Here is a 115,343-nt window from a genome sequence, read left to right on the forward strand (position 1 = left end):
AGCGCAAGGTCATAAAGAGCCCCTGCTTTCTCCCGTAGGACGTATGCGGTATTAGCATCCCTTTCGGAATGTTGTCCCCCACTAATAGGCAGATTCCTAAGCATTACTCACCCGTCCGCCGCTAGCTCAGTTACCGAAGCAACCTTGCCCGCTCGACTTGCATGTGTTAAGCCTGCCGCCAGCGTTCAATCTGAGCCATGATCAAACTCTTCAGTTAAAATCATTTTGAAGTTTTAATCTAAACTTCCAAATCTGGCTCATCAATTTTCTGACTTAAATTTCGCTCAAATAAACTTCGAGTAATTTAAACCAATCAATCAATGAAATATGTTCGATTAATCAATCAGTAAAAATCCACACAAGTTGTTCTTCATAATCTCTTAATGATCTTCTCAATGCTTCGTCAGCATCAAGCTAGGTCGACTATATTACGCTTTATTTCTAAAGTGTCAACTGGTAATTTAAATTATTTTAAACTTTCTTTCTAAAACCCAACTCAATCATTCTTAACCAAGTCATTGTTTTATCAGAAGTTTTAATCTTCATCACCGCCGATGGATGTGCATTATAGGTGAAATATTTCGCCTTGCAACCCCTCTTTTTAAGTTTTATGAGTTTTTTAATCCAAACGGTTATTTATTCAGCAAAATACTTCACTTTTCCACAAAATACTGTTTATTTCTTTTTCTTGATCATAAAAGGTTCAGGATTCATAACTACATCTGGCATTTTTTCTGGCTGATCATGTTCCTGCCATTTCAGTGCGCGGCAGTCGATATATTCACAATAGCCTCCTTCTCCTTGTTGTTGATCTCCATTTATAGCCAACTGATATTGAAAACTTCCGACATAACCTGCTGCAGCCCCAAATTTAAAATCACCACGACTCTGCGCCTGTAAATGAATTGAGGTGCCATCTTCATCTTGATAACGCCATTCAAACTCACGTGGCAAATACATACACTGACCTGTTGGCGTTTTTACTTTTGGATAAACCCGTTGAATATTAAATTGTACTTGCCCATCAAATACCCGAGTTTGCTCCGTGTTCGCATTTCGCAGATAGATTCGAGATTGCAAAATTCGATTCAACACATCACGACTTTGTAGCAATATCATTTGTTGCTGATGATTCAGATTAATCACTTGATAGCAAAAAAATGCCACAGCGAAATAAGGAAACTGGATTGAGCGGGCAAACTCAAAACTACCCAATTGCTCAATCTGAAAATGCTGATCTTTATAGCGTACACTTCCCTGACACTGACACAGCAAAGACCAATGTTCTGCCAAATTCATTCGCAATTTAGTGAAATATGAAATTGTAGAGCTTGTGGTGATCTTTAAATCAAAGCTAAGTTCGCTATCTTCACGTTGAATATGAAATTGCGGAAAGTGTCCAGTAATGCGCTCTTTATTGGCAAACTGAAAATACTCTGCAGTAAATACGCAATCATGTTGTATTGAATAATGATTGGACTGCCCCACCATGTGTGGGCTGCTACTACAAAGAATACTGGCTGTGTCTAAAGCTGAGGTTGTAATCACATTTTCAGGGCGCAGCATTGCGGTATTTAGGCTGCCCAATAAACCAATAAAGTTGAGATAATGTAAGGGTGCAGGCAAATTAGGAAGAATTAAGCCCTGATAGATAAATTTATAATGATGTTTTGGGGCGTGATAAGGCAGTTTGGCGGTTGCCGCAGGAGTTTGATTGAGTTGTTTGGAACGATCGAGAAAATCTTGAAACAGCTGCATATCAAACTCCTTGTGAGTTGATGCTTTTATGAAAGCTTAATTAACTCACTGCATTTTTTCTTGCCATAAAAGTGGTCACAAAACCTGAAAGTGCATAAATAATTGAAATCACTAAAATTCCAACAGGAATATTATAAGTCATGGCTGCAAGGATAAATACTGCGATTGGCAATACAAAAAACGGCACACGCTTACGATCAAAGGTTTTAAATGAATAATATTTAATATTGGAAATCATCAACAATCCTACTGCAATAATAATCACAGCATTGAGGATTTGTAGACCAATTTCACGAATATCATACAGTTCAGGAAAATCCCGTCCTACCCAAACCAGCGACACGATAATCAGCGCAGCCAAAGGACTTGCAACACCAATAAAGTAGCGTTTATCGACCACACCAATTTGCACATTAAAACGCGCCAAACGGAATGCGGCACAAGCCGTATAAACAAAGCAAGCCGCCAAGCCGATACGACCTAAATCATGCAAACTCCAGCTATACATCAAAATCGCAGGTGCAACACCAAAGGCGAGCATATCGGATAATGAATCAAACTGTTCGCCAAATGGACTTTGCGCACCAATCGCACGTGCCACACGACCATCTAAACCATCAAACAATGCTGCTAGAAAAATGGCATAAATCGCTTGGCTAAATTCGCCATTCATACTGGCAATAATGGAGTAAAAACCCGACAGCAAGGCTGCCGTGGTAATCAGGTTTGGCCACAGATAGATACCACGACGTTTCACCTTTTGCCCTTCACGGGTATGTTCTTCTTCCACCACTTCAAATGTAATTCCGTCATGCTCAAGATCACGGGAACTATATTCTCCTTCGGGTTTGGATGTGTTTGTCATTATTTTGTGTCCTAACTGTAACCTGAACGTCTATTTAAATTTTTTATTCGCCAACTAACCAACGCACTGCAGCATGTCCACCATGTTCTTGCATACGCAAGTGCGGGAACAACCATTGCAGGGCTTCATCTGCATCTTCAGAGAATTTCCATGGTGGATTAATCACCAATAAACCACAACCGTTTAAGCCCACAGGAGTATCGTCAGGCCACACACAAATTTCACAAATGAGTTGACGGCGAATACCTGTTTTAAACATTTTCTTTTCAAAACGTTCAATCATGGCGCGGTCTTTAATTGGATACCACACCGCAAATACGCCTGTTGGCCATTTTTTATGTGCAGCTGCCAATAATTCAACCAACTGAGGGAAATCTTTACGTTCCAATTCATACGGTGGATCAATCATCACCAAACCGCGTTTTTCTTTTGGTGGAATGACGCCCAATAAACCTTCGTAAGCATCACGCTCATGTAAACCTGCGCGTTTGTCACGAATGTTATGACGCAATTGCTGGAATACATCGCGCTGCATTTCAAAAATAGTTGCTTTGTCGATGTCACGCATACCTTGTAAAGCAAACCATGGCGAACCGGGATATGCACCTTGCCCATCCTTTTCACGCATTGCTTCAACCAGTTTTAAATACTGCTGTACGCCTTCTGGTGCCTGACGTTTGATTGAATCATCTAGTTTCACTAAACGATGAATACCATTTAAAAATTCGCCCGATTTTTGTGCAGGTGCTAAAGATAAGTCATATTTACCCGCACCGCCATGTGTATCGACATAGCGATAAGGTTTATCTTTGGCATTTAAACGTGTCAGAATTTGCAGCAATAAAACATGCTTCATGACATCGGCAAAGTTGCCCGCATGGAAATGGTGACGATAATTCATGTTTGGTTCATTCCTAAAATCAACCGACATTTTAGCATGAAAAAAAGTTTCATTCAGGAGCTTGTATTCCTCTAAAATAATCAGCTTGTCTTGCATTTTGTCTGAGTATCTATTTTATGGACGCCACACTGCTTCCAAAATCTTGGAATATTGATCAAATTCTTGAAGATTTAGATTTGCATGGTTTTGCCATGTTGGATGATGCCTATTCACCTGAATATCAACAACAAGTTCTCGCAGAGTGTAGTCAAAATTTAGATCAATTTCGTGAAGCAGCCATTCAAAATGGTGTGGTCAGCAAAATTCGCAGTGATCATATTTTATGGATTCACGAAAATTTAAGCATTGCACAACAACATACCCAAACCCTTTTGACTTTGGCCGAACAATTCAATCAGGCATTTTATTTAGGGATCCGTGAGGTCGAAGCGCATTTTGCCAGCTACCAAGCAGGTTCTTTTTATGCCTTGCACCGCGATAACCCACAACAAAAAAATGATCGGGTGATTTCTGCTGTCTATTATTTACACCCTGAATGGCAGACAGATTGGGGTGGACAACTACGTTTACAAGACAAACATGGAGCATGGCAAATTATAGAACCACGCCCAAATCGGATTGCAATTTTCCAAAGTGATTTATTGCACGAAGTTTTGCCTGCGACACAGCAACGTCTTTCCATTACCGCATGGCTACGCAGCGGCAATCAACTTTGGTAAAAACAGACCGCATTTTTCAGACTATTGGCTTTAAAACTGTAAATTTGCCCCGATGTAGAGCAAATATTGCTATCAGGAATTCACCCATGCGCAACTCGACTCAACAGCTTATTCAACGTATTGGGGAAACCGACCAACTTTTTTTACAAGGCAATACGCCTGAATTGGCATTAGAACGTGCCGATTTACGCTTACAATTGGTGAGTTTGAGCGAGTTACGCCAAGAACAGATTTACTTTTTGCAAGAAGCCATTGTGCTGTTAGAACAAGGTCGGGTTGAATTTGAAGAAATGCCAGTGACGTTATATATCAATTTGTCTTTGCATTTGGCCAAAGCCTATATGATGTATTTTGAGCTGACCCGCGATGCAAAATACGCCTTAATTACCCAACAAATTTTAAAAGCCATGACTCATTATGCACATGGAGATATTTTCTTTTTCTTGGCTTATGCCAGCGCCAGTAAAAATGAAAGTGCACTGTGTCGCCACTGGTTAGGCAAGTACAGTAAAACTGCCGAATTTGATTTGGAACTCTTACAAATTCACCCTGCCTTTAACGCCTATCAAACCGAAGTCTGGTTTAAACAAATTCTCAAAAGCAGAATGCATTAAAAAAACGCCTCGTTCTGAGGCGTTTTTAATGAAAACATATTAAATATGACGATGACTTAAACCTAAACAGCTTGTAAACGATAAGCATCTAAATGCAATTGTTGATTGAGTTCATCAATCCAAATGGCCCAATCATCGTCTTGTACCAAATGACTGATTAAAAATTCACGTTGTGATTTATTCCAAAACGGCGCTTCATGTAAATTAATATGTGCAGGTAATTGATGCGTACGTACATACAGTTCAATGGCTGCAGGGCTGCTGGCTAAACCGAGTTGGCTGAATAACATGGCTAATGATGGAGTATTTTGCATGAGCACCTTGCCCCCTTTTATTAGTTTCGTTGTAATTCCTTATTCAACCAACTTATAACACTTTGTATAAAAAACCCAGTCTTCCGACTGGGTTTGTTGTATCTTTTTGTGAGCACGCAGTTTACTGGCGCTTTTTAGATGAAAAGTATTTGATTTAACTTAAAAACTTTTAACTTAAATACCGATTAAACACTCGGATGTTGATCACTATGTAATTGCTCATTTAAGGTTTCAATCACAATGGCCCAATCATCATCTTTTTTCCAATGGCTTTGCAAAAATTGGCGCTGCCCTTCCGTCCAAAACTCGGCACAGTGTAATTTGGTTTCTGCAGGTAATTGATGCTCACGAATAAATTGATCAATTGCTGCATCGTCAGCATCTAGACCCAATTGTTGAAATAACAGTTCTAAAGTCGGTTGTTGGTCAAACATGGCATCCTCCTTTGATTCGTCTTGTACTTTTAATGACCTTAACCTGCTTCGAGCCGCAATTCAGCAGCAGCCGAGTTGCAGCATGTTATTTTTTGTACGATGCGATATACCTAAAGCATCCCACTCAATATTCTTAACACGATGACAGGCAACAAAAAAGCCAGTCAATGTAAACCGACTGGCTTTCATCTACTTAAATTAAAAGTTAGCAACCTGTTAGTTTTTCAGGCTGTGGCTTTTCATTTGGAAAGAAGATTGGGCGCAATTTCACACCAATGGCATTCCCCATAAATGCAAATACTAGCCATAACCAACCATGCACACTGCCCGAAGCAATTCCGCTAAAGTATGCGCCAATGTTACAACCGTAGGCCAAACGTGCACCATAACCAAGTAATAAGCCACCTATAACAGCCGCAACCAGTGAACGGCGTGGAATATTAAAGTTCGGGGCAAATTTTCCAGCCAAACTTGCAGCAAGCAATGCACCCAACATAATGCCAAAATTCATCATAGAGGTGATGTCATGCCACAATGAATTTGCCAATGCTTTAGCATTGCCTGACTGCTGCCAATAATCCCAAGCGCTTACATCTACACCCGCAAAAACAGCAACTTTTGCAGCCCAAACTGCAAGCGCAGAAGTCACGCCCCACGGACGACCAGCCAATACCAAGGTAGCAAAATTCAGCAGCGTTAAAATAAGCCCACCCCAAATTAACGGCCAAGGACCTTTGAGGAAACGCTTCCAACCATGGTACTGACTTTGCGGCTCGACTTCTAAACTGCCATGACGTTTCTTTTCAAAAAACACGGTTGCGGCAGCAATCACAGCAAAAATAACAAAGCTTAGAATAAGTGCAGGAATCACCCCAAAACTTTCGACAATCGAGATTGGCGCCAAATGCGGCAGATTAAACCACCAATCTAAATGCGAAGTGGCAATCAGTGAACCTAAGCAGAAGAAAAATAGCGTAACCAACATACGCGCACTGCCACCGCCTACCGTGTATAGCGTACCCGATGCACAGCCCCCCCCCAACTGCATGCCAATACCAAAAATAAAAGCACCAATCATGACCGACATCGACACAGGATTGACATTGCCCTTGACGGGATTGCCAAACAACTCACCTGCACCTAAAGCAGGAAAGAACAACAACACCGCCAAGCCCAGCATAATCATTTGAGCCCGCAAACCACGACCACGACGTTCTTTAATAAACACACGCCAGCTAGAAGTAAAACCAAAAGAGGCGTGATACAACGTCATCCCCAAAGCACCACCAATTAAAAATAACAGTGCTTGATTTAGACCCACGATTTGATAGGCGCCGATAGTACCGACAACAAGTAAGATAAAAGCCACCCAAACCGAAACATTCGATCTATGGGCACTTGCAACAATAACTTGACATGACAGAGAGAAGATTTGAAAAAGGAAACCCGCGTATTCTAAGCAATTTCCCCTACCGTGCAGGTCAATCGACCTATTTTATAGTCGCTTATCCATTCTGATATTTGATAAGCAATATGAGCTTAGCTGATGATAGGCTTTTAATTGCAAAGATAAAATCAAGCGCAAAAAAAATGCCAGTCAACTTTTAGGTTGACTGGCATCACTCCCGAAGGAGTTTTAACTTAATCTAGCAGATTAAATTATTTAATCATGTCAGCAATTGCTGCGCGTTCTTCTTCAAGTTCGTTTAACGTGAAGTTGATACGCTCACGGCTGAACTCGTCGATTTCAAGACCTTGAACGATTTTGTATTCGCCATTTTCGCAAGTTACAGGGAAACCGAACATTACGCCTTCAGGAATACCGTAAGAACCGTCAGAAGGAATACCCATAGTTACCCATTCGCCGTTTGTGCCAAGCGCCCAATCACGCATGTGGTCAATTGCAGCGTTTGCAGCAGATGCAGCAGAAGATAAACCACGTGCTTCGATGATCGCAGCGCCACGCTTACCAACTGTAGGAAGGAATACGTCTTTGTTCCATTCAGCATCGTTGATTTTGTCTTTTAAGCTTTCTCCATTTGCAGTTGCAAAACGGTAGTCAGCATACATTGTTGGAGAGTGGTTACCCCAAACTGTCATTGTTTTGATGTCAGAAACAGCAACGCCAGCTTTTTGAGCAAGTTGAGTTAACGCGCGGTTGTGGTCAAGACGTAACATTGCTGTGAAGTTTTTCGCTGGAAGATCTGGAGCAGATTTCATTGCGATGTAAGCATTCGTGTTCGCTGGGTTACCAACAACTAGAACTTTAACATCACGGCTAGCAACTTCGTTAAGTGCTTGACCTTGACCAATAAAGATTTCACCGTTTACTTTAAGAAGGTCAGCACGCTCCATACCAGGACCACGTGGACGAGAACCAACCAATAACGCGTAGTCAGCATCTTTAAATGCCACTTTAGGATCATCAGTACCGATCATGCCAGCCAATAATGGGAAAGCACAGTCGTCAAGTTCCATCATTACGCCTTTAAGCGCAGCTTGAGCTTTCTCAAAAGGAACTTCTAATAATTGAAGGATAACTGGTTGGTCTTTACCCAACATTTCACCGCTAGCGATACGGAATAATAGGCTGTAACCAATTTGACCAGCAGCGCCAGTAACGGCAACGCGAACAGGTTGCTTCATGTAATTATCTCCAATTGAGAGGATAGTCAATGCGATTAAATAGCTGTTCTATCTAATCTTAATAATCATAAACGCGAAAGATTGTACTCCAATCATTCAGCGGATGCATGCAAAAGCGCATCAAATTCCACAAAAGTCTGATAGAAAATATGAATAAAATTTCTCAAAAAGCTTAAAATTCAGAAATTACAGTCACCTAGCAAACTAGTAAGAACCTTTAATGACAAACTGATTCGGGCAATTTGATTCAATCGCTGCACCGCACTGCTTATAGCGTCCTGCGGTGTTATAACAAATTTTGATTTCAGTTAAATAACTTTTACCTTGATGGTTAGAGCACTGAAAATGCACGCTTTTTGATGACATACCTGAATTGGACTTGAGAAACAAACTCCGTAGTTGTGACAATTGCACCGTCTGCGTGTCTTGGCCTGTCAATACCGAAGGCACGTTCATCCGATCTGCATTATTAATAATCATGCGAAAATACTGACTGGCATTCATGGGCACACAGCCGCCAATACCTTGCCACAATTGTATCCGTGCAGCTTCATCAGGCATGACTCGCGCCACTACCTTCGCTTGTAGCGGCGGTAACTTTGCCGATGAATGGGTGCTACATTCACGCGTGGCTACTTCGGGATATAAACCCTCAATATTCAGTGAGTAACCTTCTAAACATTTACGCTTTTTGCTTTTGCTCGAATCGATTAAACACACGGCGGGCGTCATTTGCACGGACATCACATAGCCTTGCACGGGGGCAGAAAATGTATTTTGCGTACACAAAACCAAAGCTGTACCACTCAAACCGAGCAATGTAACTTGAATTGGCTGTAAAACTGTACTCATCCACATTTTCAATGCTTCAGCCCCCTAAATTCTTATACACCCAATGACTCACGCATCTATATATCAACACGCATGATCATCTAACTGTATCACTTGTAACATTTTCCTAAGGTGTATTCCGAGATGGAATATGTTGCATACGGCTACTCATTGATTGTCCACCCTGCCCCAACAGCACACCATAGTGCGTGGCATTGGTCATGACATGCTTGACATAGTCACGTGTTTCCAACAAAGGAATGCTTTCAGTATATTGGTCTGCCGCAATTTGCTGAAACTCTGGCTGCCAACGGCGTGCACGATTTGGCCCGGCGTTGTATCCTGCTGTGGCCAGCACAGGGCTATTGCTTAATTGTCGCTGAATGGTCGACAAATAAAATGTACCGTAGCGGATGTTGGTATTCATGTCACTGAGTGCAGCAGGATTATAAGTTTCACCCATTTGTCGTGCAACCAAACGTGCCGTGTCTGGCATAATTTGCATGAGTCCACCTGCACCTACATGCGAACGTGCAGTAGTATTAAAACGGCTTTCTTGACGCATCAAACCATAAGCCCAAGCAGGGTCAATACCTGCATTTTGACTGTGGCTCACAACATAATTACGATGTGGCATAGCATAACGGTAACTATAGTTGTGCTTATTCACAGTACGATCTGCTGCATAAATGGCACGATCATACCAACCCATATCGGTTGCACGCTTAGCCGCTGCTAAAATCAAACCATCATCCTGTCTTAAATACGCCTGACGTACCGCCCAGTTCCATTCACGGTTGACATAATTGGCAGGTGCATTAATTTCACGCAAAGTAAAGGCACGGTTAAAGTGAATATCTTGATTCAAACGCTGTAAGTCATTGGTACTTGGTTGCGTATTCGCAGGAATCGTGTTGTAGGTTTGCCCAAGACGATCTTTTGCCAACAAGTTGTGATAATCATCACCCTGCGCCAATTTTTTATAAATATTTTGTGCACTACGTTTCGACGCTGCATCATTGCGTTGTTCTGAAGCACGTGCCAACCAATATTGCCAACGATCTTCCTGTTTTTGAGTCACACTCATGCTGTCTACAGCACGAATCACACTTTCCCATGCGCCAAAACGAATCGCCTGACGGGCATAAATTTCTGCTTCTTCGGGACTAAAAGGTAAGCCATAACTGGCGTCTAAGGCACTTAACACTTCACGCTTAAAATTGTTTTTCATGACTGTAGTGCCGCCAATATATCCCACAGCACGATACAAGGCTTTTTGTACCGATTCTGGCGCACCTTCTGCACTGCGTTTTAGTGAAGAAAGTGCCGAGTCTAAATCGCTATCGGCTAAACGTCCGATCGCATAAATAAGATAGGCATGGTCTTCGTTGCTTGCTTTAGGCGCAGACCACAAATAATTCAGTGGATTGGCTTGAATGCTGTTCAATTGTGCCAAACTGATATTCATACCTAAACTTTGCGCAGTCGCTAAAGCGAGCCCTGACTGCCCTGCACGCAATTGTGCCCATAAGCGTTGCTGTTTATCTTGCTGAGTCATAATTGGACTAGAGAGCATCATTCGACCTAGACCTGTACAAGATTCAGGTTGTGAGTTCGTGGTCAACCAAACATCTTTAAATTCCGCGACCACCAAAGGATCACCCGAACGGGTACGAACTTGTGCCATGGCACAGCTTTCGGCCTGATCAGCATTACTCACATAGGCAAGCACAGGTTGTGCACTGCTAAAATCGGCCTGTTTCACTTTTTCTTCGATGTAATCGGCTGCGAGTTTTTCTGCCATCGCTGATTGTGGATGGCGCTGTGCAAACTGAACAATTGCACTGGCAGGTTGCATGCCCAAATTGGTGTTCAATGCCCAGTATTCAGGATAGTAGCCCAAAACATCATTTTGCATGGCGTATTGATACTGCTGCAATAAATCGACATCACCTGAATTGGCGGCACGTAACGCATCATTGAACTGTTCATTTGCCGCATGCGTACTAGCCATGACTGCAAATGAAACAAGGCTCAAAGCAAGCTTTTTAGCTAAATTATTATTTTGTTTCATCATTTGTAGCATTCGCTTGCTTTCGGTCATTTACTTCCGCCTCGAGGTCCGCATCTCATCTTTAGGTTTAGTTTAATTAGTCTAGAACCACAGTTGTGTTCTGTTATGTAACCTTCTGATTAGACACTATTAATCTTACAACTCATGTTCAAACAAATTTCTTCATATTTCAATCAGCTGTTGTGCTGATTTAAGGCTGTCAGTTTAGCGTGAATTCCTGCTAAAATATGCGCCTTTCTTTTGTCTAATGACGTTTATTTTTATAAACGATTTAGTGAACTATCTCTTAGGAGCCTACATGACGGTTCAAACCTTCATCCCCAATGGTGCCCAAGCTGCCTCAGAAAACACTGTTACCCAGCCACAGCACACCCCAGCCGACGGTTCAGTCAAAAAACTGTATATCGAAACGCAAGGGTGTCAGATGAATGAGTATGACAGTCACCGTATGGCAGACCTTTTAGGCGATTCTCACGGCTATGTACTGACCAGCAACCCTGCTGATGCCGATATTCTGCTCATGAATACCTGTTCGATTCGTGAAAAAGCGCAGGAAAAGGTGTTTTCTGAATTAGGTCGCTGGCGTAAGCTGAAAGAAAAAAATCCTGATTTGGTGATTGGCGTAGGCGGTTGCGTCGCTTCTCAGGAAGGCGACAACATTCAAAAGCGTGCCCCGTATGTGGATATGATTTTTGGTCCACAAACCTTACACCGTTTACCGCAAATGCTTGATCAACACCACGATCAGGTCGAAAAACCAAAGAAAGAAAAAATCAAACTGGTGGATATTTCTTTCCCAGACATCGAAAAATTCGACTTTTTGCCTGAGCCACGTGTTGAAGGTTTTAAAGCCTTTGTCTCGATTATGGAAGGCTGTTCAAAATACTGCTCATTCTGTGTCGTGCCATATACCCGTGGTGAAGAAGTTTCACGTCCTTTAGACGACGTATTGGCTGAAATTGCGACTTTGGCTGAAAAAGGCGTGCGTGAAATTAGCTTGCTCGGTCAAAACGTGAATGGTTACCGTGGTGAGACTTTTGACGGCAAAATTTGTACTTTCGCAGATTTACTGCGTTTGGTTGCCGAAGTGCCTGGCATTGGCCGTATTCGTTACACTACATCGCACCCACTTGAATTTAATGATGATTTAATTCAATGCTACCGTGATTTACCGCAAATGGTGTCGCATTTACACTTACCTGTACAAAGTGGTTCGAACGATGTGCTACAAGCCATGAAGCGTAACCACACTATTGATGTGTATATCGACAAGATTGCCAAATTACGTAAAGTGCGCCCAGATATGCATTTATCTAGCGATTTTATTATTGGCTTCCCTGGTGAAACCGATCAAAACTTTGAAGAAACTTATCAGTTTATTCAAGAGATGGATTTTGACCACTCGTACAGTTTCATCTATTCAAAACGTCCAGGTACGCCTGCATCTGAACTTGAAGACACCACACCTGAAGATGTGAAAAAAGAGCGTTTGGCCAAAGTCCAACAATGGATCAAACAATCGAGTATTGATAAGACCGATGCCATGCTGGGTACGGTGCAACGTGTCCTGATTGAAAATGTTTCTGATAAAGATCCGAACATTTTGGTCGGCACAGCAGACAATACACGTTTAGTAACATTTATTGGTGACCCTGCTTGGGTCGGACGCTTTGCGGAGATTGAGATTACCGAGATTAAAACTTTGAATTTAGTTTATGGTGAACTCTTGAATCTTGAGCCTGACGTGGCGTAATGTAAGAGCTAAAGTCCAATAACAGATTAAGGAATTCTCTTGACTGCAGCGATTCGACGTACAGTAACTTTTCCTGGTATTTCAATGGAACGTTTAAAAAGCATGCTCGGTGCTTATAACGGACATTTGAAACAAATCGAACAACGCCTAGACGTCCAAATTTCCCATCGTGGTGACGCCTTTTTTATAGATGGGGAAATTGATGCAGTTGAACGAGCCGAAACGCTCTTGCAACGCCTGCATGAAGAAGCGGAAAGCTCTGCACAAATTAGTGCAGACACGCTCCACATGATGATTCAGGGCAGTCAGACTGACCGTGAATTACAATCGGATGATGGGCAAGAGCATACTGGATTGGATGCTGTTTGGTTGCAAACCCGCAAAGGGCGCATTAATCCACGCGGTGCCAACCAAAAGCGTTATGTGCAACGTATTTTGCAAAGTGATATTTCATTTGGTATTGGCCCTGCAGGTACGGGTAAAACCTATTTGGCTGTTGCCGCTGCCGTAGATATGTTGGAACGCAATGAAATCCAGCGGATTCTATTGGTGCGCCCTGCGGTTGAAGCGGGTGAAAAACTGGGCTTCTTACCGGGTGATTTAACCCAGAAAATTGACCCGTATTTGCGTCCCCTTTATGATGCCCTGTATGAAATGCTCGGCTTTGAAAAAGTTGCTAAGCTGATTGAACGTCAAGTGATTGAAGTTGCACCACTGGCGTATATGCGTGGTCGTACCCTCAACCACTCTTTTGTGATTTTGGATGAAGCCCAGAACACCACGCCTGAACAGATGAAGATGTTCCTGACCCGTTTAGGGTTTGGTTCACGTGCAGTGATTACCGGTGATGTGACTCAGGTGGATTTACCACGTGGTCAGCAGTCTGGTCTGGCACATGCCTTACGTGTGATTGATAAAATCCCTGAAATTCATATTACTCGTTTCCATTCTCGTGATGTCGTGCGTCACCAGCTGGTTCAGAAAATTGTTGAAGCCTATGAAGGCTGGGACAATGAGCAACAGCGTTTAAGTGCCGAAGCGCGTGCAGAACGTAAAGCGCGCCAGGAAGCATTAATTGCGGAAAATGATGCCGCAGCAGATGCACAGCACTAATCGCTGTGCGCTCTGCAACCTACTGAAGTATTAAGGATTCATTTTGAAATTAAGTCTCAGCCTGCAACAGGATATTCAAGCGCCTGAGCTGGTGTTAAAACGTGCCTATCTGAAAAAAGTAGTCGAAACCACTTTAAGACATATAGACACCCAAAGTGATTGTGAAATTGGAATTGCCTGTGTCGATCATGCCGAAAGTCACAAGCTCAATCTGGAATATCGCAAAAAAGACAAATCTACCAACGTCTTGTCTTTCCCAAGCGATTTACCCGATGAAATGGCACAAGTTTTGCCGAGCTTCCCTATTGGGGATTTGGTAATTTGTATTCCTGTGGTTTTACAGGAAGCTGCAGAACAAGCCAAAACACCATTAGCGCATTTCACTCACATGCTAGTACATGGCACGCTGCACCTTATGGGCTATGATCATGAAACCTCAGATGAGGATGCCGAAGAAATGGAAGCTTTAGAAGTTGAGATTCTTGCCAAGTTGGGTTTGGATAATCCATACATGGAAAGAGATTGAATTTTAAGTTTTAGAAAATCATAAAAATAGCGGGCTAAGGCTCGCTTTTTTGTTTAAAACTACTCCCTCCCAATGGGAGGGAGAACATTCATTAGAGTCCCATGATTGCTAAATACCAGACGAACATTGCTGCGTAAAGCAGAGAGTAGATTCTTGTTACTTGTCCACAAAGTCCTCTCTCCCTTTGGGAGAGAGCCAGAGAGAGGGAAAAACTAGCGCACCTCAAACTCAGCTTCAGCAGGGTCAAAACGCCACGTCCGTACAATCCGCAATTCAGAAATATCTTTCATTTTGGCATCAAATGCACCAAAAGGTGCGGCTTTACGCACCGAAGCTTTGGCTGCTTCATCTAGCATGGCATGTCCTGAACTTTCAATTAAACGAATGGCACGAATCCCACCATTGTTGTTCAAAATCACCATTAAACGTACTTCGCCTGCCAAATTCTGTGCTTTGGCTTGTTCTGGATAATAACGGTTACCATAAAATTCGACTTTTTGACGGAATTTTTCCATATAACCAGCGGTGTTGTCTTGCTTGGCCTGAATCCCATCGATGGTTTTAATTTTTTGCTGACGGCTAAAATTTTGTTGGCGTTGTAAATATTGCGCTTCAATACTGGCGACCATGGCAGCCTTAGCTTGGAATTGGCTATTCAACTCCTGCATGGCTTTTTTGCGCTGATTTTCTGCAGCCTGTTTTTGCCAACTGAGCGTGGTCATCAATACTTTTTCTTCAAAGTTTAATTCACGCTGTTGCTGCATACGCTCTAAACTTTCCAATTGCTGCTCCCCTGCACTTTGTTCAGTCATGGGTGCAGGCATATCACTCGACATGCGATGTTCTTCACGGAACGTACCTGAACCTTGCTGATCGGCTTGGGCTAAGAAATCTGCATCTTCAACTTTTGCATCGCTCATGCGTACCGATACCGCAATCTCTTTGACCGCAGCATCGCTTTGTTGCGGTGCAGCAAACTGCACGGCCAAAATTAATGCGTGCAATACAGCAGCCACCAGCAACGCTGCAGCAAAAATAGGATCTTTCCACCAATCTTGCGTAGAAGGCATCAATTGAATTTTTTTTAGCATCACATTAATCCGACAAAACGTCTGATTCCCCAAGCCGCCAAATGCGGTATAAACTAAAGAGCATATTACTTTGCTCAGTTTTTGCTTTTCTGCAAAACTGCGAAGTTCATCAAAAAGCTGACTACTGAGCCTTAAAATCTTAAAAATGGTGCAACTTATTTTGCTAAACTGCAAGCTTCTATGCCTGTATTTTTAATACAATTCGACAAAATATTTGTATCTGTAAAGAATGAATGAACGACTTGGACGGCCGTATGCAAACCCTGATCACCAATATCTCTCAACGTATCCGTCAAGTGTACCAAAAAGCGGAAGGATTTATTGAGGATGAACGTGAATTTCCATTATCTCAGGTCTTCTTAAATGCGACTTTTCAGCGCTTTGTGACCGATAATGTGAAAATGTTGCAAGATCTGCACGCAGACTTACACGACGACTGGTTACGTCTTTATGCAACCCTAGATTACAACGGCTTGAACATCACTCTGTCTGTCGATTTAAAATTAGTACAGATGGAATTGAATAAAGATACTCAGCTGATTGTGTTTGAACAAATTAGTGACACGCAGGTGATTGAAGCAAGTTATCCAAGTTTTTTGCATAAAATCGCTGTGAAGTGCGCTTTATTTTACTATCAAAAAATACGCAATGATGACCCTTTAGGCATGATTTTAGAAAAACTCAAAGTCATTAAAGTCAAAGATGATTTGCTGCATTTAGATTTAAATCGCTGGTTGGGCAAAAGCCGCTCTATCATTGACACACTCAGCAAAGTTCATGTGAATCATGCGGTATTACGTGAAGCGGAATTGGTGCTCACTGGCAACGTCAATTTAACGGCGTTGTTCCGCAAAATGTCTGAAGAAAGACTAGAAGATGTGGAAGAATCTCTTGCAGATACGCAAGTCACACCGCTGAAACAAAAATAAAGCTAAGCTGAAACTTTAGAAGAGAATACATACAGGAAAACTACACAAGCCGCATAATTCCTAATTTTCTCTTCATATTCAACGCGTATAATGGCAACAAGCAAGCAAATTGCATCTCCCTACATACAGAGGAAATATCTCAGCAATGGCAAATCATGTATTGAAAAAAATGGGTATGGCAGCCGGTGTGTCTACAGCACTGTTTTTGGCTGGTTTCTCTAGCCAAACATTTGCCATGAGTCCTTTCCAAGCCAGTTATCAATTTAACTACAATGGTAAAAACTTAGGTTCTGCAACACGTACTTTAAGCCAAACAGGTAACCAATGGAGTTATGTGTTTGCTGCCAAAGCAGGCGTGATTGCCTCTGCTACAGAAACTAGCCGTTTTAGTTTTAATAATGGCAAAATTGGCTCATCTAGCTTTAGCCGCAGCAGTAAGATTTTGGTGCATAACAACACCATGAGTATTAACTTCAATCCTTCGGCGAAAACCATTAACACCAAAAAGGACAGCGACACCCGTTCTTTTGCGTGGAAAGCGGGCGTGTTGGATGAGTTGAATGCGGAACTGCAAATCCGTGAAGACTTAAAAAGTGGCGGTTTAAAATCGAGCTACTATATTGCCGATAATAAAGAGGTGGAATCACGTCGCTTTATTAAGCAAGGTTCAGAAAAAATCAAAACCAGTTATGGTACTTTTGATACCATTAAAGTGGTGCTGAAACACAACAAACCAAACCGTGATACGATTTTCTGGTTGGCACCAAAACTTGACTACTTGCCTGTCAAAGTTACCCACCAAGACAAAGACAAGTCTTATGGATTATTACTCACAGGCTATAAAGGCCCGACCAACTAATTTAGAATATAACTACTGAGCAAAGCTTGGCAGTTATTCACCATTTGGTAAATTGTTCTTGCATTTTTTCAAGTGCTTTTTAAAATACGCTTTTGCTTTGAAAAGCACCTGCTCTTGAGGATTCTCCCGTGCATGCACTAGAACAGAAAATTTTAGCCGAAGGTATCGTTCTATCTGAAGCGGTTCTAAAAGTCGACTCTTTCTTAAACCATCAAATTGACCCTGTGATGATGCAGCAAATTGGTCAAGAATTTGCGCGTTTGTTTAAAGATGCAGGCATCACCAAAATTATTACCATCGAAGCTTCTGGCATTGCACCAGCTGTGATGGCAGGTTTAGAGCTTGGTGTACCTGTAATTTTTGCACGTAAATATCAATCTTTAACCTTAAAAGATGATTTATACCGCTCTAAAGTATTTTCATTTACCAAGCAAACTGAAAGCACGATTGCCATTTCAAACAAACATATTAGCGCTAGCGACAAAGTCTTGGTGATTGATGACTTTTTGGCAAATGGTCAAGCTGCACTCGGTTTAGCAGATTTAATCCATCAAGCCAATGCAGAAGTCGTGGGTATTGGGATTGTGATTGAAAAGTCATTCCAGCCGGGTCGTGAATTATTGCTTGAAAAAGGCTATCGCGTTGAATCATTGGCACGAGTAAAGTCTTTGGCAAACGGTACAGTTGAATTTGTACGCGATTAAGGTCGATTAAAACTGATGTTGGTTCATCATTTAAACCCGATGATCAAAGAGTGCTTAGGCGCTCTTTTTTTTATGCTTTTTTTAAACTTAAACAACTCATTTACATATATTGAATTTACAAAATAGCCGCGCTACGCCATTCTGCACTTGAAATAACAGTGATTCAGCAGTCTAGTTTTTCTGATTGCAGCTCTAGACAGCACTTTTTAGATCGTCTGCGTGCATTGATGCATGCGGCATGAGCATAAGGCAATTTACAGTCATGACACAAGACAATCCGTTGATGCAACACAGTATCACCTGTCCGAAATGTGGTTCAACTCAAGTTGAAAAACGCAACCATCAACAAAACTTACAAAAAATTGGTGGCGTGTTATTAGGCTCTGCAGGTACAGCAGCAGGTACTGTGGGCGGCGCAGCTTCGGGAGCTTCTATTGGTGCGGCAATTGGTACAGCCGCAGGGCCATTGGGCGTGATTATGGGCGGCACCATTGGAACATTTGTCGGGGCAATTAGCGTGGGAATCACAGGTGGTTTTCTTGGGCATCGCTTTGGTAAAAAAGCAGGTGTAATTGTTGATCAGAATATTTTTCTAGATTTTCAATGCCTCAAATGTAAACACCGCTTTAAAGAAAAGTTGAAACAGCCAAGCAACTCTAAGTAACCCTAAATCAATTTCAAAAAAAGTGCTGCACATTGCAGCACTTTTTGATTGCATCTTTTTATTTTGCAGTGCTGCTTGCAGAAGTCATCACAGTTTTTTGTGCCGCTAAATACTGTGCTTCCGCAGGTTGTTTTTCAATACGTTGTTCTTCTGAAAAACTCAGACTATGCACAATTTCAGTCGCTGCAACACTCGACCATGAACACCCTAAACTCATTAGACCTAACCCAATCAGCATCCACTTATTCATTTTCACTTTCCTCAATCTCTCATTTTTACAGCAGTCCGTTGTGCTCAATACATTAGGGTCTGTTGACAATTCGTCTATGTTTGCGGCATGAGAGATATATCTCGCAAGGTTTTTTAGCTGATATAAGGCATGGGACAGGAAATTTAGTCATTCTAAATGACTGGCACATAACGCAATAGCAGCAAAAAATATGCTGCGTGAACCGTGACAGAAAACTCTGCTTTTAAAGCGGTTATTAGACGTGAAAAGAGAAAAACTGAATATCACTGCAAATGGTGATTTTAGGTGAAAAGTGAACTTATTTTTTAGCACGCTCAATGCTACATAAGCCAATCGAATTCAAGTACAAAAGATAAAAGCGTAAAACGATATCCACATTTTACGCTTCATCTTAATTAAAGAAAGAATCTCACATGCCCTGTAATTTTTTTACCATTTCACCTAGGCGTTGTCCTTGCGCTTCACAAAGGATTTTTTCATCCTGACTCAAAGCCTGATCGTGGCGCGGGCCGCTCACATGCGTTGCACCATACGGCGTACCGCCCGTTTTGGTATTTGATAAAGCAGGATGCGCATTATGCAATCCCATAATCATCATTCCGTGGTGAAACAATGGCGGCAACATGGTCAATAAGGTACTTTCCTGTCCACCATGCATCGAACCCGATGAGGTAAAAACGCAGGCAGGTTTATTGTGCAATGCGCCATTCAGCCACAGACTAGTGGTTTGATCCCAGAAATATTTCATTTCAGATGCCATATTGCCAAAACGTGTAGGTGAACCTAAAGCCAAACCTGCACAATTGGCCAAGTCATCCAAAGTACAATAAATATCACCTTCGGCAGGAATACTTGGCTCGGCTTGTTGCACCACGGTCGAGATATTTGGCACAGTTCTAATTTTAACGGGCATGCCACTAGCCTCTACCCCGTTGGCAATTAAATGTGCCATTTCTTTGGTAGAACCATATTTACTAAAGTACAAAACCAGAATATATGCTTGCATCATGCTAAGAAATCAGACTAAAAATGAAAACTATACGGTATTTTGCTGCTTTTTTGGTTAAGCTTAACCATGAAAACAGATAAAGATGATTAAAAAAGTTGAGACAGCCACTGTATGATCGTTGAGTATTTAAAGAAACTGCCTTTTTATGACAAACAATGGTTTCAATTTGTCTTATTTGTGCTGCGTCGCTTTGAAGCAGATCGCTGCCGTGAACAAGCAGGCTCTTTAACCTACACTACCCTGTTTGCCGTTGTACCTATGCTCACCGTATTTTTGGTGATCATCTCATCCATTAAGGCACTCGAACCTGCACGGCAACAATTACAACAACTGATTTACAGCAACTTTTTACCTAAAACCACCATCGCCTTTGATAAAGCCTTAAATGCCTTTACCGACAAATCTAGCAACTTAACCGTCATCGGGATTTTGTTTTTATTCGTGACCACGGTGATGATGCTGACCAGTATTGAAACTGTGTTTAACCGAATTTGGCGGGTTAAGGAAACCCGTGGCGGCATTATGGGTTTTATGCGTTACTGGACCATTATCTCATTAGGCCCTATTTTACTGGGCAGTGCTTTTGTCATTTCCTCAACTTTGGCATCTATGAATGTGCTGAGTAATAACTTTGCAGGTTATGAACTCAATGGCGCATTTATTTTATGGCTGATTTCATTTGCCCTAACCATTTTAGGTTTTTTTATTCTGAATTGGACCATTCCCAACCGCAGTGTACCTATTAAAGCCGCATTAATTGCGGGGGTTTTCAGTGCTGTTGTATTTGAATTTTTGAAAAACCTGTTTGGTTTTATTATGTCCAACTTCACCAGTTATGAAATTATTTATGGTGCTTTTGCTGCCGTACCTATTTTCTTACTGTGGATTTTCCTGTCTTGGAATATTGTGCTGTTAGGTGTTGAAATTAGTTATGCCTTGACCGCTTTTGAAGCCAGTCGCGAAAAAAAATGCCATCCGCTGCTCATGCTATTGGACTTACTGGAATTGTTTTACAAAAAACAAATGCGCGGAGAAAGTGTCACTGAAACTGAAGCCTTAGATGTATTGGGACGTAATGAAATTGGGCGCTGGCCGTCTTATGTGCTGATGCTAGAACAACAAAATTTAATTAAACGTACTGAAAATGATGAATTTGTTTTGGTGCGCAATTTATCTCAGGTAGATTTTTGGAGTTTTTATTCACAGCTACCGTATTCATTGCCACGTCGTCAGGACTTGGCCAATGTCTATCCTGATGATGAATGGATGCAAAAACTTGGCCCCGTACTCAGTGAAACCGATGACTATTTGGCTGCCAAATTGTCGATTCCGCTCTCTAAGATTTTTGAAGAAAAATAATCTTGTACGCGCTCGCTAGATTTTAAATATCACCCATCTTCAAATTTAAACCCGTATTGAGCTACTAGGTTATTTGAAGATGATTTTTACATGACAACATTGCTGATGTTGAGTCTTGCTCAAGTTCATGGAAAAGCTGCAAATACTTATTTTCTTTTTAGTACTTGGGTTTTATGTTTAAACCAACATTGAGCATTCACCATCAACACCCCCAGCATGACCAAAACAGCCCCAATCATAAAACTTTGGCTCAAGCTTTCATTCAACAACCATACACCAAACAATACGCCAAATAATGGCGTTAAAAATGAAAACACGCCTAAACTGGATGCTAAATATTGTTTCAGCAACCAAAACCAAGCGAGATAGCTAATAAACGAAATCAATACCGCATGAAAAATCAAACTGCCTATGGCTAAGGCTGTCCAATGAATTTCAGCCTGTCCCATCCACCATGCCATCGGCAGTAAAATCAAAAAACCACCCATCAATTGGTAAAACAAAGTTTGTGTTGCAGGGGCTTCCGATAAACGACTTAGACGTACCGCAACAGTTGTGGCTGCCCAAAGTATGCCTGCACTCAGCGCAAGTAAATCGCCAAAAAGCATCTGGCTGAAGTTTTGGTGGCTCTCTTGTTGCACAGTATCACGCCATAAAAAAGTCACCGCTATGCCAGCAAAAGACAACAGAATCCCGCCCCATTGCAAGCGAGATAAACGCTCTGCAGGTAGTTTCCAATGCAACGCTAAAGCCACAAAAATAGGCGCGGTATATAGTAAAACCACCACATGCGACGCAGAAGTATATTGAATCGCCTGCCCTAACATAAAAAATTCTGCGGCAAATAAAATACCCACCAATATGCCTGCAGGCAGATATTCAGTCGAAGCCCATTGAGTATTTCTTGCAAGCAATAACAAAGGCAACACCATCACAGCAGACAAGCCTGAACGCAGTGCCAATTGCATCAAGGGTGAAATATCTGCCGCAGCAACTTTTAGCACCACTTGTTGCAAACCCCAAAAAACACACAAAATTAGCATCATACTGCTGGCTTTTGCATCAAGTGCTTGGCGTGAACTCATGGCTGAACCTGATCTGAGATAAAAAATAGACTTTAAAGTAAGCAGCGGACTCAACCTAAATCTTTTGGATATTCAACATCATTGAGTACTTGAGGAGTTTTGGCATTATGCGCGACTTTGCATAAAAAAAGCGACCTAAATAGATCGCTAATTTTTAAGGATTAACTTAATCATCTGTTGCGAAAGCAATATCACTGAGTCCGGCTTCACTCGCACGTGACATCACTTGCGCCACAGTATCATAACGCGCATCTTTATCTGCTCTTAACACCACGGTTGGCTGTTGAGCTTGCTGACTAGCATCATTAAAGCGGGTTTGCAACTCATCTAAACTAATGATTTGATCATCCCACGCCACTTCACCATTGGCATTGATACTGACCTGAATTTGCTCAGGCGGTAAATCAACAATTTCTGCGCTGGTTTGCGGTAAGGTTAATGGTATAGATGGGTTGGCAACGGTCGCTGTCACCAAAAAGATGATCATCAATACCAACATAATGTCGATCAGGGGAATAAGGTTCATCTCATTCATGCCTGAATCGTTGTCTTCACCCAATTGAAAAGCCATTAAACCTGACCTCCCACTAAACTTTGTTGTGTTGCATTCACTTCAGTTCTTTGAACAGAAGAATCTTGTTGCAACATGGTGTCAATCAACAAACTATGTGCATGATCTTGCAAATTTGTAGATAAGGTACGGTTCACACGCGAACAAATGTTGTAAGCAATCACGGCAGGAATCGCCACCGCCAAACCGAAGCCCGTCATAATCAACGCTTCACCAACAGGCGTTGCCACTTGAGCCAATCCCGCCTGACCGCTTTTTCCAACCGCAACGAGTGCATGGAAAATACCCCAAACTGTACCAAACAAACCCACAAACGGTGCTAATGACGCAATTGTACCCAGTACCGATACGCCTTTTTCTGCCGATGCTTTTTCTACCGAAATTTGACGCAATAAGGCTTGCTCAGCAACCGCTTTACGCTGCTCAAAATTTAAGGGCACCAGTTTTGCTTTAAGCTGATTTAAAGCCTGTGACAGTTGAGCATAAGCTTGTTGCTTCAATTGGCGCGTGCCTATCAAACGTAATGCGAAGATGGTCCATGTCGCAATCGACATCGCCAATAACACGAAATACAGCGTTTTGCTGACTGCATCTGCGTGTTGCCAATAGACGGAAAAGTTCATACTCGAACTCCTGTTGAAGGTTAGCCGTTAGGGTTCAATGTCAATTCAAAAGGCTGCTCAGCACGAATTGGATAAGCCACGCCATTTTCTTTGTACGGTTTGAATTTTGCACTACGCACTGCGCGTAAAATCTTTTGATCTAAAGCAGGTACACCACTAGAACGCGTAATTTGAGCATCGGTGATCACGCCTTTTTCATTGGCTTCAATCCGAACCACCACGTTACGGGTTTCTCCCTGTAAATCACGATTGGTATAAGAAGGTTTTGGAGAACGACTCCATTGCACGCCTGAGCCGCCAATCGACACTGTTTTTGGAGGAGCAGGTGCTGGCGCAACAGGTGCAACTGTCGGTTTCGGTGCAGGCTGTACCACTTTAGTTTCAGTCACCGTTGCTACAGGTGCAGGTTGCACCACACGTTCGACTGGTTTTTCTACGGGCTTCGCCACGGGTTTAGGGGCTTCTGCTTTTTTAACTTGCTGTACTTTTTCTACTTTTTTCGGTGGCGGTGGCAACGGTTTTTCTACCACAGGCACTTCTTTTACAGGCTGAGGCTTGGGTTTTTCAGGCTGTGGTTCAGCCTTAGGTTGCGGTGGCAACGGTTTAGGCTGTTCTTGAATTTTTACAAAGCGTACTTTTAAAGGTTCTTTTTCTATGGGCTTTAAGGTCGGAGTTTGCATTTGCCCCAATGCCCACAACACACCGACATGACCTAATGCAACAACAGCTAAAGCCGTCACAACTTTCTTTTTCATGGCATTGGGCATTTGTAGCATAGCGTTGGGAGATTGGTTCATTAAAGTCAGCGACCTTCAAAAGCAATTGCCAAACCATCACAGTTCCGAACGATCAAACTGATCGGTTAGCACAATTAAAGTAACGCAATAATAAATGAGAAGTGTTTTCATTTGCAACTATTTTTTAATAACAAACGTGAATCATCCAATAAATTTGCTATTTTAAAAACAGTTTAAATAAATGTTATAACATTACAATTTTAGCATAAAAAAACATGCCATGTCGGCATGTTTTAATTCGATTTTTAGATAGCTTTTACCCTATTGAAATACAACAGTTTTGTTGCCATCTACAATAATACGGTCTTCCAAATGCCATTTAACTGCACGTGCCAGTACATTACGTTCCACATCCTGACCCAATTCACGCAGTTGATCTACCGTAAAGTCGTGGTTTACACGCTCTACATCTTGCTCAATGATCGGACCTTGATCTAGGTCTGCTGTTACATAGTGTGCAGTTGCACCAATCAGTTTTACGCCTTTTTCATAAGCTTGTTTATATGGATTTGCGCCCACGAAAGCAGGCAGGAATGAATGGTGAATATTGATCACTTTCATTTCCCACTTAGAGACAAACTCTTCATCCAAAATTTGCATATAACGCGCCAATACCAACAAATCATTGCCTTGCATCAATTCATCAATTTTAGCGTAAGCTTCACGTTTATTTTCTTTATTAACAGGCACTACTTCAAACGGAATACCAAAGTTTTCTACCGCTTCACGCAAGGTGTCATGGTTCGACACCACTTTGGTAATTTCACATGGTAAACCACCACGTGAATGACGCCATAATAGTTCGAGCAAAGCATGATCAACTTTAGACACCAAAATGCCGACTTTTTTCACATCGCTGACCAAAGCCAAACGCCATTGCATTTCATAACGCTCTGCCACGTTAGAAGCAAAGGTTTGCAATAAGCTTTCTTTACGGCTTTGCAAGTGATCCAGTTCAAACTCAACCCGCATGAAATAACGCCCGCCCTGAGCTTCTGTTGCGTATTGATCAAGCGCGGTAATGTTGGCTCCTTGATGATACAAAAAGCTCGATACAGCCTGCACAATACCTGGCTTATCTTCACAGGTAATCAGTAAACGTGCAGTATTCGCAGTCGTCATATTCATGTTGTTTTTAGTCACTACTTGGTTAAATTGAAAAACAAGCCGAGTATTCTAGCGCGTTTCTCAGACATTCTAAATAGCCATTCTCAGTCTCTTAGTCGGCTTGAGTATTTTTACTGGATGATAAACTCTCAAACAGTTCAGATGTGCCTAGTGTTTCTAGTAAACGCTCATAGGTTGCACGACTTTCACCCCGTAAATATGCCCCTTCAAGGAACAGCATTTGACGTAAAGCCTGCCAAATCCATTTTTCTTCCAAATGGTTTGAATCGGTAATGTGACCCGACATATATAAGAAGTTCGTCCAGTTGGTCAGCACAATCCAAATATTGATAATCAAGGCTTCAATTTCTGACTCAGTCATTTGCATCAGACCCGCATCCACAAAGGCCTGATAAATTTTTTGTCCCTGCTGCATGACCTGTCCTGCAAAACGTGGATACATTTTGCGGAAATCTTCATTGGTTTCGACCAAATGATAGACATCACGATGCAAAAAACGATAAGCCCACAGCTGACTACTGAGAACCTGAAAATAACGAATTTTGTCATTGGCATCTAAGCCACGATTTTCAGGCAAAGCCAGCATTTCTAAAGTTTCTTGCTGATATTGTTCCATCAGCTCTTTAATAATTTCGTTCTTATTGCGGAAGTGGTAATACAAGTTTCCTGGGCTCATGCCCAGTTCTGCCGCAATATGATTGGTTGTTACCGAACGCTCACCACGCTCGTTAAACAATTGCAAACTCAATTGCAAAATACGTTCTTTGGTTTTCAACGTTTTGGTTTGAGACATCCTAAAAACAACCATTCTTTAAAATTTGGGGGCATGAAAACATAAAGTCACTTGACTGATTAGAGTAAATACTCTAAAAATTAACTTATATTGCTTTTATTGAATGGTAACATGCCATGAACAGTCAAACAAAAACAACTTCAATGACCCCACATTCACCCGATTTACAACGTCTGGATGATATTTTGGCATTGCAGAAATATGCCTATCAGCGTCATCCTGTCCCAAGTGCCAAAGAACGCATTGAACGCTTAGCCCGCTTAAAACGTGTGATTGTGAAATATCAGGATCAATTTGCCGAAGCCATTAACCGTGACTATGGCAACCGCGCCATTGCAGAAACCAAAATTGGTGAATTACTTACCTGCTTGGAACATATCAAATATTACAGCAAAAACCTGACCGACTGGATGAAGCCATCTAAACGTCAGGTTGGTATTATCCACCAACCTGCAAAAGCATGGGTACAGTATCAACCTTTAGGGGTAATTGGCATTATTGCACCTTGGAACTATCCGCTGCTGTTGTCTTTAGGCCCACTGATCTGTGCTTTGGCTGCAGGCAACCATGCCATGATCAAAATTTCCAGTGCTTCTGCGCATTTTGGTAAAGTACTGGAAAACGCCATGAGCGAAGCATTTCCACAGGAATTGGTGGCAGTAATTAATGGCGGCGGTATTATTTCCGATGCGTTCTGTCATTTGCCTTTTGACAAAATTATTTTCACAGGCTCTACCGAAGTCGGCAAAACTGTAATGGCTGCCGCGTCACAAAACCTTGTGCCTGTCATTTTAGAACTAGGTGGAAAATCCCCTGTTTTGGTGCATCCATCTAGCGATATGGTCGATGTAGCGCAGCGTATTGCGGTAGGTAAACTCTGGAATGCTGGACAAACCTGTGTTGCACCCGACTATATGTTCTTGCCTAAAGGCAAAACTGCCGAATTTATGGAGCATTTCGAGCAATTTGTGACCGAAATGTATCCGCATATTCGTGATAACCAAGACTACACTTCTATTATTAATGACAAACAATATCGTCGCTTACAGGGCTATTTAGAAGATGCACGTGAGCGAGGTGCAAATATTATTGAAATTAATCCGCAAAGTGAAAATGTGGCTGCAACCCGTAAAATGGCACCAACGGTACTGACCAATGTCAGTCCAGACATGCAAATTATGCAAAATGAGATCTTTGGTCCAGTCCTGCCAATCTTAGAATATGAACAAATTGATGATGTAATCGAGTTTATTAATAGCCGACCGCGTCCTCTTGCTTTATACTATTTCGACTTTGATCAGGCGCGTGCCGACTATGTCGCACAGCGAACCCATTCAGGGCATTTCGGACTCAATACTGTATTGACCCACGTTGCACAAGATGACTTACCATTTGGTGGTGTTGGTGCATCGGGCATGGGGAAATATCACGGTCCAGAAGGTTTTTTCAGCTTGTCACATGAACGGTCGGTAATGTCTAATCCGAAGCTTTACAGCTTGAAGTTCATTCTCCCCCCATTTGATAAGCCGATTCATCGATTGATTTCGAAGACGCTTCTTCGTTAACTGATCAAGGCATGAGCTATCAAACACGCTCATGCTGTTTTTGAAGAAAATCGCTTGTCTTTTAAGCGTATTTTTGATATAAAACGCCCCTTGAATGAATTCATCCGTTTATTTTTGACTGGCCATACAGATTTGCTGTTGGCTAAATCAATGGAGTTACACCATGTCTAAGGTTTGCCAAGTTACCGGCAAGCGTCCAGTCGTTGGTAACAACGTCTCACACGCCAACAACAAAACTAAGCGCCGGTTCGAGCCGAACCTGCACAACCACCGTTTCTGGTTAGAAAGCGAAAAACGTTTCGTACGTCTTCGTTTAACCACTAAAGGTATGCGTATTATCGACAAATTGGGCATTGAAAAGGTTGTTGCTGACCTTCGTGCTCAAGGTCAAAAGATCTAAGTAAGGAGTCAGGACAATGCGTGATAAGATTCGCTTAGTTTCTACAGCTGGTACAGGTTATTTCTATACCACTACTAAAAACAAACGTACTATGCCGGAAAAAATGGAAATCAAAAAATTTGATCCAAAAATCCGTCAACACGTAGTTTTCAAAGAAGCTAAAATCAAATAATTTTAGCTTTTTTAAAAAACGACCTTATTCAGGTCGTTTTTTTTGCACTTTTTTTGCCTCACTTGTTAAAATTTCCTCGTTTTCTTTTTTGGCACTATTTGTGCTTGTCTTATTTCAGTCTTTTGACCGCACCTTCACCATGGCTTAGGAGTTTCTCGTGCCTCATGATGTAGAACTCATCATCTTACTTGCCGTTGGTTTTAGCTTGGCACTGGTATTTGGCTATATCGCTGCGCGCTTACGCCTTCCACCGCTTATAGGCTATCTGATTGCAGGTGTCATCATTAGTCCCAACACACCGGGCATTGTGGCAGATATTCATCTTGCCAACCAATTGGCAGAACTTGGGGTCATGTTCCTCATGTTCGGTGTTGGCATGCATTTCTCGCTAAATGATTTAATGCAGGTACGACGCATTGCTTTGCCTGGTGCAGTATTGCAGATCGCCGTGGCGACCCTGCTCGGTGTAGGCGTGTCGATGATGTGGGGTTGGAGTTTTGGTTCTGCCTTAATTTTTGGCTTGAGTCTGTCTTGTGCCAGTACCGTTGTGCTCTTAAAAGCATTGGGTGATCGTGGCCTGCTCGACTCCGTGAACGGTAAAATTGCCGTAGGCTGGTTGTTAGTTGAAGACTTAGTGATGGTCTTAGCATTGGTGCTTTTGCCTGCCACAGCTGTATTACTGGGTGGACAAGCTATCGACAATGCCAGTGATGAAAATATTTGGCTAACACTCGGACTGACTTTATTAAAAGTTTCAGGCTTTATTGCCTTTATGCTGATTGTTGGCAAACGCCTTGTGCCCTTCATTATGCAAATTGTGGCTCGCTTAGGCTCGCGGGAACTGTTTACCCTGACTGTGGTCGCTGCTGCGGTATCAATTGCCTTTGGTGCTTATAAAATCTTTGGCGTGTCGATGGCACTTGGGGCGTTCTTTGCGGGGATGGTGGTCAAAGAATCTGATTTCAGTCATCGCGCCGAAGAAGAAACTTTACCCTTACGTGAAATTTTCTCCATTCTATTTTTCGTTGCTGTGGGCATGCTGTTTGACCCGCGTATTCTGATAGAAGAACCACTGCACGTTTTAGCGGTCGTCGGCATTATCATGGTGGGTAAAACCATTGCAGCCATGGCATTGGTCTTGTTCTTCCGCTATCCACTCAATACAGCCTTGACCGTAGGCGCGAGCTTGGCACAAATTGGTGAGTTTTCCTTTATTTTGGCAACGCTAGGTGTATCTTTACAACTGCTGTCACTAGAAGGACAAAACCTGATTTTAGCAGGCGCACTCATTTCAATTACCCTCAATTCCTTTGTTTTTTCTGCGATTGAGCCTGTGCAAAACTGGATTCGGGAACGCTCTTATTTGGCGCGTTTGCTTGAACGCAGCAATGACCCTTTAGCCATGCTGCCCGATGAAGTTTCTCAAGATTATTTACGTGATCAGGTGGTGATTGTTGGACATGGTGAAGTCGGACGCCGCATTACTCAAAATTTAATGGCTGAAAATATTAAGGTCGTGATTGCGGAAGAAAACCGTGAAATTGTCGAAGACTTACGCGAAAAAGGCATTGCTGCAGTCAGCGGCATTGCCACAGAAGCGGGTGTACTGATTCAGGCACATATTCAACATGCACGACTACTCGTTCTCTCGCCTATGGACATTTTGGATATTCATAAAATTGTGGATATTGCCAAAACCCTAAACCCTGAAATTCAGGTTTTGGTGTGTGCAGAAAGCAAAGCCGAAGCGGAAGTAATTCGTAAAGACAACATTGGTGAAGTGTATTTTGCCAAAGAAGAAATGGCGAAAAATATGAGCAATTATATTTTAAATCAAATTGAAATTGCCCATCATCAGCCACCAACGCATTGAGCATCATTCATCTAAAACCCATAGCCAAAATCACAAAAAGCGCACCGTTTAAGCTGCGCTTTTTTTGTTGACGTATAGATTGGCTTTCATTGTGTTGATGAAAAACTATCTAATAATGTCCATGATTTTAACCAAAGCAGATAGACAATCTATTCATTAAAGATAGCTCATCACCGAAAGACCTTTTGGGATTAACTCATAAATTGCGGCTGTTCATCCACAATTTCGGCATGCCATTCATTGACCTGCTTTTCCAACAAGCCAAATAATGCCGCCTGAATCATGTGCTGTGCCACAACAGCCGTCTGATCGCCCAATATGGCTTTGACTTCGTCATTGAACTGGATTTTGACCAATGGCTCTTTCTCTGAGCCTGCATTACGCAATGCCAACTCGCCACCTTCAAGCTGAACCAGCTCTAAAATTGCTTCCTGATTACCAAATAATTCTTTCAATTGCTCTATAGACATATATCCTCCATGCTCGACATGGCGGCAAAGGCGCTTGCACTTTGCATCGTTCAGAATATTTATATCGGGCTGATCAGATTTTTTTCAAGGGCGTTTGGTCGGCTTAAAATTCCACCATTTCATTACGAAAACCATCAATCAACTGGGTTAAGTCACGATGCCATTCGCGCAAAATTTTCGTATCTGGTAGCCATGCTTGCGGAGATTGCGTGACTTTAATAATCAAATTGGATGACGTTTCCTGTTCAGGTTCTGGTGCACTTGGCTCGGGCGTGTACTGACATAAACGATAAGCGCGCTTTAACTCTGCAATAAAACCCGATTTGCTCAGTTGCTCCAAAATTGCCACTTCAGGGGAAATCTGCCCTTTGGCTGCCATCAATTCTTCAATTGATTTAAGGGTTGGATTACTGTCATTTAAACGATAATACCGCACCAATTCCTGCAAAAAAGCCAGCACCGCGCCATTTAAATGAAACACCGCAGCTTCACGATGTGCCTGCGCTTGCTGAACATGCTCGGTTTGCTCGGCCTGCTGACATGAAAGACGGGCGAAATATAATTTCTGATTGGTACGATCTGCATGAAAACGAGCAACACGGGACATGAGCATTTCCTCAATTTAGCGTTCTAAGAAGCTTAGATTAAACCGATTTTCCTGCAACACCCAATAAAAAATACACTATTTTTACTGCGATAAAATCGCGCACCAATGCAGTGCCAATCTCGTATTTTTACTAAAAATCACGCATAAAAAAGGAGCATTTTTTGCTCCCTTTGAACTATTTTGATGCAGGCTTATCTTCTGCTGCTTTGACACGTATTCCATGACCATGCAGACGCAAAGTATTCAGCGCTTTAATGGCTTTTACTGCCTCACGTGCATGTGGCATTTCTACAAATGCAAAACCTTTAGATTTTCCTGTTGCAGCATCCAACACCAAATTACAAGATTCTACAGTGCCATATTCCTGAAAAAGTTTTAACAATTCTTCTTCAGTAACAGTACGCTCTAAACTACGAACTAAAATTTTCATCTTACAACCTTAAAATAGGCAAAAAACATCAAAAAGCACTCGCCTACTCTACTTTTTGCAGGAAACCATGTGGCATAGTTTAATCGAGATCAATGCCAAAATCTAAATTAATCGCTTGGCGTTCCACCAAGGCACTTTTCACAGTTTGCTGACGGGTACGGTGATGAGTTTCCATCGTACACAACTGCCGTGTCAGATCATTCAAAAAATAACTGTCCAGTTTGCGCCCTTGTTCATCTACCGTATCACGCGCCCATAAATTAAAATTTTGCTTGGTTAAAATCAGTTCATTTTGGGCACGGGTCAAAGCCACGTACAGCACTCGACGTTCTTCTTCAATATCATCAAAACTGCCCTGCGCCCGTGCATGCGGGTACTGCCCTGCAGTCACATTCGCCACATAACAGACTTTTTGCTCCGTACCTTTGGCAGAATGGATGGTGATTAAAGTGACCACATCGGTATCGGACTGGCGTTCAATTTCAGAAATAGACACAGGATCGAGCACATATTCTTCTAAAAACTCACTTAACTGCGCATGCTTACCCGCCAGTTGTTGCACCAACTGAAAATCACCCTGACGACGATTCCAGTCTTTTTTATAGTTATCTGCCAATTGTTCCTGAATAGCTTCAATGCCTAAACCGACGCAAGCTGCAACTTCATGTCGTAAGACATCCATTTGCTTCATGATCAATAAAGTTTTTTCTGGCAAGCGTCCAAATTTTTCCAGCTTTTCAATCACCTGATCCATTGTCGGTTCAAGCAACAATTGCTGTGCCAACTTACTCGCACCGACATCGCCCACGCCATTCCATAAAGTGAGAAAACGCATCCACGCAATATCATCTAAAGGATTGGCAATAACGCGCAATAAACTAAGCAAGTCTTTTACATGCGCAGTTTCCAAGAGCTTCATGCCGCCAATAAAACGATACGGCACACTTGCCGCAATACAGGCAGCTTCAATATGTCGCGCTGCAAAACTCGAACGCACCAAGACCATGTGATCTGACCACGGCGCGCCTTGCAAGAAATGTCGCTCTTTAATATCAATCGCAATCCATTTGGCTTCATCAAATTCATTCGGGAAAATATGCATTTTGGGTTTGATGCCATCACCACGATGCGCCTGCAACCGTTTGTTATAGCAAATCTCACTTTGATCTAACAACCAATTGGACAGGTCTAAAATTTCCTGCGTAGAACGGTAATTTTGCTCTAATTTGAAAATTTGAGCATTCGGTACGCGCTCTGTGAAATGATGAATATTTTCAAAATCTGCACCACGGAAACCATAAATCGATTGTGCATCATCGCCCACACAAAACAAACTGACCCGATCTTTTAAAGGCTCAAGCAAAGCCCATTGCAAAGGATTGGTGTCCTGCATTTCATCGACCAGAAGATGCTGACAAATTGACGCGACATAATCGACCAGACCTTCCGACTGCGCCAATGCCGATGCCACCACAGCCAAAATATCGTCATAATCGAGAAAGCCACGTGCACGTTTACGGCTTTCGTATTCCTGCATAATTTCAGCAATTTGATCTTTTAATGCCAAATATTCAGGCTGTTGCTTTTCTAAAGCCACACTCAGTTTTTGACGGGTATTCCGCGCAAAAGAATACAAATCACATAATTCTTGAGGCTTAGGCAACTGACTTGGATTTTTCTTATCATCTTTTCCGCGAATGAGGCGAAACATCATCAACTGATCATCACGATCAATAATAGAAAATTGTTCCAAGCCAAAAGCTTTAGGAATACGTCGTAACAGGTACATACAAAAAGTATGAAAGGTCGAAGCACGTAAGCCTTTGGCTTGCTCACCCAGTGCCAACTCCACCCGCGCGACAATTTCACTCGCCGCACGACGAGTAAAAGTCAAAATTTGAATTTGATTGGCTGGAATACCTTGATCAATCAAGTACGCTGCACGCGCCACAATGGTTTTGGTTTTGCCACAGCCTGCGCCAGCCAAGACCAGACTATGTTGATGTGCTGTCGTGGCTGCTTGTTTTTGCTGGGGATTCAATTCATCAATTAGGCTGGCTAAACTCATAGTGACTCATCGTACTGGGTGGATGAATAGTTTAACAGATCGGTTTAGGAATAAACCCATGAATATAAATGGCTCAATTCATACTCAAGTCATGCTCAAGCACATACTTTTACACAGGTTTTATTGTAGAGATATGGATAAGTGCATGCTTATCCACATTATTTCCAACCCAATTCTATGGCAGTAATTTCGTTAATACGCGTCTGCTGTAACGATTCAGGCATCTTACTTTTGCTTTGCGAAAGTGGCACATAACCCGCCATCAGTTCAGCCTGTCGTTGTGGGTACAATGGTTGCTGATTTGGGTCTGCATAACCAATCGGATAAATCGGTTGACCTGTGCTCAAATCATATTTATCTGTGGCACCAAAGGTATGCAGTAATTCATGCACCATCACCATGGTATTGCGCTCACTGTGTGCAGCAGAAGCAAATAAATTCACCGAGCCAATTTTACCTTTTTGTAAAGCGGTGGAATGTTTCAAAATTTGAGTTTGACTCGGATCATAATAATTCAGGTACAGCGTCACGGTTGCCGTACCATCACTGCTTTGTCGTTGCTGCCAAGCGTAAAAACGGAACTTTAAACTCCAAAGTACAGTATTAAGTAGTGATGCCTGCTCAGGCACTTTTGGTGGCAACTCCTTTAATTCTCGCCCCTGTTTGAAATAAAGCGCAATCGGTTGCCCACGATACTGCAAAGAAGCTTGTTTTAGATAGTCTTGAGCAGAATTTAAATTATTGATATTTAATGTATTGATATAGTTTTGGGTGTTTGATCGTCCATCGGCATTGATTGGGTGTAACAATACGATGATGGGCTTATTCCAGTCTTGGCTCTGATCACGCCAAGCATTGACTGCAACGACCAGCAAAACCAGCAATAAGCATAAAATTCGGATTTTTTTCCACATGAATTAGGACAACATTAAGACATCAGCTTGCCGACTTTAACACGATTGTGATCACTGGAAAATTCCAACCAACCACTGTGTATTGAAAGTATAGCTGACTGTGTATTTTCAAATCCCTGATTTTGAATATTAAAGTAGGGATCATTTTGTTCGATATGTTGAATAATCTCGGAAATTTTTGCCCAACCTGCCTGATCTGCAAGTTGCTGAATGGTTTTTTGGACAAGTTTGACAAACGTACTAAAACTACGCTTTCTCAAATACATCTGACTGCCCTGTAATTTGGTTTCAAATAAACCCAAGGCTTTAATTAAACCAGAGAGTTTATCGTAACCATAGTTTCGGGTGTCAAAGTCGGGCTTGACCGAGCTGATATACGTACCAATTGCCCCTAAATAAGCCCAACCACTATCATCGGCATTTTCTTTGACCGCTTTATAAATCAGGTTCAAGGTGTATTTATCTATGCTGAGTGCAACATCGGTAACTTTATTATTTTTCCCTTTCTGATCAGATTCTTCTGCTACCGCAGCTTTTTCAGCTTCGGACACCAAGTTTTCTACATAAATAAATTTATCGCAGGCTTTACGAAAAGCTTCAGGCGTATTACTACGCCCAAAACCATAAACGATTAAACCACTTTCACGAATGCGAGAGGCTAAAGGCGTGAAATCACTGTCGCTAGATACAATACAAAAACCATCTAAAGCACCGCTATACAACAAATCCATGGCATCGATAATTAAAATCATATCGGTGGCATCTTTGCTTTTGGTATAAGCAAATTGCTGTACAGGCGTAATGGCGTGCGGTAAAAGTACATCACGCCAATTTTTTAGACTTTCGCTGCTCCAGTCACCATACACGCGCTTTACACTGGCGATGCCATACTTCGCCACTTCTTCCAATACAGACTCAATCGAGTTGACCGATGAGTTATCTGCATCGATTAAAATGGCGAATTTTTTTGGCTTCAACTCCATAACAGATCGTGTTAAGCCTCAACCCACTTACCATCTTGGTAAACCAATGACCATTTGGTTTGTTTGCCTTCAGGCGTTTCCGAACCAATATATTGCGCTTGATTCTTACGGCTGAATTTCACCAAGGTTGGATTACCTTCTGGGTCTGCATCAGGTGCTTGCAAAATAAACTGATATTTTGGATCAAGCTGTTCTGCCACCGTACGCAACTCAGCCACTTTCGGGGCACGGGTTTCACGCACTTTCGGGAACTTGCTAGCTGCCAAGAATAAACCTGCTGCACCATCACGTAGTACAAAAAAGTCATCGTGTTTGGTCGAGCGTAAATGCTCCATTTTAATTGGATCAACGCGCGGTGGCGCAGGTTGACCATTCTTGAGCACTTTACGCGTATTTTCACAACTGGTGCAGGCAAAATAAGGGCCAAAACGACCTGTTTTCAGCTGCATTTCGCCATCACACTTGTCACAAGGAATGGTTGGACCATCATAGCCTTTAATTTTGAACTCGCCTTCTTCAAGCTCAAAACCTGAACAGTCTGGGTTATTCCCACAAATGTGCAGTTTACGACCGCCATCAATTACATAACTGTCCATGGCTGTTTCACAAATTGGACAGCGCTTTTTAGACATCAAATCTGCGGTTTCAGCGGCATCATCATCGGATAAGGCGGCAAGTGATTCTACAGGTGTCAGGTTCAGCGTTCCCTTACAACGCTCTTTTGGCGGCAAGTTATAGCCTGAGCAGCCTAAGAATACGCCTGTCGTACCTGTACGAATCTGCATTGGTCGTGAGCATTCTTTACAATGTACTGCATCGACCTCTACAGGCAAGTTACGGCGCATGCCTTGTTCGCCCTGTGCATTGGTCAAACGCTGTTTGAAGTCACCATAAAAACTGTTGAGTAAATCTTTCCAGTCACGTTCACCATCTGCAACCTTATCTAGCTGACCTTCCAAGTCTGCTGTAAAGTCGTAGTTCATCAGATTATTAAAACTTTCATCCAGGCGGTCTGTAACAATCTCACCCATTTTTTCGGCATAAAGACGACGGTTTTCCAGTTTGACATAACCACGGTCTTGAATAGTTGAAATAATCGCAGCATAGGTCGATGGACGTCCAATACCTTTTTTCTCAAGCTCTTTCACCAAAGAGGCTTCGGTAAAACGCGCAGGTGGTTTGGTAAAATGTTGTGATGGATCAAGCTTCTCTAATTTAAGAATTTCACCGACTTTAACTGCAGGCAGTAACACATCATCATCCGATTTGTTTTGCCCACGCACTTTAGTAAAACCATCAAAAACCAGCGTACGACCTTTGGCTTTTAACTCGACACCATTGGCATCCACTAAAATGGTCGATGATAAATATTCGGCTGGTGTCATTTGGCAAGCGACGAACTGACGCCAAATCAGATCATATAAACGCTGTGCATCGCGTTCTACACCCACTAAATTGTCGCCTTTAAGCGCAACATTAGATGGACGAATCGCTTCGTGCGCTTCTTGTGCACCTGCTTTATTGCCATAACGATTTGGTTTAGCAGGCAGATATTTTTGACCAAACTCCGCTTCAATATGCGTACGCACCATATTGACCGCATCATCACTCAGGAAGGTCGAGTCTGTACGCATATAGGTGATAAAACCTGCTTCATACAAACGCTGTGCCAGCATCATGGTTTTCTTGACTGAAAAACCAAGACGGGTACTCGCAGCCTGTTGCAGCGTTGACGTGATATATGGCGCACTTGGGTTGACTTTGGTCGGCTTATCTTCACGTGCAGATACGGTGTATTGCGCATCTTTAATCAAGTTCAGTAAAGCATCGGTTTCAGCTTTGTTGCGTAACTTGAGGGTTTTACCCGCTTGCTTAACCGCTTCTAGACGAATGTCATCTTTTTCAGATTTAGTATCTGCAAAGACTTGCCAATATTCTTCGGGTACAAAGGCGCGAATTTCACGCTCGCGCTCCACAACCAGCTTCACCGCAACTGACTGCACTCGTCCTGCCGATAAACCACGGGCAATTTTTTCCCAGAGCAGTGGCGAAATCATAAAACCCACCACGCGATCTAAGAAACGACGTGCCTGTTGGGCATTGACTTTGTTGGTATCTAAACGCGCAGGATGCTTAAAGGCTTCTTGAATCGCATTTTTGGTAATTTCGTTAAACACGACACGTTGATAACGTGAGTCATCTCCACCAATGACTTCTTTTAAGTGCCACGCAATCGCTTCCCCTTCACGGTCCAAGTCCGTTGCGAGATAGACTTCATCGACCTGCGATGCCAGTTTTTTTAATTCAGCGACTACATTTTCTTTGCCTGGCAGCACTTCATAGTGTGCTTTCCAGTCATGTTCAGGATCAACCCCCATACGGTTGACTAATGCTTGTTGAGCTTTTTCAGCTTTCTGAGCCTCGGTCAGTTTGGTTCGGGTGGTGGTTTTCTTTTCTGTGGTTTTTGCGCCACCACTGGTTGGCAAATCACGCACGTGACCGACCGAAGACTTCACAATGTAGTCCGAACCAAGATATTTATTGATTGTTTTCGCTTTTGCAGGCGACTCCACAATCACTAAAGCACGTTTGTGACCAGCTTCAGATTTGGCTGCAGTGCTTTTGGATGTGGACCGAGGAGCGTTCGCCATAAGTAACCGTATTTCCTATTTAATGGTTTAAAAATTAACGTTCAGCCAAGCTATGTAAAAAGGCTTTCATCTCATCTAATTGAGTTGCGCGAAGATCGGCTTCTTCATCCCAATAGATTCCTACACAGTTTGCCTGCATATCAATAGCATAAATGCCCTTTAATGCAATGGGTAAGCCTTGGAATTTCTCATCGCCATGCAACAGCTCTAGCTTTTGATCTGTCACTAAAGCACGCATTAACGGTAAACGTGCATCGGCAATGAGTACGCTGTAATACGCCACCATACTGGCACGTGATTCCGTAGCTTTGGGGATTTTTGTCCAATCAGGTGCAACCACCAAACGAGGGTGTAGTCCCATTTTTCGGGCTTTTTCACGCATCAATCCTAAAGCTTTTTCTCTTGGGCTGACACGCAGACCAAAAATAGAGCCCATCACAAATATAATGATGGCAACGGCAACCCAAATTCCAGTATTTTCCATAGTACAACCTTTCTATTCTTATATTAGAGTTGCATAAGCACAATATAAAACGCAAGTACCACCGACTAAAATCAACTGGCTTTATCAGAAGCTTATACTGTTTATGACAAAACTTCCGTATTAGGTTGTTCCATCAAACTTGTCTGAATTATTGTTGTATTCAAACAAGTTTTGTCTAGACTTGCCCAAGCCTCAATCAAGGAATCGTTATATATTAGTTTAGTACTTTCTTGCTTAACAATATTTTGCTTTATTAAAATATTGATAAAGTCTTGAGCCAATTGCTGAGCGTTTAACTTTAATACAGATTGAATCGAATTCAGTAAACTATTTAATTTTGCAGGTTTATTATTGCTAATTTTACTTAGATAATCACAATACTGTTTCACTCTTTGCAAGTGCGGCTTAATCTGAATTTCATCAACTGACGGTAAAGCTTTACTCAAAGCCTGTACCTCACCTTTTTCTCTAAATTTAAGAGCATCTTTCATCCGAGATAGCTCATAACTTACAGTCTGATCTTTAATTTGGATCAATTGATAATCTTTTAACTGCTCAATAATCTTTCTGGTATTGCTTGTATATCCTTTTAACCAAGACTTTAGAGCATTGTTTAATGAATTAAATTGTTTGGGTTGATTTTTTAAAAGTAATTGGATTGCAAACAGTAAAGGTTTCAGTTCATCAGAACTTAAATCAGTTTCTTGATTTATTAATTTGAACTCTTTGCTAGGTGAAGATAAGAGATCCCTTTTTAACTGTTGAGACTTAAAACCCATTACTGTCAATAAATCAACAATATATTCAATTTTCTTGTCATTAGACATTACATCAAATTCAACATTTGATTTATCCATTTGAATAGATAACTGACCAGCTAAGAAAGCTAATCCAAAATCTGCAGCATCTGGGCCAATCTTAGGCATTTTAATAAGAACAAGCTTTTTCTTGCTCACAAAATCAGAAAGCATCTGCAAACCATCTAAGCTTAAATTTATAGGTGATTTTGCATATACCAAATACACGAATTGATATTCAGATAAATATTTTAGAAGTTCTTTTTCTGATTTATGTAAATTTTCAATATCCAACAACAAGACTTTTTTCATACACTCTCACAATCTTTTAACTCAAGAACATCTCATGACTATATAGCACTTCATGTCCATTCCAATAAATATAGCCTTTTTCAATCAGTTCTTTGAGCAATAAACGAATATCAGACTTTGGAAATAACCGCTCTAGTAAATCACGCAACTCATAAATATCTTTCGGTTTTTCACCCTTTAGCTCACGTAACTTTTTGGCAACTTCCCATTGCACAGGGTCAATTTGGCTAAAGTTTTTAAATAAACTGTGCTGAGGATGTGGCTCTACGGCTTCAGTTTGCGCCACGATTGTAGAAGTGACTGTCGCCTCTTGCGTAGATTCTTCCACGACATCTAGGTCAAGTTGAGCCCATTGTTTCAGAACTTTTTTACGAAAGCTAATTTGTTCATCCACCCGCTTTACAATTTTCAGGCTCATCAACATACCAACCACATGCTGCACTTTGTCGGCCTCAAGTTGCAAAATATTGGCAATTGAGTGTTTTAAAGCTTCTAAGTTGGTTGGCTTGCCTGACATTTTTGCCAGCGCATCACAGTACTTTTTTACCAACAGCAATTCAGGTTTGCTGCGAATTGCCATTGGGCTTGGTAAACGATTTTTGCTTTTCCCAGACTGCATTTCAGGCTGAATATGAATCAGGTGACAGGCAATTTCAGATGCTTGCAACATTTCCATTAAAATCTGAATACTGTCAGCCGCAGAAATCACTTCAACTTGTGTTTCTGGCTCTAGCAGTGCCATCAGTTGCCCAACTACCACTGCATATTCAAACTCTTTAAACTCTGCGCGCGGGCTGTCTAAAATCATAAGTTGACCCGTACTGATCCAGCCAGCGAGTTCAGTTAAATCCTGCAAGTTATATTCAAATTTTCCTGCACAATTAAACAGATACACACTCGGATGATGCTCAATAATTTCTCGCAACAAAGTCGCGGTAGGCAGGTTGTTTTCAAGGTCAAGTAATACAACTTTAGAGGACATAAACTTTAGCGGACACAATAGGGTTTAAAAGATTCAGGCACAGCAGCCGAGCATTACAGCGGGAAGTACAGCAAAGGTCAAATTAAAATCAGCACGGAAACCAATACCGTTGATTAAGTACGATTGATTAATAGTGTGGTGGGCGATTGGTCATCGGGTCAAATGGTGCAATCCCATCCGACAAATCTGCCGACTCTACCCGCTGATATAACAACTGCATTTGTTTCTTTAAATCAGCAATTTCCAGACTTTGATGAACCACTTGTTCATTCAATTGCTCAACTAAATCGTCCAAAAATGCAATTCGCACTTGCAAATCTTCAATGGGTGCGGAAAATGACGCCTGATCATCTATACTTTGTTTAGTCATTTCAAATCCTCATTTGAGATTTTTTAGGAAACACTATGGCCTATATTACTTTAAGGGATGTCCAACTTGCATTTGGTGGACCTGCCTTGCTCGACGGCGCGAATTTTAACCTAGAACGTGGCGAACGAGTGTGTTTGATTGGCCGTAATGGAGAAGGTAAGTCTACTCTACTTAAACTGATTGAAGGAAGTTTACTGCCCGATGCAGGTGAAGTGTCCATTCAAAATGGCATCACCATTGCCATGTTGGCGCAAGATGTACCCATGGATTCAGGCAAAGTCGCCGATATTGTGGCCGATGGTGCAGGTGAAGCTGCTGCAGTATTAAAAGCCTATCACGAAGCCAGTGATGCCTGTGTATTGGGCGATATGGATGCCTGTGACCGTATGGGGAACTTGCAACACAAGCTAGATCAGCTTGATGGCTGGGCGCTAGAAAATAAGGTCAATGCCATTTTAAGTAAAATGGGACTTGATCCAAATGCCGACTTGGCCGATTTATCGGGTGGACGTAAACGTCGTGTGTTGTTGGCACGTGCCCTACTCACCCAACCTGACGTATTGTTGCTAGATGAGCCGACCAACCACTTAGATGTGGAAAGTATTGAATGGCTAGAAAAATTCCTACTCGATCAAAATAATTTAACTCTACTGTTTATTTCGCATGACCGTGCTTTTGTCGATAGTATCGCCACCCGCATTGTCGAGTTAGATCGTGGTGTATTACGCAGCTACGAAGGTAACTATTCACGTTATTTAGATTTAAAGGCGCAGCAACTAGAAGCCGAAGAAAAACAAAATGCGCTGTTTGATAAAAAACTGGCCGAAGAAGAAGCATGGATTCGTCAAGGCATTAAAGCACGTCGTACCCGCAACGAAGGACGTGTGCGTGCCTTAAAAGCCTTACGTGAAGAATCAAAAGCACGTCGCTTCCAACAAGGCAAAGTCAATATGGCAGCGCAGGAAGCCAATCGCTCAGGCAAACTGGTCTTTGATATTGAACATTTACAAGTGGCCTTTGGCAATCAAGCTCCAATTATCAAAGACTTTTCAACATTGGTATTACGTGGCGACCGTATTGGTTTAGTTGGTGATAACGGTGTCGGTAAAACCACTCTGATTAAAGCCATTTTAGGTGAAATTGAGCATGGCGGCTCTGTCAAAACAGGAACACAACTGGAAATTGCCTATTTTGACCAATTGCGTAACGTCTTGGATTTGGAAAAGTCGGTCAAAGATAACGTGTCTGAAGGTTCAGATTTTGTTGATGTGAACGGACAACGTCGTCATATCTATAGTTATTTACAAGACTTTTTATTCTCACCAGAACGTGCGCGCACGCCTGTTAAAGCCTTGTCTGGCGGTGAACGCAACCGTATTTTACTGGCAAAATTATTACTCAAACCATCTAACCTGATAGTGATGGATGAGCCGACCAACGACTTGGATATGGTCACTTTAGAATTGCTTGAGGAAATGCTCAGCGACTATAAAGGCACCTTATTGCTGATTTCACACGACCGTGCCTTTATGGACAACGTGGTGACTTCAACTTGGGTATTTGATGGCAAAGGCAATATTGATGAATATATTGGCGGCTATCAGGACTATTTACAGCAACGCCCAGACCAAACTGTGGTTGATCAAAAAAGTGATGTTAAAAAAGCCGTTGCCAAAGCCGAAGCGGCTGCAGCAGCACCAACGGCTAAAAAAGTAAAATTGAGCTACAAAGATCAACGTGCTTTAGAGCAGTTGCCAGGTGAAATTGAAGCACTGGAACAGGAACAAACCGAATTGGCTGAAAAACTGGCGGATGGTTCTTGGTTTGTAACAGATGCCAATGCAGCCACCAAAGCCTCACAGCGTTTGGCTGAAATTGATGAAGAACTGCTGGAAAAACTGGAGCGTTGGGACGAACTGGAAAACTTGGCGAATGGTAACTAGGGTCTATTGACACTTCGTCTACGCTTGTCCTGAAAGACTTCGCAAAACCGTTTTAAGCATCTTTCCCATTGGACGGATGCTTTTAAATTTTAAAATCGGTTCGTGCTAAACTGCAACGATACAACACTTTACACGGTCATTATGAGTCAACACACTGAATATCAACCAGGCGAATTTCAATGGTCTTTCTTGTTGCCAAAATATTGGGGCATCTGGATTGGCATTGTCTTCCTGATGATTTTAGCCATTTTGCCGTGGGCGATTCAGTATCGTTTGGCGCAGCTTTTAGGCAATCTTGCCTTTAACAGCATGAAGTCACGTCGCGTAACTACGTTACGCAATTTGGAAGTGTGTTTTCCTGAATGGAGCGAGGCTGAAGTACAAGAAAATGCTCGCCAAGTCTTTGTTGATCAAATGCTGGGCGTATTTGAAACCTTAAATGCGTGGTACTGTCCACAGTGGTTTAAAGGACGTACTCAGGTTGAAGGTTTAGAACATATTCAGCAAGCCCAAGCAGATGGTCGCGGGGTTTTATTGTTAGGTACACATTCTACTCTGCTAGATGCAGGCGGCTATGTCTGTGCGCAATATTTTGACCCCGATGTGGTCTATCGTCCACAAAACAATCCCTTACTGGACATGCTGATTTACCGTTGTCGCGCCACCATTTACGGTCATCAAATTGACCACGATGACATGCGTGGTTTAATCCGCCACTTAAAAAATGGTCGTGCCATTTGGTATAGCCCAGATCAGGACTTTGGTTTAAAACAAGGTGTTATGGCGCCATTTTTTGGCGTGCCTGCTGCGACAGTTACAGCGCATCGTCGTTTACTTAAAATGACCAAAGCCGCAGCAATTCCGTTATATTTTTACCGTACAGGTGAGCTTTCCAACCCTCAATATAAAGTCTTGATTGAACCTGAACTGCTGGATTTCCCAAGCGCAGATGAAGTTGCAGATGCAACGCGCACCAATTTCATTATTGAGCAGCAATTACGGATCGCTCCTACCCAATATATGTGGTTTCATCGTCGGTTTAAAACGCGTCCTGAAGGTTATCCTAAGATCTACTAATCATGTAGATCTTTAAGCTTGTATTAAATATTCTTACATCCTTAAGTAGAACTAAAAATATTTTGTTATAAAATAATTATTTAGTTATTTTTTAGACTATATCTATTAACCTCCAGTTTTAGTTTTTATTCTAGAGGGTTCAAATGTCCAAATTAGAAGTACGACAAGAAAATCATAAAATTTTTGTCTTTAAGAAAATTTTTGAGTTTGAGGCAGCAAAACAACAAGCGGAGAAAAAGAAACTAAATGCTTTTGGAATGTTTGCTAAGTTTAATCCTCTGAAACGCCCAACAGAAGAAACTGTACTGCTCAGTAATCAAATCTTACGCTACGAACCATTTTGGTTTGTAGCGAGTAAAAGAACTATAAATTATAATTGCTCTGTTACCTATCCAGTTCCCGTACACAACCCAAACGCTGTAACTATCGTCATAAACAATGGGCAAAGTGAACAGCTTTATCCTGTCATGCGCCAACAAGATAAAGCCAAAATAGATGTTCAAGTGATTGAAAAATGCCATAGAGTGATTGAATACTCTACCCATTTAGATGGTTTAAAACGAGAGTTAAAATCAAATGTTTTTATAGATTATATAAAAAAATTTGCCCATGAAGAAGTCGACTCCGTCACTGTAGAAAATGTTTTACAACCCCTACTATCCCTAGATTCACTGACTGGCTTAGTTCGCTCAGAGTTACAAAATCAAGTCGTTAATGCTTCAAATATTGAAGATGACTTTGAAGAAATTACGTCCTTACATCTCTACTTCAGACCAGTGTATGCTTTTGAATATCATTGGTCAGCTGCAGATAAAATTGGAGTCATTGAGGTTGATGGACTAACGGGTGAAATTATTGAAAACGGGAACTGGTTCAAAAATACTTTTGATCAAGCATTTACTCGAGATAATCTGGTTGAGTTAAGTGCAGAACTGGCAAGTACTGTTGTCCCAGGTGGTGGTACAGTAATAAAAATAGCATCCAAAGTAATAAATTAACCCCCTAAAAAATCATCGCCCGAGTTCTACATCCTGTAAAACTCGGGCTCATGAGGTTGTGCTTTCAAAACTTATTGTTATTTTATTGTGTGGCGTTCCTTACCTACATCATATCCTTGATGTTCACCCATCAGCGTCGTCTTCCTTAATGGGATATTCCGTTCCCGAGTCCTTGTGCTGATGAATTAATCTTAACTAGATCAGTCAGAATAAACCATGCGTCATGTGCCTAAATCCGTGTAAGCCATTTCGTACACTTTTCGTTTAATTTCTAAACCGATTTATCCTGTGCTTTATACGGTTGTGCAATTTCATCGGTCACCAGTTTTTCTTCTTGCTCTGCTTTTTCAATCCCGTCCTGAATCGCCTGTTGTGCTTCCTGCTCATCGGCATCAGTTTGGGGCAGCTCTTCCTGAATTCGATCAAACACCCGCCCAGTTTGCAATACCACATACACAGGAAAATGGTCTGAACCGATATGCGCCAAACGCTGCATATCCACCAATGCAAAGTCTGTACTATGAAAAACATGGTCTAACGACCAACGCAGTAAAGGATAATCGGCATGAAAGGTATTGATATAGTGCCGCCCAACGCGTGGATCAAGCAGGCCACTAATCCGCTGAAACAATCGTGTCGTACGTGACCATGCCACATCGTTTAAATCGCCCATTACGATACAGCTTTCATCTAAATCTTTAATTTGATCGCCCACGATGAGTAACTCCGCATCACGCAAAGTTGAATCTTTGGCCTCGGTAGGACTTGGTGGTTTGGGATGCAAACAATACAACTGTACAGGCTGCCCCGAAGGCAAAATCACACTGGTATGAATGGATGGAATTTCATCACTGAGAATAAATTTGATCTCAGTGTCTTGTAATGGCAAACGGCTATATAAATGCATGCCATATAAATTATCTAAAGGTGCAGCAACCCGATAAGGATAATCGACTTCAATCACAGACAAGGCTTGCTGCCATGCCAAGTCAGATTCTAAGGTCAACACTAAATCTGGTTTTAAAGCTTGAATATGTTCAATCAACAGATGATATTTCTGATTCGGTGTCAGAACATTGGACACGATTAATGAGATTTGTTTTTCAGGATTTAGTTGTTCTGGACGGACTTGTTTGACCTGTTTTTTCCACAGCAAGGTATAGGGCAAGACCATTTTGAGCTGATAAGCCAAAGCCGCAATCAGCCCAATTAAAATCACTTGGCTAGACACATCCCACGCCTGCTCCCAAATCAGTAGCAAAACAAAGGCAATGATGCCCAAAACCAAGATCTGTAAACGTGGAAAATCTGCGCCCCGAATCCACCATTCATCACGCGGAATCAGTGACCAAAAACTTAACCAAATGACTAATATTGCAAGCCCTTCTACCCAAATCATCTTGCTTTACTCTTTTGTATTTTTTGTCGTTTTTACATGAAAACCAAAGTTATCAATTTTGTATGTAACACAAACAAGAGATTTCACTCAATAATACTCATGTTTTGTTCATGTAATGCTTGCAGTTGCGTCCCCTTTTGATAGACTTATATTCCTTTATTGTTTTTTAACGCACCGAGGCAAAGTGACATGAAAGTAGGTCTGGTCGGTTGGCGCGGGATGGTGGGTTCCGTCCTTATGCAACGTATGGTTGAAGAAAATGATTTTGCTCATTTTGAGCCATTCTATTTCTCTACCAGTAATGCTGGCGGTGAAGCACCAGCGTTTGGTGGTAAGACTGCCCCAGCACTTATGGATGCAACAGATATTGAAAGTCTGAAGCAAATGGATGTCATTATTACCTGTCAAGGTGGTGATTACACTTCTGCCGTTTTCCCGAAGCTTAAAGCTGAAGGTTGGAATGGTTACTGGATTGATGCTGCATCTACCCTGCGTATGGATGATGAAGCGATTATCGTACTTGATCCAGTCAACATGAATGTCATTAAAGATGGCTTGGTGAATGGCACCAAAACATTTGTGGGCGGTAACTGTACTGTTTCACTCATGTTGATGGGCTTGGGTTCATTATTCCAAAACAATTTGGTGGAATGGGCAACTTCAATGACCTATCAAGCAGCTTCTGGTGCAGGTGCGCAAAACATGCGTGAGCTGATCACAGGCATGGGCTACTTGTATAACAACACCAAAGACTTGTTGGATGACCCACGTTCACCAATTTTAGACATCGACTCTAAAATTGCCGAATTACAACGTGGCGAAGGTTTCCCATCGGCAAACTTTGGTGTGCCTTTAGCGGGTTCTCTCATTCCATATATCGACAAACAGCTTGAAAGCGGTCAGTCAAAAGAAGAATGGAAAGGTCAGGTTGAAACCAACAAGATTTTAGGCAATCAGCAGATTGTTCCTATTGATGGTCACTGTGTACGTATTGGTGCAATGCGTTGTCACTCTCAGGCAATCACATTGAAGCTGAAAAAAGACGTTCCATTGAACGAAATTGAAGATATGATTCGTCAATCAAGCCAATGGGCAAAAGTGGTACCAAATACACGCGAAGCATCAATGACCGATCTTACCCCAGTTGCAGTTACAGGGACTTTAACAGTACCTGTTGGTCGTTTACGCAAAATGAACATGGGTAAAGAGTACCTTGGTGCATTCACTGTAGGTGACCAATTACTTTGGGGTGCAGCAGAGCCATTACGTCGCATGTTACGCATCTTAATTGATTACAAAAATGCTTAAGCCTCGTCTTGAGCACTGAATCATTTTGGATTCTGTGATCAAACTCAACAAGCCAGTCAAATTTGACTGGCTTTTTTATGTAATCAACGTGTTAATATTTTACAATCGACATACAACTCGCTACTCTATCCTTTTCGCCTTGCGATAAATGACCGAGCTAACAATTAAGATGACTGTATATAACAAATTAAAGATCGCCATTTTATCTATTTTGGCTTCACAGCAAATGTATGCAATGAATGTTGACCCGATTCAAATTCAGTCAACAACTGGGGAATTGCTCTATGCCGAAATCAACTTTCGTCAATCGAATGTGAATGAAGCGATTGATGTCAGTTTAGCTACGGCAGAAGATCTGATGTCGATTGGTGCGAGTCACCGTCCGCCTGGTCATCTTAACTTTTTTACACGTCGTAACAGCAATGGTACAGGGGTTATCACCATTACCTCATCTCGACCGTTAACCGAGTCTGAGTTGAATATTGTGGTCAAAATTAAAGAAGGCAATGCAACCCGCCTGCAACATATTCGCACCCCATTAAAACGCAGTGCACCTGCGCCATTGGCCGCTATGCAACGTAGCAATGAACAAGCTTTAATGCCTGTTATGATTGTCAATGAGCAAGATATTGCTTTAAATTTACCTGTAAGTACGGCCTATCAGGTTGAAACACCCAAAGCAATTGAACAACAGGCTTTTGAAGCACCGCTAACCATTAAACGCAATACACCGCCTGCGTTAAACCATCAAGCAGTAACAGTGATTCAAACTGCGCCAAGCCGTAGCGCAGCGAGTGAAAATACGACTGTTGCTGCTCCAAAAGCAGCGCCAGCAAAAACAAATAACAACCCAACACCGACAGCATCTACAGCGACTACGTCAGTCACTGCACAACAATCGGCTGATCCATTGGTACAAAAATTTGCTGAACAGCAACGCACGAAGCAACTGGCACAAACTCAGCCTGCTGCTGCCGTGAAAAAGCCTGCACAAACAGCGGCTGCACAGGCTAAACCAAGCCCTGCCACAGCCATGCCTGCAGTCAATACCCAACACGTGGTGCAATCGAATGAATCATTATGGGCAATTGCCTCACGCATTGCGGGTGAAAATAACCGCCCTGTTGCTGAAGTGATGCAGCAAATTAAAGCCAATAATGAGCATGCTTTTATTCAAGGCGATGCCAATCGTTTGCGTCGTGGTGCGACCTTAAATTTACATGCACAAGCTAACTCTAAAACAGAGAAAAAAGCCGCAATTCCAAAACCAGAAACGGCCAGTACACCACAATCAGGCAAAGCCAAATATCGTTTAAATCAAGCAGAAATGAGCCTCGTGGCAGAGAATCAACAGGACTCCACCCACGGTTCTGCCAAGAAGAACACACAATCCACACAAACTTCGGGTGACTTGTCATTAAAAGTTATGACATCCCGTGAGAAAACCGTTAAATTACAGAGAAACGTAACAGAATTAGAATTGGCATTACGTCAGAAGGATCACAGAATTCAATTACTCAACGCGCGCCTTGCTGAACTGCAACAACAATTGCAAAAACAACAAGCCGCAAATAAGCCAAAACACTAAATGTTACACACAATGATTTTTTTGGGATAAGGTCAAACAGGGACCACATCCTCAAGGGGTATAAACATGCTGATTTATGTGATTCCGTTTATTTTATTACTGGTGATCGCAATTTTCTTGAAAAAGCGTGAAGCAAGTAAAGAAGCCGAACCAAGCAACAAGAAAACAGCAGCGCCAGCCAAAACCAGTGCCAAGAAAACCACAACTACCAAAAAAGTTGCCCAGAAATCGGTGGTGGTTGAAGAGGTTGTTCCAACTCCACAACACTCTACCCCTGTACCTGTTAAAATTCAGACAAATATTGAAAATCTGATTAAGGAACGCAATTTCTTTGCTGCGGAAGCACAGATCAACCAGGCCTTAAAACGTGATAATTCTTTACACGGTCTGTATTTATTCTTGCTCGACATTCATTTACAGCAAAAAGATGAGTTTGCGATTGATCAATTACTCAATCATATACGCGCTTTGGGCCTTGATGATATTTTGGTTCAAGCAGAAGCTCAAAAACAAGTATTTGATGAGCAAAACAACAAAGCAATTGATGGGATTGATTTTCAACCAACGACTCCAGCGGATTTAGAATCGGCTCCTGTTGAACAAAAATCAACTGCTGATTTTGATGCCCTCATACAATCAAAAGATGATATCTCTTCTGATAGCTCTTCTTTTGACCAGTTACAGCACGAACTAACTTCAAATAAAACAGCAGCACCTGAAGCAGCTTTAGAATTTGATACCTCATCGTTAAATTTCAGCCCTGCTGCTGCACCTGTAGAAAAAGCAGCTGAGCCTGAAGTAAAAGCAGAACCTGCTGCTTTAGACTTTAATTTTTCTGTAGATACTGCACCAGCAACAGAGAAAACTGAAACACCCGCAATTACTCCTGAGCCAAGTACAAGTGCTACAGAAGCAGCCCAACCGCTTGAGTTTTCTTTTGATTTAGAACCGAATAAAACTGAAATAGTAGCATCTGAAACACCAGCAAATGCACCTGCTACAACTGAAGCCCCAAGTTTAGACTTTGACTTTTCAACAACAGAAACCCCTGCGACTGTTGAAGCAAAAACTGAACCTGCAACACCTGATTTTAATTTCACATTTGACAATACGCCTGCTGCGGAAACCAATCTTCAACCTACAACTGAACCAGAAATCATTGCTGCACCAAGTATTGCACTTGAACCTGCTGCAACCGTTGTCAGCACAGATGTTGATCTGAATGATCCATTGGTGAAATCATTCCCAGACTTATCTCAAGTGGATGAAATTCAGTTGAACTTAGACTTAGCGAGCCAATATGTGGAATTGGGCGCTTATGATGCTGCGAAAGCTTTACTTAGCGAACAAGGCGCAAATTATTCTGCTGAACAACGCCAACGTGCCGATCAGTTACTGAATCAAATCGCTTCTTAATTCAAATCAGATTAAGATAAAGCAGTCATTCTTGGCTGCTTTTTTTATGATGAAAAAAATTGCGTTAATCTATATGGGCGGCACTTTTGGCTGTGTCGGTGAACCACTAAGCCCAATGCCTGCGGAGCAATTTCTGCCACGCTTGGCACAGGTCTTACCCCTAAATTTAGAGATTGAATGCTTTGTTGCCCCTGTCATTAAAGACAGTAGTGCCTGCACAGCCGCAGACTGGTTACAGCTCATTCAATATATTCAAAAATTACAACACGATGATTTTCAACATTTCGTTATTTTACATGGCACCGACACCCTCAGCTATGCCAGCGCAGTCTTGGCACGTTTTTTAGCGCAAAGTACCCATGTCATTCTCACGGGTAGCCAATATCCCTTACTCAATGCACAAGGCACAGATACCCGTGAATTTAGTGATGCCTTGGACAACCTAAATTTTGCTTTACAACAGATTCATCAAGTGACTCAGGGAGTATATCTGGCCTTCCATCAGCAACTGATTCATGCCGCAACGGCACTGAAACAACACACCACCGAGTTAAATGCATTTACAGGTCAGTCTGCTTTGGTTTACACGGAGAACAAATCGCAGAATGAGCCAGCATTCAACATTAGCACTCAACATATTGAAAAAGCCCAGCACTTTAACTGCCTGAACTGGATGTTACAGCCAATTGCCATTTCCGCTTTGGTCGATAATTTAAAAGCCTTACAGCAACAGCCACCACACTGCCTCATTTTACAGAGTTATGGTACAGGCAATATGGCCGTCAATGCCGAAGTGATTGAGTTAATTCAGGCCTTACAAGCTCAACAATGTGCCGTGATTCTCACCACCCAAGTCACTTTTGGTGGCATGCAACAACGCTATGCGATCAGCCAGTGGTTACAGGACAGTAAAATTTTAATCAGTGATTGCCAAAGTCACGCAGATCTTTATGCCAAAGCCTTAAAAATGTATTTACAATACGACAGCCTTGCACAGTGGTATGCGCATTGGCAGTCTTCAGTGTGATTTGAGGTGATTATGCAGCGTTTTGCAATCGGAATTGAGTTTTGTGGCATTCGGTATCGGGGTTGGCAAACCCAGCAAGCAGGCGTACCTAGTGTGCAGGAAACCATTGAAAAAGTTCTGAGCAAAATTGCCGATGAACCCATTATTTTACATGGTGCAGGACGTACCGATGCAGGCGTGCATGCAACCAATATGGTGGCACATTTTGATACGCATGCCATTCGCCCTGAACGCGGTTGGTTGATGGGTGCCAACAGCCAACTACCCAAAGACATTGCAATTCAATGGATTAAAACGATGGATATGGACTTCCATGCTCGTTTTAAGGCTCAGGCACGGCGTTATCGCTATGTCGTGTATAACAATCCACAACGCCCTGCCTTGCTGCACAAACAAGTCACTCACGCTTATTATCCCTTAGATGTCGATAAAATGATTGCGGCTGCGCAGAAATTTGAAGGGACACATAATTTTGAAAGCTTTCGTGCCGCAGCGTGTCAGTCCAATCAGCCTATCCGTCATGTCAGCCATTGCCGCTTAATTCGTCACGGCAATTATTTAGTGTTAGATATTCAAGCCGATGGTTTTTTGCATCACATGGTTCGCAATATCATGGGTTGTCTATTGGAGATTGGACAAGGTTTATATGACATTGCACATATTGACCAAATTTTTGCAGCTCAAGACCGTAAAGCAGCAGGAATTACCGCCCCACCCGATGGCTTGTATTTTATTCAGGCACACTATCCTGAACAGTTTGATTTACCGAAAGTTCCCTTAGGGCCACATTGGTTAAATATGCCGGAATAATTTAATCCCTTCCGACCTCCCTTTTCCAAAGAGAGGAGCTCCATTTCGAGGCTTTAAAACGAAAGTCCCCCTTTGAAAAAGGGGGATTTAGGGGGATTCTGTTTAGGAAAGGTTTTAAATTTTCAAACTTAACGCTGCTTGCGCTTTCTATATTCCACTGGGGTTTCATTGGTCCAGCGTTTAAAGGCACGATAGAACGTACTTGGCTCTGAAAAACCCGTTAAGTACACAATCCGCTCCACGCTTTCATTGGTATTCGATAATAATCGTTTAGCCAGACGACAGCGATAATCGGACAGAATTTGCTGAAAACTGGTATTGGCTTCGCTCAATTGGGTACGCAAACGGCGTGGCGTGATATTCAATTGCGCCGCTACTGTTTCCAATGTCGTTTCACCGCTTTCTAAAGTTGAACCAATGGCACGGCGTACTTCACCAACCAAGTCATAACGCGCCAGCTCCTGCAGCTTTTCCAATGCCAACTGTTCGTGTAATTGCAATAACTCAGGTTCTGCCTGCCACAGTGGATAATCCAAAATACTCGGATCAAAATACAAACGCGTTTCTTTCTGCCCCAAACTCACAGGACATTCAAAGACACGGAAATATTCATCATCTGCAGCACCATCACTAAAGTTAAAGTCAATATAAATAGGCTGAAAACGACCTTCGGTAATGAATTTAAAGAAGCGTAAAACACCCGACATGGCGCATTCAGAAAAATGACGATTGACGATATTTTCTGACCACGGCTGCACGCCATTGGTTAAATAGCAGCGTCCATCTTCCACCACCAATTTGGCATCAAAAGCATCACTAATCAGGCGTTGATAAGCCAAAGCACGTTTTAGGCCTTCACCAAAGTTTTCTGAAGAAATAAACAAATGTTCAATCACTTGCCCGCGATAAAGTGGCAAATGCTCCCCCAGATGTAAACCAATATCAGGGTCTTTACTGACTTCCTCAGCCGCAACCCAAAACGCATATTGTGCATTTAAAGGCGTACGTTCATTGGCTTCGACCTGATTTAAGGCCACACCTGCTTTTGTTAAAATATCTTCGGTTGGCAACCCCGCACGACGAATCGCTTGGTAGCCTAAACGCAATACAACCGATGCATCAGTTAGCTGACCCACGCAAAAACCTTCCTTGTATGTACTTCATTTATACTTAAAAAGATTGAAATTAGATTAACTGCGATTGACCGAACTGACAACCTACCCAAGCCCATTTTTACAGAAAAAGTATAAACCGATGATTCGCTTATTTTACTAACAGATGCGCTGTGTATAGGGTAAAGCATCTTGTTTTTTTCAGAAAAATTGCCTATAATTTGCGCCTTTCCAATTTGATACTCAGGTAGGCTATGGCCAATAAAGAGGAACTCATCGAGTTCGAAGGCGTTGTCACCGAAACGCTTCCTAATACTATGTTTCGTGTACGTTTAGAAAACGGTCATGAAGTGATTGCTCACATTTCTGGTAAAATGCGTAAACACTATATTCGTATTTTAACAGGCGACAGTGTGAAAGTTGAAATGACACCTTACGACTTAACCAAGGGTCGCATCACTTACCGCGCACGCTAAGTTTTAGAGTAAGCTAAAGCCACTTTCGGAGTGGCTTTTTTACGTTCACTTAAAAAAATTCTGTTTAGCCTTTAATTCGTCCCCGCCGCTTATCGAATCACCACATTCTTTTCTTGCATTGCCTTCTACAATAAAGTTTTGAGCAAGGGAGAAAAAGCATGTTATTTCGATCCTGCGTTGCTTGTATAACAGGTCTTTTTGCGCTCAGTTTAGTGGCGTGTAGTAGTAATCCACCGCATTCCACTTTAAACCGCGATGCGTATTTACAGCAATTTATTGGTCAATCTAGCCAATATATCCTGACCCATTTGCAATTAAGCCAAATTGGCTATCAACAGCTTGGTACAGCTCAAGCTACCCCTCAATTGCTACATTACCGTATCATTCGTCCTGTACGTGTTCCGATCCCTATGGCGCAGCATCCCACTACAGGTATTGGTGCTGTTCCGTTAAATATCGGTATCCCGAGTCATGAAAGTTACGATGTTGCACTGACTTGTGATTTGTATTTTCGCCTACAGCAGGGTATTGCTACCGCAGTGTATGTTTCGGGACAACGCTGTTAAGTCTCCTAGCTAAAACACTCTGAAAGTACAAAACCAATAAAAAAACGCAGCCCGAAGACTGCGTTTAATGATTTGATTTTGAGCTGTAAGCGATAGGTTAAATCGCTTAAATTTTTAGTTGAGTGCCGTAACGACTGCTTGACCCATTTCAACAGTACCAACTTTATTCATGCCTTCAGACATAATATCGGCAGTACGTAAACCTTGATCTAATACATTGCCTACTGCATCTTCAATGGCTTTTGCTGCCGCTTCTTCGCGGAAGGTGTAACGTAACATCATTGCCACAGAAAGAATGGTTGCCAATGGGTTTGCCAAGTTTTGACCTGCGATATCTGGCGCTGAACCATGGCAAGGCTCATACATCCCTTTACCGTTTTCGTCTAAAGACGCAGATGGCAACATACCAATAGAACCTGTCAACATCGCAGCTTCATCAGACAAGATGTCACCAAACAAGTTACCTGTCACCAATACGTCAAATTGTTTTGGCGCGCGTACCAATTGCATCGCTGCGTTATCGACATACATGTGCGACAAGTTGATTTCTGGGTACTGTTCTGCATGTAACTGAGTCACGGTTTGCTTCCACAATTCAGTCACTTCCAGTACGTTGGCTTTATCCACCGAACATACTTTACCGCCACGCAATTTCGCCATTTCAAACGCTACTTTTGCAATGCGTTTGATTTCTGACTCAGCATATACGTCGGTATTAAAACCTTGTTTTTCACCATTTTCTAATTCACGGATACCACGTGGCTGACCGAAATAGATACCACCTGTCAATTCACGCACGATTAAGATATCTAAGCCTGATACGATTTCAGGTTTTAAGCTTGAAGCATCTGCCAATTGTGGATACAAAATTGCAGGACGTAAGTTAGCAAATAAATTGAGTTCTGAACGCAATTTTAATAAGCCACGCTCTGGACGGATTGAACGCTCAATGTTGTCCCATTTTGGACCACCAACTGCACCCAATAAAATTGCATCGGCTTTTTTCGCTTGCTCAGATGTCACTGCTGGGTACGGTTCGCCATGTGCATCAATTGCAGAACCACCCAATAAACCTTGTTCCCAAGTCAAACCCAAATTGAATTTTTCATTGACACGTGTCAGCACTTGTTCAGCAGCTTTCACAATTTCTGGACCAATGCCGTCACCAGCTAAAATCAAAATATGTTTTGACATGAGAGTTTCCATTGTTCATGACAGTCAAAGACTGTGGGATTAAATTTTTTGTTCTACAAACTCACCCAAGCCATTTAAGACATTGTAGGGTTTGCAAAAACGTCGAATGGTTTTGTTGTTTTGCACCAAATCTACACATAAAGGATCTGGCGCAGACACATTTAATAAGCTGCCTTTAGTACGACTTCGATCACGATACATTCTAAAGGTATATTTTTGCTTGGCATTAAACTTATGAATTACATGCAGTTTTTCTGCACGATCTTTAGAAATGGGATAAAAGCGAATCACCAATTCATGTTGTTTAGGCGGTACAGATAAATACAAGGCATTGGATTTATTTAAGGATGATTCCTGTAAACGTACCAAACCCTCCTGAATGGCAGCACGTGTAACACGATGTTTTTCTGCATCGAAAATTGTGACCGTATTTAAACGCTCAAACTCACAATCATCTGTACCCGCACAGTAAATCAGTGCATTGGATTTGCTTTGTTCAGTTTCTTTCACCTGTTTAATGCGTGCTGTATTCCACGTTTGGCATGCGCTTAGCGTGGTGATACATAATCCAATGACAGCAAGCCGACCGAAAATTTTAGTCATTGTTCGCGCCCAACCTCACCTGTTAGATACAAAATATAAAAATTATTATGTGCCGATGTTAGCAAGAGTTAGGCAGCGATGCTATGACAAATTTCAGCGAATTTATGCCTGAATTTCGGCAAAAACCCACGGACGCGACTGCTTGGTTTTCTCTTCATAAGCACGAATGTCATCGGCTGCTTGTAATGTTAAGCCAATATCATCCAAACCATTCAATAAACAGTGCTTACGGAATGGATCTACTTCAAATTTAAATGCCGTACCGCTTGGTGTGCGTACTTCTTGCGCGTCTAAGTCGATGGTTAATTGATAGCCTTCAGTCGCCGCACATTCTTTAAATAATTGCTCGACCTGCTCTTCAGACAAGATCACAGGCAACATGCCGTTTTTAAAGCAGTTATTGAAGAAAATGTCGGCAAAGCTTGGTGCAATAACGGTACGGAAACCATATTCATTCAATGCCCAAGGTGCGTGCTCACGGCTTGAACCACAACCAAAGTTGGCACGTGAAATTAAGATTGAAGCACCCTGATAACGCGGCTGATTCAATACAAACTCAGTATTAATCGGACGTTTTGAGTTGTCCTGACCCGGATAACCTTCATCTAAATAACGCAATTCATCAAATAAGTTATCGCCAAAACCTGTACGTTTGATAGATTTCAAAAACTGTTTTGGAATGATTAAGTCTGTATCGACATTGGCACGGTCTAATGGTGCAACGATACCTTGTTCAACGGTATATTTTTTCATGTTTAATTCTCACTGAATCCGTAACCTCTCCCTTGCCCTCTGCTATAGCGAGAGGGAACGCCATCTCTCTGAGAGAAGGCTGGGATGAAGGCATAACTTAGAATGAACGTACGTCTACAAAATGACCTGCGATTGCTGCCGCAGCTGCCATTGCTGGACTCACCAAATGGGTACGACCACCGTTACCTTGACGACCTTCAAAGTTACGGTTTGAAGTCGATGCACAGTGTTCACCCGGTTGCAATTTGTCTGCGTTCATTGCCAAGCACATTGAACAACCTGGTTCACGCCATTCAAAGCCTGCTTCTACAAACACTTTGTCTAAGCCTTCTTGTTCCGCTTGTTGCTTAACTAAACCAGAACCCGGAACCACCATCGCCTGTTTAATGCTTGCTGCAACTTTACGACCTTTAATCACTTCAGCGGCTGCACGAATATCTTCAATACGCGAGTTGGTGCATGAGCCAATAAATACGCGGTCTAATTGAATATCTGCCAAAGACTGACCTGCAGTTAAGCCCATATATTGATAAGCACGCGTCCAGTCATTGCGCTGTACGTCATCTTTCGCCTGTTCTAAAGTTGGTACGGCTTGTGACACTGGAATCACCATTTCAGGTGAAGTTCCCCAAGACACTTGCGGCTCAATTTCTTCACCTTGTAATACCACTACGGTGTCAAAGTGTGCACCTTCGTCTGAATGTAAAGTATTCCAGTAAGCAACTGCAGCATCCCATTGCTCGCCTTTTGGTGCATAGTTACGACCTTTCACGTATTCAATGGTTTTGTCATCCACAGCAACCATACCCACGCGCGCGCCTGCTTCAATCGCCATGTTACATACTGTCATACGGCCTTCAATCGACATATCGCGGAACACTTGACCACCGAACTCAATCGCGTGACCTGTACCGCCTGCAGTACCAATTTTACCAATGATCGCCAAAACGACATCTTTCGGTGTAACACCCTGACCTAATTTGCCATCTACACGCACTAGCATGTTTTTCATTTTCTTTTGAACTAAGCATTGGGTTGCCAATACGTGTTCAACTTCAGACGTACCAATACCATGTGCCAAACAACCAAATGCACCGTGAGTCGCTGTATGTGAGTCACCACAAACCACGGTCATACCTGGCAAAGTTAAGCCCTGCTCAGGCCCAACCACGTGTGCAATCCCCTGACGGATGTCGTTGATGTCAAACTGCACCACATTAAAGGTTTTGCAGTTGTCATCTAAAGTTTGTACCTGAATACGTGAAGTATCATCTTCAATACCTGCAATACCGTCCGCACGTTCTTTTTTAGACGTTGGTACGTTATGGTCAGGCGTTGCCACGTTGGCACTTAAACGCCACGGCTTACGTCCTGCAAGTTGCAAACCTTCAAAGGCTTGTGGAGAAGTCACTTCATGCAATAAATGACGGTCGATATACAATAAAGCCGAGCCATCATCACGTTGAGTGACCAAGTGATCATCCCACAATTTGTCGTACAAAGTTTTTGCAGCTGGATTTTGTGCTTGTTGGTTTTCGCCTGCCATGTCAGATCTACTCCACTGGACTGGGTAATTTTTTCATTAATTTGATTATAACCGCGAATTTGTATAAATCTAATTTATCATTTTTATTAATTTAAAAACTTTTAGGAATTTCTAGCAAAATAATTTTTATTGATTCATCACGACCTACCTATAAGCAAAAACAAATAGATGCTTAAAATTTTGACCTTATAATCTTTCTATTAAAATCTAATTTTCCAATCAAAATTACAAAATTATTCGTTTTTACAAATTAAATAAGAATAATTATCCTTTAGCTATCCACACAGAAAACGGTCAAAGCAGCAGAAGGAGTATTCACATGAGCTATATTCAAAAATTTGTCGCCAACAATCAACGCATGTTCAAAAAAACTTTAAGCTACTACATCATGCACATCACCGTGGCGATGGTGGTCGGTTATATAGTCACAGGCAATATTTGGATGGCCATTACCTTAAGTTTGGTCGAACCGACAGTACAAGCTGTTGCGTATTTCATTCACGAGCGGATTTGGGAAAAGAAAGCACAAACGCAAGATTCTAAAATTATCGCTTAATGGTTTTATAGATTCTGCTTGTGAATATTCCATTTCAGTTTGAGATCATCTTGGTTGCAGCCCACGATGATCTTTTTTTTATCTCTACTGTATCTCCACAAGATCATCCCAAACACATAGTTTCAAAATAAGTAGAATTTGTTTTGATTAATTCTAATTTTTTCTAAATAATAAGCACAGTAATAAAAAATCTTTATGGATGGTTCAAATGAATCTTGCAGCCTTTGAAGCCTTTGTAAAAGTCATGGAAACAGGTTCTATTTCTTTGGCAGCAGATCAGTTATTTATTACCCAACCTGCGGTGACCAAACGCATTCACAGCCTAGAAGACTATTTTGGCGTGAAACTCTTTGAATCGGCAGGTCGTGGAGTGCAAGCCACGCATGCAGCACACTCACTATTGCCCAAAGTCAAAAACTGGCTGAATGAACTGGGCGATATTCACCACACCCTCAGTCATGAGCAAGGACAGGTTCAAGGCAAACTGAAAATTGGTACCAGTCATCATATTGGTTTACACCATTTACCCAATCATTTGCGTGAATATGTGCAAGAATTTCCCAACGTCACGCTAGATGTGCATTTTGTCGATTCTGAACAGGCACATGAACAAGTTTTGGCGGGCGATTTAGAACTGGCTTTTCTGACCTTACCGCCTAAATTAGATGAACGTCTGTCTTATGTCACCATTTGGAATGATCCATTGGTGTTTGTGGTTGCGCCTTTTCATCCGCTTGCACATCAGAAAAACCTGCAATTGACCGATTTACTCGCCTACCCAAGTTTGTTGCCTGCCGCGCAAACTTATACCAGTCAAATCACTTTGGCAGAATTTGAAAAGCAAGGCGTCAAACCCAAAGTTACCATGAGCAACAATCCGTTAGAATCAATTCGGATGTTAGTGTCAATTGGTTTGGGATGGTCTGTTTTACCTAAAACGTTGGTCAATCAGGACTTACAACAGTTAGATATTGACTTAGAAATGAACCGTCAATTGGGCATGGTATGGCATCCGGGACGGACGCAATCACGCGCTGTTTTAGAATTGATTGAGATGATGAAACACTAAAAGATTAATGGTTTCTTTTGAATGAAAAACACCCTCAGACACGATTGTACTGAGGGTGTTTTTTTATTGGCTCAACTTGGACACAAGTGAAGTCTTAACGACTCACCGAATCTTCATGCAAAGATTCATTCAATTGGTCTACCACAATTGCCCATGAACCATCCGATTTCATTTTTTCGACGATAAACTGACGCTGTGCTTCCGTCCAAAATTCTGCCTCGGCAATTGTTGTTTCTGCATTCAATTGATGCGTTTCAATAAATTGCTGAATCGCAGCTTCACTGGCATCCAAACCCAGTTGTTCAAATAAATGTGTCATTCTTGGGCGTACACCACTCATTTTTTCACTCCTGATCATTTTTAATTCTTGTCTTACCTTAGCATGCCTATTCTAAAAATGAATGACATAATCCAACATTGCAGCAAATAAAAACAAAACAGAAACAAGCGACTAGTTACACCTGATACAGCAACAATTGCACTAATCTAAGCTTTAAATTGACCAGTCCTGCACATCCCACCCTTGCTCTTCCGCCAAAGCCTGTAAACGTGCATCTGGGTTTACCGCAATGGCATGATCGGCATATTCCAGCAAGAAACGGTCGTTAATGGAATCTGAATACGCCCAAGACTCAGTCACATCGCGGCCTTCTAGCCATTGCTCCAAACGCACTAATTTGCCTTTTTGGTAACATGCGGTGTTAATCACTTTGCCTGTATATTTACCATCGACTACTTCCGCATTGGTGGCAATAATTTCAGTAATGCCAAATTCACGAAAAATAGGTGCTGTAATAAAGTCAGAAGTTGCGGTGATGCCCACCAATTCATGCCCTAATTCTTGATGACGCTGAATTGCTTTAAAACCTTCAGGACGCATTTGCGGACGAATCACCTTTTGCATAAATAATTCATGCAATTCGGTCAGGTATTGATTGTTGTGCTGAGTTAAAAATTCAAATACAAATTCGTTATATGCAATTGGGTCGAGCTGCCCTGCCTTATAGTCTTCATAAAACTTGTCGTTCATGGCGCGATGACGGACTGGATCGACCAAACCTTCATTTACCAAAAACTCACCCCAAGAATGATCTGAATCAGTATTTAACAAGGTGTGATCGAGATCAAATAGCGCCAATTTCATGAAAATACTCGTAAAAACTGAAATTTAAGAAAAAAATTGTAAATCTATCTCCGCTAGTCGATAGAAATTCGTTAAGATCATAGCAATTTTAACATTATTTACACTTTGCGTTTTCGAGTTGGAGAAAAGAAATCATCATCCCCGAGTGCAAAGTCATAAATTAAACAATATTTAGGTAGCCAAATGATCGACTCAGAAGGTTTCCGACCCAATGTCGGGATCATTTTGGCAAACGAGTTTGGACAAGTTTTATGGGCAAAACGCATTGGTCACAATGCATGGCAATTTCCGCAAGGAGGTATCCAATATGGAGAAACCCCTGAACAGGCACTTTATCGTGAGCTGAGAGAAGAAGTTGGCTTACTGCCCGAACACGTCCAAGTTATCGCGCAAACTAAGGGTTGGCTGCGTTATCGTTTGCCACATCGGTATATACGCACGGATTCAGATCCCGTATGTATTGGTCAAAAACAGAAGTGGTTTTTATTGCAACTGACAGCGTCAGCGCATCATATTCGGCTGAATTTGTCAGACCCACCCGAATTTGATCAATGGCAATGGGTCAGTTACTGGTATCCGCTTGGTCAGGTCGTCAATTTTAAACGTGACGTCTACCGTAAAGCGATGGTGGAATTGTGCAATCAATTGCCCCTGAAAAAACCTTAAAATTTGCATGAAGATGTAGATTTTTTAGCTTATTGTTATAGGGTCATCTGTGGTGTAAAACTGACCTCAAATCATTGATTGGAATATGGAGTAGCGCGTATGTCGAACATGCAACTGGATACCCTTAGACGCATTGTACAAGAAATCAATGCGTCCACCAGTTTGCATGAATCACTCGATATTATGGTCAATCAGGTCGCAGAAGCCATGCATGTGGATGTCTGCTCTATTTACCTGTTAGATGAACGCAATCAACGCTACTTGCTCATGGCATCAAAGGGTTTAAATCCTGAGTCCGTGGGGCATGTGTCATTACATACCAGTGAAGGTTTGGTCGGTTTAGTCGGACAACGTGAAGAAATTGTCAACCTAGACGACGCACCTAAACACGAACGCTTCATGTATTTGGCTGAAACAGGCGAGGAAATTTATAATTCTTTCCTTGGCGTGCCTGTCATGTATCGCCGTAAAGTTATGGGCGTTCTTGTGGTGCAAAACAAGGACAAACAAGACTTTTCTGAAGCTGCAGAATCCTTTCTAGTCACACTTTGCGCCCAGCTCTCAGGTGTCATTGCGCATGCGCATGCCGTGGGCAATATTGATGTATTCCGCAAACCCAACAACCTGCCTGCCTACAAAACCTTTCAGGGCGTGTCGGGTTCAGGTGGGATTGCACTGGGTCGTGCGGTAATTCTGTATCCCCCTGCAGATTTGGCGGCTGTGCCTGATCGTGAAGCTGAAGACATTAGTGAAGAGTTAGAATTACTAGACAACGCACTAGATGCAGTGCGTCAAGAAATTCAGGCACTAGATGACAAAATGCAGGATGCCTTAATGGCTGAAGAACGCGCTTTATTCAGTGTGTTCCTACGCATGCTAGATGAAAATGCCCTGCCTGCAGAAATTAAAGAACTGATTCGTGAAGGTAACTGGGCGCAAGGTGCGGTGCGTATTGTGATTGACAATCACATTGCCCTATTTTCACAAATGGAAGATGACTATTTACGCGAACGTGTTTCTGACCTGAAAGATTTAGGGCGTCGTATTCTCGCCTCTTTACAAGAAGCCGATGCCAGTCACCGTGAACTGACCGATGAAAGTATTTTAATTGGCGAAGAAATTTCCACAGCAGCTTTGGTAGAACTGCCTGTCGATAAAATTGCAGCAATTGTCACCACCGAAGGCGCAATGAATTCTCACATGGTCATTGTGGCACGTGCTTTGGGTATTCCAACCGTAGTTGGCGTAACTGAATTGCCGATCAACAGCCTAGACGATGTGGAAATGATTGTAGATGCGCACCAAGGTCGGGTGTTTATCAACCCGCCACGTCGCATGCGGACACGCTATAAAGAAATTCAAAAAGAAGAAGAACAGATTGCCAAAGACCTCAAGCAATATGAAACCAAAGATGCCATTACCCCTGACGGCGTAGCGGTAAAATTGTATGTCAATACAGGCTTGATGATTGACGTGGTGCGTGGCGTACAACGCGGTGCTAAAGGTGTTGGTTTATATCGTTCTGAAATTCCATTTATGCTGCGTGACCGTTTCCCTGGCGAAGAAGAACAGCGTGCCATTTACCGCCAACAGCTCAGTCACTTTGCCAACAAACCTGTGGTGATGCGTACGCTAGATATTGGCGCAGACAAGGACTTACCATACTTCTCAATTGAAGAAGAAAACTCAGCCTTAGGTTGGCGCGGGATTCGCTTCACGCTAGATCATCCTGAAATTTTTTCTTCGCAAATTCGTGCCATGCTCAAAGCCAGTATTGGTTTGAATAATCTGCATATTTTGCTGCCAATGATCACCAGTGTCAGCGAGGTTGAAGAAGCCTTGTATTTGCTAGATCGTGACTTGCAAGCAGTGCAGGAAGAAGAACAGGTTAAAATCACCAAACCGAAAATTGGCATTATGGTAGAAGTACCGAGTGTGCTGCTGCAAATTGATGAATTTGCCCCGTTGGTGGATTTTTTCTCGGTAGGATCAAACGATTTAACCCAGTATTTATTGGCAGTGGATCGTAACAATCCGCGTGTGGCCAACGTCTATTCACACTTTCATCCTGCAGTACTGCGCGCCTTAACCCGCTTGGTGAAAGAATGTCATAAATATGACAAGCCTGTGAGCGTTTGTGGCGAAATGGCAGGAGATCCGCTGTCTGCGGTAATTCTGATGGCAATGGGCTTTAATACCCTGTCGATGAGTTCAAGTAATATCTTGCGGGTGCGTAAAGCAATTTGTCATGTACCGATGACCGATGCGCAACATTTATTAGATCAGGCGTTAAAAATGAATAATCCGCTGATGGTGAAAAGTCTGATGGAATATTATTTTAAAACCCATGGCTTGGGCGATATGGTGAAACTAGCGACACGTATCGTATCTCCATAAAACTTAGTTTAAGCCTCAAGCAACGCACAATTCATTCCAAAAACAACAAGGGCGATAATCATCGGAATATCGCCCTTGTTTATGTTTGCTATAGCCTCGTTTGGCATTTTTCTTGCGGTCTACAAAAACCTGACTTTTGTTGACCTCGTGCATGTGCTTGGCCACAAAGTTATGCTGAATAAGCTCAGGCTGTTTTTTCTTTGCCATTGCGCTGTTCCTTTCGGTTGATCATTGAAATGAGCAGTGTCGCTACTTTTTATAGATGGAGATGTTGAGGGAAAATTCAAGCCAATTGCTTCTGCACAACCTGACTATTCTCTCACCAATGTCCCATATTAAATTGGGAAGCCGATCATACGCTTTTTTGTACATTTTACAAGCGATTTTCACTCAATAGTGCTAAGATAAAAAGAAGGGTAAATAAACTTTTTTGCCGCCGTTTTATTGGAGTTTTTCTGACGGTTAATTTTGAAGGCTATTTTAAAGAATACTCAGCGGCTTTACCCATACAATTATAGCATGAAATTCTAAAAAATTTTATTACTTTGCAAAGACTTAGTAGTTATAAAATCCGCTAGAAAAACTGCAATGATTGGCTAATATGAATATAGAAGATCAGTTTAACAAGACCATTAAAAACAGGAGTCAAATTCATGATTTATGAAGTTTCTGGAGATATTTTACTGAGCGAAGCACGTGCGATTGCTCACGGTGTTGCCCCTAACGATAACTTTGCCACAGGTTTGGCTTTAAGTCTGCGTGAGCACTGGCCTGCGCTATATAAAGACTTCCGCAACTATTGCCATATTTACCATCCTAAAGCGGGTGAGCAATGGACTTGGGTCAATGCCGAAGGTCAACGCATCGTCAACCTGATGACTCAGGAAGCGGCTTATGACAACGGTTCAAAACCAGGTAAAGCATCGACAGAATACGTCAACCGCACTTTGAAAAACTTAAAACAGTTGATTGAAGAAGAGAAAATTGAAAGCTTGGCGTTACCGCGTCTTGCAACAGGTGTAGGCGGTTTAGATTGGGAAGATGTACGTCCACTCATCTACAAACACTTAGAAGATTTGGATATTCCAATTTACATCTACACTCTATATCAAAAAGGTGTAAAAGCTGAAGAGCCTGCGAAATAAGTTTCGCTGAAGCAATCAGCTTTGCTACAAGCGAGCGTGATTGATCACGACTCGACTGCAATATACGGTTCAATTCACCCGTTTGGTTTTACCAAGCGGGTGAATTTTTTGTGCAGAATCAAGTAGCAAGGGATGCTATGCTGAAAATGCACGCTGCAAGATGGATGCAACATCGACCTGTTTAGGTTTAAGCATACCCACCACTTGCCCATGCAATGCACTATAACGCGACTGAATAAAACCTTCTGCCACAAAACTTGGCGCATAACGCAACAACAAAACCGCTTGTGCCAAAATCACCAAACGGCTCACCAAAGCACGTGCCATAAATTGTAAATCGTTGCTGTTCGTGGTCTGCAATAACTGCTGCAAACCATCTAATTCACTGCCCAAAATAGGATGAGTAACGGCAGTGCGAGCAAAATCCTGCAATAACACCTGAATCAGCTCAGGTTCTCGCTGCATAGCGCGTAGTACATCCAGACACATGACATTGCCTGAACCTTCCCAAATGGTATTTACAGGTGCTTCTTTGAAAATACGTGCCATGATGCTGTTATCGACATAACCATTGCCACCAAAAACTTCCATCATCTCACCTGTAAGTTCCACCGCGCGTTTGCAAATCCAGAACTTTGCAGCAGGGGTCATTAAACGCTTCCATGCCAAAGACACAGCATCATCGCTTTCATAACAATGTGCCAAATGAAAACTGAGCTGTACCGCAGCTTCAGTTTCCAAAGCCAAATCTGCCAAGACTGCCTGCATTAATGGCTGATTCGCCAAAGTCTGTCCAAATGCTTGACGTTGTCGAGTATAGGCAAGGCATTGCACCAAGGCTTGACGCAGCATGGCACTACTGCCCACAGCACAGGTTAAACGAGTGTAGTTCGCCATTTCAATAATGGTGGGAATACCGCGCCCTGCTTCGCCAATCATGATGCCCCACGCCTGCTGAAATTCGACTTCAGAACTGGAGTTACTCCGATTTCCCACTTTGTCTTTTAAACGCTGTACCTGAATATTATTTTTTCTGCCATCTTCTAACCAACGCGGTACAAAGAAACAAGCCAAACCATCTTGTTCGGTATTGGCGACCACCAAATGTGCATCACACATTGGTGCAGAGAAAAACCATTTATGACCTGTGAGCAAATAGGCTTGCCCACGCCCTGTTGCTGCGACTGGAACGGCGAGCGTTTGGTTGGCCCGCACATCTGAACCACCCTGCTTTTCGGTCATACCCATGCCCAGCCAAATAGATTTCTTTTGTGAAATCGGCACATCACGCGGGTCATATTCATGCGATAACAGTTTCTCACCCATGCTTGCCCACAACTCAGGTTCACGCTGAATGAGCGGAATGCTGCCTAAAGTCATAGAATTTGGGCATAAATTACCGCACTCAACCTGTCCTGCCAAATAAAAACGACTGGCCCAATCGACCCATTTTGCCGTAGATTGCGGTTGCTTAAATGGATGTGCATGCGTGTCAAACTTACGATTCAGCGCCATCCAGTGATGCCACGCAGGATGAAACTCCACTACATCTTTACGACGTCCACGTGCATCGAAGGCATGTAAAATAGGCGTATGCCGATTGGCTAAATCGGCATAATGATAATATTCTGCCGATGCTGCAATGTGCCCCAATTCACTCAGTCGGGTCTGATCTTGACTGCCATAACGGGTTAAAATTTCTTGTAAAACCGTATCGGTTTCAAATAAGTTATAGTCTTGTAATTCATCAAACTGATTTTGAATTTGATGGGTCATCCATGTCTGCATTGTGTCACTCCTAGATAAACGCGGTGCTATCATTGCATTCAGTATAGAGAAAAATATGCGCTCAGGTGTTCGGCTTTATTTATGAAAAATTCTGAGGTTCAAGTGCGCCGTAAGCCGCGCCAATCGCGGGCTAAACTGACTCAAGAGGCTTTACTGGAAAGTTTTGTTCGGCTTTTGCATGAACGCTCGGCAGCTGAAATTACCATTCGTGAAATTACTAATTTGGCAGGTGTCGGTTTAGGCACTTTTTATGAATACTTTGCCAAGAAAGAAGATTTACTGGCATTGACGATTCACCTGCAAGTCAAACAGCATGCAGAACACTTAAAAAGTTATGCCCAACAGCAACTTGAGTTATCCACAGTTGTTGAAATAAACCGCTATATTGCAACCATCATTCAGTTTCAGCTTCAGCAAATTCAGGCACAACAATGGCTTTGGGCGCAGACTTTTTTACTGGAACGGCAGGTATCACACATTGAAACTTACCAAAAAAGTTACAGCATGATGCTACAGATGTGGCAACAGATTTTCGCACCTGTCATACACAATGCCGAACAACAACTGCGCCTTGCTTTGAATCTGCATCGCATCAGTTATGGTTTTATTTCGCAAAGTTTATTAATCAATCCACATTATCAAGATTGGGATGCCTTGCACACCGATATTTCATTGGCGATTCAACCGTTTTTAGCAGCAGTTTCAGACATTTAGTGCAGCAAAACTGATTATTTAGTTTACAAAGATTTATCGAATACACCAATCATAAACAATAAATTTATCTATTTGTAAAATTATAAAAATCGTTTTACATTAAAATGGTGAGATTTGAAAAGCTTTCATCTACAAAGCCCGATCTGCATGGTATTGTGGTGTTGTAGTTGATTTTTTAAACAAACAAAACGGTTCATGGCCGCTTGTTTTAGAAGCTAAATTTCTAATACAGCCCACCACATGATGATCACAATAATGGAGAACAACGATGAGCCAAGAGATAAAAAAATGCCCTGTAACGCATTTAACCACCGATGCAGGCGCACCTGTTGTAGATAACCAAAATAGTATGACTGCGGGCGCACGTGGCCCACTCCTTACTCAAGATTTATGGCTCAATGAAAAGTTGGCAAACTTTGTACGTGAAGTAATTCCTGAGCGTCGTATGCATGCCAAAGGTTCAGGTGCGTTTGGTACGTTTACGGTCACGCACGACATCAGCCAATATACCCGTGCCAAAATTTTCTCTGAAGTTGGCAAAAAAACTGAAATGTTTGCTCGTTTCTCTACCGTTGCAGGTGAGCGTGGCGCTGCCGATGCAGAACGTGACATTCGTGGTTTTGCTTTAAAATTCTATACTGAAGAAGGCAACTGGGATTTAGTCGGTAACAACACACCAGTGTTCTTTTTCCGCGACCCACGTCAATTCCCTGACCTGAATAAAGCGGTAAAGCGTGACCCACGCACCAACCTGCGTAATGCGACCAATAACTGGGATTTCTGGACTTTGCTGCCAGAAGCACTGCACCAAGTCACCATTGTGATGTCGGATCGTGGTATTCCTGTGGGTTATCGTCACATGCATGGTTTTGGTAGCCACACCTATAGTTTTATTAATGCCAATAATGAGCGTTTCTGGGTGAAATTCCACTTCCGCACTCAACAAGGCATTCAAAACCTGACCGATGCAGAAGCAGCAGAATTGATTGGTCGTGACCGTGAAAGCAGCCAGACTGACCTTTACAATGCCATTGAACGCGGTGATTTCCCGAAATGGACGCTGTTCGTGCAAATCATGCCTGAACTGGATGCAGAAAAAGTCCCTTATCACCCATTTGACCTCACCAAAGTTTGGCCGAAAGGTGATTATCCACTGATTGAAGTGGGTGAATTTGAACTGAACCGTAACCCTGAAAACTACTTCCAAGATGTTGAACAGGCTGCCTTTGCACCAAGCAACCTTGTACCAGGAATTAGCTACTCGCCAGATCGCATGTTACAAGCGCGTTTGGTCAACTATGCCGATGCTGCACGTTACCGTGTTGGTGTGAACCATTCACAAATTCCAGTGAATGCTGCACGCTGCCCTGTGCACTCAAACCGTCGTGATGGTCAGGGTCGTATGGATGGCAACTATGGCAGCTTGCCACACTATGAGCCAAACAGCTTCCATCAATGGCAAGAGCAACCACAATACCGCGAACCACCGCTAAAAATTCGTGGCGATGCAGATTTCTGGGATTATCGTGAAGATGATAGCAACTATTTTAGCCAGCCGCGTGCCTTGTTCAATTTAATGAACCCTGAGCAAAAACAAGCACTGTTTGATAACACGGCACGTGCAATGGGTGATGCTTTAGACTTTATTAAGTATCGTCATATTCGTAACTGTTATGCATGTGACCCTGCTTATGGCGAAGGCGTTGCAGCGGCTTTAGGCATGACCGTTGCCGATGCGCAAGCAGCACGTGCCAGTGACCCTGCACTTGGTCAGCCTGGCGTACTGTAATCTTTGTAGTTAAAGATCAAGTCAGTCTGAACAGCAAGACTTTAAACACCAAAACAAAGCCCCTATTTCGATAGGGGCTTTGTGTTCTATATCTATCATTGCCACTTTTCAGTAGCGTGAAAAGTAGCGTGTCACTTTTATTTAAGGTCAAGTTTTTAAAAGATTAAACAATTAATTTCTTACCTTCACGAATACAATAAAACGGATTCATTAATTTAGATGAACGCTTCATGGCATGATGCAAGTCTGCCTCTGGTTGCTCACGCCCTTCATCGGTCAGCTCAAAAGTGCGGTAATGAATGGCCAAAGAACATTTGGAATGTAAATCTTTATGGGCCTGAAAGGCATCTTCAGGGTTCATATGCATATAACGCATCAGATTCCGTGGCTCGTAAGAACCTATAGGTAAAAGTGCCACACGTGGTGCGCCCATACGGGTTTGAATTTCTTTAAAGTGTGGCGAATAACCCGTATCACCCGCAAAGAAGCAATGATCTTGCCCATGTAAAATAGAAAAACCACCCCATAACGCCATGTTCTGATCGCGTGCGCCACGTCCAGAACCATGTTGTGCAGGAGTGTACACAATTTTCAACTCTTTAAACAAAGCCGATTGCCACCAGTCCATTTCAATCACATGCAAATCAGGCGGCAAATACCAAGCATTGCCCAAACCTGTATAAATAGGCATGGCAAATTGATGATTCAGCCATTTTAAGGTGGCTAAATCCATGTGGTCATAATGGTTATGGCTCAAGAAGACGGCATGAATGGTCGGTAAATCTTCCAGTGCAATCCCTGCAGGACAGGCACGTTTAGGCCCTCGCCCCTGTTTCGGACTGGCATGCTCTGCCCAGACTGGATCGGTTAAAAAGTTATACGGTCCAATTTGAATCAGCACCGTTGCATGCCCCACAAACCAAACTTGCCAATCATCCAAACTGGCGTGTGGACGTAATTGTGGCAAAGCACTTGGCGCTGTAAAAAATTGCTGTGCTTCTTGTTGCGGATTGACATTCCAACTGTTCGATTTGCGTTTTAGCAACCATTTCAATAAATCAGTTTGGCTGCGCCCCTCAGGACACGCAATCGGATTAAAAAACTGCGCTCCATCATAATGATTTGAAGGCAAAAACTGCAGCTTGGGTTTACGCCAAGTATGCGACCAACAGGCTTCCGTTGGCAGTTGAAAATGCTTTTGTTCCACGTTGTTCATGTAAGCCCAATAATATATAGCGCATCTACCATGATGCTTTTTATCCTGATCTGTTCAGAAAAAAACACAGCTTTGGTTCATGTGTTGACTCTATCACGCATAGTAGCGAAATCAAGCAGGCAATTTCCTTTATGTTTTTGTTGTTTTGAGAAAAAAGTCGTATCGACAGCGGGTTAATGATCGGAAATTTACACCTCAGATAAACGAGGCTTTAGAAAAACCTAAACACGGGTATAGCAATGCGGGCTTAGCGTTTAGCAAAATATTGTTCGCGCCATTCTTTCCAGAAATACATCACAATCCCGAACATCACCACGGCAATGCCAATAAACGCATTCATGCTGATGTGTTCATTATTTAAGGTCGCACCTAAAATTAACGCGATGATGGGAGTCATCACATTACTTAAAGATACGGTTGAGGCATTTAAACGACGAATCAGCCAGAAATAACACAGCATGGCGACAATAGACGACATGATCATGGTAAATACAAAACCAATCATGGCTTGGCTACTTGGCATTTGGGTCGGGAAATGCGACCAAATAAAGGGAATTAATAACAATGACCCTGCCGATGACACCAATAAAGAGCCTGTGGCTTGTGACATCGGCTTTAAAGGAGCATTGATTTGTTTGACCCAAAAAATTGAGCTGATATAGGACAGCATGCTAATAAACATCAGCACCACGCCCCATGGATTCACTTTGCTGTCAGCAGAGTCTGCAAAGACAAAGCTGAGCCCTGCAATCGCAATTGCCATCCCTGTCCACTGTAAGGCAATCAATTTTTGCGTGCGTAAAATCACATGACCAATCAAGCCTGCGATTAAAGGAGAAAAACCAAAAATCAGTGCCATTAAGCCTGAAGTTAAATAATTGGCGGCCAAGTAAATAAATAGCTGTGCACCAATTAAATTCAGACTACCCGCCAAATAGCTTTTCATTGAGGTGTGATCAAAAGGCAGTGGATCGCGCATGAGTTTAAGCACGCACAGCGCAATCACGGAAGCCCCAAAGTAGCGGATAATCAAAACCCACATTGGATGAATTTCCTGCACACTCCAGACAATCGCCAATGGCGTGGTCGCCCAGATTAATACCAATAAGGCATAAATACTGGCGGTTACCACAACAGGAGATGTATTCGTATTCATCGCTTGCTCAACATAAAATGGACACTTTTCTTCGGCAGATAAAAAACAGACCTAAGTTGCCTCAGGTCTGTTTTTCATCAGTTCAAGCTTACTTCACCAATTTGCGAAGGTCTTGGCTCACATCTAAATATTTGTCTGCTTCAAAAGCAGCTTGTTTAGCAATCAGCTTTTTCAAGTGACGCATATCTTTGGCTGAGTTGACGGTAATTCCGCCGACAATCACGCCATCGGTCACACCAAACAATACGAATGAAGACTCACTGCGTTTGGAAGCATCCATCTCACCACGCACATGCCATTCTGCTGCTGACATATCTCCTACAAATTGGTAGTTAATGTCGAGTTGATCAGTCCAGAACCAAGCGGGATTGGCTACAGGATGTTCCACGCCCATCACATGACGCGCGAATATGCCTGCTTGCAGGTTGGCATTTTCCCAAGTTTCTACACGACGATGATTGCCACATTCACGCAGTTGTGATGCGACATCGCCCGCAGCATAAATGTCTGGGTTTGAGGTTTGACAGTTTTCATTCACATGCACAGCAAAGTCTGCATCTAAGCCTGCTTCAACTGCCAGTTGTGCGTTTGGAATAATCCCAATACCGTAAATCACCGCATCGGCACGTAGTTCTTCGCCACCTTCTAGGGTCACGACAATTTCTTCACCATCTAGCTTGCAATCTGCAATTTGCGTAGACAGACGTACATCAACTCCTGCCAATAACTGCTGTTGCAGTAAAAACTCACTCAAGATGAGTGGTGATGAACGTCCCATCACCATTGGTCCCATTTCAATGACAGTTACCTGACAGTCTTTAAAGCGTGCTGAAGATGCCAACTCTAAACCAATCACACCACCACCAATTAAGATGATGCGACGACCCGCTTGTAATACAGGGACTAAGGCTTGCGAGTCTTCAAGATTACGCAACGTGTAAACGTGTTTACCTAAGGCATCAAAATTTGGCAAGCGACGTGCAGCACCGCCTGTGGCAAGTAACAACTTGTCGTAGGCAATAACCTCACCATTTTGCAATTCAACCGTATGTGCTTCGGCATTGATTTTGCTCACGCCATTGCCACGAATAGTGGTCACACCTAGTTCTGCCAATTTTTCTTCCGACAGAATCTCGATTTTGGTTTCTTCAGGACGCAAAATCACATCTTTAGACAGCGGTGGACGCTCATAAGGCAAATGTATTTCATCGCCAATTAAGATGATGTTGCCTGCATATTGATTGCCGCGCAGCTCAAGAATGGCACTTGCCCCTGCCTGACCTGCCCCCACAATCACAATTGTTTCTACACTCATGGGCTTAACCTTTTAACTCGGCAGATACGATGCCAAAGCCCGCAATCCACTCACTAATATCTTCATAGCAATGCGTGGTCATTTCATACGCACCCAGTTCATCTAACGCAGCAAAAGCAGCCATCCACGAACGGACTTCCTGACCACCACGACCACCATCTCGACGAATTTCAGCTTCGGTCATGGCTTCCATAGCTGCAAAGTCTGCCTGTTTGAATTTTTCAAGCAAGGCAATATCCCACTCAGGGCTTAACGGTACAGCCACAGAAGTATCGCCTGCAGCAAGTTTCTGACCGACTGCAATCACTTTGGCCTGACGTGCATGACGTGCTTCAGGGCTTGGATTACGACCTGCAATTAAAAATTCTTCAACTTCAGGCGGTACTGAACCCATTTGTGGCGTTGGTGGATCGTGTGAAAGACCACCTGTACCCAAGACCAAAACGCGCTCATTTTCAAGATTCAACGACTTGATAAATTGACCCACAGCACGCCCCAAAGCAATGGTACGCTTGGTGGTTGGCATCGGCGCTGCAGCGCCATTAATAAACACGGGAATGGTTGGATAACGATCTAGCTGCCCTTCACACAAAAAGTGTAATGGCTGAGTCACCCCATGGTCGGCCTGCATGCGATACGAGTATGCAACATCTACACCTTCATCCAACACACGGCGCACCATTGCCAAGGCTTTGTCTTCAGGCACATCAATACGGTTGTTGTCTTTGCCGTAGTCCCAGTCACCCGCAGCCGTAGCACGAATACCGACACAGAAACTTGGCATCAAATCGTAAAAGAAACCGTTGAAATGGTCTGGACCAAAGGTAATGATCAGGGTTGGATCGTATGCTTTGACTTCGGCAGAAAGTTGCTCAAAGGCAGCACGAACTTTTTGTTCTTTAGATTGATCTTGCGGTGTTGCAAATTCCATTAAAGGACTGTGCGATGCACAAATGAGTTTAACGGCCATGAAAGACTCCTAAATAAGGAAGGCAGCCCAGAGAAAGGCTGCCGATTCGTCTATTGAATTTAGACTCAATTTTATTCGTCAAAAAAACCTGCACGTGGTTGACGCAAACCACGAATACCCAAACCACATTCTGCATTGATCAGAACGCCAGTCAGCGCACGGTTATTTTGACGCGATGCCAAGAGCACATACGAACCAGTCATGTCTTCTGGCTCAGGCAAGAAATTCAGCGGCATACCGCGTGCAATTTTTTCAGGATCACGTGCATCGAGTAAGCCTAGGTTTTCCTGACCTAAAGATGCTGCGCCCTTAATATTGACATTCATCGCTGAAGGCGCAACAGCATTAACACGTACTTTAGGTGCCAATTCATAAGCCAACTCTTTCATGATGCCAACACCTGCATGTTTAGATGCAGTGTAAACAGGACCACCGCCTGAAGAATACAGCGCAGAATTGGATAAGGTTAAGATGATAGAACCTTCAGATTTCACCAACTCATCCAGTGCTGCTTTTGCTCCCAAGATTAACGCCTTGGAATTAATGCCCATGATTTCATCAAAGGCTTTTTCAAGCTGCTCACCAGACGTATTGACGATATCTGCGTAGTGATCCCAAATCCCTGCATTGCCAATAAAGCAATCTAGCTTTCCAAAACGCTCCACAGTGGCCTGCACAGCACGGACATTGTCTGCATAGTTGGCAACATCACCAGCGACTGCCACAATTTGATCACCAAAACGCTCTTTTAAGGCATCGACTTTAGATTGTGAACGCTGTAACACGCCCACATGCGCACCTTCTTCAAGAAAGCGCTCTACCAAAGCCCAACCTAAACCAGAACCGCCACCTGTAATCAGTGCCACTTCGCCTTTTAGCCAACCCATGCTTACTCTCCTGCCATTTCTACATATAACGCGCCGTCTTCAACCACCACAGGGAAAGTTTGAATCGGGTCGGTAGCTGGCAAGCATAATGCTTGACCAGTCTTTAAACAGAAACGTGCAGAATGCAGTGGGCATTCAACTGTGCCATCATCTTCAAGATAACCTTCAGACATTGAGGCATTGCCGTGTGAACAACGGTCATTCATAGCAAAGAACTCACCACCGTTGTTGAATACTGCCAGTGCTTCGATACCGTTCACACCGCAGTCCACTTTTAACGCTTCGCCTTCGTCTAATTCGTCAACTTGGCAAACAAAGATTTTATTCATTAGAAGAATACACTCAGGTTGTGTGAGTTATAGGTTACTTGGTCAAGCACAATCTTACGGTTGAAGATCTGGAAGCCTAAGCCACCTTCAACACGACGGATTTTGTCATGGCGCTTACCACAGTAAATAGTCACGTCTTTCTCTTTTTGAGTACGGTACAACAAGTAAGTCACGTGTACGTCGTATTCACCTTCGACCTCTGTCGCTTCAACAATCACGTTGCTAACCATGTGCGTGGTACGTGACGGAGGTTCTTCAGCCCACGCCATACCAGTTTCCAGACGTGCAACACGGCGCTCAAGCAAGTGTTTGTTGTCGTTGAACACCCACGTTGTTGGCGGTTCAACTGAACGACGACGGTCACGGGTTTGCGCATTTGGTGTAGTACGCAAGGTATAAGAAATGTCTTCTGCCATGAGGTCTAACCACTCACGGAATTTCCAGTCGTCTAGCAATTTTGCTTCGCGATACAAGAATTGGCTCACTTCATGTTGAAGTTCTAAACTGATTTGACTCATTTCATTAGCTCCTTCTCGTATTCGTCAGCTGCTTTTTCAACGTCTTCCCATTTTTCATGGATCAGCAAGTCTGCCCAACGGCGGTACATACCACGTGCTGCAGTTTCAGAGAAAATGTAGTTGGTGATTCCTGGAATACCATCTTCACGTACTTTTTCGTTGCCTTTACCCATTTCTACAATGAGCTTGTTTTGACGTGCTTTATAGCCGCGCAATACTTTTTGAATTTCAATCCAGTTCTCAGAGTCATCTTGCTCTAAGAAACCTGCAGGACCGAAAGCACGTGTTGCAGAACGCTCAAATGCTTCTTTCACGTCTTGAGGTGCTTCAGCATCGGCAATACAGAATGCCCATACTTCAGTTTTGTTTGGCCCACGTGGATGCCATACGCGCAGTGTTGCAGTACCGTTCAGCCAAGACAGTGTTGGGAACATGGTGTTGTGACCTGCAAGACGTAAGGCACGTACTTCGCCTAAACGCTCTTTCACTTCTTCGTAAGTTTCACGGAAATAGTTGGCAACTTCACCGTCAACCCATACGTTTGCATCTGGTTTTTCTGTAAAGAAGAAACCTGAACCGTGACCACGTGAACCATACTGAATCGCATCTTTGGCAGTTTCCCAAACAGGACGAGCTGTTTGCGCTGCACCTAATTGTTTGCTGCTGTCATCATCTGGTTTTGCACCAAGTACCTGAATCGCAGAGGCGTGTGAGAACAAAGCGTGATATTGGTCAGAAGCAAACTGTTCTGCAGCAAATTTCCAGTTACAGTCAATTTCCCACTTGTGTACGCCACCAATAATTTCAGTACCACCCGGACGACGGTCAATCACGCCATCTAAGTACCAAGCGATGTCGCCCATATATTCTTCTAGGTCTGGAGTGGTTTCATCCCAGCAACCAAAGATCAAGCCTTTGTAAGACTTCACGCGGTTGACTTCCACCAAGCCCCATTGCTCTTTACAAGCACCTTGTGGATACGCACGTTCTTCTAAAGGAATATCTTTGAGTGAACCATCAATACCGTAAGACCAACCGTGATATGGGCAAGTAAATGCACGGGTATTACCACAGTCTGCAAAGCTCACACGCATAGAACGGTGACGGCACTGGTTTAAAAATGCTTTGATTGAACCGTCTTTTTGACGTGCCACAATAATTGGATCTTCACCCATGTAGGTGTTGAAGAAGTCGCCAGCTTTAGGAATTTGGCTTTCATGACACAGGAACAACCACGTACGGCCGAACACACGTTCAAGTTCTAATTCGTAGATATCTGGATCTGTATAAATAGATGGAGTGATACGTCCATTTTGTGCATCGACCAAAGCGTCGATTTCGCGCACATCAATTTTTCCACTCATGAAAAGCTCTCCTGTGACCAACAACGGCACAAAGTAAATAGACTCAACTTTTGATGGATAATGGTTTTTTAGGGACGTTTAGTGAAATATTTTTTTTGTTTCAATTAATAGTTTTTATAGATTAATCCAACATTATATTTTGCATTTAAATCGTTGCATAATGATGAAACCCTATTTACTTCGTGAATGACACAATAATTCTCACCGAATAGTTGTTTATAGATCATTCTTTTATTAATCTATAATTAGACATATTTTGAATTAATCTTTGGAATGGTTGTATGGAATTACGTCACCTTCGCTACTTCATTACCGTTGCTGAAGAACTCAACTTCAGTAAAGCCGCACTTAAACTTTATACGGCTCAACCTTCGCTGAGTCAGCAAATTAAAGATTTAGAAGAAGATGTCGGCGTTAAGCTACTCAACCGTACCAAACGTAAAGTCGAGCTAACCGAAGAAGGTGCTGTATTTTTAGAACAGGCGCGTCTGACTTTGGCGCAAGCCGACAAAGCGGTTGCCATGGCACGTCAGGTGTCACAAGCCAAACAGAAAATGCTGCGTATTGGCTTTGTTCCTGTGGCAGAAATGAAAATTTTCCCTTTTGTACTGCCTAATTTACGAGTACAAAACCCAGAATTAAAAATTGAATTGCTAAGTTTGAACAACACTGAGCAAATGAAAATGATTAAAAAAGGTGAACTCGATATCACCTTTACCCGCCACAATATCAACAGTGATGAAATTGAGAGCCAGTTTGTACTGCGTGAACCGTTAATTTTTATTTTGCCCAAAGATCATCCGTTAGCAAAATACGAACGCATTCCTGTCAAAGCATTGAATGGTATTGATTTTATTATTCCTTCGGCAGAAGCTTCGTATAATCTGCATCACCTGATTGTCGATTTTGCCAAACAGCACAACATTGAACTAAACATTGTGCAAAAAGCTGACAACATTTTATTTAATATCAACTCGATTGGTATGGGCTTGGGTTGCACCATTTTACCGGGCTATGTTGCTCCGCTAACCATGGAAAATACCGTCATCCGTCCACTTGATGTAGAACTTCCACATTTAGATTTATACGTCAGCTATGGCAAAAACAGCCATTCCGCTGCGGTACAGAAATTTATGGAACTGCTCACACGTGTGTTCTATTTGGACATCAACCGCGAACAATAATTCTAAAACCACTCGCGTTTTTCAACCTTTCAAAAGTGCTTGCTGCTTGATGTAGTAAGCACTTTTTTGTGCATCCTAAATGCTAAAACAAAGCTTTAGACTTAAGTCTAAACTTATTTTTTTAATCTTTTTCTGAACTACTGCTCATTCTTACACTCAAACATTCGCATTTTTGCAGTCTGCTTTTTCCTCGCTTCGCTACCACATTTCCTGCAAATTACAACTTAAGTCTAATAAGTTAAAATAGGCACCCCATCGCTATTTTCTAAAATTAAGCCGATGATAACAGGCAGTAACACCTTTAGATTGCACATCCAGAAAGGATCAAGAATGATAAAAACACCCTTCAGCAGAATGAAAACAGGGATTCAATATCGTCCTTATTTTTTTATCAGTTTTGTGATTACCATTGTGCTGTATGCTATTTTTCAGACCCTCACTGCATGGTCATGGTCAAGCTGTTTATTGATTAGCTGGAATATCGCGATTTCCTGCTATTTGGTTTTAACCATGCGCAGTTTGTGGCACAGCGATCATGCACATATTTTACAACGTGCCCAACAACAAGATGCCAGCAAATGGCTGATTTTATTCTTGGTATTTCTAACCTTAGTGATGTGCTTTATTGCGATCATTGTCGAGGTGAATTTATTTGCACAAAGTGAGTTTGTGCGCATGGGACATTTTATTTTATCCATTACCACTATTTTATGTGCTTGGTTTTTTATGCACACCATTTTTGCGATTCACTATGCGCATGACTATTATTTGGCACTGCAACAGCAGCAAGAAGGTGGTTTGGATTTTCCCAAGACGTCGCATCCAACCTATCCTGACTTTTTATATTTCAGCTATGTGATTGGTACATCTGCACAAACCGCCGATGTCTCGATTAGCTCACAACCCATGCGGGTACTGAACACGCTACATATTATTTTGGCTTATAGCTTTAATACCACTATTTTGGCAATTTGCATTAACTTGGTCGCGAGCTTTATTCAGCACTAAATTGGGTACATAAAACATCCATAAAAAAGGATGGCAAATTGCCATCCTTTTTTACCTCACTGCGCTTAATTTACGCCACGTGCAGTTAAGTAGTTTTTAATCACAGTGTTAAATTCTTCCGCTTTTTCAACCTGTGACCAGTGACCACATTGGCTGAAAATGTGTGCATCGGCATGTGGCACAACATTTAAAATGTCCCATGTACGCGATACTGGAATCACTACATCCTGCGTACCGTGAATCAGTAAAACAGGTACTGTGATGTCTTTCATTTTGTCAAAATCGAGTGGGAACTCAAAACGGTCACGGTCACGTGCGCCAACCACATCCATTAAACGGTCTGACGCATAGTCATTTTTTGCAGAAGCAAAACGAACCTTAACCAACTCATCTGTAATCAGGTCTTTGTTCACTACAAACATCGACAATGTTTTTTTGATGCCTTCTTCGGTCAAGACAGGATTCGCATGTGCTTTAAGCGCTGCAGTCTGTTTTGCACCACCTGTACCCATAGACACAATACCAAGTACACGCTCTGGGTAGTCCAATGCCAATTGGAATGCCAACCAACCACCGAGCGAGTTACCCACTAACCATGTTTTTTCAATGCCCAATGCATCTAATGTACGCACTGCATGATCTACCCAAGCACGAATACCATAAGCAGTGTTTGGAGCAACCACAGTCTGACCATAACCAATGGTATCAATTGCGATACAACGTGCTTGCTCACCAATTTGTGGCAAGTTTAACCACCAGTTTGCCGCAGCAGATACACCTGTGCCTGAACCGTGTAAAAATAGAATAGGTGTACCTTCACCCACTTCGTGATAGTGCGTTAATTCGCCTTCGGCAGTTTCAATCCATTTATCTTCTAAGCCAAAGAATGGATCTGTTGTATAGTCAGGGATTTGAACAGTGCTCATATATACTCCTCGTACAGTCTTTAGCTTGCGTTTGGCTCTAGGTATAGAATTTGACGTCAAGTGGACTCATTCAACATTACTTTTTACAGGCTTATATTACCTGTTCACACAGCATCAACTGATACAAATTTACGATCACAACCCATAAAAAAACGATTAAACAACTCTTTGAATTTTATAACTTTAATAAAATAAAAGTCTTAATTTATATAAGGTATTTATTCAGTAAATATTAAAAAAAGAGCGACTATAAAAAGCCGCTCTGATTTTTATCTAGCTTTAGAATTTATAAGTGTAAGTCGTGGCGATACGGTGTTCTTCTAAGTCATTCGCAAAGTTAAAGTTGGTATCGATGAACATGTACTGAAAACCAAGTCCTTTAAGTTTACCTTCAGGCACAACATAATTTACGATTACATTCGTTTCGTTTTCTTTACCCTCTTTAAGCGACTGACCAGCATTGTTGGTTAACTTATGGTAAGTACCATCTATATTATCACCGCGAAAATGACGTACTGTCGCTGTTAAACCAGATACACCCACATCGGCAAAATTATAGGTATAACCCAAACTCCAAGAACGCTCATCTTTACGAATGAAGCTCGCCACAGACCAGTTGTCTAAGTAAGGCTGCGGCACCCACCCGCCCAAGGTCGGGAACATTGGGGCTTTTGTACCGTGCTCACCAAACATTTGTTGATAACCTAACTGTACAGTGTGCATCCCATTGTTGATTTTTGCACCCGCAGACACGGCCTGGCTGTCAATATTGCCATACAGCTTGTCACCCGATTCGCTGTTGTCAAAATAGCGTACATGGGTATCCAGCTTAGTTTTTTCAGCCAAAGTCGTTTTATAGTTTGCAGCGACATAATGTTGTTGATAGATGTTGGTTACATCCGCATACCAATAACTTCCACCTACTTTAGGGGTAAATTGATGATCTACTCCCACAAGATACATGCCATCGTCTGTGCTTAATTTATTCGCTTCAGCAGCAGAAAAATTATTTTGAGGGAACAACGTAAAATCTTGGTATTGGTTATCATAACGTGCATTAATACCGTCTAAATAAGCCAAAGTTAATTTAGTATCTTTTAAATCCTTTGATTCTAACCATGCACCGCTATAAGTCGTTAACAATTGACGCGATGGGTCAAAAAACACCACAGGTGACATTGGTAATAAGTCACCTACTTTTAATTCAGTTTCAGAAAATTTAACTTTTAGAGTTGCACCAACTTTTGCATTATCACGCTCAGTACGCTTCTCGGTATAGTTAAAAGGCATGTGAATATCATTCACTTCACCACGTGATTTTAAACCTATCGCATATTGAGCTAATAAATCTGCACCGACTTGAATGCCTGCACCAATATCTTGATAGCCAGATTTGGCATCTAAAGTTACAGCTTGAGTCCAGTTTCCATAACCCGGAGTAACTGAGCGTCCTGCTTCATGAGCATATTCACGATCTAAATAAAAATTCTTAAATTTAAGTTGAATATTGCTGTCGTCAATAAAATCTGCCTGAGTTGCAGTTGTCCCTAAAGTTGCTGTCGCAGCAAAAAGTACTATCCATAAATTGTGACGATGCATGCGTTTTTCCTATTCATCCAATAAGCGAATCTGGGCATCATGCAAAACTCTTGTCATGAAAAAAATCCGACCACAGTATTAAGCTTTTCTACAAATTCAGCACTTTCTGTATCGAGCAGCTTTTTTCCAAGTTTTTTAATTCTTTTTAACGATAAAAAATTAAGCTCAAAATCCTCACTAAATGAATTTTTATTTGAATTCACTACTTAATTTAGGTTAAAAACGCTGTTATTTTTTGCATCATGTGAAGGATTAATCTTTTTTAACTTTAAACCCATGTGTTAGCGTTATTTTCTATAAACCTAACTTATAAGAAAAACATTTTAATTAGCACAAAATTCAGCACGTTTTACATCTTTCACAGCATAAAAAAAGCACCCCAAACGCATTTGGAGTGCTTAATTCAAGCCTGCTTTATATTAAAAACTTAGGCTTGCATTTCACGTGCTTTAGACATAGTCAATGCCAAGTCTTCAATCATATCTTCCTGACCGCCCACCGTACCGCGACGACCAAGCTCAAGTAGAATTTCACGCGCAGATACTCCATATTTTGCTTCGGCACGTTTTGCGAACAATAGGAACGATGAGTAAACACCTGCATAACCTAAAGTTGCTGCATCACGGTCTGCACGAATTTGATGCGTCATCATTGGAATGATCAAGTCTTCAGCAATATCCTGCACTTTAAACAAGTCCACACCTGTTTCCATTTGCATACGGTTTGCGACCGCTACAAACAATTCAAGTGGTGTATTACCTGCGCCTGCACCTAAACCAGCCGAAGCCAAGTCAACACGGGTTGCACCTGCGGTCACAGCCGATACAGAGTTCGCAACGCCCATGCCCAAGTTATGGTGACCATGGAAACCAATTTCGATGTCTGAGGCGAGGTTGGCACGTAAAATACCTACGCGATCAGTCACATCTTGAGGCAACATATAGCCTGCAGAATCTGTTACATAGATACAGTTTGCACCGTAAGACACCATTTTTTGTGCTTCTTCGAGCAATTTTTCAGGAGAAGCCATGTGCGCCATCATCAAGAAGCCCACAGTGTCCATACCCAGTTTACGTGCTGCAGTAATGTGCTGTTCAGAAACGTCTGCTTCAGTCGAATGTGTCGCCACACGAATGGTTGCCACGCCTACATCATGCGCCATTTTCAGATGATCAACTGTTCCAATACCTGGCAGTAATAGTGCAGAAACTTTTGCCTGTTTCAGGTTTGGAATCACTGCTTTCAGATATTCTTCATCAGTAGCTGCTGCAAAACCATAGTTCACAGAGTTACCACCTAAGCCATCACCGTGTGTGACTTCAATTAAAGGCACACCTGCATCATCCAAAGCAGTGGCAATCGCAACCATTTGCTCTGGCGTGGTTTGATGGCGCATTGGGTGCATACCATCACGTAAAGTCATATCATTAATAATAATCTTAGACATTTTGGTATTCCTTAAGCTTCAGCAGTTTTGAAAACGTGTTCTGCAAACATTTCTGCAGTACGTGCAGCCGCTGCAGTCATAATGTCTAGGTTACCTGCATATTTAGGCAAGTAATCACCCAAACCTTCAACTTCCAAGAAAATTGAAACACGGTTGCCATCAAAAACAGGGCCGTTTACAAGTTTGTAACCCGGTACATATTTTTGCACTTCTTTGATCATGGCATGCACAGATGCTGTAATCGCTGCCTGATCTGGCTCACCTTCCACCAAGCAGTGAACGGTATCACGCATCATTAATGGTGGCTCAGCTGGGTTAATGATGATGATGGCTTTACCTTGTTTTGCACCGCCAACTTCTTCAATCGCGCCTGCAGTTGTACGGGTAAATTCATCAATGTTTTTACGTGTACCCGGCCCCACAGATTTAGTCGATACCGTTGCAATAATTTCACCGTATTCCACAGGTTGAACACGAGAAACTGCAGCCACCATAGGAATTGTTGCCTGACCACCACAAGTCACCATGTTGACGTTTGGCACTTCGCCCGCTTGTAGCAACGCTTCAAGGTTCACTGGTGGTACGCAGAATGGGCCAATTGCTGCAGGCGTTAAGTCAATCATCAACACGCCAAGTTCATTCAGTTTGCGACTGTTTTCTGCATGCACATAAGCGGAAGTTGCATCAAAAGCAATTTTAATGTCATCTTCAAGTACGTGAGGAAGAAGACCATCTACACCGTCACTTGTGGTTTTTAAACCCATTTTTGCCGCACGAGCTAGACCTTCAGATGTTGGGTCAATTCCCACCATCCACACAGGCTCTAACCATTCACTGCGTTGTAATTTATAAAGCAAATCTGTACCAATATTACCTGGACCAATCATTGCACATTTAATCTTTTTCATGCATGTACTCTCTTAGAATCTCGATTTATTCCGCAGCAAACGCAGCTGTCACTGAACCAAAGCCTTCAATTTCGACTTTAAATTCTTCACCTGGCTGTGCAACAACCATAGGACCTAAAGCACCAGTTAAGATGATGTCGCCTTTTAACAATGGACGACCACGGCGCACCATTTCATCGGCTAACCACACGGCAGCGTTTAATGGATTTGCTAAACAAGCTTTACCCACGCCTTGAGAAACTACTTCTTCACCACGGGTCATCACCATTTTGCAGTTCACCAAATCCAGATTTTCTAGCTTGACTGGTTTTGAACCTAGAACGAATGCAGCAGAAGATGCGTTATCGGCCACGGTATCAATCAAACTAATTTTCCAGTTTTCAATACGGCTATCGACCACTTCAATGGCTGGCAAGGCATATTCAGTCGCGCTGATAATATCCGCATACGTGTGTTTTTCTTTGGTTAGATCTTGGTTAATCACCAATGCAATTTCTGCTTCTACTTTTGGCTGAATCAGCAAACCTGCAGGAATCGCTTCACCATCACCATAAGCCATATCGGCAAACAACATGCCAAAGTCAGGCTGATCTACACCCAGTTGTGCTTGAACCACTTTAGAGGTCAAACCAATTTTACGCCCCACCAAACGACGGCCTTCTTTTAAGGCACGTTCGGTATTCACTTCTTGAACGGCATAGGCAATATCTACGTCAGCACTTTCACCACCAAGCTCTGGGCGGATTGGCGCGATCGCAGTTTGAGAGAGTTCGGCAGTACGTAATACTTGCGCAACTGATTCAACAACAGCAGAATTCGACATCAATGTTTCCTTAAACTGCAAAAATTGGGCTTATACCCTGAGGTGTTGGAAAGGTGATAAAAGAAGAAAAGGCACCATGACCCTGATCTTGACCGTCAGCGTGATAAGCTGTCCATCTCAGAGGTATGTATAAACTGATTTAGCATCTGAAAAATGGCGTTTTTATGCCAATACTTATTTTCTTTTTTTCAATAGCTATTAGCTATTAGTCTGTTTTTATAAAAAGCAAGCAAAACAGTTGTCTGTAGGCTATGACATTATTTTCCGAGTCATTGACTCGGCAATTCGCAGCAATCTTAAAATGTCTTAATCCTAACTTTAGACTAAAAGCTAAGCCTTTTTATGACGCTCCCAAAAGTACATAAAAAAAGAGCAACCTGAAATTTTTCAAGTTACTCTAATTTCAAATTCATCTAAATTGTTTTACTGGGTTTAACTCGCCTGACGTAAACGATATTGCTGCACTAAAAAATCATGCAAACTCGGCACATCATCTGCAATGGTTAAAGGCTGATAACGCTGCAACACCTCTACACTATGCACGCCATAACTCACGCCTACACGCGGCATAGCAATATTTTGTGCCATTTCTAAATCGTAAGAAGTGTCACCCACCATAATCGCTTGCCCGACCTGCACATCGGTACTGCTCAAAATTTCCTGCAGCATTAAAGGATCAGGTTTAGATTTGGTTTCACTTGCAGCACGTGTCGCCACAAACAAATCCTGACTTTGGGTTTGCGCCAACACTCGGTCTAAACCTTTACGGCTTTTGCCTGTTGCCACTGCCAATTTCAGTCCCAAACCTGACAACTCATCGAGCATATCTGCCACACCCTCAAACCAAGCATCGGTTTTTGAGTGTTCGACATAGTGTTCTGAATAGCACTGCAAAATCGCTTGATGCAGCTCTGGCACTTCAGGAAATAAACGCTGTGCCACTTCAGGCAAACCCAAACCAATAATACTTTTAGCCGCAGCATCGGTCAGGGGTTGCTGAAATTGTTGTGCTGCGAACTGCAAACTCGCCACAATTTGACCGACGGAATTAAATAAGGTGCCATCCCAATCAAAAATGATGAGTTCTACAGGTTTGTTCATATTAGATTCCTAGATTTGATTCGGCTTTTAAATTCCCTCGCTTTACCTTAACTCAAAAGGATAAACGACCAAGAATCAGCACATATATCACAACAAATATTCGATACGCGAAGGGCGACATGGATGTCGCCGTTTCGCTGTGGCACAGGGATGTTCCATCAGCGAAACAAAAGTTTTTTGTTACTTTTCATCTTTGAAAAGTAAGGCATAGCCTATACAACAAGAATTTAAATTAAAAACTATAAAATGTGGCTGTGAATTACCCCTGAAAGCCCAATCTCCGTCTTGAGAAACAATGTTCCTCATCTTTAAAAAGAAGGGAACTGCTATCACACAATAGAGAATGACAAAAATTAAAACTCAGGTGGTGCTGTCGGCTTATCCGCCTTTTGCGCTCTCAACTGCGCCACCAGACTCTGCATATCTTCAGGTAAAGGAGCTTCAATCACAGGATAGCCCGGAATTTCCAAACGCATAGCATGTAAGCACAAACGACGTGGTGCAGGACCACGGTATTCAGTTTGATGTCCGTATTTATCATCACCCACCAAAGGATGCCCAATACTTAAACCATGCACACGAATTTGATGGGTACGCCCAGACAGTGGCGATGCATACACCAAACTGGCATGCATAAAACGCTCTGCGACCTTCCACAGGGTTTTGGATTCTTTACCCTCTTTAGATACACGTACTCGACGTTCACCATTGGCCAATTCATAACGATGCAATGGTGCATCAATCAATTGCTGATCTAAACTCACCTGCCCTTTGACAATGGCCGCATAAGTTTTTTGAATTTTATGTTCGCGCAATAAGTCCTGCAGCGTTTTTAAGGTGCTACGCTTTTTAGATACCATCACCAAACCTGAAGTATCACGGTCAATACGGTGAATCAATTCCAAATATTTTTTACCTGTCGCAGCACGTAAGCCTTCAATCAACCCGTAGGCAACGCCACTGCCGCCATGGACTGCAATGCCCGAAGGTTTATTCACCACCATCAAGCCTTCATCTTCATAAACCACACGGCTCAATAAACCCTGTGCCACCTTGTCTGAAATTGGAGCAGCACTGTCGTCTTTTTGTTCATAGCGAATCGGCGCCACACGAATTTGATCGCCAATATTCAGTTTGGTTTCTGCTTTAATGCGCTTTTTATTGACCCGCACCTGCCCTTCACGAATCAAACGATAGATGCGACTTTTAGGCACCCCTTTTAAACGACTAAACAAAAAATTATCGATGCGTTGACCCGCTTGATGCTCATCCACTTCAAACCAAGTGACACTTTGCCATTGTTGGGTAGAATTCATACAGTTAAGAGACCTAATAAAATACTAAAATTGATTAAAAACTGATCATTTAGGCTATGCTTTACACAAGAAACATAAGCTTAGCCCATAGGCAGATGATGCAAGGTTTGATATAGTCAGCGCACGGAAACCATCGTCAGTGGGTTCACGTTGAATCTTTTCAGGTTTTTCTGAAATAGAGCAATCAACCAACATCCCACTACATACGAGCAGGTCCCAAAAGAATTATGCCGACGCCGAAGGCTTATTATATCGGCAAAAAAGCAAACTGTTGCGTTTAATTGTACCTCAGGTACATAAATCAGTTTGCCTGAAAAAATATGTCGCCAACTCCAGTTGGTTTTTAAACGTAAACTGATACACATCAGATTAGTCGCACCCTGAAAACCACTTCAGGCTAAAGCGTTTGATGTATTGGATCTGCACAATTTGTAAAGATACGACGATAATTCCGTATCAAGACACTCTATCTATGAAAGAAGAGATGATCTTCGAGCAATGTGACAGTGAAAGTTACACACATCCAATACACCGCTCGTCCGCCAGTGAAGCGATCAGGTGACTTTATCCGTTTAAAGGTTAAAGCCGTATTGCCATCATCAATACGTGAATCATACACCGCAGCCCCACACAAAAAGGCCGGTAAAAAAAGCTCAGACCACAATTGGTTTTTTTGAGATCTGAGCAGTTGATCCGTGATGCTTGATGTTCGCTACGTGTCTAGCGATTTTTTGCTGTGTATCACTATTAGGTGTTACACCCATGAAACGTATGTTGATTAATGCAACACATGCCGAAGAAATTCGCGTTGCACTTGTCACTGGTCAGCGTCTTTACGATTTCGATTTAGAAAATCGTACCCGTGAACAAAAAAAATCGAATATCTACAAAGGTCATGTGACCCGTGTAGAACCTTCTTTAGAAGCCGTATTTGTTGAATACGGTGCAGGTCGCCAAGGCTTCCTGTCGATGCGTGAAATCGCAAACTCTTATTACAAAGCCGACCCTCGCCAAACTTCTAATATTCGTGAACTGATCACTGAAGGCACTGAGCTTTTGGTACAGGTAGAAAAAGAAGAACGTGGCAACAAAGGTGCTGCGCTCTCTACCTTCATTTCTTTGGCTGGTCGTTATTTAGTGCTTATGCCAAATAACCCGAAAGGTGGCGGTATCAGTCGTCAAATTTCAGGTTCTGTGCGTGAAGAACTAAAAGAAATGTTGGCATCTTTAAACGTGCCACGCGGCATGAGCGTGATTGTACGTACTGCGGGCATTGGTCGTTCACAAGAAGAATTACAGCTTGATTTACAACACTTGCTTGACCTTTGGGCGCAAATTCAAAACACCGCAAGCTCTGGCCCATCGCCAATGTTGGTACACCAAGAAGCAGGTGTGGTGACACGTGCGATTCGTGACTACTTACGTGATGATGTTGCCGAAATTTTAATTGACTCAGAACAAGCTTATAACGAAGCCTATAACTTCGTAAAAGCCGTGATGCCACGTCAATTAGACAAGCTAAAAACCTATACTTTAAATGAGCCGCTATTCGCGCATTTTGGCATCGAAAGCCAAATTCAAACAGCTTATGAGCGTGAAGTGAAATTGCCTTCAGGCGGCTCAATTGTCATTGACCAAACTGAAGCATTAGTTTCAATTGACATCAACTCGGCTAAGTCTACCCGTGGTCAAGATGTTGAAGATACTGCGCTTAATACCAACCTTGAAGCTGCCGAAGAAATTGCGCGTCAATTGCGTTTACGCGACATCGGTGGTTTGGTGGTCATCGACTTTATCGACATGACCAAAGACCGCAACCAACGTATGGTTGAAGCCAAACTTCGTGAAGCAACACAAAGTGACCGCGCACGTATTCAATTTGGTCAATTATCACGTTTTGGTTTAATGGAAATGAGCCGTCAGCGCTTACGTCCATCACTTGAAGAAGCGACTGGTTACGTTTGCCCACGCTGTCACGGTACAGGCATGGTACGTGACCTACGCTCTCTTTCACTTTCAATTATGCGTAAAGTGGAAGAAATTGCCCTGCGTGAACGTCATGGTGAAGTTCAAGTCGAAGTACCTGTTGAAATTGCAGCATTCTTACTGAATGAAAAACGTCACAGTCTGGTTTACCTTGAGCAAACCTCAAATGTGCGTGTGACTGTATTACCTCACCCACACTTAGAAACCCCGCATTACGAAATTTCGTATAATCCTGAAGGCTTTGCACCAACCAGCTATGAACGTACTGAAGCAACTCGTTCAAGCGAAAAAGAGTTGGGTTATGAATCTTCTGAATGGCATTTAGAAGAAGCCGATCAAGCGCACAGCCACGCTGCTGCACCTGCGGCAGAAAAAACCTCTGCAAGAAAACCACAAGCAGCACAGCAAAATAAAGCATCTGCACAACAGCAGCTTGCACCTGCGGCAGCTACAACAGCTGCAAGCCCATGTGCATGGTTAGAAAACCTGTTTGTTCAAAAGCAAGCCAGCACTATTGATCAAGCACGTAGTGCCAACAATGCTGCAGCAGCCATTGAGCAAATGGTAAATAGCGGTGCTGTGAGCCGTGGTCAGTTTGGTCAAATTGCAACTGCGTCTACTGCCCCTGCTGCAAGCAGTCAAAATGTGTACCTTGCACCATCAACAGTGGCACAAAAAACTGAACGTGACTCTGCAGATAAATCTGCTGAACGTGAAGACAAACCTGCTCCGCGTCACAACAACAAAAAGCCGCGTCACAGCAACAACAATAACAAGCACAAAGAGCAACGTGAGCCGCAAACTCAGCACGATAATCAACAACATCAAGTGCATGAAGAAGTGGTTCAAATGTCGCGTCAGGAGCAACGTCAAGAAGCGCGTGAAAACAAACGCAACTCTCGTCGTCAGCACAACAATGACCAAGCACCGCAGCAGCAAGAAGCTCAAAACAACAATGAGCAGCAGCAAAATGCCGTACCACGTCGTGACCGTCGTAACCAACCTCGTCCAGAACGCCCAAATCGTCACCGCGACCCAAGCGTATTGAATGAGCAAGCACCTACCGCAGTGACTTCTAATCAGCCGAAAGTGGACTTAATTGATGCACCGCGTCAAGAGTTCAACACGACGGCTTTGGTGGTGAATGTCGATCAGGCTCAAACTGAAATTGTGGCATTGAATGCTGCGCCATTAGCGGCTGAACCAGTCACAGCAGTAGAAGCAACTGTGCCTGAAACGGTTGCTGAACCAACTCAAGCTGTTGCTGCGGTAGAAGCTGCTCCAGTTGTTGCAGAAGAAACAGCTGCACCTGCGGAAGTACAAGCACAACCGACTGCGCCTGCAAAACGTGCCAGCAACGATCCGCGTCAGCGTCGTCGTCAGCAACGTGAAGCTCAAGCACAGCAAGCAGCTGCACCAAAGTTAACGCCTTCACAGGTGCCAACTTTAGCGCAATACAGCATTGGTAGTCTGATTCGCCACGTCTATGGTGAAGATTGCTCAGTCCTGATTGAACAGTTTGGTTTAATTCCAACGTTCAATCGTGCTTTGCAAAAGTTCACCGATGAATATGCGGCAACGCTTGCAACAGCTGCGCCTGTGGCAGAGAAAAAACCTGTCACTCGTGATGTGGAAGTTGCCAAAGCTGCTCCTGAAGCTGAGCCTGCACCTGTGTTAGACCTAACACCACCAAAACCAGTGTCAGATAAGCGTGTTGCCAACGATCCGCGTGAGCGTCGTCGTTTAGCCAAACAAGCTGCTGAGCAAGCATTGGAACAAGCCAAGCAAGCACAGGCAGTAGAAAAAGCTGAAGCGGAAAGCACACCTGCAGCAGAGCCAACGACTGAAGTTGTGGCAGCTACAGAAGGATCTGTAGAAGCAAGTTCTACGGTAGAAACGTCTGCAACAGTAAGCACTGAAGTCGAAGCAACTACAGAAGTAAACCCTGAAGCAGTGGCTACAACTGAAGCTACTCAGCCTGAGTTGAACGCGCAAGACGACCTTGCACAAGCTGTCACTGAAACTGCAGCAGCGCAAGAAGAAACTGCCGTTGAAGTGGTCGCACCTGTACAAGCGGAATTGGCTGTAGACGACCCAGTCGAAACTGCTGAATCTGAACAGGACAAAGCAGAGAAAGAGAAAACTGCGCGTCCGCGTCGTCCACGTGGCCGTCCACCTAAAAAAGTAACTCCGCCAACTGAGTCGTAATTCGCACTTTTGCAGCGGAATAAAAAAATCCAGTCATTTTAATGGCTGGATTTTTTTTGCTACTTTAGAGCCAACGCGGTGCTGACTTAAATTTAAGCGAGCTAATTTGAACTTAGGTGTTTTTGATTTTTAACAGCTTTTCTAAAAACACCTAACAAAGCTGAAAAATTAGGTTGATTGCACTAGGACTTAGGGATTACAAAACAACAAGACGTGATGCTGTGCAGATGCAACGGATGATGACAAAAACAGGATTCTTATGAACCAGATGACAAAAAGCGATTTAATTGGCTTAACGGATGTTGCGGCAAAAATTCCGCAGTTTATGACTAAAGTGCCTCACCTGATCACAGGGTTAAAGCAAGCCTATTTACGCACACCCAACACGCCTGCAGGCTTAGGTCTAGCATTTGAAAAAGCCGTGCATCGTAACCCGCATGGCTGTGCACTAGTGTTTGAAGATCAGCAGTACAGCTATTTACAGCTCAATGCTTGGGCCAACCAAATTGCCCATTACTATTTAAGCATAGGTGCACGTAAAGGTGATGTCATTGCGGTGATGTTGGAAAATCGCCCTGAATTAATTGCCAGTGTCATTGGCTTAGCAAAAATTGGCGTTACCGTGGCTTTGGTCAATACCGCACAAGTTGCCAAAGTTTTGGCGCACAGCATCAATTTAGTCAAACCAATTGCCGTGATTGTGGGGGAAGAATGTCGTCAAGCCGTTGCCGATATTCGCCAAGAACTTGAGCTTACAGAAAATCGACTGTATTGGTTTGCAGATCAAAATACCCGTACCGATGCTGGCACTGCCCCTGAAGGTTTTCAAAATTTAGCGCAATGCATTGCATCATTCCCAAGCTTTAACCCTGCCACCACACAGTCAGTACAGGGCAAAGATGGGCTGTTTTATATCTATACCTCAGGTACAACAGGCTTACCTAAAGCGGTGATTTTCACCAATAGCCGTTGGACGTTGGCTTATGGTACCTATGGTCATGTCTTGGGTTTAAATCAGGATGATGTGATGTACTGCACTCTGCCGCTGTACCACGCCACAGGCATTGTGGTGTGCTGGTGTGGCGTAATTGCAGGCAGTGCCACCTTTGCCATCCGTAGAAAATACTCCACTTCATGCTTCTGGCAAGATGTACACAAATTCAATGCCTCTGCGATTGGCTATGTGGGCGAATTGTGCCGTTATTTAATGGATGCGCCTGCTTCTGATTTAGAGCGTGGGCATCGTGTGACCAAAATGATTGGCAATGGCATGCGTCCTAATATTTGGAGCAAATTCAAAACACGCTTTGGTGTTCAGGAAATTCTGGAACTGTATGCGTCTAGCGAAGGCAACGTCGGCTTTAGCAATGTGTTTAACTTTGACAACACGGTTGGTTTTTCACCGACACCTTATGCGGTCATTCAGTTTGATAAAGAAAAAAATGAACCCGTACGCGATGCCAAAGGCAAATGCATGAAAGTCAAAAAAGGCGAAGTCGGCTTATTGATTGGAAAAATCACCCGTCGCTCACCGTTTGATGGCTACACCGACCCTGAAAAAAACAAGGCGGTGATGATGCAAAACGTGTTTAAACAAGGCGATGCCTATTTTAACACGGGCGATTTAGTCCGCGACATTGGCTTCCGTCACGCCCAGTTTGTTGATCGTTTAGGTGATACCTTCCGCTGGAAAGGTGAGAACGTATCCACCACAGAAGTAGAAAACATTGTCAGTGACTATGAAAAAATTGCTGAAGCTGTCGTGTATGGCGTTGAAATCCCACATACCAATGGTCGTGCAGGTATGGCTGCGATTACCTTAAACGAAGGCTGCCAGTTAGATGAACAAGACTTGCGTCAAATGCTGGTGGAGTTTAAAAAAGCAATGCCCGCTTATGCAGTACCCGTTTTTTTACGCATTCAAAAGCAAATGCAAACCACAGGTACATTTAAATATCAGAAGAACACCCTGAAAACTCAAGGTTTTGATTTAAAACAGTGTGATGAAAAAATTCTGGTGTTATTGCCAAACCAATCTGCTTATTGCGAGCTGACCCAAGAAATTTACGACAATATTCAACAGTATCAATATCGCTTCTAAGCCACTATGTTGCCTATTTTTTGATTAGATACGACAAATTTGTTGCATTTATAATCAAACATAGGCAACTTTTTTATTTTTTACTTGCGCTCGCTTCATATCTTGCTACAATACGCTCCATCAAACGAAGTGGTGCTTAAAACCCTCTGGTTTTTCTTGCACTTCACAATCAAGCCTGCTTGATTGCTGGTTCAGGGTCGTTAGCTCAGTCGGTAGAGCAGCGGACTTTTAATCCGTTGGTCCCGCGTTCGAATCGCGGACGACCCACCATTTCCTTGATCAACCTTAGATGGGTCGTTAGCTCAGTCGGTAGAGCAGCGGACTTTTAATCCGTTGGTCCCGCGTTCGAATCGCGGACGACCCACCATCTTCTTCAAGGTTGATACTTTAAAAATGATCATCGTCATTTTTACTCCTCTGGGTCGTTAGCTCAGTCGGTAGAGCAGCGGACTTTTAATCCGTTGGTCCCGCGTTCGAATCGCGGACGACCCACCATTCCTTCTAAAAAATCTTTAAATTACCAGTCATCACAGCACTGTTCTGTGGATCGTGCAGTTTCGTAATTTACTATAGAATTCCCGTATTCTGCCCTGTTTGACTAACACTTTTATCCACTACACCTTGCTCAATTCAGTTGTAGACGATGTGCCATCATTGATAAATCATACTTTACACATCCCAAATAAAAACTTGATGTAAAAAAACAAAAGCCCAAAAGTTTTTCACGAATGGGCTAAGAATTGAATGAGCGAATAATTAACTTGCTCTGATTAAATGATAGTTTTGCGAAGGTAAGGGATTGCTTTTAAAGTATTCACGATTATTTTCTGTTGCAATCGCAATTTTGTTTTTATCCATAATTAAATTATGGTCTTGATCAACATTATAGTAAAAGTTCACCCCAGAGGCGCGTGCCACCACAATTTGATGCGCGTCTTCATCATAGAACCATAAATCTTTGCGGTATTTTTTTTTATTGTCGTAACTGATTTGCCCCGCATTGACAAAAATACGATGCGCTGTCCCATCAGGCAATAAGGTCAGAATATAATCGACTTTTCCACTTTCGCACATAACAAACTTATCTTCACAGCTAATCTGAACGGTATAGCGCCCCACATAAGTCAGAAGATTCTCTGGAATATGATGTTCCGTTGCAGCCATTTGCATGGGTGCGATCGCCTGCCCTGCCACTTCAGTCAGTCTTTTGGTTTCTGCCTGTTCTGTATATTTTTGCACTGCAGCATGCTCAAGTTGTGAATCATCGCATCCAAGCAATGCCACTGCACTCCATATAGAAACTGCGCAAATATTTGATTCAGCCGACACACTATCCCTCATATAGAATGACTAGACTGAATATTCAGTCCTATTCAAACCACCGAATAGGCAGCTCAATGTAAGCCATGCTTTTCCTCAATCCTTTGTGGTCAAGCGCTTACTCTGCCCATTGCTTCTTTACGATATTTTAGGTGGATGCTGGTTTAAGCAACACCAAAAGTTACATAACTTTACTAATTGCTTTGCCACCGCCCTTTAAAAAACCCAAGTGCATCACCATTTTTATTCTATAGACAGATGATGTGCTGTAAACCTAAACCTCAGCCTGTATTTATTTTGAATTTTAGATCTCTCAAGGAGAATTAGATGGCCAATGTTGGTTTATATCGCTCAAACCGCTCAAATATGATTGCTGGGGTTATGGGTGGTATTGCTGAACGTTTTGGTTGGAACGCAAATTTACTGCGCTTAATTTTTGTGATTGTTTCCGTGATGAGTGCTGCCTTTCCAGGCATTTTGGTGTATTTGGTGTTGTGGTTGGTGATCCCTAAACAAAACCAGTTGAATACAGCAAACTATACTCAGGGCTACACAAGACCTGTACGCACGGTCAATTCTGATCAAGACCGATAAACGGTATTGAAATTTTAAAGACTGACCACATGTAAGATTTATAGGTTTTAATCGTTCGCTGATTCACTCTTAGATATCCCTTATTTACACAGTTTTTTTCTTTTTCGCTACGATTGCTCCCCCAAGCATCGTAGCTTTTTTTTGCCTTTCTACCTGCAATATATTTTAAAAGTCACAGCATTTCAGGATTGAGTCGTGTTGAATACGCATCGACAATACAAGTCAATCAATTGGTCTTTACAGCAAGCTGTTGATTTAAGACGGCAATCATATCGGCACGGCTAATAATCCCCACCAAACGCTGCTGCTCTAGCACAGGAATGTAGTTAAAAGAACGCTCGACAAAGTACGGTACAAGGTCTTGAATACTTTGTTGCGGTTGCACCGTGACCACTTGGCGCAACATGATATGTTTTACTTGATGTTTCCAGCTATAAGGTAAATCTGTTGCGTGTTTAAACCATTCCACCACTTCATACAATGCCAAAGTTCCCACCAAATGTTGCTCTGTATCAATGACAGGTAAACTCATTAAATTCATGTGTTTGAATTTTTCTAAAGCACTGTGAATATCCTCATCTTGCTGCAAACTGACCACATCTTTACTCATAATATCGGCACAAGTCAGTGCTTGAGTTTGTCGTTCACTGGCTTTGTGTTGCGCTTCTAAAATGATTTTTTGTAAGTCGTATTCACTAATATCTAGCAACTGGGTTTGTGCATCTAAAACATCTTGAATATCTTGCGGCTGAATAGTGGCTTTTTGAGTAGGCGTTGGGTCTTGGGTACGTTGATTCAACTGTGGCGTTTGAGGATAAGGCTTGCCAATCATGCGGTTAAATACAATTGCAATCACCATCAGCAAAACTGAATTAAGCAGCACAGGATAAAAGATGAAGTGATAACCCAGCTCACGCACGGCATCTCCGCCAAGCACTGCGGTAATGGCCACTGCTCCACTCGGTGGATGCAGCGAATCGGTGGTCATCATCAAGAAAATAGATAAAGCCACAGCCACACTAAAGGCTTCGGTTAAATTTGGAATATATAAAGCACAGCTCACGCCCATAATTGCTGCAATACTGTTCCCAACTACAATATTCCACGGCTGCGCCAAAGGACTGGCAGGCACAGCAAACAACAATACCGAAGATGCACCCATTGGCGCGATATACCATGCGTTAATATCGCCCAACACCCACCAACTGATCAGGGAAGATAATGCCAAACCCAATAATGCGCCCAAACCACAAAGTAGGCGTTCTTTTAACGGCAATACTTTAAAATTGGGTTTCAGCGTATTCAGCCAATCAAGTTGTGAATGAAACACGGGCAGGCAATCCAGTGGTGACAATTGGACAAGATTATAAGGCAATCATTCAGTAAGATGTATTTGTTTTATATCTTTCATTTATCAGTGAATTTGTAAAACCCCAAACAACCAACCGCTAGTTGTGCTTTAACCTTTGCCAGCACCCCGCAAAATCCTTATAATTGAGCACAATTTTTCTCTAATTTTAAGTGGATGACCATGAGTCGCGCCATATCGCATATTGATACCTTTCAAGGCTTAATTCTTGCCTTACAAAACTACTGGGCGGAGCAGGGCTGCGTCGTTTTACAACCTTACGATATGGAAATGGGTGCAGGGACATTCCACACTGCCACTTTCCTACGTGCTTTAGGTCCAGAAACATGGAATGCGGCGTATGTACAACCATCTCGTCGTCCTAAAGATGGTCGTTATGGCGAAAACCCGAACCGCTTACAACACTACTATCAATTTCAGGTGGTGCTGAAACCAAACCCAGACAACATTCAACAGTTGTATTTAGATTCTTTAAAAGCGATTGGAATTGACCCATTGGTGCATGACATTCGCTTTGTGGAAGATAACTGGGAATCTCCAACACTTGGCGCGTGGGGCCTAGGTTGGGAAGTATGGTTAAACGGTATGGAAGTGACGCAATTCACTTACTTCCAGCAAGTGGGTGGAGTTGAATGCTACCCTGTAACAGGCGAAATCACTTATGGTCTTGAGCGTTTGGCAATGTACCTGCAAGGTGTAGACTCAGTTTACGACTTAGTTTGGACTAAAGGACAGTTTGGTACAGTCACTTATGGTGATGTGTTTCATCAAAATGAAGTTGAACAATCGACCTATAACTTTGAATATGCGCCTGTTGATAAAATGTTTGAACTGTTTGACTTCTATGAAGTAGAAGCAAGCCGTTTAATTGCAGCAGAATTACCGTTACCTGCTTATGAGCAAGTGATTAAAGCATCTCACTGCTTTAACTTGCTCGATGCGCGTGGTGCAATTTCTGTGACTGAGCGTCAGCGTTATATTTTACGTGTCCGTACTTTGGCACGTTCTATTGCACAAAGTTATGTGGCTGCACGAGCAAAACTAGGTTTCCCAATGGCTGAACCACATTTACGTGATGAAGTCTTGGCGCAGTTAAAAGCACAAGTTGAAGCGGAAGCCAAAGCGCAAAATACTGAGGAAAGCAAATAATGTCTAAACATACAGTTTTATTTGAACTCGGTTGCGAAGAACTCCCACCGAAAAGCTTAAAAACCTTACGCGATGCCTTACTTGCAGAAACTGAAAAAGGTCTAAAAGATGCAGGCTTGGCTTTTGATGCAATTGAAGCCTATGCAGCGCCACGTCGCTTGGCACTTAAAATTGTCAATGTAGATGGTGCGCAAGCAGACACCCAAAAACGTTTTGATGGTCCTGCTGTTCAAGCCGCCTATGATGCTGAAGGCAAACCAACCAAAGCCCTTGAAGGCTTTATGCGGGGTCAAGGTATTACGGTAGATCAAGTCTCTACATTCCAAGCAGGTAAAGTTGAAAAAGTGTGCTACTTAAAAGACGTGAAAGGTCAAAGCCTTGATGCGTTATTGCCACACATTTTACAAACAGCATTGGACAACCTGCCAATTGCAAAACGTATGCGTTCTGCTGCAAGCCGTACTGAATTTGTGCGCCCAGTAAAATGGGTCGTTTTACTTAAAGATCATCAAGTAATTGAAGCAACGATTCAAGACCATCAGGCAGCTAATGTCACTTATGGACATCGTTTCCATGCACCTGAAGCTATCACTTTAACGCATGCCGATGAATATCTCGCGAAGTTAAAAGCTGCTTACGTTGTGGCGTCGTTTGAAGAGCGTCAAGCGATCATTGATCAGCAAGTAAAAGCATTAGCGGATGAAGTGAATGCGATTGCAATTGTGCCTAGCGATCTACGTGACGAAGTCACTGCACTGGTTGAATGGCCGGTAGCTTTACGTGCCAGCTTTGAAGAACGCTTCCTTGCCGTTCCTCAAGAAGCCCTGATCACTACCATGCAGGATAACCAGAAGTATTTCTGTCTGGTGAATGCTGAAAACAAATTACAGCCTTACTTCATTACCGTTTCAAACATTGAGTCTAAAGATCCGACTCAAATTATTGAAGGTAATGAGAAAGTGGTTCGTCCACGTCTGTCAGATGCTGAGTTCTTCTTCCTGCAAGACCAGAAACAGCCATTAGCTTCTCGTAAAGAGAAACTGGCCAACATGGTATTCCAGGCACAACTGGGTACTTTGTGGAACAAGTCTGAACGTATTGCTAAACTGGCTGTCGCACTTGCTCCGATTACGGGTGCAAAAGCTGAAGATGCTGAAAAAGCTGCCCTGCTTGCAAAATGCGACTTAACTTCTGAGTTAGTAGGTGAATTCCCAGAACTTCAAGGCATCGCGGGTACTTACTACGCACGTCTTGAAGGTGAAAATGATGAAGTGGCTGAATCTTTAGGTGAGCAATATTTACCTAAATTCGCGGGTGACGTTCTGCCTAAAACCAAAACGGGTACAACGATTGCCCTTGCGGATCGTCTAGATACTTTAACTGGTATTTTCGGTATTGGTCAGGCACCTACAGGTTCTAAAGACCCATTTGCGCTACGTCGTTCTGCCATTGGTATCCTGCGTCTAGTGACTGAAAATGAACTTGATGTATCTATCGAAGACCTGATCAAGCTAGCCTTGGCTGCTTATGGCGATGTATTAAAAGATCACGACAAGACTTTGGCAGATGCTGTTGCATTCCTTGAAGGTCGTTACCGTGCGAAATACGAAGACCAAGGCGTTGCAGTAGATGTGATTCAAGCCGTTCAAGCTTTATCACCAAAATCTCCACTAGATTTTGATAAACGTGTGAATGCGGTAAATCACTTCCGTGCCTTGCCTGAAGCGGCTGCATTGGCTGCTGCAAACAAGCGTGTTGCCAACATTTTAGCCAAAGAAACCGCACCTGAAGGAAGCGTCATTGAAGCTAACTTGGTGGAAGATGCAGAAAAAGCATTATTCGCGGAACTTGCGAAAATCACACCTGTGGTGGAGCCATTATTGGCAGCAAAAGACTACACCACCGCACTCTCTCAATTGGCTGCATTGCGTGCGCCTATTGATGCCTTCTTTGACAGTGTCATGGTGATGGCTGATGATGCAGAGTTAAAAGCCAACCGCTTACGTTTACTCACGCAGTTACGTGATTTGTTTACGCGTGTTGCGGATATTTCAGTACTTCAACACTAAGTTCTGATTGAAAAACCCGCTTTAAAGCGGGTTTTTAACCAATCGTATTTTGCCTTACAGCCGTATAATATTCAGCATTGGTAATACTCTCTATAAAATCTTTCATTTCCGCTTCATAGAAGGCTTGATCTTCTTTATTTCTTAAATCCATGGATTCTTTAATTTCCTCTAGATTAAGATATTGCATTTGAAACTCACCAATTTTTTTTGCCCTTAGATTTTTTAAACGAGAACAATCTAAATTTAGAATTCTAATGGTTTCTCTAGCTTTAGTTTCATAACTATTATTTAAGTTATTCTGAGCAACCACACTTCCACTCTGTAAAAAACTCAAATAGTTTGATCCATCATCTAAATCAGGTTTAATTAAATTTTTTGAGTCATAATCCTTAACAATATGATCTTTATATCTTCCGCAGTGCTCAGAATTATCACACGAGCCAAATAAATTATCCCACTCATATATACTTCTACCACGTATAGTTTTTAATATATTTTGAGGTATCAAATGCTCAATATGACACTCTTTCTCTATTAATTTTCCCTCACAGTATGCACAAAAGTTACTCTGCATTATATTAAGTGATTTCCAAATCATTTCTTTATCTAATTCCGATAAATTCCACACAGTGGGGCTAGAACTCTTTAATGTCTTTAGGCAAATAGGCTCGAAAGAACGACTAAGTTTTTTCAACCATTATCTCCTTTACTTAATCTATTCCGTATAGAAGCAATTTTTATTTGAGTCCTGAGATTTGAAATTACAGGATGATTTTCCCCAAAATGATTTATTAGTTTTTCAAATAAAATGTTTGCTTCAGAAGATTCAGCTGCCTTATTGTTAATAAAATTCAAATAATTATCCACCCATTGAGCCTCATCAACAACTTGAGGAATTGAATGAGTACCCATTATTTGCTCAAGCACATCTGAACTAGCCACACCTTTCGTTTGCAATATTACTTGTTCAATTTCATTATTTTTAACAATTCTAATCTGGTTTTTATCAACAGTTGATAATACATGAGGACTATGAGTTGTTACAATAAATTGAATGCATGGAAATGATTCACGTAAAATAAGAATAATTTTTTGCTGCCAACTTGGATGTAGATGCAATTCAATTTCATCAATAAGAACAATACCTCGACCATTAAATGGTTGATCTAAGTTATCATTCAGCAACAATAATCTTCGAGCTATATCACCAACTAGCCCAAATAAAACTCTTTGCCCATCAGAAAATTGATGTAAAAAGATAACTTCATGTTTTAAATTTAAAGCAACTTTATCTTTTCCATCATCAGTATTAACTAATTCAATATGGCTTAAATCAGGATATATTTTCCTAAATAATTCTTCCAAAAACGTAATCGCTTTTTGAGACTGGTTTTTAACTTGAGCGTCAGGATACGTATTAAGGACTGATATTAAATTTTCATATAACTCATATAAAGGATGATCTTTATTATCTGCACCTGTTTGTAATAAAGTATCAACTTGTGTTTGAATTTTTATCTTGTCAGAACTATCAAAAACAGTATTCGCAATTTTCAATAGTTTAATTAACCAATCAATGAATATATTGAATGAAGATTTAGAGCGCAAAGAACCATCATAACCATCTATCTTATGCGAATCAGAAGTTTTTTCTTGTCTTCCGTCATTAGATAATCGATCAATACCGTATATAGCAAAAAGTGGCAGGTTGATGCTTTTATATTCATTTAAAATTCGTAAGTTTCTTCCTATTTCACGATATTTTGATAAGTCGCTTTTTAAATCACTATTTACCCCTTCTGGTGCACGAGCCACTCGTCCTTTAAACTTATAAGAATCACCTATTTGAAACTCACAATCTATATAAGCTCCTTGAATTTTATTTAAATTATTCACCTCATCTGGATCAATAGTCCCACCATTGGTATTTTCTTTACGGGCCGTAGCAGCAATCCACATCAAATTTTTACGAATCGACTCTAATAAACTTGTTTTACCAACTCCATTTTCACCTATTAATACTGTTAGATTTTTATGAAGATTAAGTTCTAACTCTAGAATTTTTCTGAAATTCGACAAAGTTAGTGTAGATAAAAAAAGATCAGCATTTAGAATTTTTATTATATTTTCGAAAGCTATCTGTGCCTGCTCCTCGCTTTTTTCAAAGTCTAATGCACCATCTCGATAATTTAAAAATACTTGGACTGCAGCTTCAAAATTTCCATTTTGCGCATTATTTAATAAATGACGAGCACTCATATCAACTTCCTAATAGAATTTTTTGAATTACGTTCTGAGTATATTTCTTCTCAAGAGATGCCAAAAACTTAGGCTCAACATATTTAATAAACCCAAGATAACCTCTTAAGTAGTTTAAATCATCAGGAGATATTTTTTCTTCAATAAAATTATGCACTAAATGCTTAATATAGCGCTTCTTAGCTCTACCTATTGAAAGCTCATCTTTGTTAGTAATAGTAATACCCGTAACATGACGATTATGCTTTTTAGATGAAAAAGCTGTTTTTAAATGATTAATTTTTATAGCGTTACCAAAAAAACCAATTAAGGTATTTCCTATCACCCTAGTTAAATCCAATAGTACATTAGGTAACTTAGTTGAAAACGTGAGATCATCCGCATAACGAGTATAACTAATCTTTCGTTCCTGACAGTATTTAGCAATTTCATTATCAAATGAATACATTATGAAATTAGATATAAAAGGTGAACTTGGTGCACCAATACTTAGAACCAAATTATTTGAATATTTACTAGGTTTCCAAAAAATTGTTTTTTCTATTATTTCTTTTTCTAGCCAATCGAATTCTATACCTGCTCTTTCACAAGCATTCCAAAAAATTTTTGGGGTAATCGAATTAAAAAAGTCAGTAAAATCCATTCTCAAAAAATAAATATTTTGAGAATGTACTTCAGCATTTTTCTTTATGTCTTTCCCTTTGACATATGCCATACTTGAAGCATGAATAGGAAAATTTTCCTGAAAAAGATCAATCAAAGCTCTTTGATAATCTTTTAATTCACGAATAGGTTGAGCAATAGTACGTGTACCTGAAGTCCTTTTAGGAATTTCATATCTTTTATATTTCTTTGGAGCTTCATCGAAAAATTTGAAAAAATCCATTTTAGAATCAAAATTATGAATTTGCTGAGACATTAAATATTCAATAACATCAACTTTTGACATAATTTTTCCCTAATTAAAAAGCTCAGGAAGTATCCTTCACTGAGCTTGACGCTCTTTACTTTAGAGCAAAAGTTTCAATTGTTTGCGAATCACATGAGCGAAGAATTGAAACTTTTGTTCTCCAATGTGTTTCATCAATAAGTTAGAGTCTGGCTAAACACCCGACTAGACTGTTAAGTCCCAAAGCTAAAGAGCATCTTTATATTAATCTACACTTCAATTACCTTCAATCTGTTAATCATATTTATTCCTCTATAGTCATTTTCATATCAATTCCCTATACTCAACCTAACAACACTCAACAAGAAAACGAGCTTATGAAACTTAAAACACTCATTTTATCGGGTTTAACTTGCCTTTCTCTTAGTGCGTGTACTTCTGCACCTGTTATTCCGCAGCTTACTGCAGGTGTTTTACAAGAAGTGAAAAATATTGAAGTTTACCCAGACACTGTCAATAACAGCGCCAAACTCACAAAATTTATTGATAAATGCGTGATCGAATTTACAGGCACACTGCAAGCAGGTCGTTCTATTGAACAATGGGCATTTAAAGGCAATGCATTAATTTCAGCTGGTTCTGCAACATTTGCACAAGATGGGACTAGCATAGCAACTCACTTTGACTTGCATGATGCAACTGTGCAAAAGAACTTCATCACCTTACGCAACCATTTTCATAAAGATGCGCTTGCACAATGCAACTAAGCTAAAAACAGCTTTGAATGTATCTTGATGTAGCAAGATTGTTGGACTTTCAATATAAATACAGCATCGCTTGATATTTCAAACTAAGATGATAAAAGCAGTGTAGCCATTGCTGCCCTGCTTTAACAACTCTCCAGAGTAACAAGACCCACAATTTTATGTGGGTCTTCTTCTTTAAGTCTGAAACTCTGCCATAGTTTCAAGCACTTTAAAGTCTCAAACACTGTAAATTTCACCTAAAAACACATCATACTTGCGAAAAATAAACACTGCAGATCATCTAGGCTTTATACAATGCAGTACATTCCATTCAAAACCTTTCAACGACCAGTATTCGGCATCCTAAGAGGCACAGCACAATGAAAAAGATCAATATCAGCATTTGTATTGGACTATTGTTCAGTAGTGCTTCGGTGTGGGCACAAAGTAGTGCTGCACAAACTCAAAGTAATAAACCAATTCAGCCTTATGCAGACAATCCAAACCTCTTACATGTTTGGGCATATAAAACTCAGGAAGGTGTGATTCAGGCAGCACAAAAAGTCGGTGAAGTAACCGAAAAAGGTATTGAAAAAATTCGCCCATCGGCACATCAAGCTTTAGACAACGCCAAACAATTGGGCAGTCAGGGTGCGGCTCAAGCCAAACATACTGGGCAGCAACTTGCCAACAATGTAAATACTAAAATTCAGGAAACCAAAGAAGTGATTACAGGACAAAGTGATCATGCCGTGCCTATCTATCAAGCACCATTAAGCGCGCCTTCACAGCATGTAGCCCCAGCAGCCACCAACACAGCACCTACTCAAGAAGCACAGACTCAGGCTGCACCAAATGCAGAGGCTGAAGAAGAAATTAAAGTGATCAAGCTATAATTTTTTTGATTTATTTTATTGGTTTGCTTGAAAAGCACAAAAATAACTCAGCGCAAATAAATAAGCCTGCATTTAATCTGCAGGCTTATTCATGTGATAGCGTATCGATTTTTGAACTTGTCGGAATACATAAGCGCCTAATCCCAACAATACCAACAAACCTAAAGCGAAAAATAGATAAGCCTTCGGCTCAGGCGCATCTACAAATAAAGTCGCAGATAAAATGAAACTGGACAGCAAAACAAGCACAGCAGGCATCAACAACTTGGTCATACATACTACCCTTGGAATGATCAACAAAACCATGTTTTAAGATCATCTTAGCCCAATGGCAAAACAATACAAGTGTCTAAAATTTAGACCATCTAAATCATGGATAAAACTTTGCAGCTTACTGTTCCAGTTCTAGGGTAAATTTGGCAGTATCTGGCAAATCTTCCACAAAGTCGTTGCCGCCAAACTCATCACTGCTCAGGTTCAAATCTTTATAGCTCAACACAAAATAGTCGCTATATTTTTTCAATATTAATGGGTGCATGCCTGCAGCAAGTGCATCTTGTTCCTTGCATAGTTTCATGACATGACGATCATTCATACTAATTAAATAGCGTTCATCATTCAGATAAATTTGCACCAAACCACTGCCCTTTGCATAAATCGGAATCAGGAATTTATGGTTTAAGGCAATTGCATGTGCGGCATAGCTCTCAATTTTTTGGCTGATGATGTTAAACACCAAACCATGACCAAAATGGTCGAGCAAGACATTACGATTTTCATACGGTAACTGAATTTGTAAGCCAAGTTTGTTTAAATCGTGCTGATCGACCTGTTTATTGCTAAGCAAGGAGCGAATCAGGTTTTGTTTCAACTTGGCATCAAAAAAGTTACTGTCTAGCTGTAAGTTATTGTATTTTAAAATACGACCTAAAGACCAGCGATGGTTCGGCAAGACATTTTCAATCACTTTACGATAGTAAAACTTGCTGTTTTTTTTCACCTTGCGAATTTTTTGGTAAAAGAACGGCGCATCAAAAGGATGGGTTAAAAAGTCATTCAGTAATTCAGAGTTGGCTAAAATCGCAATTGCATCATGCCCTGTAAATGGCAAATGTAAGGTATGTAAATGCGGAATTAAAGGCTGAATTTTTAAATAATGCCCACGATCTTCAGCATAATATTGGTCATAGACCACAATATATTCACGCTGTGCCGATACATCTTGCGCTTGAATGCGCATATTGGCATTTAAGTCTGCATGATAAAACATGTTATAGCGTGGGTCATGAATATCTTCAGGGTCAATTGAATATTGCGGCACCAAAGCCACAATGCGGTTTAAATCCAGCAAATTGGAATATTTAATTGCCGCATAGCCACCCATTGAGCCGCCATAGCCCACGCGAATTTTAAACGGAGCAATCAGGTCTTGAATGGCTGCCAACATGGCACGCATAGAAGCTTCAGGAAACCATGATTTTTCCTTAGGCATGACCCCAATCACATTAAAATGAAACTTTTCCAGTGATTTTTCGGCATTAATAGACGTTCCTTTGGCCCGTGTAATTAAATCGCCAAAAGAAAAAATCAGCTCCTGAGATGAGCCTTTCATGAAAATAGCGCGGATATGTCCGTCTTCAAAAATTATGTGTTTGTCCATTCCCACACCGGCGCCAAGGCGCTGAATTAAACCGTTACTTTAAACTTGAATACACTGTACGCAAGTTCAAAAGTGAATATGTTATTTTATAGATGCACAGCAGATTAAAAATCGCAAAATATGACACAATCTCTACATCCTGCCGCACAACAAGGCTTTGCTTTAGGGGCAAACCTATATCAACAAGTTCGCCCCAGTTACCCGCAAGAAGTCGATGTTTTCCTGCAAGATCAGCTCCAAGTTCCACTGAATAGCAATATTGTAGACTTGGGTTCTGGCACAGGAAAGTTCCTGCCACATTTGCTCAAACTGACAACTCAGCTTATAGCGGTAGATCCAATTGCCAGCATGTTAGCCGAATTAGAACAACTTTACCCACAGGTTAAGACAATTCAAGCACGAAGTGAGCAATTACCACTGCACGATCAATGTGCAGATTTGGTGAGCTGTGCGCAATCTTTTCATTGGTTTGCCAATCTGCAAAGTTTAAAGGAAATTCACCGAATCTTAAAACCGCAAGGTCATTTGCTGTTAATTTGGAATCAACGTGATATTTCAGTCAATTGGGTCAATGCACTGGCACAGATGATTTTGCCTTTTGAGGGCGATACACCGCGTTTTCACAATCAGGACTGGCGTCAGGTATTTGCCGATACAGATTTATTCCAACTTACTCACGAGCAGAAATTTCATCACACGCATGTTGGTACAGTTGAACAAGTCGTGTCTAAGCGTTTGCTTTCGACCAGTTTCATTGCTGCAATGCCAACTGAACAGCAACAACAACTCAAAACACAATTTGAACAATTAGTATTAGAATATACGAATAAGCATGTGCAAGATGAAATTGAATTTCCCTATTGCACACATTTGTATGTCTATCAAAAAGTTGAATGAGAGGGAGCAAATAAATGCAAATAACCTTTAAACACGCGATTGCTCCCTTAACAATTTTTTTGGCGTTCTCCCTCAGCGCTTGCGAGCGCAGCAAAGTAGAACATGCAGACAAACTCAGCCCTGAAGATCAAATCATGCAAACTCAGGTCGAGCAAGCCGCGATTCAACCCTTTGAAATGACTGCGGATGACCCGCATGACATTCAATTGCTGATGGATTATGAACAACGCCATGACCAAATGAGCAATGATTTGGAAGATGAGTTAGAACGCCTACATGAAAGCAAACAACTCGATGCTGCATTTGCACAAAATCGCCTGCAGGACAATGTTCAATCTGCCTTGAGTATGCTTAAAGAGCTGGATTTAAAAACGCCGCAAGGGCGTTATATTCAAGGCTTAATGAGTCATTATTGGGAACAGCAAGCGCAATATCTGGCAACTCAAAATACGGCTTCTGCACCTTATCCTGTCAGCAAACAACAACGACAGCAAGGCTTAGCAGACTTATTACAGGCGCAGCAACAACTAGAACATTGGCGTGGGCAATATCCACAACTAGATGAATAGCGTATTTTTACGGACGCTGCTGTAAATACTGATGCACTCCTTCAGCAGCAGCGCGTCCCGTAGCAAAACAGGCTGTCAGCAAATAGCCGCCAGTTGGTGCATCCCAATCCAGCATTTCACCACAAAGAAAAACGTGAGGATTAGAGTTTAACTGCAATTGTGCAGATAAAACCTCGCGTTTAACCCCGCCCGCGCAGCTAATTGCTTCTTCAATAGGACGAAAACCCTTTAAAGGCACCGTTAAATTTTTAATCTGCTGCGCCAATTGCATAGGTTGCTGCCAAAGGGCTTTATCCACCAACTCACGCACGACTGCAGACTTCACGGCATCCAAACCTGCCTTACGCCAAATATTGCTTACAGACTGTTTTTTGGAAGGTTGCAACTTTTGGTAGAGTTGCTCAACGGTTAAATCGGGTAGCAAATCGAGTTGTAACTGCAGCGGTTGTTGAGCGTGCTGCAACTGTCGCAATGCTCGCCCTTGCTTATAAATTAAGCCACTTTCCAAACCATAATGGCTAATCACAATATCGCCCATGCTCGCTTCAGCGCCTTTCACCCATGCTTGCACACGTTTTAAAGGTTGTCCAAAAACTGGCTGCATATAGTTAGACCAGTGACATTCCACCCCTGCATTACTGGCTTGAAAAGGCTGAATTTCATTGGCAGATAACCAACGCTGCCATGCACCATCACTACCTAATTTCGACCACGACACTGCTCCACATGCCATCACAATAGCGGCAAACTGCTGTTGTTCAACTTGCGCTGTACTTAGATTTTGAATACTGAGTTGATTGTTCTTTAAATCACATACCTGATGCCGATAATGAAACTGCACGCCTGCATCAACCAAGCGTTTTAACCATGCGCGTAGCAAAGGTGCGGCTTTCATTTCTTGTGGAAAAATTCGCCCCGATGAACCTACATAAGACTGAATACCTAAACCCTGCATCCAGTTTTGAATCCAAGCCGCATCCCATTGTTGAATCCACGGCGCCAACCATTCCGCCCGATCATAACGCTGAATAAATTGTGCAATCAGTTCGGCATGTGAAATATTCAGCCCCGTTTTACCTGCCATCAAAAACTTACGTGCCGCTGAAGGTTTCTGCTCATAGACATGCACATCATAGGCATACTGACTCAGCACTTCGGCAGCCATTAGCCCTGCTGGTCCTGCTCCTATAATTGCAATGCGCTGTTTCATGCCTGTTTACTCAGTTGTTGCACTTGAGTCTGCAGAAACTTTCGCCTCAACTGCAGCAGGTGTTAAAGTTGGCTGCTGTCCTTGCAAAGGCTGAAAATCATCAAAACGGGTTGTATAAGCCGCAGGTTTGGTGATCAGCAGTTCCTGACAACGCTCACCACGTGCTAAATATTTGATTTCAAAGTGAGTGCGTGCTGAATCTACTGGAACATCCTGCTGAATAAATGGCAATTTCCACACTTCAATCAGCTGTTGCTGTGCTTCTGCAATATATTCAGGAATATTACTTACTAAAGTAATACTGCCGCCTGCTTTTAAACGCGACAATAGAAACTCAAAAAACGGCATATTCAACCAACGCTGGGTGGCATTATGTGGTTCTGGATTCGGATATAAAATAAAGAATTGCTCAACTTGAGCAGGAAATAAAGCATGCACAATCCATGGAATGGCATCGGCATGCACAATTTGTAAGTTGTGCTGACCTTCAAGTTGATGCTGTTTTTGCATCGCTACAAATTTTTCGCGGGTACGCTCAATCGCAATTAATTTTTTATCGGGATGTTGCCCACTAAATAATAAAGCATGCCTGCCTTTTCCCGCACCAATTTCAACACAAATCGATTCATTGGCAATGGCTTGAAAATCACGAGGGGCATGCATACGCTGGGCTTGAAATTGACGAATTGGCATAATCAGATCAAACTTACAAAATTCGGCACAAGTCTACCAAGTCAGGTGCTATTTGCCTAATCCAATCCTGTATTTTTCATAGGAGTTCAGCATGCCACGTACTTTCCCTTGCCCACGTTGTGGCGAAGCTACACAATGGGAAGACAATCCTTTTCGTCCATTTTGTTCCGAGCGTTGCAAGTTAATTGATTTAGGCGCATGGGCAAATGACGAGTATCGCTTACCCACCCAAGATGCTCCGCAAGCAGAAAACTCTGAGGAATAAACTCAAACGATCACTCAGCTTAAAAGACAACAAAATGCACTTAAATTTCAGCTCAAAATTCGATTGAGAAATACAACCACTTTCATGGAACCTTTCACATTTTTGCAAAAATTGTTCAAAATTTTGTTGCTTAATAATGGCTTAAAAAAAGATAAGCTGCACTTTATAATCGTGCCGCGTGTAGAACATACGGCATTGAATAAAAATTAAACAACAACAAAAATTTTAGGAACACAACACCATGGAAGCATTTCTTAAAGGAATTTTAATGCTCAGTATTTTACTCGCCACCAGCAGCTTGGGTTTAGGTCTTTATACACATGATCTTTTAATGCTCAGTATTGGTATTTTACTCGCATTCTTCGCCATGCTATTTGCTCTTGAAAGCAGACAAGTCTTAGGAAACCCTTTCCGCAAATAAAAAAAAGTCAGTATAAACTGAATTTTAGGTGATCTTTTACTATTAGATTACAGCACAAGACTTAACCTGCTTGCCCCGCCACAAAAGGGTTGTTCTGTTTTTCAAATCCAATGGTACTGATGGGACCATGCCCCGAAATAAACTGAGTGTCATCGGGCAAACTAAAACATTCGCGCTGAATTGAATCTAATAATTGTTGATGATTCCCACGTGGAAAATCGGTGCGTCCAATCGAGCCTTTAAATAGCACATCGCCTGTCCACAAGACGCCATATTTTGCATTATAAAACATCACATGGCCTGGGGTATGCCCTGGTGCATAACGCACTTCAAAGCTTTCTTGACCCAATTGCAGCACTTCACCACCCTCTAACCACTGTGTAACCGTGACTTGTTCAGGGATAGGAAAACCATAACGTGCAGACACTTCTTGCAGTTGATCTAACCAAAAAGCATCTTCTTTCTGTGGACCAATCACAGGAACATTCCAGTAATGTTGCAACGCACCAACAGCCCCCGCATGGTCTAAATGTCCATGAGTGAGCCACAAAGCTTTCACCGTTAAACCCAACGCTTCAACTTCGGCTTTCAGCTTTTCAGGCTCACCGCCTGCATCAATCAAAATTGCTTCTTTGCTTTCTGCATCCCACACAATCGAGCAGTTTTGCTGAAAAGCGGTGACGGGAACAATTTTGACTTGCAACATGGTGGCGAACCTCAAAAATTAATGGCTTAGGTTAAGCTTTACAGCATCAAGATTAGCTTGAAGTAAATGTTTGAGCAAATCCAAATGATCGGCACGGGTATTCAGTGCAGGAATATAGGCATATTCTTTGCCACCTGCTTGTAAAAACAATTCTGCGTTTTGAATTGCCAATTCTTCTAGCGTTTCCAAACAATCTGCAGAAAAAGCAGGACTCATAATTTGCACCGACTTCACGCCCTGCTGTCCCCATTCTTCAAGTAAGACATCGGTATAGGGTTTGACCCATTCTTGTTTGCCAAAACGTGACTGGAAGCTAATTGCCCACTGATCATCATTTAAATTTAAAGCATCGGCAAGCAATTTGGCCGTGATCCGACAACGCTCTGCATACGGATCACCCTTATCGGCATACGGCTGTGGAATGCCATGAAACGACATCAATAATTTTTCTGCCACACCATGCTCGGCTTGAAATTCACGCACACTTTGCGCCAACGCCTGAATGTATAAAGGATGCTGATAATAATCACGAATGATGGATAAGCCCGGCAAATTACGCTGCTGTGGCACCCATTTGGCAACGGCATCATATAAAGGTGCAGTCGAAGTTGCCGAATATTGTGGAAATAAAGGGAACAAAATCACGTGATCTTGAGGATTTTGACTCAAAGCTGCCAAAGCCTGTTGAATACCCGGATTGCCATAGGTCATTACCGGTAGAATATTCAATTCAAACTCAGGATATAGCGGCAATAACTGCTGTTTTAAAGCATCAACCTGTTGCAACAAAATTTCCCGCATCGGTGAATCTTGCTGCCAGACCATGGCATAAGCATGTGCAACACGCTTAGGACGAAATGGCAAAATGAATAAGTTCAAAATGATTTGCCAAATCGGTTTTGGAATTTCAATCACCCGTTGATCGGATAAAAACTGCTTTAAAAAACGGCGAACCGCTGCTGCAGTCGGTTCATCAGGCGTACCTAAATTGGCTAAAAGAACGGTTACTTTGGGTTTTGCTGTAGACAACATTCAGCCCTCGTGTCTGATGATTGAGCCCGACTACTTTAACAGTTTTTTCACTCTGTATTGAGAGATTAATACGGTGTTTTAAATGAATAAACCCGATCGGTATCTAGCAAATTGCTCTCTAAAAGTTTTTGCGCTTTTGCCGTGGTTTGCCACAACATCCGCTGACGATCATCACGCCCCGCCTGCACAATCCAGTCATTTTGACGCATTTGCATTTTAATCTGATGCAAGGCCCGAATATTGATTTGGGCACGTGCAACTGCATGCGCACGTGGCATGATCCGACGTGCATCCTCCAAACCAGTTTCATTCAAATATTCATTCATGCGTTTCGAAAAATATTCTTCAGGGGTTGGATGAATAAAAGTATTGCCTAAAATTGCCAACAACTGCGCCCAACTTAAACTTCGCTCAACTTTCAGCTCTCTAAAGTTACCATCCTGATAGGCATGCATGCGATATTCAAAACGATATGATTCATTCATCGACACTTTAGATACGCTTAGAAACGGGTCTGCTTCGCGCTGTCCCACATCGGTTTCCAGCTGACGTAACTTACTTTTTAAACGTTCAATTTCATCATGCAAAGCTTGTGTATTTTGCGGGCGCACCCAACCAGAAGTCGGATAACGTTCTAGCATTTGCGACATATTAAAGCGGACAGCAAGCTCTAAATCACGCAGAGTGCGGTAGCTAAACACCTGATCGACTTCTTGTTGTAATAATTTACGGAACTCTTTGAATTTTTCACGCAATTCAGGTTTTTCATCATGTAAAGATGAATCACGTGAATCTGGGTCTTCGTGCATAAATACAATGATCGGCTTTTGCTTGGTGACTGCATAAATATACTCTAAATGCATATACCCCACGCCCGACACCGATTGCTCACCGTACTGGCTGCCCAATAGAATCACCACATAATCACAATCATCAATTTGACGGCGTGCAAATGCAGTGCTGAGTGGGGTACGTTGTTCTAAACCCCACGAAAAAAAACCCATTCCCACCAATGTTTGTGCCAAGATCACTCGTTCTGGCTGCATATCTGCCCCAGACGTCGAGATAAAGACCTGATAGCGCTTATCGAGCATTGGTTTCCCATCTCCTATTGCCATTACAAGTCGGTCACCGTCTACTTGTAATGCCTTTCCCCAATCATAAAAAAATTATCTTAAAGTCAGTCCACAGTACTCACATTTGCGATACTCCAAGAAATATTGCTTGGAATAAGATGCTGCAACACGGGCTTTAATTGTTCTGCATTGTTCCCGCTGACATAACACGCAATTTGTAAAGTATCTGCCAAACTTTGTTCAAATAATAACTCATTTTTAATTAAAATGCGGGAAGTTTGACGCGCAACGGCAATTCCTGAGTCAATTAATGTCAGTTTCTGACCAAAAATGGACTCAATCGCAGGTTTTAGGAAAGGATAATGGGTACAACCGAGCACCAAATAGTCCGCGCCCTGATCGACCACAGGTTGCAAACTCTGCTGTAAGGAACTTAAACATGCCTCACTCATTTGCGCCCCTTGCTCAACAAAAGGCACTAAATCTAGATTGGTGACATTCAAGACTTGCACTTGAGCAGGAATCGCAAAACGCTGCATCACATCTTTAATAAGTTGTCCGCGAAAAGTCGCAGGCGTCGCAAGTACAG

At 42.1% G+C, this 115,343-nt stretch carries 111 protein-coding genes, 3 tRNA genes and 1 rRNA gene (1 of these 115 running past the window's edge); 47 read left to right on the forward strand and 68 right to left on the reverse strand.

The window, feature by feature from the left end:
- From FTV52_RS00005 to FTV52_RS00020, 4 genes are all read right to left on the reverse strand, one after another.
- A 16S ribosomal RNA gene (locus FTV52_RS00005) occupies window positions 1-217 on the reverse strand; the annotation flags it as partial.
- A gap of 458 nt (window positions 218-675) precedes the next feature.
- The gene (locus FTV52_RS00010; protein ID WP_104853049.1) at window positions 676-1,758 is read right to left on the reverse strand and encodes a DUF6670 family protein; all 1,083 of its coding nucleotides are present in this window, start codon (window positions 1,756-1,758) and stop codon (window positions 676-678) included.
- A 40-nt stretch (window positions 1,759-1,798) separates the two neighbouring features.
- The gene (pssA, locus tag FTV52_RS00015; protein ID WP_004976213.1) at window positions 1,799-2,623 is read right to left on the reverse strand and encodes a CDP-diacylglycerol--serine O-phosphatidyltransferase; all 825 of its coding nucleotides are present in this window, start codon (window positions 2,621-2,623) and stop codon (window positions 1,799-1,801) included.
- Window positions 2,624-2,666: 43 nt separating this feature from the next.
- A complete protein-coding gene (locus FTV52_RS00020; RefSeq protein WP_179989426.1) occupies window positions 2,667-3,524 on the reverse strand; it encodes a 23S rRNA (adenine(2030)-N(6))-methyltransferase RlmJ in 858 nt (285 codons plus the stop codon).
- A 116-nt stretch (window positions 3,525-3,640) separates the two neighbouring features.
- On the opposite strand from FTV52_RS00020, the gene FTV52_RS00025 reads away from it, so the two are divergent.
- Window positions 3,641-4,243, forward strand: a complete 603-nt coding sequence (locus FTV52_RS00025; RefSeq protein WP_104853047.1) for a 2OG-Fe(II) oxygenase — start codon at window positions 3,641-3,643, stop codon at window positions 4,241-4,243.
- Window positions 4,244-4,329: 86 nt separating this feature from the next.
- Window positions 4,330-4,857, forward strand: a complete 528-nt coding sequence (locus tag FTV52_RS00030) for a hypothetical protein (RefSeq protein WP_019836939.1) — start codon at window positions 4,330-4,332, stop codon at window positions 4,855-4,857.
- 62 nt (window positions 4,858-4,919) lie between these two features.
- On the opposite strand, the gene FTV52_RS00035 is transcribed toward FTV52_RS00030, so the two are convergent.
- The 6 genes from FTV52_RS00035 to FTV52_RS00060 all read right to left on the reverse strand — a co-directional run bounded on the left by FTV52_RS00035 (window position 4,920) and on the right by FTV52_RS00060 (window position 11,096).
- The gene (locus FTV52_RS00035) at window positions 4,920-5,177 is read right to left on the reverse strand and encodes a DUF2789 family protein (protein ID WP_026438086.1); all 258 of its coding nucleotides are present in this window, start codon (window positions 5,175-5,177) and stop codon (window positions 4,920-4,922) included.
- 179 nt (window positions 5,178-5,356) lie between these two features.
- Entirely contained in the window at window positions 5,357-5,605 is a 249-nt protein-coding gene (locus tag FTV52_RS00040) for a DUF2789 family protein (RefSeq protein WP_096901745.1), read from the reverse strand.
- A gap of 205 nt (window positions 5,606-5,810) precedes the next feature.
- The gene (locus FTV52_RS00045; protein ID WP_179989593.1) at window positions 5,811-7,028 is read right to left on the reverse strand and encodes a YeeE/YedE family protein; all 1,218 of its coding nucleotides are present in this window, start codon (window positions 7,026-7,028) and stop codon (window positions 5,811-5,813) included.
- Window positions 7,029-7,264: 236 nt separating this feature from the next.
- Entirely contained in the window at window positions 7,265-8,251 is a 987-nt protein-coding gene (locus FTV52_RS00050) for a malate dehydrogenase (protein ID WP_019836931.1), read from the reverse strand.
- Window positions 8,252-8,455: 204 nt separating this feature from the next.
- Window positions 8,456-9,103, reverse strand: coding sequence for a ribonuclease I (locus tag FTV52_RS00055; protein WP_179988453.1), 648 nt, complete (start codon window positions 9,101-9,103; stop codon window positions 8,456-8,458).
- Between the two features lie 106 nt (window positions 9,104-9,209).
- Window positions 9,210-11,096: a lytic transglycosylase domain-containing protein gene (locus FTV52_RS00060; protein WP_179989595.1), complete on the reverse strand. Its 1,887-nt coding sequence runs from the start codon at window positions 11,094-11,096 to the stop codon at window positions 9,210-9,212.
- Window positions 11,097-11,454: 358 nt separating this feature from the next.
- Between FTV52_RS00060 and miaB the strand changes: the two genes are divergently transcribed.
- The 3 genes from miaB to ybeY are packed head-to-tail and all read left to right on the forward strand — an operon-like array spanning window position 11,455 to window position 14,548.
- Window positions 11,455-12,909, forward strand: a complete 1,455-nt coding sequence (miaB, locus tag FTV52_RS00065) for a tRNA (N6-isopentenyl adenosine(37)-C2)-methylthiotransferase MiaB (RefSeq protein WP_168418537.1) — start codon at window positions 11,455-11,457, stop codon at window positions 12,907-12,909.
- 39 nt (window positions 12,910-12,948) lie between these two features.
- Window positions 12,949-14,022 carry a PhoH family protein gene (locus FTV52_RS00070; RefSeq protein WP_179989428.1) on the forward strand — a complete coding sequence of 358 codons (1,074 nt, stop codon included), beginning with the start codon at window positions 12,949-12,951 and terminating at the stop codon, window positions 14,020-14,022.
- Between the two features lie 43 nt (window positions 14,023-14,065).
- The gene (gene ybeY / locus FTV52_RS00075; RefSeq protein WP_004976192.1) at window positions 14,066-14,548 is read left to right on the forward strand and encodes an rRNA maturation RNase YbeY; all 483 of its coding nucleotides are present in this window, start codon (window positions 14,066-14,068) and stop codon (window positions 14,546-14,548) included.
- 212 nt (window positions 14,549-14,760) lie between these two features.
- On the opposite strand, the gene FTV52_RS00080 is transcribed toward ybeY, so the two are convergent.
- Window positions 14,761-15,618, reverse strand: coding sequence for an energy transducer TonB (locus FTV52_RS00080; protein WP_171062604.1), 858 nt, complete (start codon window positions 15,616-15,618; stop codon window positions 14,761-14,763).
- Window positions 15,619-15,893: 275 nt separating this feature from the next.
- On the opposite strand from FTV52_RS00080, the gene FTV52_RS00085 reads away from it, so the two are divergent.
- From FTV52_RS00085 to FTV52_RS00100, 4 genes are all read left to right on the forward strand, one after another.
- Complete coding sequence (locus FTV52_RS00085; protein WP_004976182.1) at window positions 15,894-16,568, forward strand: hypothetical protein; 675 nt, start codon at window positions 15,894-15,896, stop codon at window positions 16,566-16,568.
- A gap of 145 nt (window positions 16,569-16,713) precedes the next feature.
- Entirely contained in the window at window positions 16,714-17,427 is a 714-nt protein-coding gene (locus tag FTV52_RS00090; RefSeq protein ID WP_004976176.1) for a DUF3108 domain-containing protein, read from the forward strand.
- Between the two features lie 128 nt (window positions 17,428-17,555).
- On the forward strand, window positions 17,556-18,131 hold the full coding sequence (locus tag FTV52_RS00095; protein ID WP_004976172.1) for a xanthine phosphoribosyltransferase: 576 nt from the start codon (window positions 17,556-17,558) through the stop codon (window positions 18,129-18,131).
- Window positions 18,132-18,393: 262 nt separating this feature from the next.
- The gene (locus FTV52_RS00100; RefSeq protein ID WP_179989430.1) at window positions 18,394-18,795 is read left to right on the forward strand and encodes a hypothetical protein; all 402 of its coding nucleotides are present in this window, start codon (window positions 18,394-18,396) and stop codon (window positions 18,793-18,795) included.
- A gap of 58 nt (window positions 18,796-18,853) precedes the next feature.
- Here FTV52_RS00100 and FTV52_RS00105 read toward each other — a convergent pair whose 3' ends face one another.
- Together FTV52_RS00105 and wrbA are read right to left on the reverse strand one after the other, a co-directional pair.
- Window positions 18,854-19,045: a hypothetical protein gene (locus FTV52_RS00105; RefSeq protein WP_179989432.1), complete on the reverse strand. Its 192-nt coding sequence runs from the start codon at window positions 19,043-19,045 to the stop codon at window positions 18,854-18,856.
- Between the two features lie 409 nt (window positions 19,046-19,454).
- On the reverse strand, window positions 19,455-20,051 hold the full coding sequence (wrbA, locus tag FTV52_RS00110) for an NAD(P)H:quinone oxidoreductase (protein WP_026438329.1): 597 nt from the start codon (window positions 20,049-20,051) through the stop codon (window positions 19,455-19,457).
- Between the two features lie 114 nt (window positions 20,052-20,165).
- Here wrbA and FTV52_RS00115 point away from each other — a divergent pair, with 114 nt between their 5' ends.
- Window positions 20,166-21,413 carry a YihY family inner membrane protein gene (locus tag FTV52_RS00115; protein WP_179989434.1) on the forward strand — a complete coding sequence of 416 codons (1,248 nt, stop codon included), beginning with the start codon at window positions 20,166-20,168 and terminating at the stop codon, window positions 21,411-21,413.
- A 146-nt stretch (window positions 21,414-21,559) separates the two neighbouring features.
- Here the strand turns inward: FTV52_RS00115 and FTV52_RS00120 are convergent, their stop codons facing one another.
- The 6 genes from FTV52_RS00120 to FTV52_RS00145 form a co-directional block, all read right to left on the reverse strand.
- A complete protein-coding gene (locus tag FTV52_RS00120) occupies window positions 21,560-22,498 on the reverse strand; it encodes a DMT family transporter (protein WP_136144062.1) in 939 nt (312 codons plus the stop codon).
- Window positions 22,499-22,664: 166 nt separating this feature from the next.
- On the reverse strand, window positions 22,665-23,069 hold the full coding sequence (locus FTV52_RS00125) for a biopolymer transporter ExbD (RefSeq protein ID WP_004976158.1): 405 nt from the start codon (window positions 23,067-23,069) through the stop codon (window positions 22,665-22,667).
- Entirely contained in the window at window positions 23,069-23,692 is a 624-nt protein-coding gene (locus FTV52_RS00130) for a MotA/TolQ/ExbB proton channel family protein (protein WP_096901723.1), read from the reverse strand. The genes FTV52_RS00125 and FTV52_RS00130 overlap by 1 nt, the downstream gene beginning before the upstream one ends.
- 20 nt (window positions 23,693-23,712) lie before the next feature.
- On the reverse strand, window positions 23,713-24,489 hold the full coding sequence (locus tag FTV52_RS00135; RefSeq protein WP_179989436.1) for an energy transducer TonB: 777 nt from the start codon (window positions 24,487-24,489) through the stop codon (window positions 23,713-23,715).
- A gap of 261 nt (window positions 24,490-24,750) precedes the next feature.
- Complete coding sequence (gene purU, locus FTV52_RS00140; protein WP_004976151.1) at window positions 24,751-25,617, reverse strand: formyltetrahydrofolate deformylase; 867 nt, start codon at window positions 25,615-25,617, stop codon at window positions 24,751-24,753.
- A 91-nt stretch (window positions 25,618-25,708) separates the two neighbouring features.
- A complete protein-coding gene (locus tag FTV52_RS00145; RefSeq protein ID WP_004976150.1) occupies window positions 25,709-26,410 on the reverse strand; it encodes a TetR/AcrR family transcriptional regulator in 702 nt (233 codons plus the stop codon).
- Between the two features lie 116 nt (window positions 26,411-26,526).
- On the opposite strand from FTV52_RS00145, the gene FTV52_RS00150 reads away from it, so the two are divergent.
- The 4 genes from FTV52_RS00150 (at window position 26,527) to FTV52_RS00165 (ending at window position 30,420) form a co-directional block, all read left to right on the forward strand.
- Complete coding sequence (locus FTV52_RS00150; RefSeq protein ID WP_004976148.1) at window positions 26,527-27,975, forward strand: coniferyl aldehyde dehydrogenase; 1,449 nt, start codon at window positions 26,527-26,529, stop codon at window positions 27,973-27,975.
- Window positions 27,976-28,138: 163 nt separating this feature from the next.
- Window positions 28,139-28,375: a 50S ribosomal protein L28 gene (gene rpmB / locus FTV52_RS00155; RefSeq protein WP_004976147.1), complete on the forward strand. Its 237-nt coding sequence runs from the start codon at window positions 28,139-28,141 to the stop codon at window positions 28,373-28,375.
- Between the two features lie 16 nt (window positions 28,376-28,391).
- On the forward strand, window positions 28,392-28,547 hold the full coding sequence (rpmG, locus tag FTV52_RS00160; RefSeq protein WP_004976146.1) for a 50S ribosomal protein L33: 156 nt from the start codon (window positions 28,392-28,394) through the stop codon (window positions 28,545-28,547).
- Window positions 28,548-28,704: 157 nt separating this feature from the next.
- The gene (locus tag FTV52_RS00165; RefSeq protein ID WP_167845769.1) at window positions 28,705-30,420 is read left to right on the forward strand and encodes a cation:proton antiporter; all 1,716 of its coding nucleotides are present in this window, start codon (window positions 28,705-28,707) and stop codon (window positions 30,418-30,420) included.
- A gap of 191 nt (window positions 30,421-30,611) precedes the next feature.
- Here FTV52_RS00165 and FTV52_RS00170 read toward each other — a convergent pair whose 3' ends face one another.
- The 11 genes from FTV52_RS00170 to FTV52_RS00220 form a co-directional block, all read right to left on the reverse strand.
- Window positions 30,612-30,890 carry a hypothetical protein gene (locus FTV52_RS00170; RefSeq protein ID WP_131261040.1) on the reverse strand — a complete coding sequence of 93 codons (279 nt, stop codon included), beginning with the start codon at window positions 30,888-30,890 and terminating at the stop codon, window positions 30,612-30,614.
- A 103-nt stretch (window positions 30,891-30,993) separates the two neighbouring features.
- Complete coding sequence (locus FTV52_RS00175) at window positions 30,994-31,497, reverse strand: DUF6586 family protein (protein ID WP_179988458.1); 504 nt, start codon at window positions 31,495-31,497, stop codon at window positions 30,994-30,996.
- 175 nt (window positions 31,498-31,672) lie between these two features.
- The gene (locus tag FTV52_RS00180; RefSeq protein ID WP_004976139.1) at window positions 31,673-31,927 is read right to left on the reverse strand and encodes an RNA-binding protein; all 255 of its coding nucleotides are present in this window, start codon (window positions 31,925-31,927) and stop codon (window positions 31,673-31,675) included.
- Between the two features lie 79 nt (window positions 31,928-32,006).
- The gene (locus FTV52_RS00185; RefSeq protein ID WP_179989438.1) at window positions 32,007-33,995 is read right to left on the reverse strand and encodes an ATP-dependent helicase; all 1,989 of its coding nucleotides are present in this window, start codon (window positions 33,993-33,995) and stop codon (window positions 32,007-32,009) included.
- A gap of 158 nt (window positions 33,996-34,153) precedes the next feature.
- Entirely contained in the window at window positions 34,154-34,909 is a 756-nt protein-coding gene (locus FTV52_RS00190; protein ID WP_179989440.1) for a hypothetical protein, read from the reverse strand.
- Between the two features lie 14 nt (window positions 34,910-34,923).
- Window positions 34,924-35,892, reverse strand: a complete 969-nt coding sequence (locus FTV52_RS00195; RefSeq protein ID WP_154321061.1) for an NYN domain-containing protein — start codon at window positions 35,890-35,892, stop codon at window positions 34,924-34,926.
- Between the two features lie 11 nt (window positions 35,893-35,903).
- The gene (topA, locus tag FTV52_RS00200; protein ID WP_179989442.1) at window positions 35,904-38,543 is read right to left on the reverse strand and encodes a type I DNA topoisomerase; all 2,640 of its coding nucleotides are present in this window, start codon (window positions 38,541-38,543) and stop codon (window positions 35,904-35,906) included.
- A 34-nt stretch (window positions 38,544-38,577) separates the two neighbouring features.
- A complete protein-coding gene (locus tag FTV52_RS00205) occupies window positions 38,578-39,027 on the reverse strand; it encodes an ammonium transporter (RefSeq protein ID WP_004976129.1) in 450 nt (149 codons plus the stop codon).
- Between the two features lie 101 nt (window positions 39,028-39,128).
- Window positions 39,129-40,136 carry a PIN domain-containing protein gene (locus tag FTV52_RS00210; protein WP_096901707.1) on the reverse strand — a complete coding sequence of 336 codons (1,008 nt, stop codon included), beginning with the start codon at window positions 40,134-40,136 and terminating at the stop codon, window positions 39,129-39,131.
- A gap of 16 nt (window positions 40,137-40,152) precedes the next feature.
- Window positions 40,153-41,118: a hypothetical protein gene (locus tag FTV52_RS00215; protein WP_179989444.1), complete on the reverse strand. Its 966-nt coding sequence runs from the start codon at window positions 41,116-41,118 to the stop codon at window positions 40,153-40,155.
- 127 nt (window positions 41,119-41,245) lie between these two features.
- Window positions 41,246-41,488 (reverse strand): SlyX family protein, encoded by a 243-nt coding sequence (locus tag FTV52_RS00220; RefSeq protein ID WP_004976120.1) that lies wholly within the window; start codon window positions 41,486-41,488, stop codon window positions 41,246-41,248.
- 35 nt (window positions 41,489-41,523) lie between these two features.
- Between FTV52_RS00220 and FTV52_RS00225 the strand changes: the two genes are divergently transcribed.
- The 3 genes from FTV52_RS00225 (at window position 41,524) to FTV52_RS00235 (ending at window position 45,506) form a co-directional block, all read left to right on the forward strand.
- On the forward strand, window positions 41,524-43,431 hold the full coding sequence (locus FTV52_RS00225; RefSeq protein WP_004976119.1) for an ATP-binding cassette domain-containing protein: 1,908 nt from the start codon (window positions 41,524-41,526) through the stop codon (window positions 43,429-43,431).
- Between the two features lie 141 nt (window positions 43,432-43,572).
- Window positions 43,573-44,508 (forward strand): lauroyl acyltransferase, encoded by a 936-nt coding sequence (locus tag FTV52_RS00230; RefSeq protein ID WP_179989446.1) that lies wholly within the window; start codon window positions 43,573-43,575, stop codon window positions 44,506-44,508.
- 143 nt (window positions 44,509-44,651) lie between these two features.
- Window positions 44,652-45,506, forward strand: coding sequence for a hypothetical protein (locus FTV52_RS00235; protein WP_179989448.1), 855 nt, complete (start codon window positions 44,652-44,654; stop codon window positions 45,504-45,506).
- Between the two features lie 271 nt (window positions 45,507-45,777).
- On the opposite strand, the gene FTV52_RS00240 is transcribed toward FTV52_RS00235, so the two are convergent.
- Entirely contained in the window at window positions 45,778-46,905 is a 1,128-nt protein-coding gene (locus tag FTV52_RS00240) for an endonuclease/exonuclease/phosphatase family protein (RefSeq protein WP_179989450.1), read from the reverse strand.
- Window positions 46,906-47,094: 189 nt separating this feature from the next.
- Between FTV52_RS00240 and asd the strand changes: the two genes are divergently transcribed.
- The 5 genes from asd to truA all read left to right on the forward strand — a co-directional run bounded on the left by asd (window position 47,095) and on the right by truA (window position 53,054).
- Window positions 47,095-48,213 (forward strand): aspartate-semialdehyde dehydrogenase, encoded by a 1,119-nt coding sequence (gene asd / locus FTV52_RS00245; protein ID WP_004976115.1) that lies wholly within the window; start codon window positions 47,095-47,097, stop codon window positions 48,211-48,213.
- A 169-nt stretch (window positions 48,214-48,382) separates the two neighbouring features.
- On the forward strand, window positions 48,383-49,801 hold the full coding sequence (locus FTV52_RS00250) for a FimV family protein (RefSeq protein ID WP_228153767.1): 1,419 nt from the start codon (window positions 48,383-48,385) through the stop codon (window positions 49,799-49,801).
- Window positions 49,802-49,867: 66 nt separating this feature from the next.
- Window positions 49,868-51,217 carry a fimbrial protein FimV gene (locus FTV52_RS00255; RefSeq protein ID WP_179989452.1) on the forward strand — a complete coding sequence of 450 codons (1,350 nt, stop codon included), beginning with the start codon at window positions 49,868-49,870 and terminating at the stop codon, window positions 51,215-51,217.
- 46 nt (window positions 51,218-51,263) lie between these two features.
- Window positions 51,264-52,244 (forward strand): asparaginase, encoded by a 981-nt coding sequence (locus tag FTV52_RS00260; RefSeq protein WP_004976109.1) that lies wholly within the window; start codon window positions 51,264-51,266, stop codon window positions 52,242-52,244.
- A gap of 12 nt (window positions 52,245-52,256) precedes the next feature.
- The gene (truA, locus tag FTV52_RS00265) at window positions 52,257-53,054 is read left to right on the forward strand and encodes a tRNA pseudouridine(38-40) synthase TruA (protein WP_179989454.1); all 798 of its coding nucleotides are present in this window, start codon (window positions 52,257-52,259) and stop codon (window positions 53,052-53,054) included.
- 128 nt (window positions 53,055-53,182) lie between these two features.
- Here truA and FTV52_RS00270 read toward each other — a convergent pair whose 3' ends face one another.
- Complete coding sequence (locus FTV52_RS00270; RefSeq protein ID WP_004976104.1) at window positions 53,183-54,190, reverse strand: AraC family transcriptional regulator; 1,008 nt, start codon at window positions 54,188-54,190, stop codon at window positions 53,183-53,185.
- A 230-nt stretch (window positions 54,191-54,420) separates the two neighbouring features.
- Here FTV52_RS00270 and infA point away from each other — a divergent pair, with 230 nt between their 5' ends.
- Window positions 54,421-54,642: a translation initiation factor IF-1 gene (infA, locus tag FTV52_RS00275; protein ID WP_001284370.1), complete on the forward strand. Its 222-nt coding sequence runs from the start codon at window positions 54,421-54,423 to the stop codon at window positions 54,640-54,642.
- 158 nt (window positions 54,643-54,800) lie between these two features.
- Window positions 54,801-55,208 (forward strand): hypothetical protein, encoded by a 408-nt coding sequence (locus tag FTV52_RS00280; protein WP_004976100.1) that lies wholly within the window; start codon window positions 54,801-54,803, stop codon window positions 55,206-55,208.
- 114 nt (window positions 55,209-55,322) lie between these two features.
- Here the strand turns inward: FTV52_RS00280 and leuB are convergent, their stop codons facing one another.
- The 4 genes from leuB to leuC all read right to left on the reverse strand — a co-directional run bounded on the left by leuB (window position 55,323) and on the right by leuC (window position 59,304).
- Complete coding sequence (leuB, locus tag FTV52_RS00285; RefSeq protein ID WP_004976098.1) at window positions 55,323-56,402, reverse strand: 3-isopropylmalate dehydrogenase; 1,080 nt, start codon at window positions 56,400-56,402, stop codon at window positions 55,323-55,325.
- A gap of 39 nt (window positions 56,403-56,441) precedes the next feature.
- Entirely contained in the window at window positions 56,442-57,005 is a 564-nt protein-coding gene (locus FTV52_RS00290; protein ID WP_096902841.1) for a hypothetical protein, read from the reverse strand.
- 102 nt (window positions 57,006-57,107) lie between these two features.
- Window positions 57,108-57,758 carry a 3-isopropylmalate dehydratase small subunit gene (leuD, locus tag FTV52_RS00295; RefSeq protein WP_004976094.1) on the reverse strand — a complete coding sequence of 217 codons (651 nt, stop codon included), beginning with the start codon at window positions 57,756-57,758 and terminating at the stop codon, window positions 57,108-57,110.
- A gap of 97 nt (window positions 57,759-57,855) precedes the next feature.
- A complete protein-coding gene (leuC, locus tag FTV52_RS00300) occupies window positions 57,856-59,304 on the reverse strand; it encodes a 3-isopropylmalate dehydratase large subunit (RefSeq protein WP_004976092.1) in 1,449 nt (482 codons plus the stop codon).
- 319 nt (window positions 59,305-59,623) lie between these two features.
- Here leuC and FTV52_RS00305 point away from each other — a divergent pair, with 319 nt between their 5' ends.
- Both FTV52_RS00305 and FTV52_RS00310 read left to right on the forward strand, forming a co-directional pair.
- Window positions 59,624-59,860, forward strand: a complete 237-nt coding sequence (locus FTV52_RS00305) for a DUF2061 domain-containing protein (protein ID WP_131261057.1) — start codon at window positions 59,624-59,626, stop codon at window positions 59,858-59,860.
- A gap of 208 nt (window positions 59,861-60,068) precedes the next feature.
- On the forward strand, window positions 60,069-60,929 hold the full coding sequence (locus FTV52_RS00310) for a LysR family transcriptional regulator (protein ID WP_136144730.1): 861 nt from the start codon (window positions 60,069-60,071) through the stop codon (window positions 60,927-60,929).
- 94 nt (window positions 60,930-61,023) lie between these two features.
- Here the strand turns inward: FTV52_RS00310 and FTV52_RS00315 are convergent, their stop codons facing one another.
- Entirely contained in the window at window positions 61,024-61,269 is a 246-nt protein-coding gene (locus tag FTV52_RS00315) for a DUF2789 family protein (protein ID WP_004976087.1), read from the reverse strand.
- 153 nt (window positions 61,270-61,422) lie between these two features.
- Window positions 61,423-62,073, reverse strand: coding sequence for an HAD family phosphatase (locus FTV52_RS00320; RefSeq protein WP_179989457.1), 651 nt, complete (start codon window positions 62,071-62,073; stop codon window positions 61,423-61,425).
- A 183-nt stretch (window positions 62,074-62,256) separates the two neighbouring features.
- Between FTV52_RS00320 and FTV52_RS00325 the strand changes: the two genes are divergently transcribed.
- Both FTV52_RS00325 and ptsP read left to right on the forward strand, forming a co-directional pair.
- Window positions 62,257-62,739 carry an RNA pyrophosphohydrolase gene (locus tag FTV52_RS00325; RefSeq protein ID WP_004976084.1) on the forward strand — a complete coding sequence of 161 codons (483 nt, stop codon included), beginning with the start codon at window positions 62,257-62,259 and terminating at the stop codon, window positions 62,737-62,739.
- A 99-nt stretch (window positions 62,740-62,838) separates the two neighbouring features.
- Complete coding sequence (gene ptsP, locus FTV52_RS00330) at window positions 62,839-65,136, forward strand: phosphoenolpyruvate--protein phosphotransferase (RefSeq protein WP_154321075.1); 2,298 nt, start codon at window positions 62,839-62,841, stop codon at window positions 65,134-65,136.
- A 15-nt stretch (window positions 65,137-65,151) separates the two neighbouring features.
- Here the strand turns inward: ptsP and FTV52_RS00335 are convergent, their stop codons facing one another.
- The gene (locus FTV52_RS00335; RefSeq protein WP_179989459.1) at window positions 65,152-65,343 is read right to left on the reverse strand and encodes a hypothetical protein; all 192 of its coding nucleotides are present in this window, start codon (window positions 65,341-65,343) and stop codon (window positions 65,152-65,154) included.
- Window positions 65,344-65,789: 446 nt separating this feature from the next.
- Here FTV52_RS00335 and FTV52_RS00340 point away from each other — a divergent pair, with 446 nt between their 5' ends.
- The gene (locus FTV52_RS00340; protein ID WP_004976080.1) at window positions 65,790-66,281 is read left to right on the forward strand and encodes a macro domain-containing protein; all 492 of its coding nucleotides are present in this window, start codon (window positions 65,790-65,792) and stop codon (window positions 66,279-66,281) included.
- Window positions 66,282-66,416: 135 nt separating this feature from the next.
- Here FTV52_RS00340 and FTV52_RS00345 read toward each other — a convergent pair whose 3' ends face one another.
- Window positions 66,417-68,069 (reverse strand): acyl-CoA dehydrogenase family protein, encoded by a 1,653-nt coding sequence (locus FTV52_RS00345; RefSeq protein WP_178866070.1) that lies wholly within the window; start codon window positions 68,067-68,069, stop codon window positions 66,417-66,419.
- An 81-nt stretch (window positions 68,070-68,150) separates the two neighbouring features.
- On the opposite strand from FTV52_RS00345, the gene FTV52_RS00350 reads away from it, so the two are divergent.
- Together FTV52_RS00350 and FTV52_RS00355 are read left to right on the forward strand one after the other, a co-directional pair.
- Complete coding sequence (locus FTV52_RS00350) at window positions 68,151-68,783, forward strand: TetR/AcrR family transcriptional regulator (RefSeq protein ID WP_179989461.1); 633 nt, start codon at window positions 68,151-68,153, stop codon at window positions 68,781-68,783.
- Window positions 68,784-69,051: 268 nt separating this feature from the next.
- Entirely contained in the window at window positions 69,052-70,572 is a 1,521-nt protein-coding gene (locus FTV52_RS00355) for a catalase (RefSeq protein ID WP_096902685.1), read from the forward strand.
- 163 nt (window positions 70,573-70,735) lie between these two features.
- On the opposite strand, the gene FTV52_RS00360 is transcribed toward FTV52_RS00355, so the two are convergent.
- From FTV52_RS00360 to hcaE, 8 genes are all read right to left on the reverse strand, one after another.
- A complete protein-coding gene (locus tag FTV52_RS00360; protein ID WP_179988469.1) occupies window positions 70,736-71,788 on the reverse strand; it encodes an MBL fold metallo-hydrolase in 1,053 nt (350 codons plus the stop codon).
- Between the two features lie 247 nt (window positions 71,789-72,035).
- Entirely contained in the window at window positions 72,036-72,944 is a 909-nt protein-coding gene (locus FTV52_RS00365; RefSeq protein WP_096902690.1) for a DMT family transporter, read from the reverse strand.
- Between the two features lie 88 nt (window positions 72,945-73,032).
- Window positions 73,033-74,259 carry a 3-phenylpropionate/cinnamic acid dioxygenase ferredoxin--NAD(+) reductase subunit gene (hcaD, locus tag FTV52_RS00370; RefSeq protein ID WP_167845748.1) on the reverse strand — a complete coding sequence of 409 codons (1,227 nt, stop codon included), beginning with the start codon at window positions 74,257-74,259 and terminating at the stop codon, window positions 73,033-73,035.
- Window positions 74,260-74,263: 4 nt separating this feature from the next.
- Window positions 74,264-75,229, reverse strand: coding sequence for a 3-carboxyethylcatechol 2,3-dioxygenase (locus tag FTV52_RS00375; RefSeq protein ID WP_004976064.1), 966 nt, complete (start codon window positions 75,227-75,229; stop codon window positions 74,264-74,266).
- 71 nt (window positions 75,230-75,300) lie between these two features.
- Entirely contained in the window at window positions 75,301-76,116 is an 816-nt protein-coding gene (gene hcaB / locus FTV52_RS00380) for a 3-phenylpropionate-dihydrodiol/cinnamic acid-dihydrodiol dehydrogenase (RefSeq protein WP_131261064.1), read from the reverse strand.
- A gap of 2 nt (window positions 76,117-76,118) precedes the next feature.
- On the reverse strand, window positions 76,119-76,445 hold the full coding sequence (gene hcaC, locus FTV52_RS00385; protein ID WP_004976057.1) for a 3-phenylpropionate/cinnamic acid dioxygenase ferredoxin subunit: 327 nt from the start codon (window positions 76,443-76,445) through the stop codon (window positions 76,119-76,121).
- Window positions 76,445-76,963: a 3-phenylpropionate/cinnamic acid dioxygenase subunit beta gene (gene hcaF, locus FTV52_RS00390; protein WP_104853007.1), complete on the reverse strand. Its 519-nt coding sequence runs from the start codon at window positions 76,961-76,963 to the stop codon at window positions 76,445-76,447. Before hcaF ends, hcaC begins: the two co-directional genes overlap by 1 nt.
- Window positions 76,960-78,327 (reverse strand): 3-phenylpropionate/cinnamic acid dioxygenase subunit alpha, encoded by a 1,368-nt coding sequence (gene hcaE, locus FTV52_RS00395; RefSeq protein WP_004976053.1) that lies wholly within the window; start codon window positions 78,325-78,327, stop codon window positions 76,960-76,962. The genes hcaF and hcaE overlap by 4 nt, the downstream gene beginning before the upstream one ends.
- A 281-nt stretch (window positions 78,328-78,608) precedes the next feature.
- Here hcaE and hcaR point away from each other — a divergent pair, with 281 nt between their 5' ends.
- Together hcaR and FTV52_RS00405 are read left to right on the forward strand one after the other, a co-directional pair.
- On the forward strand, window positions 78,609-79,511 hold the full coding sequence (hcaR, locus tag FTV52_RS00400; RefSeq protein ID WP_004976051.1) for a DNA-binding transcriptional regulator HcaR: 903 nt from the start codon (window positions 78,609-78,611) through the stop codon (window positions 79,509-79,511).
- Between the two features lie 330 nt (window positions 79,512-79,841).
- The gene (locus FTV52_RS00405) at window positions 79,842-80,519 is read left to right on the forward strand and encodes a DUF1345 domain-containing protein (protein ID WP_096901303.1); all 678 of its coding nucleotides are present in this window, start codon (window positions 79,842-79,844) and stop codon (window positions 80,517-80,519) included.
- Window positions 80,520-80,584: 65 nt separating this feature from the next.
- On the opposite strand, the gene FTV52_RS00410 is transcribed toward FTV52_RS00405, so the two are convergent.
- The 7 genes from FTV52_RS00410 to FTV52_RS00440 all read right to left on the reverse strand — a co-directional run bounded on the left by FTV52_RS00410 (window position 80,585) and on the right by FTV52_RS00440 (window position 88,639).
- Complete coding sequence (locus tag FTV52_RS00410) at window positions 80,585-81,445, reverse strand: alpha/beta fold hydrolase (protein WP_179989463.1); 861 nt, start codon at window positions 81,443-81,445, stop codon at window positions 80,585-80,587.
- A 279-nt stretch (window positions 81,446-81,724) separates the two neighbouring features.
- On the reverse strand, window positions 81,725-83,044 hold the full coding sequence (locus FTV52_RS00415; protein ID WP_179989465.1) for an OprD family outer membrane porin: 1,320 nt from the start codon (window positions 83,042-83,044) through the stop codon (window positions 81,725-81,727).
- 427 nt (window positions 83,045-83,471) lie between these two features.
- Entirely contained in the window at window positions 83,472-84,491 is a 1,020-nt protein-coding gene (dmpG, locus tag FTV52_RS00420; protein ID WP_096901305.1) for a 4-hydroxy-2-oxovalerate aldolase, read from the reverse strand.
- Window positions 84,492-84,502: 11 nt separating this feature from the next.
- On the reverse strand, window positions 84,503-85,399 hold the full coding sequence (locus tag FTV52_RS00425) for an acetaldehyde dehydrogenase (acetylating) (protein WP_096901306.1): 897 nt from the start codon (window positions 85,397-85,399) through the stop codon (window positions 84,503-84,505).
- A gap of 25 nt (window positions 85,400-85,424) precedes the next feature.
- Window positions 85,425-86,222 carry a 2-keto-4-pentenoate hydratase gene (locus FTV52_RS00430; RefSeq protein ID WP_179989467.1) on the reverse strand — a complete coding sequence of 266 codons (798 nt, stop codon included), beginning with the start codon at window positions 86,220-86,222 and terminating at the stop codon, window positions 85,425-85,427.
- A gap of 432 nt (window positions 86,223-86,654) precedes the next feature.
- Window positions 86,655-87,323, reverse strand: coding sequence for an HAD-IA family hydrolase (locus tag FTV52_RS00435; RefSeq protein WP_154321084.1), 669 nt, complete (start codon window positions 87,321-87,323; stop codon window positions 86,655-86,657).
- Between the two features lie 353 nt (window positions 87,324-87,676).
- The gene (locus FTV52_RS00440; protein WP_179989468.1) at window positions 87,677-88,639 is read right to left on the reverse strand and encodes an RluA family pseudouridine synthase; all 963 of its coding nucleotides are present in this window, start codon (window positions 88,637-88,639) and stop codon (window positions 87,677-87,679) included.
- 762 nt (window positions 88,640-89,401) lie between these two features.
- Between FTV52_RS00440 and FTV52_RS00445 the strand changes: the two genes are divergently transcribed.
- From FTV52_RS00445 to FTV52_RS00465, 5 genes are all read left to right on the forward strand, one after another.
- Window positions 89,402-92,833, forward strand: coding sequence for an Rne/Rng family ribonuclease (locus tag FTV52_RS00445; RefSeq protein ID WP_179989470.1), 3,432 nt, complete (start codon window positions 89,402-89,404; stop codon window positions 92,831-92,833).
- Between the two features lie 259 nt (window positions 92,834-93,092).
- Complete coding sequence (locus FTV52_RS00450; RefSeq protein ID WP_096901309.1) at window positions 93,093-94,934, forward strand: long-chain-acyl-CoA synthetase; 1,842 nt, start codon at window positions 93,093-93,095, stop codon at window positions 94,932-94,934.
- Window positions 94,935-95,128: 194 nt separating this feature from the next.
- Window positions 95,129-95,204, forward strand: a tRNA-Lys gene (locus FTV52_RS00455).
- A 21-nt stretch (window positions 95,205-95,225) separates the two neighbouring features.
- A tRNA-Lys gene (locus FTV52_RS00460) sits at window positions 95,226-95,301 on the forward strand.
- 52 nt (window positions 95,302-95,353) lie between these two features.
- Window positions 95,354-95,429, forward strand: a tRNA-Lys gene (locus tag FTV52_RS00465).
- Window positions 95,430-95,690: 261 nt separating this feature from the next.
- On the opposite strand, the gene FTV52_RS00470 is transcribed toward FTV52_RS00465, so the two are convergent.
- Window positions 95,691-96,218, reverse strand: a complete 528-nt coding sequence (locus FTV52_RS00470) for a hypothetical protein (protein WP_368856237.1) — start codon at window positions 96,216-96,218, stop codon at window positions 95,691-95,693.
- A 363-nt stretch (window positions 96,219-96,581) separates the two neighbouring features.
- Here FTV52_RS00470 and FTV52_RS00475 point away from each other — a divergent pair, with 363 nt between their 5' ends.
- The gene (locus tag FTV52_RS00475; protein ID WP_096901311.1) at window positions 96,582-96,848 is read left to right on the forward strand and encodes a PspC domain-containing protein; all 267 of its coding nucleotides are present in this window, start codon (window positions 96,582-96,584) and stop codon (window positions 96,846-96,848) included.
- A 226-nt stretch (window positions 96,849-97,074) separates the two neighbouring features.
- Here FTV52_RS00475 and FTV52_RS00480 read toward each other — a convergent pair whose 3' ends face one another.
- Window positions 97,075-98,178, reverse strand: coding sequence for an HPP family protein (locus FTV52_RS00480; RefSeq protein WP_179989474.1), 1,104 nt, complete (start codon window positions 98,176-98,178; stop codon window positions 97,075-97,077).
- A 201-nt stretch (window positions 98,179-98,379) separates the two neighbouring features.
- Here FTV52_RS00480 and glyQ point away from each other — a divergent pair, with 201 nt between their 5' ends.
- Both glyQ and glyS read left to right on the forward strand, forming a co-directional pair.
- Window positions 98,380-99,366: a glycine--tRNA ligase subunit alpha gene (gene glyQ / locus FTV52_RS00485; RefSeq protein WP_019836027.1), complete on the forward strand. Its 987-nt coding sequence runs from the start codon at window positions 98,380-98,382 to the stop codon at window positions 99,364-99,366.
- Window positions 99,366-101,435 (forward strand): glycine--tRNA ligase subunit beta, encoded by a 2,070-nt coding sequence (glyS, locus tag FTV52_RS00490; protein ID WP_179989476.1) that lies wholly within the window; start codon window positions 99,366-99,368, stop codon window positions 101,433-101,435. Before glyQ ends, glyS begins: the two co-directional genes overlap by 1 nt.
- 34 nt (window positions 101,436-101,469) lie before the next feature.
- Here the strand turns inward: glyS and ptuB are convergent, their stop codons facing one another.
- From ptuB to FTV52_RS00505, 3 genes are read right to left on the reverse strand one after another with little or no spacing between them, the layout of a single operon-like run.
- Entirely contained in the window at window positions 101,470-102,129 is a 660-nt protein-coding gene (gene ptuB, locus FTV52_RS00495; RefSeq protein ID WP_179989478.1) for a retron Ec78 anti-phage system effector HNH endonuclease PtuB, read from the reverse strand.
- Window positions 102,126-103,694, reverse strand: coding sequence for an AAA family ATPase (locus FTV52_RS00500; RefSeq protein ID WP_179989480.1), 1,569 nt, complete (start codon window positions 103,692-103,694; stop codon window positions 102,126-102,128). Before FTV52_RS00500 ends, ptuB begins: the two co-directional genes overlap by 4 nt.
- A 1-nt stretch (window position 103,695) precedes the next feature.
- Window positions 103,696-104,643 (reverse strand): retron St85 family RNA-directed DNA polymerase, encoded by a 948-nt coding sequence (locus tag FTV52_RS00505; protein WP_179989482.1) that lies wholly within the window; start codon window positions 104,641-104,643, stop codon window positions 103,696-103,698.
- 317 nt (window positions 104,644-104,960) lie between these two features.
- Here FTV52_RS00505 and FTV52_RS00510 point away from each other — a divergent pair, with 317 nt between their 5' ends.
- Window positions 104,961-105,350 carry a hypothetical protein gene (locus FTV52_RS00510; RefSeq protein ID WP_004976007.1) on the forward strand — a complete coding sequence of 130 codons (390 nt, stop codon included), beginning with the start codon at window positions 104,961-104,963 and terminating at the stop codon, window positions 105,348-105,350.
- Window positions 105,351-105,709: 359 nt separating this feature from the next.
- Window positions 105,710-106,225, forward strand: a complete 516-nt coding sequence (locus tag FTV52_RS00515) for a hypothetical protein (protein WP_178318636.1) — start codon at window positions 105,710-105,712, stop codon at window positions 106,223-106,225.
- Between the two features lie 72 nt (window positions 106,226-106,297).
- Here FTV52_RS00515 and FTV52_RS00520 read toward each other — a convergent pair whose 3' ends face one another.
- Complete coding sequence (locus FTV52_RS00520) at window positions 106,298-106,498, reverse strand: hypothetical protein (protein ID WP_104852993.1); 201 nt, start codon at window positions 106,496-106,498, stop codon at window positions 106,298-106,300.
- Between the two features lie 118 nt (window positions 106,499-106,616).
- Entirely contained in the window at window positions 106,617-107,885 is a 1,269-nt protein-coding gene (locus FTV52_RS00525; protein WP_131261080.1) for a hypothetical protein, read from the reverse strand.
- Between the two features lie 120 nt (window positions 107,886-108,005).
- Between FTV52_RS00525 and FTV52_RS00530 the strand changes: the two genes are divergently transcribed.
- Complete coding sequence (locus FTV52_RS00530; protein ID WP_179989484.1) at window positions 108,006-108,782, forward strand: class I SAM-dependent methyltransferase; 777 nt, start codon at window positions 108,006-108,008, stop codon at window positions 108,780-108,782.
- Window positions 108,783-108,796: 14 nt separating this feature from the next.
- Window positions 108,797-109,351, forward strand: a complete 555-nt coding sequence (locus FTV52_RS00535; protein ID WP_104852990.1) for a hypothetical protein — start codon at window positions 108,797-108,799, stop codon at window positions 109,349-109,351.
- 7 nt (window positions 109,352-109,358) lie between these two features.
- On the opposite strand, the gene FTV52_RS00540 is transcribed toward FTV52_RS00535, so the two are convergent.
- Window positions 109,359-110,561: a TIGR03862 family flavoprotein gene (locus FTV52_RS00540; protein ID WP_104852989.1), complete on the reverse strand. Its 1,203-nt coding sequence runs from the start codon at window positions 110,559-110,561 to the stop codon at window positions 109,359-109,361.
- Between the two features lie 6 nt (window positions 110,562-110,567).
- Complete coding sequence (locus FTV52_RS00545; RefSeq protein ID WP_225555817.1) at window positions 110,568-111,260, reverse strand: tRNA (guanine-N(7)-)-methyltransferase; 693 nt, start codon at window positions 111,258-111,260, stop codon at window positions 110,568-110,570.
- 85 nt (window positions 111,261-111,345) lie between these two features.
- On the opposite strand from FTV52_RS00545, the gene FTV52_RS00550 reads away from it, so the two are divergent.
- Together FTV52_RS00550 and FTV52_RS00555 are read left to right on the forward strand one after the other, a co-directional pair.
- On the forward strand, window positions 111,346-111,519 hold the full coding sequence (locus FTV52_RS00550; RefSeq protein ID WP_154321096.1) for a DNA gyrase inhibitor YacG: 174 nt from the start codon (window positions 111,346-111,348) through the stop codon (window positions 111,517-111,519).
- A gap of 241 nt (window positions 111,520-111,760) precedes the next feature.
- Complete coding sequence (locus FTV52_RS00555) at window positions 111,761-111,940, forward strand: hypothetical protein (protein ID WP_179989485.1); 180 nt, start codon at window positions 111,761-111,763, stop codon at window positions 111,938-111,940.
- 61 nt (window positions 111,941-112,001) lie between these two features.
- On the opposite strand, the gene FTV52_RS00560 is transcribed toward FTV52_RS00555, so the two are convergent.
- From FTV52_RS00560 to murI, 4 genes are all read right to left on the reverse strand, one after another.
- Window positions 112,002-112,646 (reverse strand): MBL fold metallo-hydrolase, encoded by a 645-nt coding sequence (locus FTV52_RS00560; protein WP_131261085.1) that lies wholly within the window; start codon window positions 112,644-112,646, stop codon window positions 112,002-112,004.
- A gap of 18 nt (window positions 112,647-112,664) precedes the next feature.
- Entirely contained in the window at window positions 112,665-113,678 is a 1,014-nt protein-coding gene (gene hemH / locus FTV52_RS00565; protein ID WP_104852985.1) for a ferrochelatase, read from the reverse strand.
- A gap of 65 nt (window positions 113,679-113,743) precedes the next feature.
- Complete coding sequence (locus FTV52_RS00570) at window positions 113,744-114,772, reverse strand: DUF4062 domain-containing protein (RefSeq protein WP_096901324.1); 1,029 nt, start codon at window positions 114,770-114,772, stop codon at window positions 113,744-113,746.
- Window positions 114,773-114,858: 86 nt separating this feature from the next.
- On the reverse strand, window positions 114,859-115,343 hold the 3' portion of the coding sequence (gene murI / locus FTV52_RS00575; protein WP_179989487.1) for a glutamate racemase. The gene runs 391 nt beyond the window's last position; only the last 485 of its 876 coding nucleotides appear in the window; the start codon falls outside the window, past its right edge; its stop codon occupies window positions 114,859-114,861.

The sequence above is a fragment of the Acinetobacter sp. YH1901141 genome, from assembly GCF_013416935.1.
Lineage (GTDB): Bacteria > Pseudomonadota > Gammaproteobacteria > Pseudomonadales > Moraxellaceae > Acinetobacter > Acinetobacter towneri.

Excerpts from the sequence above, each read along its gene's own strand:
- FTV52_RS00010 (WP_104853049.1), bottom strand. The coding sequence starts at position 1,758 with ATGCAGCTGTTTCAAGATTTTCTCGATCGTTCCAAACAACTCAATCAA.
- pssA (WP_004976213.1), bottom strand. The coding sequence starts at position 2,623 with ATGACAAACACATCCAAACCCGAAGGAGAATATAGTTCCCGTGATCTT.
- FTV52_RS00020 (WP_179989426.1), bottom strand. The coding sequence starts at position 3,524 with ATGAATTATCGTCACCATTTCCATGCGGGCAACTTTGCCGATGTCATG.
- FTV52_RS00025 (WP_104853047.1), top strand. The coding sequence starts at position 3,641 with ATGGACGCCACACTGCTTCCAAAATCTTGGAATATTGATCAAATTCTT.
- FTV52_RS00030 (WP_019836939.1), top strand. The coding sequence starts at position 4,330 with ATGCGCAACTCGACTCAACAGCTTATTCAACGTATTGGGGAAACCGAC.
- FTV52_RS00040 (WP_096901745.1), bottom strand. The coding sequence starts at position 5,605 with ATGTTTGACCAACAACCGACTTTAGAACTGTTATTTCAACAATTGGGT.
- FTV52_RS00050 (WP_019836931.1), bottom strand. The coding sequence starts at position 8,251 with ATGAAGCAACCTGTTCGCGTTGCCGTTACTGGCGCTGCTGGTCAAATT.
- FTV52_RS00055 (WP_179988453.1), bottom strand. The coding sequence starts at position 9,103 with ATGAGTACAGTTTTACAGCCAATTCAAGTTACATTGCTCGGTTTGAGT.
- FTV52_RS00060 (WP_179989595.1), bottom strand. The coding sequence starts at position 11,096 with ATGGCTAGTACGCATGCGGCAAATGAACAGTTCAATGATGCGTTACGT.
- miaB (WP_168418537.1), top strand. The coding sequence starts at position 11,455 with ATGACGGTTCAAACCTTCATCCCCAATGGTGCCCAAGCTGCCTCAGAA.
- FTV52_RS00080 (WP_171062604.1), bottom strand. The coding sequence starts at position 15,618 with ATGCCTTCTACGCAAGATTGGTGGAAAGATCCTATTTTTGCTGCAGCG.
- FTV52_RS00085 (WP_004976182.1), top strand. The coding sequence starts at position 15,894 with ATGCAAACCCTGATCACCAATATCTCTCAACGTATCCGTCAAGTGTAC.
- FTV52_RS00090 (WP_004976176.1), top strand. The coding sequence starts at position 16,714 with ATGGCAAATCATGTATTGAAAAAAATGGGTATGGCAGCCGGTGTGTCT.
- FTV52_RS00100 (WP_179989430.1), top strand. The coding sequence starts at position 18,394 with ATGACACAAGACAATCCGTTGATGCAACACAGTATCACCTGTCCGAAA.
- FTV52_RS00105 (WP_179989432.1), bottom strand. The coding sequence starts at position 19,045 with ATGAATAAGTGGATGCTGATTGGGTTAGGTCTAATGAGTTTAGGGTGT.
- wrbA (WP_026438329.1), bottom strand. The coding sequence starts at position 20,051 with ATGCAAGCATATATTCTGGTTTTGTACTTTAGTAAATATGGTTCTACC.
- FTV52_RS00115 (WP_179989434.1), top strand. The coding sequence starts at position 20,166 with ATGATCGTTGAGTATTTAAAGAAACTGCCTTTTTATGACAAACAATGG.
- FTV52_RS00120 (WP_136144062.1), bottom strand. The coding sequence starts at position 22,498 with ATGAGTTCACGCCAAGCACTTGATGCAAAAGCCAGCAGTATGATGCTA.
- FTV52_RS00125 (WP_004976158.1), bottom strand. The coding sequence starts at position 23,069 with ATGGCTTTTCAATTGGGTGAAGACAACGATTCAGGCATGAATGAGATG.
- FTV52_RS00130 (WP_096901723.1), bottom strand. The coding sequence starts at position 23,692 with ATGAACTTTTCCGTCTATTGGCAACACGCAGATGCAGTCAGCAAAACG.
- FTV52_RS00135 (WP_179989436.1), bottom strand. The coding sequence starts at position 24,489 with ATGAACCAATCTCCCAACGCTATGCTACAAATGCCCAATGCCATGAAA.
- purU (WP_004976151.1), bottom strand. The coding sequence starts at position 25,617 with ATGAATATGACGACTGCGAATACTGCACGTTTACTGATTACCTGTGAA.
- FTV52_RS00145 (WP_004976150.1), bottom strand. The coding sequence starts at position 26,410 with ATGTCTCAAACCAAAACGTTGAAAACCAAAGAACGTATTTTGCAATTG.
- FTV52_RS00150 (WP_004976148.1), top strand. The coding sequence starts at position 26,527 with ATGAACAGTCAAACAAAAACAACTTCAATGACCCCACATTCACCCGAT.
- rpmB (WP_004976147.1), top strand. The coding sequence starts at position 28,139 with ATGTCTAAGGTTTGCCAAGTTACCGGCAAGCGTCCAGTCGTTGGTAAC.
- rpmG (WP_004976146.1), top strand. The coding sequence starts at position 28,392 with ATGCGTGATAAGATTCGCTTAGTTTCTACAGCTGGTACAGGTTATTTC.
- FTV52_RS00170 (WP_131261040.1), bottom strand. The coding sequence starts at position 30,890 with ATGTCTATAGAGCAATTGAAAGAATTATTTGGTAATCAGGAAGCAATT.
- FTV52_RS00175 (WP_179988458.1), bottom strand. The coding sequence starts at position 31,497 with ATGTCCCGTGTTGCTCGTTTTCATGCAGATCGTACCAATCAGAAATTA.
- FTV52_RS00180 (WP_004976139.1), bottom strand. The coding sequence starts at position 31,927 with ATGAAAATTTTAGTTCGTAGTTTAGAGCGTACTGTTACTGAAGAAGAA.
- FTV52_RS00185 (WP_179989438.1), bottom strand. The coding sequence starts at position 33,995 with ATGAGTTTAGCCAGCCTAATTGATGAATTGAATCCCCAGCAAAAACAA.
- FTV52_RS00190 (WP_179989440.1), bottom strand. The coding sequence starts at position 34,909 with ATGTGGAAAAAAATCCGAATTTTATGCTTATTGCTGGTTTTGCTGGTC.
- FTV52_RS00195 (WP_154321061.1), bottom strand. The coding sequence starts at position 35,892 with ATGGAGTTGAAGCCAAAAAAATTCGCCATTTTAATCGATGCAGATAAC.
- topA (WP_179989442.1), bottom strand. The coding sequence starts at position 38,543 with ATGGCGAACGCTCCTCGGTCCACATCCAAAAGCACTGCAGCCAAATCT.
- FTV52_RS00205 (WP_004976129.1), bottom strand. The coding sequence starts at position 39,027 with ATGGAAAATACTGGAATTTGGGTTGCCGTTGCCATCATTATATTTGTG.
- FTV52_RS00210 (WP_096901707.1), bottom strand. The coding sequence starts at position 40,136 with ATGAAAAAAGTCTTGTTGTTGGATATTGAAAATTTACATAAATCAGAA.
- FTV52_RS00215 (WP_179989444.1), bottom strand. The coding sequence starts at position 41,118 with ATGTCCTCTAAAGTTGTATTACTTGACCTTGAAAACAACCTGCCTACC.
- FTV52_RS00220 (WP_004976120.1), bottom strand. The coding sequence starts at position 41,488 with ATGACTAAACAAAGTATAGATGATCAGGCGTCATTTTCCGCACCCATT.
- FTV52_RS00225 (WP_004976119.1), top strand. The coding sequence starts at position 41,524 with ATGGCCTATATTACTTTAAGGGATGTCCAACTTGCATTTGGTGGACCT.
- FTV52_RS00230 (WP_179989446.1), top strand. The coding sequence starts at position 43,573 with ATGAGTCAACACACTGAATATCAACCAGGCGAATTTCAATGGTCTTTC.
- FTV52_RS00235 (WP_179989448.1), top strand. The coding sequence starts at position 44,652 with ATGTCCAAATTAGAAGTACGACAAGAAAATCATAAAATTTTTGTCTTT.
- FTV52_RS00240 (WP_179989450.1), bottom strand. The coding sequence starts at position 46,905 with ATGATTTGGGTAGAAGGGCTTGCAATATTAGTCATTTGGTTAAGTTTT.
- asd (WP_004976115.1), top strand. The coding sequence starts at position 47,095 with ATGAAAGTAGGTCTGGTCGGTTGGCGCGGGATGGTGGGTTCCGTCCTT.
- FTV52_RS00250 (WP_228153767.1), top strand. The coding sequence starts at position 48,383 with ATGACTGTATATAACAAATTAAAGATCGCCATTTTATCTATTTTGGCT.
- FTV52_RS00255 (WP_179989452.1), top strand. The coding sequence starts at position 49,868 with ATGCTGATTTATGTGATTCCGTTTATTTTATTACTGGTGATCGCAATT.
- FTV52_RS00260 (WP_004976109.1), top strand. The coding sequence starts at position 51,264 with ATGATGAAAAAAATTGCGTTAATCTATATGGGCGGCACTTTTGGCTGT.
- truA (WP_179989454.1), top strand. The coding sequence starts at position 52,257 with ATGCAGCGTTTTGCAATCGGAATTGAGTTTTGTGGCATTCGGTATCGG.
- infA (WP_001284370.1), top strand. The coding sequence starts at position 54,421 with ATGGCCAATAAAGAGGAACTCATCGAGTTCGAAGGCGTTGTCACCGAA.
- FTV52_RS00280 (WP_004976100.1), top strand. The coding sequence starts at position 54,801 with ATGTTATTTCGATCCTGCGTTGCTTGTATAACAGGTCTTTTTGCGCTC.
- leuB (WP_004976098.1), bottom strand. The coding sequence starts at position 56,402 with ATGTCAAAACATATTTTGATTTTAGCTGGTGACGGCATTGGTCCAGAA.
- FTV52_RS00290 (WP_096902841.1), bottom strand. The coding sequence starts at position 57,005 with ATGACTAAAATTTTCGGTCGGCTTGCTGTCATTGGATTATGTATCACC.
- leuD (WP_004976094.1), bottom strand. The coding sequence starts at position 57,758 with ATGAAAAAATATACCGTTGAACAAGGTATCGTTGCACCATTAGACCGT.
- leuC (WP_004976092.1), bottom strand. The coding sequence starts at position 59,304 with ATGGCAGGCGAAAACCAACAAGCACAAAATCCAGCTGCAAAAACTTTG.
- FTV52_RS00305 (WP_131261057.1), top strand. The coding sequence starts at position 59,624 with ATGAGCTATATTCAAAAATTTGTCGCCAACAATCAACGCATGTTCAAA.
- FTV52_RS00310 (WP_136144730.1), top strand. The coding sequence starts at position 60,069 with ATGAATCTTGCAGCCTTTGAAGCCTTTGTAAAAGTCATGGAAACAGGT.
- FTV52_RS00315 (WP_004976087.1), bottom strand. The coding sequence starts at position 61,269 with ATGAGTGGTGTACGCCCAAGAATGACACATTTATTTGAACAACTGGGT.
- FTV52_RS00320 (WP_179989457.1), bottom strand. The coding sequence starts at position 62,073 with ATGAAATTGGCGCTATTTGATCTCGATCACACCTTGTTAAATACTGAT.
- FTV52_RS00325 (WP_004976084.1), top strand. The coding sequence starts at position 62,257 with ATGATCGACTCAGAAGGTTTCCGACCCAATGTCGGGATCATTTTGGCA.
- ptsP (WP_154321075.1), top strand. The coding sequence starts at position 62,839 with ATGTCGAACATGCAACTGGATACCCTTAGACGCATTGTACAAGAAATC.
- FTV52_RS00335 (WP_179989459.1), bottom strand. The coding sequence starts at position 65,343 with ATGGCAAAGAAAAAACAGCCTGAGCTTATTCAGCATAACTTTGTGGCC.
- FTV52_RS00340 (WP_004976080.1), top strand. The coding sequence starts at position 65,790 with ATGATTTATGAAGTTTCTGGAGATATTTTACTGAGCGAAGCACGTGCG.
- FTV52_RS00345 (WP_178866070.1), bottom strand. The coding sequence starts at position 68,069 with ATGCAGACATGGATGACCCATCAAATTCAAAATCAGTTTGATGAATTA.
- FTV52_RS00350 (WP_179989461.1), top strand. The coding sequence starts at position 68,151 with ATGAAAAATTCTGAGGTTCAAGTGCGCCGTAAGCCGCGCCAATCGCGG.
- FTV52_RS00355 (WP_096902685.1), top strand. The coding sequence starts at position 69,052 with ATGAGCCAAGAGATAAAAAAATGCCCTGTAACGCATTTAACCACCGAT.
- FTV52_RS00360 (WP_179988469.1), bottom strand. The coding sequence starts at position 71,788 with ATGAACAACGTGGAACAAAAGCATTTTCAACTGCCAACGGAAGCCTGT.
- FTV52_RS00365 (WP_096902690.1), bottom strand. The coding sequence starts at position 72,944 with ATGAATACGAATACATCTCCTGTTGTGGTAACCGCCAGTATTTATGCC.
- hcaD (WP_167845748.1), bottom strand. The coding sequence starts at position 74,259 with ATGAGTGTAGAAACAATTGTGATTGTGGGGGCAGGTCAGGCAGGGGCA.
- FTV52_RS00375 (WP_004976064.1), bottom strand. The coding sequence starts at position 75,229 with ATGGCCGTTAAACTCATTTGTGCATCGCACAGTCCTTTAATGGAATTT.
- hcaB (WP_131261064.1), bottom strand. The coding sequence starts at position 76,116 with ATGGGTTGGCTAAAAGGCGAAGTGGCACTGATTACAGGTGGCGGTTCT.
- hcaC (WP_004976057.1), bottom strand. The coding sequence starts at position 76,445 with ATGAATAAAATCTTTGTTTGCCAAGTTGACGAATTAGACGAAGGCGAA.
- hcaF (WP_104853007.1), bottom strand. The coding sequence starts at position 76,963 with ATGAGTCAAATCAGTTTAGAACTTCAACATGAAGTGAGCCAATTCTTG.
- hcaE (WP_004976053.1), bottom strand. The coding sequence starts at position 78,327 with ATGAGTGGAAAAATTGATGTGCGCGAAATCGACGCTTTGGTCGATGCA.
- hcaR (WP_004976051.1), top strand. The coding sequence starts at position 78,609 with ATGGAATTACGTCACCTTCGCTACTTCATTACCGTTGCTGAAGAACTC.
- FTV52_RS00405 (WP_096901303.1), top strand. The coding sequence starts at position 79,842 with ATGATAAAAACACCCTTCAGCAGAATGAAAACAGGGATTCAATATCGT.
- FTV52_RS00410 (WP_179989463.1), bottom strand. The coding sequence starts at position 81,445 with ATGAGCACTGTTCAAATCCCTGACTATACAACAGATCCATTCTTTGGC.
- FTV52_RS00415 (WP_179989465.1), bottom strand. The coding sequence starts at position 83,044 with ATGCATCGTCACAATTTATGGATAGTACTTTTTGCTGCGACAGCAACT.
- dmpG (WP_096901305.1), bottom strand. The coding sequence starts at position 84,491 with ATGTCTAAGATTATTATTAATGATATGACTTTACGTGATGGTATGCAC.
- FTV52_RS00425 (WP_096901306.1), bottom strand. The coding sequence starts at position 85,399 with ATGAAAAAGATTAAATGTGCAATGATTGGTCCAGGTAATATTGGTACA.
- FTV52_RS00430 (WP_179989467.1), bottom strand. The coding sequence starts at position 86,222 with ATGTCGAATTCTGCTGTTGTTGAATCAGTTGCGCAAGTATTACGTACT.
- FTV52_RS00435 (WP_154321084.1), bottom strand. The coding sequence starts at position 87,323 with ATGAACAAACCTGTAGAACTCATCATTTTTGATTGGGATGGCACCTTA.
- FTV52_RS00440 (WP_179989468.1), bottom strand. The coding sequence starts at position 88,639 with ATGAATTCTACCCAACAATGGCAAAGTGTCACTTGGTTTGAAGTGGAT.
- FTV52_RS00445 (WP_179989470.1), top strand. The coding sequence starts at position 89,402 with ATGAAACGTATGTTGATTAATGCAACACATGCCGAAGAAATTCGCGTT.
- FTV52_RS00450 (WP_096901309.1), top strand. The coding sequence starts at position 93,093 with ATGAACCAGATGACAAAAAGCGATTTAATTGGCTTAACGGATGTTGCG.
- FTV52_RS00475 (WP_096901311.1), top strand. The coding sequence starts at position 96,582 with ATGGCCAATGTTGGTTTATATCGCTCAAACCGCTCAAATATGATTGCT.
- glyQ (WP_019836027.1), top strand. The coding sequence starts at position 98,380 with ATGAGTCGCGCCATATCGCATATTGATACCTTTCAAGGCTTAATTCTT.
- glyS (WP_179989476.1), top strand. The coding sequence starts at position 99,366 with ATGTCTAAACATACAGTTTTATTTGAACTCGGTTGCGAAGAACTCCCA.
- FTV52_RS00500 (WP_179989480.1), bottom strand. The coding sequence starts at position 103,694 with ATGAGTGCTCGTCATTTATTAAATAATGCGCAAAATGGAAATTTTGAA.
- FTV52_RS00505 (WP_179989482.1), bottom strand. The coding sequence starts at position 104,643 with ATGTCAAAAGTTGATGTTATTGAATATTTAATGTCTCAGCAAATTCAT.
- FTV52_RS00510 (WP_004976007.1), top strand. The coding sequence starts at position 104,961 with ATGAAACTTAAAACACTCATTTTATCGGGTTTAACTTGCCTTTCTCTT.
- FTV52_RS00515 (WP_178318636.1), top strand. The coding sequence starts at position 105,710 with ATGAAAAAGATCAATATCAGCATTTGTATTGGACTATTGTTCAGTAGT.
- FTV52_RS00520 (WP_104852993.1), bottom strand. The coding sequence starts at position 106,498 with ATGACCAAGTTGTTGATGCCTGCTGTGCTTGTTTTGCTGTCCAGTTTC.
- FTV52_RS00525 (WP_131261080.1), bottom strand. The coding sequence starts at position 107,885 with ATGGACAAACACATAATTTTTGAAGACGGACATATCCGCGCTATTTTC.
- FTV52_RS00530 (WP_179989484.1), top strand. The coding sequence starts at position 108,006 with ATGACACAATCTCTACATCCTGCCGCACAACAAGGCTTTGCTTTAGGG.
- FTV52_RS00535 (WP_104852990.1), top strand. The coding sequence starts at position 108,797 with ATGCAAATAACCTTTAAACACGCGATTGCTCCCTTAACAATTTTTTTG.
- FTV52_RS00540 (WP_104852989.1), bottom strand. The coding sequence starts at position 110,561 with ATGAAACAGCGCATTGCAATTATAGGAGCAGGACCAGCAGGGCTAATG.
- FTV52_RS00550 (WP_154321096.1), top strand. The coding sequence starts at position 111,346 with ATGCCACGTACTTTCCCTTGCCCACGTTGTGGCGAAGCTACACAATGG.
- FTV52_RS00555 (WP_179989485.1), top strand. The coding sequence starts at position 111,761 with ATGGAAGCATTTCTTAAAGGAATTTTAATGCTCAGTATTTTACTCGCC.
- FTV52_RS00560 (WP_131261085.1), bottom strand. The coding sequence starts at position 112,646 with ATGTTGCAAGTCAAAATTGTTCCCGTCACCGCTTTTCAGCAAAACTGC.
- hemH (WP_104852985.1), bottom strand. The coding sequence starts at position 113,678 with ATGTTGTCTACAGCAAAACCCAAAGTAACCGTTCTTTTAGCCAATTTA.
- FTV52_RS00570 (WP_096901324.1), bottom strand. The coding sequence starts at position 114,772 with ATGCTCGATAAGCGCTATCAGGTCTTTATCTCGACGTCTGGGGCAGAT.